Here is a 110971-nt window from a genome sequence, read left to right on the forward strand (position 1 = left end):
CAGCCCGAACCAGATGATCGCCGCAGGCACCCACGCCACGGACGGCAGCACCTGGAGGCCGGAGATCAGCGGTCCAAATGCGCGTCGAAGCGGGGCAACCTGGGCCAGCAGGAGGCCAACGGGCGTGGCGATGGCCACCGAAATCAGGAAGCCCACCACACCGCGCTGCAGCGACGTCCAGATGGACTGCTGGAACTTTCCGTCGCTCCACAGGACACCCATCTGGGCCACCACATCAAGCGGCCCCGGAACCAGGTCCCGCCGCTTCACGCCGAGGGATACATAGAACTGCCAGATGAGCACCAGGACCACCAGGGCGGCCACCGGCAGGAGGATTCGGCTCCAGTCGACGCGGTGCTTGCGGTCTGCGTCTGACTGCAGCGAGTCCAGGCCGGATTCAAGCTCGCGGAGGTCCTCGTTGCCGGTGGAGGTCCGGGTCAGGGCGGCATGCACGTGCTCGCGGGCTGCGGGAGTGGCATCTAAGGCATCGGCCGAGGGACCCGCCGCGAGCTTGCGAGTGGTGGGAAGGCCGGTGCCGCTGTCGGAGCCGGACGCTTCGTCCGAAGGACGAAAGCCGTCCGGCGAAGGGGCGGGGGCGGCATCCGGCGCGGAGCCAGACAGGAACTTACTTGGCATGGCGGCGAATCTCCTCCCGCAGCCGGGCGGTGATGACCCCGGTCAGCTGGCCGGCGAGCCCGGCGTCGGTTCGGTGTTCCTCGGTGACTGCCCATTCCTGGACCACGCGGCCGGGGCGGGAGGACAGCAGCAGGACGCGCTGGCCCAGCCGGACGGCCTCGCGGACGTTGTGGGTGACGAAGACGATGGTCCGCCCGGTTTCCTTCCAGATGCGTTCCAGCTCATCGTGCAGGAGGTCGCGGGTGATGGCGTCGAGGGCGGCGAAGGGCTCATCCATAAGCAGCAGCTGCCGGTCCTGGGCCAGCGAACGGGCCAGGGACACGCGCTGCCGCATGCCGCCGGACAGTTCGTGCGGGCGCTTGTCCCCGGCGGATCCCAGGTGCACCAGTTCGAGGAGTTCCTGGGCCTTGGTGCGGCGTTCGGCTTTGCCCACGCCGCGCAGCTTCAGTGCCAGTTCGATGTTCTCCCGTGCGGTCAGCCACGGAAACAGCGCCGCGTCCTGGAACATGAAGGCGGCGCCGTCGCTGGGCACTTCCAGGGCGCCCGACGTCGGCGCTTCAAGTCCCGCGATGATGTTCAGGAGGGTGGATTTGCCGCAGCCGGAGGCGCCGAGGAGGGCAACGAACTCGCCTTGCCTGATGTTGGCGTTGACGTCGTCAAGTACCGGGGCGCCATCGCCGAAGCGCTTGCCCAGGTGTTCCAGTACTACTGGCATGGTGGCGTCCTTAAGTGGTGGTGGATCAGTCCTGGCCGAGGCCGGCGGCTGAGATCTTGTCCGCGCCGCCGGTCACCTGGTTCAGGGCGCTGAGGTCGAAGAGGCCGTTGATGTCGGCCTTTTTGGTGGTGCCGGCGTCGATGCCGTCCTGCAGCAGCTTGGGGTAACTGCCCGCCAGCGGGTCAAGAGTGAAGCTGATGTTCGCCAGCGACCGGGCCAGGACATCCGCCGGCAGCGCGGCCCCGGCGGATTCCTGCAGGGCGGAGTTGATAAGAGCGGCCTTCTCGTCGGCCGGGGCCGAGTTGAGCCACGCCACGGAGTCCGCATTGCCCTTCAGCAGGGCCTTAACGGTGTCCGGGTGGTCTGCGGCGAACTTCTGGTTCACGATCAGGATGGTGGTGGGGAATTCGCCGGGCTTGCCGGTGTCGGCCCCATCCCACAGGTCCTTTTCATCCACCAGCACCTTGGCGCCGGCCTGGAGCACCAAACGTGAGGCCCACGGCTCGGGCAGCCACGCGCCGTCGAGCTTTCCGTCCTGGAACAGCTTGAGCGCCTGGGCGTTGTCCGTGGGGTTGATGGCCACGTCACCGCTGCCGTCCACCCCGGTCTTGTAGCCCTGCTTGGAGAGCCAGGCGCGCAGGGCGACGTCCTGGGTGCCGCCAAGCTGCGGCGTTGCCAGGGTCTTGCCCCGAAGGTCAGCCGCGGAGTCGATGCCGGGCTTGACCACCAGCTGGGCGCCGCCCGCCGCGGCTCCGGCGATCACGCGCACAGACTGGCCTTGGCTTTTGGCAAAGGAGTTGATGGCCGGGTTGGGGCCGATGTACGCGGCATCGATGGCGCCGGCGTTCAGTGCCTCAATGGCGGCAGGACCGGCGTTGAAGGTCTCGGTGCTGAGCTTCGTACCGCCCAGGGCGTCGGCCAGGAATCCCTTTTTGACGCCCACCAGCGCCGGAGCGTGGGTGACGTTCCCGAAGTAACCCAGCTTCAGCTCGGCGGCCGGCGTGGGCTCGGCGGCCTGGGCCTCGGTGTCTCGGGAGATATTGGAGGCCACGACGGCTCCGACGGCGATCAGCAGGACCAGCCCGATGGCCAGCGCAGCCTCGACGGCGCGCGTGCGCGTGGGGCGCGCGCTTTCGCCTGCCACGATGCGGGTCATCCCGGGCTTGGAACTAGTCATTGCTTCACCATAGGGAGTGGCCCAAACCCGTTCAACGAAGCGGAAACGGGGGGTCACGCACGTTCATCTGGCGTCACATTTTGCCGTGCCGTTGCCCTGATGCGCAGCTTCAATTGCCTTTGACGTTGACCAGCTGCCGCAGTTTGTGCCGCACGGTGACCAGGTCCGCGGCGTCCTGCATGACCTGGTCGATCGGCTTGTACGCGGCGGGAATTTCGTCGATGAAGGCCTCCGACGCGCGGAACTCGATGCCCCGCATGGCGCGCTTCAGTTCCTCCAGTGTGAAGGTCTTCCGGGCTGCGTTGCGGGAGTATTCGCGACCAGCCCCGTGCGGGGAGGAGTTGAGCGAGGCAGCGTTGCCCCGGCCTTCCACAACATACGACGCCGTCCCCATGGATCCCGGGATCAGCCCGGCATCGCCGTGGCCGGCTTTGATGGCACCCTTCCGGGACACCCACACCGGCTTGCCGTAGTGCGTCTCCTGCTGGGTGAAGTTGTGGTGGCAGTTGATCCGCTCGCGTTCCTGCACCGGTCCGCCCACCCAGCGGCTGAACTGGGCCGTCACCCGGTCCATCATTTCCTCCCGGTTCAGCAGCGCGAAGTGCTGGGCCCATCGCAGTTCAGCGATGTACCGCTCGAACTGCGGGGTGTCCTCGTCCAGGTACGCCAGGTCCGGATCGGGCAGGTAGATCTGGTTTTTCCGGCTGACATGCTGGGCCACACCAATGTGGTGCTGGGCGATCCTGTTGCCGATGCCCCGCGAGCCAGAATGCAGGAACAGCCACACGCCGTCGGACTCATCCGCGGACACTTCGATGAAATGGTTGCCCGAGCCCAGGGAGCCCAGCTGGAGCTCCCATTTGGCCACGTACTGGGCGGGGTTGAAGCCGGCTTTGGCGGCCCGCTGCTTCAGCACGGCGATCCTCGGCTCCGCGGTGGGGAGGATCTTCCGGTTGTTGTTCCCGGCGGACAACGGGATGACCCGCTCGATGTCCTCGCGGAGGCTCTTCCGGTCCCTCGGCAGGTCTTTTACCGAGTACTGGGTCCGCACCGCGATCATGCCGCATCCGATGTCCACGCCAACGGCCGCCGGGATGATGGCGCGGAGCGTGGGGATCACCGAACCCACGGTGGCGCCCTTGCCCAGATGTGCGTCCGGCATCAGTGCCAGGTGGGGGTAGATGAATGGCAGGGCCGCCGTCATCACCGCCTGTTCGCGGGTCTTGTCATCCAGGATCGACGCCCAGTTCAAGAGCTTCGGGCTGATGGTCTCCATACTTTAAGCCTGCCCCGGAAATCGACCCGGAAACGGCATAACCGAAAGTTCTGAAGAGGCTGAGCCCCTGTCGCTGAGGCTACGCGGCGGCGGTGAGCCGGTGGCGTGGGGCGCGGGCGGCGGGCCTGGCGGGCAGCAGGCGGCGCAGGTTGAACCAGGTGAACAGGGCCAGCCCCAGGTACAGGCTGAGTTCCATGACTTCGCCGTATTCGGAGATGCCGTAGTCAGGCGACGGCCAAACCAGCAAACGGAAAAGCCGGTAGGCCGCTGCCAGCCCGAAGGCCGGCGCCAGGCAGAGCGGCGGGATGAGCAGATGCGCGGAGCCAAGGTTCTTCCAACGGGCCCTGACGGCATTCCAGACCAGGGGTGCGCAGGCCCCGTACAGGCTTGCGAGCAGCATGGCGGCGGGGACAAGCTCCTGCACGCCGCCGATGTTGTGCACAGTGGTCTCCCCCTGCCGGTTGATCGCTTCCATGGCCTCCGGTGTCTGCCAGCCAAAGATGCGTTGGCCCCAGGAGATCTCCTCTCCTGCCAGGAACCAAACCCCGGCAGCGACCACGCCGTACAGCAAGGCCATGGCTTTGTGCCCGGTCTTGTACAGGCGGTACGCCAGGAGGGGCAGGAAGACTCCGGCAGCCACAAGGGAGAAGAACTGGAACCACTCGATCAGGGAGTCCTCGTCGAGGAGCCAAATGAACAGCGGTGGGTGCAGGGCAGTGGCAGCGGCCGCGAGTGCGATGCCCAGTGGAAGCAGCGCGATGATCAGCGCGCGGCGCGGGGAGATTCCCCATTCGCGGGCGTCCTGTGCAGAGCGGATAGCGGCTTTGGTGGACCACCGATGGATGGCTGGCATTCGTGCCCCCTCAACGAAAACAGGCCGGTGCCTGGAATCGCGGCACCGGCGAAGCGATGCCTGAGCCTCCCATGTCTCCCGCAGCCACGAAAGGTTGGGTGGGAACGTCTGCGGTTTATTGTGCGGATTACCGCAGAGGCGCGTAATCGCCGGAACGGTGCGGAATAGCCGTAACGATACGGCGGTCCGGCACTGTTCCGGCGATTCGGGTGAGGACTAGATGCTGTAGCGCTCGTCCTCGTGGTCGCCCGGGTGGTCCTTGACCAGGCCCGCGGCCAGAGTGTTGCCGTCCAGCGGGTCGATCACCAGGAACGCGCCGGTGCGGCGGTGGTGCAGGTAGTTCTCCAGCGGCAGCGGCGCGGCGAGCCGGAGCTGCGCGTGGCCGATGTCGTTGAGCTCCAGGCTGGAAGCGCCCTCAAGCTTGAAGGTGGACAGGTCCAGCTTGCCGGAGACGCTGCGGACCATCGCCTGGACGGTGCGGGTGCCGTGCTTGACCAGAACCTTCTGGCCTTCGCGCAGCGGCTTGGGCGAGAGCCAGCAAAGCGCCGCGTAGAGGTCGGCTGAGGCTTCCCGAACCGTGCCGGCAGCAGCGATGGTGTCGCCGCGGGCGACGTCGAACTCATCGGCCAGCCGGATGGCCACCGACTGCGGGGCGGCGGCTTCCTCCAGGGATGCACCGGCGAAGTCGATGCCCACCACGGTGGTGGTGCGGGGCGACTGGCCCGGCGTCAGCACGGAGACCGGGTCCCCCACCTTCACCGAGCCTTCGGTGATCTGGCCGGCGTACGCGCGGTAGTCACGGTAGGCCTCGGCATCCAGTCCGGCGGCGACGGCGTCGGGTGCCAGGGCGCCCTGCGGCCGGATGACCAGCTGCACGGGGAAGCGGAAGCTTTCCAGATGGCTTTCGAGTTCGTCGGCGGCGGGCAGGGTTTCGAGGACCTCCAGCAGCGCGGGCCCCGTGTACCAGGGGGTGCGCTCGGAGCGCTCCACTACGTTGTCGCCGTCGAGCGCGGACACCGGGATGACCGTGAGATCCGTGATGCCGCCTGCGTTGAATTCATCCCGGCCCAGGCCCAGTTCGCGGCCCACCTGCTGCACGTCGGCTTCGATGTCGCGGAATACGGACTCGCTGAAGTCCACCAGGTCGATCTTGTTCACGGCCACGATCACGTGCGCCACGCGCAGCAGCTGCAGCACGGACAGGTGCCGGCGGGTCTGCTCCAGGACACCCTTGCGGGCGTCAATGAGGACGACGACGGCATCCGCAGTGGACGCGCCCGTCACCGTGTTCTTGGTGTACTGCACGTGCCCGGGGCAGTCGGCCAGGATGAAGCTGCGCTGGTCGGTGGCAAAGTAGCGGTAGGCCACGTCGATGGTGATGCCCTGTTCCCGCTCGGCACGCAGGCCGTCGGTCAGCAGCGCCAGGTCGATCCCGCCCTTTTCGCCACCGAAGCCCCGGTCCGCGGAGGTGCGGGCGACGGCGTCGAGGGTGTCCGCGAGGATCGCCTTGGAATCATGAAGGAGGCGGCCCACCAAAGTGGACTTGCCGTCGTCGACTGATCCTGCCGTGGCAAAGCGGAAGAGCGTGGTGGGCAGGGCTGTTTCCAGGCCACCGGCGGAGCCGGACAAAACAGTTTCGGTGGTCATTAGAAGTACCCGTCCTTCTTGCGGTCTTCCATGGCGGCCTCGGAGATGCGGTCATCTGCGCGGGTGGCGCCACGTTCGGTCAGGGTGGAGGCCGCAACTTCAACCACCACGTCGGACACCGTGAAGGCGTTGGACTCCACGGCGCCGGTGCAGGACATGTCCCCCACGGTGCGGTAGCGGACGGTCTTGGTGATGATTTCCTCGCCCTCACGCGGCTGGGACACTTCGCCCACCGCACGCCACATGCCGTCGCGGGCGAAAACCTCGCGCTCGTGGGCGTAGTACAGGCCGGGCAGCTCGATGTTCTCGCGCTCGATGTAGCGCCAGATGTCCAGCTCCGTCCAGTTACTGATGGGGAACGCACGGACGTGCTGGCCCACGGTGTGGCGGCCGTTGTACAGGTTCCACAGCTCGGGGCGCTGGTTGCGCGGGTCCCACTGGCCGAACTCGTCGCGCAGGCTCAGGATGCGCTCCTTGGCGCGGGCCTTGTCCTCATCGCGGCGGCCGCCGCCGAACACGGCGTCGAACTTGTTCTGCTGGATGGCGTCCAGCAGCGGGACGGTTTGCAGCGGGTTGCGGGTGCCGTCGGCACGCTCGGCGAGTTCGCCGCGGTCGATGAACTCCTGCACGGAACCGACAACGAGCTTCAGGCCCAGCCGCTCAACTGTGCGGTCGCGGAAGTCGATGACCTCGGGGAAGTTGTGTCCGGTGTCCACGTGCAGCACGGGGAACGGAACCTTTCCCGGCCAGAACGCCTTGGTGGCCAGGTGCAGCATCACCACGGAGTCCTTGCCGCCGGAGAACAGCAGCGCCGGCTTCTCGAACTCGGCGACAACCTCGCGGATGATGTGGATGGCCTCGGATTCGAGGGTGTCCAGGCTGGACAGTCGGGTTGAGACGCCGGCCTCGGCCACCTGGGTCTCCTCGGTAAGTGAAGTGCTCATACGTGAAGTCCGCATTCTGTCTTGTCGGATCCTGCCCAGCGGCCGGCTCGGGGGTCTTCGCCGGGCGCCACCTTGCGGGTGCAGGGCTGGCAGCCAATGGAGGGGTAACCCTGGGAAAGCAGCGGGTTGACGGGCAAAAGGTTGTCGTCCGAGTACTGGACCAGCTGGTCGAACGTCCATGCGGCCACGGGGTTGACCTTGACCAGGCCGTTCTTCTCGTCCCAGGTGACCAGCGGGGTGTTGGTGCGGGTGGGTGCCTCGTCGCGGCGGACGCCGGTGAACCAGAGTTCGTAGCCCGCCAGGGTGCGCTGCAGCGGGGCCACCTTGCGGAGGGCGCAGCACTGGGCGGCGTCGCGGGCGAAGAGGTCCTTGCCAAGGAGCCGGTCCTGCTGCTCCACGGTGGTCTCCGGGAGCACGTCCACCACGTTGACGCGGAGGTTTGCTGCCACCTCGTCGCGCGTGGCGTAGGTTTCCGGGAAGTGGTAGCCGGTCTCCAGGAACAGGACGTCGACGCCGGGCATCTGGTCAGCCACCAGGGCCGGCAGGACGGCGTCGGCCATGGAGCAGGCGACGGCTACCGCGGGCAGGTCGAAGTTCCGATCCACCCAGGCGATCACGTCGCGGGCGGGGGCGTCCCAGCCGAGCTCGGCGGCGCCGGCTTCGGCCAGGGCCTTGAGCTCTTCCGTGGGGCGCTTGGCGGGCGCGGGTGCGAGATGCTTTGCCATTACTGCAGTGCCTCCTCGTCTGCTGCGTGGGCCCATTCGGCGAAGGTCTGGCCTTCGGCGCGGTCGGCCACGAACCGGCGGACCACGCGCTCCACGTAATCGGGCAGGTCGTCGACGTACACCTTCAGGCCGCGGACGGTGCGTCCCAGACCGGCTTCCTCACGGTCGTTGTTGGCCAGCCCGCCGCCCAGGTGGACCTGGAAGCCCGGGGAGGGATCGCCGTCGGGCGTTGGCAGCATCATGCCCTTGAGGCCGATGTCCGCCGTCTGGATGCGGGCGCAGGAGTTGGGGCAGCCGTTGATGTGCAGGGACAGTGCCGCGGGGAGCTGGCCCGAGTCGGCGAGGTCCGCCAGGCGGCGTTCCAGCTCGGCGACCGCGCTGGCCGCAGTCATCTTGGTTTCGACGATGGCCAGCTTGCAGAACTCGATGCCGGTGCAGGCGATGGTTCCGCGGCGGAACACGGACGGGCGGGCGGACAGGCCCAGGGCGTCCAGTTCGGCGATGAGCGGCTCCACCTGCTCCTTCTCGACGTCCAGCACCACGAGCTTCTGGTGCGGCGTGGTGCGCAGCCGGTAGGAGCCGCGGGCCTCCAGGGTGTCGGCGAGCTTGACCAGGCCGGAACCGGAGAGCCGGCCGCCCAGCGGGGTGGCACCGATGAAGAACTTGCCGTCCTTCTGTTCGTGCACGCCCACGTGGTCGCCGGGGGTGGCGGGCTTGGGCGCTGCCGGACCGTCGGCCAGCTTGTAGCCCAGGTATTCGTCCTCCAGGACCTGGCGGAACTTCTCCGTGCCCCAGTCGGCCAGCAGGAACTTCAGGCGGGCCTTGGTGCGCATGCGGCGGTACCCGTAGTCGCGGAAGATGCTGGTGACACCCAGCCACACATCAGCGGCCTGGTCCGGCTGGACGAAGGCGCCCAAGCGCGTGCCGAGCATCGGGTTGGTGGACAGCGCCCCGCCCACCCAGAGGTCATAGCCGGCACCGAGCTCGGGGTGGCGGACACCCACCAGTGCGATGTCGTTGATCTCGTGGACCACGTCCTGGCTGGGGTGCCCGGTGATGGCGGTCTTGTACTTGCGTGGCAGGTTGGACACGATCGGGTTGCCGATGAACCGCTCCCCCAGCTCTGCGATGAGCGGGGTGGGGTCGATAATCTCGTCCTTGGCGATGCCGGCCACGGGCGAACCCAGGATCACGCGGGGCACATCGCCGCAGGCCTCGGTGGTGGACAGACCAACAGCTTCGAGGCGGCGCCAGATTTCGGGGACGTTCTCCACCTCCACCCAGTGCAACTGGATGTTCTGGCGGTCCGTCACGTCAGCCGAATCGCGGGCAAAGTCGACCGAAATCTGGCCGATGACGCGCAGCTGCTCGGTGGTGAGCGCACCGCCGTCGATCCGCACCCGGAGCATGAAGTACTTGTCCTCAAGCTCGTGCGGCTCAAGCGTGGCGGTCTTGCCGCCGTCGATCCCCTGCTTGCGCTGGGTGTACAGGCCCCACCACCGGAAGCGGCCGTGCAGGTCCTGGCTGGGGATGGCGTCGAAGCCTTCCTTGGCGTAGATGGACTCAATACGCTCGCGGACGTTCAGGCCGTCGTCTTCCTGCTTCCAGGTTTCGTTGGCGTTCAGCGGCGTCTTGCCGTCCACCTTCCACTGTCCGTGCGGCTTCGCAGCGGGGCGGGACGGGCGGGCGGGGCGCTTGGCAGCAGCGGAGTCCGCGGACGCTCCGGCTAGAGCGGTATCAGTCATGCATCGACTGTAGGGCGCCCCCGAATTACGTCACAAAGGCCCGGAAACGCTGAGTCACCTAGGGAAATATTTCGTCACGAAACGCCGAACGGCCTTGAACAGGCCACCCTGCTGTGCATCGGCGGGAGCTTGGTTTGAGGTTTCTGTTGGGAGCGCCGCGGGCTCTTCCGCCGGGGCTTCCTGCATCTTCGCGACGGCGGCGTCGTACCTGTCCAGCGCAATCTCCGCCAGCGTGCGGGACGGCAGCAGGGGTTCGGTGACGACGTCGGCACCCGCCTTGGCCAGCTGGTCGTGGAAGAAGCCCGGCGCCAGGAGGTATGAGGCAATCACCACGCGTCCGCCGACGTCGACCGCTCCCGCGGACTCCCCCGCCCCGGCACCCCCGGCGAGTTCCTCCCGAAGCATGGCGACGGCGTCGGGCACGGAAGGCTGGGCGGACGCACCATAGGCGGCGACCATCCGGTTGGACCGCAACTGCTGCAACTGGCCAAGCAACTCTTCGACGCTGACGGCGGCGTTGGGGTTGGACGAGCCTGCCGCGGCCAGGACGATGACGTCGTTGTCCGTGGTTCCGGCCTCGCGCAGCCGCCGGTCCAGCAACTGGGCAAGACGGGGATCGGGCCCCAGCGGGGCAGCCGCAGCACTGCCCGGGCGGCTCTTCACGGCCCGCGCGATGTCCACCTTGACGTGGTACCCGACGCTCAGCAGCAGCGGAACTACCACCGCCGGATCCCCTTGCGGCAGGCCCGCCACCACATCCACCAGGTCCGGCTGCTGGACGTCGACGTAAGCTTCGCGGACATCAAGGCCGGGGCGCAGTTCCGCGATGGCGGCGCGCAGGGCATTGACCTCCGCGGCCCCCTGTGTGTTGGACGTCCCATGGGCGCAGGCGATCATGATGGGGCTGTTCATAGGGGCTAGCGTAACGTTGGAGCCGCCCTGTCCGCCCTCTTTGAAATACCGGGACGCCCCATGACATTCGCCTTTGACAACTCCCCGGTGTGGCTGGATCTGCTGGGCGTGTTTTTCTTCGCCGTCTCGGGCTCGCTGCTGGCGGCACGGAAGCAGATCGACATCGTCGGGTCGCTGCTGTTGGCCTCCTTGGTGGGACTTGGCGGCGGCGTGATCCGCGATGTCATCCTTGTCATCGTTCCGGCGGCCTTCACCAATCCGGCCTACCTGGCGCCGCCGCTGCTGGCCACGGTGCTGGTGTTCTTCCTGTTCTCCAGTGTCCAGCGATACACGTCGCTGCTGATTCTGTTCGACGCCGCCGGCCTGGCCCTCTTCTGCATGACCGGCACGGTCAAGGCACTGGCCACCGGCCTCAACCCGGTGGCTTCCGTGCTGCTGGGGGTGACGACGGCAGTGGGCGGCGGCCTGCTGCGGGACATCACCGCCAACGAGGTGCCGGAGCTCTTTAACCCGAAGGACATCTACGCGCTGCCGGCGTTCCTGGGTTCATCGTTGACCGCGGTGCTGTGGGTGCTTGGCGTGTTCAACGTGCTGACGGCAGCCGGCATTGCGGCGCTGGTTTTCACGTTCCGCGTCCTGGCCTGGCGGCGCTCCTGGCAGGCACCCCTTGCCGTGCGCGGGTGGCACCGGCGGACGACGGATTCGGGCCTGTGAGAGTTCTCCTGCCTGTCATTTTGGGGTGGTCCGGATTGGCTAGGATATGAGCATGACTGACATGTTCCTCGAGAAGTTCAAAGCGCTTGTTCCGAAGTATCTCGAGGATGAATGGCAGGAAGAGGACGGCCTGACCCCCGAGGAGCTGGACAAGGCCCTGGCCGAGCACCAGTTCCAGATCCCCCTGGTCCTGCGCGAGTTCTACCTCGCCCTGGGCGGCTGCGAGGACCTGATGGAGGCCTACCACTACTTCTGGGACCCGGACGAGCTCGAAGTCGATGACGAGGGCTTCCTGATGTTCCTTGAGGACGAGGACGAGGAGTACACCTGGGGCTTCCGCATCGGCGACCTCAGCGTCCCAGACCCCATCGTCTACCGCCGCAACAACGCCCGCGGCCAGTGGAAGTCCGAGGAAGGCACCTTTTCAGAATTCGTCTTCGACATGTTCGAGTGGGCGTTCGAGGAAGACGAAGAGGAAGAGTAGGAGCTGCTTCTTCCGTTGACCTAAATGCGTCACTTATGGACCGGACCTTGATGAGTGCCCCTGCGTTTGCAGGGGCACTCGCCGGTTAACATCCCATAAATTAGGCAAACTGGTCGCCACGCCCGCTGCCTGTTGGCCTCCGCCACGCCCGCAGCACCGCCTGGACCTCCGCGACCATGGCCTCGGGCCGGTGGATGACGTCCTCATAGTAATAGCGCAACACCAAGTAGCCCCCGATGATGCTTCGGTTGTTGCGCCGCTGGTCCCGCTTGATGGATTTCGGCTCGAAGTGGGTTGAGCCATCCGTCTCCACTACCAGGATCTCCTCGACCAGGAAATCCACCTCTCCAACTCCGGGAATATAGACATGCCGCCGAACCCGTAATCCGGCCCGGGCAAAATATACATTTGCGAGTACCTCCAGCACTGAGTCCGCGCGGGGAATCACCAGGTCCAGAACCGACCGAGCACGCCCATTGCGGCGTCCCTGGCAGCGGCCGTAGAGGAAATCGAGGGAGACGTCTCCGGCGCTCACAGCCGACTGCACCATCACGAGCGCCTCCAGCTCAGGCAGGCAGTGCAGCGCATGCAGAAGCACGTCTGCCAGCCCCAGCACTGGCAGCCACGGATGCCGCGGATGCCTGGGCCGGCCGTGCTCGACGACTCCGGACGTATGGACGGGGTGGCTCCGGCTTAGGTGCAGGCCTGCCGGGTCGTTGAGGGTCCACAGTCGGTAGACGGGAGCAGCGGACAAACACGTGAGTCGACCACCCGCCGCCAAAACCCCAGCAACACGATTGTCGCCGGGCAGGGCGTAGACTCCCCGCCTGACTCTCACCAACAGGCCCAAGGCCACCGCGCGGCCCACTCTGGCACGCGTAAACCCAGCCTTTTGTAGTTCATGTGACCGGGCTGCTCCCGCGCGCCTGGCCAGGTAGTCACAGATGTCCATCCCTCATCGTGTCCAGGCGGAGCCTGCGACAAAGCAGGGGACTCCATTCATGTGGATAACCATCCCCAAGCCCGCTGGCGCAATTGCGTGATTTTTGGGCCGTGCAGGCACGCAGTCCCGCGTCCTTGAGGTGCGCACGGCTGCCCGTTCAGCCATAAGTCACGCAATTGCGCGAGGGACACCTGCGAGCGCTCGGAAAAGTCTTTGACAGGTGCAGTTACACAGGACTTGCGCATTATGACAAACCTGTCATAAGCTATTCACGGATCCGCTAAACGCCTCCGGCGGGTCTGATGCGAACGGAGAGATAGCCCCGGTTCACTGCAACTTCGGTTGCTGCGGACCGGGGCTATCCCGTTAACGCTGGAGGCATGGAAAAGCCCGGCACCTCCAGCGCATCACCAGAGGTACCGGGCTCCCAAGGAACGAAAATCAGCTGGCGCGGTCCACCACGGCCAGCGCGAAGTTGGACAGCGATTCCTTGACCACGCCTTCAGGCAGCGGAGCCAGGGCTTCGATGGCCTCGTTGGCCCATTGCCGCGCCACCACCCAGGACTCGGCAGTCACGGGGTGCTCCCGCAGTCCGGCAACAGCGGCGGCCAGGGCCTCGTCAGAGGACAGGTCGCCGTCAATCAGTTTCAGGAGGTCGACGGCGGATTGGTCGCCATCAGCGGCCGCCTTGCGCAGGAGCAGCACGGGCAGGGTGGGAACCCCTTCGCGCAAGTCCGTTCCCGGGGACTTGCCGGACTTCACCTTGACCCCGGTGACATCGATGACGTCGTCGGCCAGCTGGAAGGCCACGCCCACCTTCTCGCCGTACTCCACCAGGACGTTTTCGTAGGCCTCGTCGGCCCCGGAGAAGATCGCACCGAACTGCCCGGAGGCGGCAACCAGGGAACCGGTCTTGTCCGCAATGACGGACAGGTAATGCTCAATCGGGTCCTCGTCCGGCCGCGGGCCCACGGTCTCGTGCAGCTGGCCAAGGCACAGCCGCTCGAAAGTCCGGGCCTGGATGCCGAGAGCCCGGCCGCCCAGTTCGGACACCAGGATGGAGGCCCGGGCAAAGATCAGGTCACCGGTGAGGACGGCCACGGAGTTGCCCCACACCTCGTGGGCCGTGGGGGCCCCGCGCCGGAACGGGGCGGAGTCCATGACGTCGTCGTGGTACAGGGTTGCCAAGTGCGTCAGTTCAACCACGACGGCGGCCTGCACCACAGCGGGCAGGGATGCGTCCCCGAGGTGGGCGCAGAGCAGGGTCAGCAGCGGCCGGATACGCTTGCCGCCGGCTTCCACCAGGTGGCGCGACGTTGCGTCAGCGAGGGGGTCCGAGTTGGCGATGGCTTCACGGAGTTTCTTCTCCACCTTGGCCAGGTTGGTGGTGATGGCCGGGCCCAGTTCGGCGTCCCCCGCGATGGCTGCAAAGCCTGCCGGCAGCTGGAGTCCGGTGGCGATGGCGGTGGTGTTGAGGCTGGGTTCGGAGTCCGGCAGGCCGTGCCCGGCGTGCGTCCAGCTGTGGTCTGCGGATTTGGTCACGGGTTAACCCTAACTTTTTGTTGCGGATACCGCTGGTTCGAAGCTGGTGGGGTATTGGATGTGGCCGGAACCAGCGATTCCAGGACGCGGATCACCCGGTCCTCGAAGCCCTTCGCGGAGGAGTCTGTGAGGTTGGCAAGGAGCCGGACCACGAACCGCATCAGCACCGGAATTGGCATGCCGGTCCGCAGCGCCAGCTTCATGACGGCGGGTTTGCCGATCAAGGCGGCGAAGGCCCGCCCAAGCGTGAAGTGTGAGCCCCACTGGTCCCGCACATAGTCCGCGTACCGCGAAAGGTGCGCATCGGCGTCGTACGTCCCGCCCGAAGCAGCCGTGCGCGCGGACGCGTCGATGATGAACTCCGCCGCAAACCGGGCGGACTCCATGGCGTAGGAGATGCCTTCGCCATTGAACGGGGACACCATGCCGCCGGCGTCGCCCAGGAGCAACAAGCCGGGCGAGTAGTGCGGGGTACGGTTGAAGCCCATGGGCAGCGCCGCACCGCGGATCTCCCCCACCTGGTTCTCCGGCGTAAAGCCCCACTCGGCGGGCATTCCGGCCGTCCACTCGCGCAGGACCTGCTTGTAGTCCAGCTTGCCGAACTCCTTGGATGAGTTCAGGATGCCCAGGCCCACGTTGGAGGTTCCGTCGCCCACGCCGAACACCCAGCCGTAGCCGGGCAGCAGCTTGCCGTCGCGGCCGGGAAGCTCCAGCCAGCCTTCCATCCAGTCGTCGTCCGTGCGCGGCGAGGTGAAGTAGGTGCGGACGGCGACACCGAGCGGACGGTCGTCACGCTTCTGGATTCCGAGGGACACGGACGTGCGGGTTGAGTTGCCGTCGGCAGCGAGGACGACGTCGGCGCTGAAGTCGCGAGTCTCCCCCGTCTTGCGTCCGGACTCGTCAAGGAGCGCTGCGCGGACACCGGTGACGCGGCCGCCGTCGTTGGCCAGGGCGTCGGTGACGCTGTGCCGCTCGAGGATGGTGGCACCTGCTGACTCGGCATGCCGGGCCAGTTCCTCGTCGAAGCCAAGGCGGGTGCGGATCAGCCCGTACTGCGGAAAGTCGGAGACCTCGGGCCAGGGCAGCTCGATGGTGCGGCCGCCCGCAATCAGGCGCAGGCCCTTGTTCCGGCGCCAGCCCTCACCTTCGGGGTGGGGCAGGCCGAGCTTCTGGATTTCGCGGACCGCGCGGGGGGTCAGGCCGTCGCCGCAGACCTTCTCACGCGGAAACGCAGTCTTTTCCAGGACCGTAACGTCCAGTCCGGCGTTGGCCAAGTAATACGCGGCAGTGGATCCGGCCGGCCCTGCGCCGACTATCAGTACCTTCACAGGTCAGCGGACGATGTTGCGGCGCAGCTTGGCCACCGGGCCCTTGTGGGCGGCGATGGCGGCGGCAGCGCCCTCAGGCGAGGAGTCGGCAGGCTTGAACGCGCGGTGCACGGCAACGATGCCGCCTGTGAGGTTGCGGTAGGTGACTTTCTCCCAGCCGCTTTCCTGCAGCCAGGCGGCCAGGTGGTCCTGGTCCGGCCAGGCGCGGATGGATTCGGCAAGGTAGACGTAGGCATCCGGGTTGGAGGCGACCTTGGTGGCGATCGCGGGCAGCGCGCGCATCAGGTATTCGGTGTACATAGTGCGCCACAGCGGAACCACAGGCTGCGAGAACTCGGCGATGACCACGCGGCCGCCGGGCTTGGTGACGCGCAGCATCTCCTGCAGCGCCTTCTTGGGCTCGTTCACGTTGCGGAGGCCGAAGGAGATTGTGCTCGCGTCAAACGTGTTGTCGGCGAACGGCAGGTTGGTGGCGTCGCCGGCCACGAAGTCGATGTCAGGGCGGCGGCGCTTGCCCACCTTCAGCATCCCGAGGGAGAAGTCGCAGGCAACTACATCTATTCCGGCGTCGGCATATGGCTCGCTGGAGGTGCCGGTTCCGGCCGCAAGGTCCAGGACCCGCTGGCCCTTGGAGACTTCCATGGCGTCCACCACGATCTTCCGCCAGCGGCGGGTCTGCCCCATGGACAGGACATCGTTGACGACGTCGTATTTCGGTGCGACGTCGTCAAACATCGTGGCTACTTCGTCCGGACGCTTATCCAAGGATGCTCGGTTCACCATGACATTGTCTCAAATGTTCCTGACCGTCCTGACCAGCACGGGTTCGGCGCGGTCAGGGGCGGAAAGTTACTGCGAAGTACTGTGAATTACCGTCGGGAGTAGTGTTGTCTCATCATGACGAGCACGTTCCGCACCTTGACAGTCCCCCTGGATGGCAAAGCGTTCCCCGGGGGGCTGCCTTCGTTCCTGGTACGGGACGACGTCCTCTGCTGGACCCGCCGCGAAGCAGGCCTGGCGGGGTTCGGCGAGATAGCGCGCTTCGCCGCGACCGGCCCGGACCGCTTCCTGGAGGCGGACATCTGGTGGCGGCACCTGGTCCTGGAGGCCGAGGTCGCGGACGCCGTGGAGTTGCCCGGCACCGGCCCCGTGGCTTTCGGCTCCTTCGCCTTCTCCAAGACGTCGGCCCACGAGTCCCGGCTGATCGTGCCGGAAATCGTGGTGGGCGTCCGGGACAACCAGGCGTGGCTAACCCAGTTGACGGTCGACGGCGGCCCGCTCACCGAAGAGACGGCCCTCGCCGCCCTGGACCGCTGGCTCAGCAGTGCTCCCCGCACTGGCACGGAAGGCACGACGGCGGCAGCGGACTCCGACGGGGACGAAACGTTGGGTGCCGTGCCCGGCGCGGCGGGCGGCGCCGTCGTACGCCCCCTCCCCCTCGCCGCTGGCGCAACCCTGCACACCGGCTCGCTCAGCGAGGAAGCCTGGATGGATGCCGTAGCCGCCGGGGTTGCCGAAATCCGCACGGGCGCCCTGGAGAAGCTGGTGCTGGCACGGGACGTGGTGGCAACTATTCCTTCCGGCGTACATGCCGCCGACGTCCTGCGCGAACTCGCCGCCCGGTACCGCGAATGCTGGACATACGGGGTGGACGGGCTGGTGGGGGCGACGCCCGAGATGCTGATCCAGGTGGAGGGCCGCACCGCCCAGGCCCGCGTGCTGGCCGGCACCCTTGACCGCCGCGACGCGCACGGCGAGGACGGCTCCCCGATGGACTACGCGACGCGGGTGCTCGCCGGCTCCGACAAGCAGCGGCACGAACATGAGATCGCCATCCAGTCGCTGACCAAGCAGCTGGCACCCTTCTCCGAGGCCATGAATGCCCACGATGAGCCGTTCATCCTGGAGCTGCCCAACGTGTGGCACCTGGCCTCGGACGTCAAGGCGGAACTCACCGAGGTGGAGGGCCATGTTCCCACCTGCCTGGCCCTGATCAACGCCCTGCATCCCACGGCCGCCGTCTGCGGAACCCCCACCCTGGTGGCGGGTGAACTGATCCGCAATCTCGAGCACCTGGACCGCGGCCCGTATGCGGGACCGGTGGGCTGGCTTGATGCGGCCGGAAACGGCGAATGGGGCATTGCCTTGCGCGGCGCCGTCATTGAATCGCCCGAGACGGTGCGGCTGTATGCCGGCTGCGGCATTGTTGACGGGTCGCAGCCGCAGGCGGAACTGGCCGAAACGTGGGCCAAATTCCGGCCGATGCTGGAGTCGTTGGGCATCAACAACTGACGCCGTGGGTAGGAGTCTGGAATGACAGACTGCTCCCGCTCTGGAAGGCTTGATTTTGCCCCCGCTACAGTTATCCAATAGTGAAACTTAGTTGCGTGTGACGTACCTCTCTTGTTGAGCGTTACACTATAAGCCGCGTTAGTACCTCATAGCCCCTGCAACAAAAGGTAAGAAATGCAGACTCCCCGTACCCTCCTGGGCACCTCCAAGCTGACCGCTGCCACTATGATCGCCATCAGCGCCCTGGCCCTCTCAGCATGCACGAACGCCTCGGAAACGGGTCCCTCCAGCGCGGCCACCTCTTCGGGCAGCGCCAGCACCAGCTTCGACCCCAGCACGGTCAAGAAGGACGATGCCTTGGCCGCCATGGTCCCGGACGCCATCAAGTCCAAGGGCACCATCACGGTCGGCTCCGACACCAGCTACGCTCCGGCCGAGTTCCTTGGTCCGGATGGCCAGACTCCTGTCGGGTACGACGTGGACATCGCCAAGGCCATCGGCGCCACCCTGGGCCTCAAGGTGCAGGTCCAGACTGCGGAGTTCACCGGCATCCTTCCGGCCCTCGGCCCGAAGTACGACCTGGGCATCTCCTCGTTCACCATCAACCCGGAACGACTGGGCGCAGTGAACATGGTCAGCTACTTCAACGCAGGCACCGCGTGGGCCGTCAAGAAGGGCAACCCCAACAAGTTCTCCCTGGATGATGTGTGCGGAAAGTCCATCGGCGTGCAGACCGGCACCGTCCAGGAGGACCCGGACCTGTCCGACCGCAACAAGAAGTGCGTGGCTGACGGCAAGAAGCCCATCGACATCGTCACCCTGAAGAACCAGACGGACGTCACCACGCGCCTGGTCAACGGCAGCATCGACGCCATGGCCGCCGACTCTCCCATCATCGGCTACGCCCTGACCCAGACCAACGGCCAGCTGGAGAAGCTGGGCGACGTCTACGATTCCGCTCCGCAGGGCATCGCCGTGGCCAAGGCCGACACCGCCTGGGCAGAGGTCATCCAGAAGACCGTCACCAAGCTGATGGAAGATGGCTCCTACAAGAAGATCCTGGACGGCTGGGGCAACTCCGAGGGTGCCATTACGAAGTCCGAGGTCAACCCGGCGGTTAAGTCTTGAGTTTTCGCGTTACCGACGACAAGTCAGGCGTGCATATGGAACACCATCAACACCGGGACGAACCGGTACTGAACAAGTCAGTGCCGGTTCGCCACCCCGGCCGGTGGGTCAGCGCCGTCATCATCCTTCTCCTGGTGGCGGCGTTCCTGCAGAGCCTGTTCACCAACCCCAACTTCCGCTGGGACATCGTGGGCACCTACATCCTGGACGTGAAAGTCGTCCAAGGTGTGGGCTGGACCCTCCTGCTGACGGTCGCGTCGATGGTTCTGGCCATCGTCCTGGCCATCCTGCTCGCGGTGATGCGGCAGTCTGACAACCCGGTGTTCCGCTGGACCAGCTGGGTGTGGGTGTGGTTCTTCCGTGGAACCCCCGTCTACACGCAGCTGGTGTTCTGGGGTCTGGTGACGGTTCTCTATCCGGCCTTCACCCTGGGTATCCCGTTTGGGCCGGAGCTCTTCAGCTACGCGCTCTCGGATCCCAGCAAGGGCCTGATCCCCGCGATCCTGGGCCTGGGCCTCAACGAATCTGCCTACCTGGCGGAGATCTTCCGTGCCGGCCTCAAGTCCGTGGACAAGGGCCAGCAGGAAGCCGCCGAGGCGCTGGGCATGTCCAAGGGCAAGATCATGTGGCGGATTATCCTGCCGCAGGCCATGCGGATCATCGTGCCGCCTACCGGCAACGAAACCATCGGCATGCTGAAGACCACCTCCCTGGTCCTCGCTGTTCCGTTCACCCTGGACCTGACGTTTGCCACCAACGCCCTGGCCAACCGCATCTACCTCCCGATCCCGCTCCTGATCGTTGCCGCGTTCTGGTACCTCCTGGTCACCAGCATCCTCATGGTGGGCCAGCACTACCTTGAGGCGTACTACGGCAAGGGTGTGGACAACGCTGCCCCGGCGGCGGTCAATCCTGCCGCTGCGAAAGCGGCGGGTCCCGGCGCCGACGCGCAGCGGTCGATGAAGACGGACTTCCCTGAGGAGAGTGCACGATGACCGTCACAGCAGAAAAGCCGCTGGTCAAGATCGAAGGCCTGCACAAGTACTACGGCCACCACCATGTGCTTCGGGGCATCGACATGACCGTCAACCAGGGCGAGGTATCCGTGGTGATCGGGCCTTCGGGCTCCGGCAAATCCACCATGCTCCGCTGCGTGAACCTCCTGGAATCCATCAGCGCAGGCCGGATTTCCGTGGGCGGCCAGCTGATCGGCTACCGCGAGGTCAACGGCAAGCTGCATGACCTCAAGACCAAGGAAATCGCCGCCCAGCGCCGCGAAATCGGCATGGTGTTCCAGCGCTTCAACCTGTTCCCGCACAAGACCGCGCTGCAGAACGTGATGGAAGCGCCGGTCCACGTGAAGGGCCAGTCCAAGGCGCAGGCCCAAAAGCGGGCACTGGAGCTGCTGGACCGGGTGGGACTGGGCGACCGCGCCGGGCACTACCCCTCCCAGCTCTCCGGCGGCCAGCAGCAGCGCGTTGCCATCGCCCGCGCACTGGCCATGGAGCCGGAGCTCATGCTGTTCGATGAGCCCACGTCGGCCCTCGATCCGGAGCTGGTGGGCGACGTCCTGAACGTGATGAAGGACCTGGCCAAGTCGGGCATGACCATGATCGTGGTGACCCACGAGATCGGCTTCGCCCGCGAGGTGGGCGACACACTGACGTTCATGGACGGCGGCGTGGTGGTGGAATCGGGCGACCCCCGTGAAATCATCGCCAACCCGCAGCATGCGCGCACCAAGGAGTTCCTGGGCCGCGTGCTCTGAGCTCATTTTCGACGCGCAAATGCCCTGTCACTACCGGTATTCCGGCGGCGACAGGGCATTTGCGCGTCCTGGGGTACTTTGCGCGTCGAAAGCCTACTGCCCGGACAGCACTGCCTCGACGGCGGCAGCCACGGCGTCCTTGATCCTGGTGTGGAGCTGCCGGAGCTGCCGGCGGTCCGTGCGGACCTCCACGATGCTGCGCCCCTGCACAGGCCGGTCAAGCGCTTCGGCGAGTCCCGCCGTCGTACTGACCAGTGAATGCCCGACGCCGTACGCTGCAGCGAGAGCCGCGATGTCCACGGAGTGCGGGGTGCCGAAGAGCCGTTCGACGGTGTCTCCGTAGCGGCCGCTTTCCTCCACTCCCCCGTGTTCGAGCAGACCGAAGATAGCGCCGCCGGAATCATTCAGGACCACAATGCGCAGGTCCGGCTGTTCTTCCCCCACGCCGAGCAGGAGGCCGCCGGCGTCGTGCAGGAACGTGACGTCGCCCATCAGCGCAGTGGTTTCCTGCCGGCCGCCCAGCGCGATGCCGGTGGCGGTGGAAATGGTGCCGTCGATGCCGGCCAGGCCCCGGTTGGCGTACACGGTGGCGGCGGGATCGGGGGCAGGCAGGCCCGCAAGGTCCACGTCCCGGATGCCATTGGAGGAACCGAGCAGCAGCTGGCCACGGGCATTCTTCCAGACCAGCGAGGCGACGGAAGGACCCGTGGCGGCCGCCTCGGCGGACAACACCTGGTCCAGCGCGTGCTGCGCGGCCGAGCCGGCGAGCAGCCACGTATCCAGCCACTCAGGTGCGCCGCGGCCCGCGAAATCAGACAGGTCCGCGAGGTTTTCCAGCGGCAGCTCGGTGCGGCGCCCGGGCTCGTACCAGGCAACCGGAACCGGCTGGTACAGGGCTGATTCGACGTCGGACCGGGCCAGGAGAGCGGCCACCGGGCGGGAAAGGGTAGGGCGGCCGAACAGCACCACGCGCTCGATGGGGTGCGCCGAGCCGGGCCCGTAGTGCTCCAGCAGCAGCCGGTACGGGCCCACCGCATTGGGGCCGAACCGTGAGTTGGAGGACGGCTCGGCCAGCAGCGGCAGGTTGTGGGCGCGGGCGAACGCCTCTGCCACCGGACCGGCGTCGTGCCCTGCCAGCACCACCGTGCGCTGTTCGGACAGGGTCTCCGGAGCGGGGGGCAGGTTCATAACCAGGGGTTCGGTACCCACGCGGTAGCGCTTCCGGTCCACTGCCTCGGGCAGCCCCTCTTCCGGAGCAGGAACCAGGGGGTCGCGGAAGGCGAGGTTGAGCTGGACCGGGCCGGGCGGCAGCTCCGGGAACGCGCCGGTTGCTGCGGAGAGCCCGGTTTGGATGGCGCGCTGCGGGTTGCTTCCGGCGGGAACGTCGGCGGCGAACCGGACCTGCTCCCCGAAGAGGTCCGGCTGCACCGTGGTCTGGTTGGCGCCGGTCCCACGCAGCTCGTCAGGCCGGTCGGCTGAAAGAACGATCAGCGGGACGGCCGCATGGTTGGCCTCCATCACGGCCGGCATCAGGTTTCCGACGGCGGTCCCGGACGTAGTCAGGACCGCTGCGGGCGAGCCGGTGGACAGTGCCAGGCCCAGCGCCGTGAACCCGGCGGACCGCTCATCGATCCGGACCAGCAGGTCCACCCGGCCCGCCGCAGATGCCTCGGCCAGGGCGTACGCCATGGGTGCCGACCGCGAACCCGGCGACACCACCACATGCCGCACCCCGCCGTCGAGCAAAACCTCGACGGCGATCCGCGCCGCAGCCAGCGCGCTCAACCCATCCGCGCCCGCGGAGGAGTCGGCGGGGATTTCTTTGGAAGCGGCGTCGGGGGCAGGCTCGTTCAACGAAGTCACCCAACCAGTCTGCCACCCTCCAACGCCCGCCCTCACCCCTGTTGCCCTATCACTTATGGTCCCTAAACCGGGGTTTTGGGGACCATAAGTGATAGGGCAACGAAGGGAACTAGCCGCGGAACACCTGGACCACGGCGGGACGGGGCGCGCGCACCTTGCCGCGTACCGGCGTCGTGCCTGCCGGGACGTAGTCCGGGAAGAAGGAGTTGGGCGCCTCGAAGGTGCCGTCCTCACCCGGGTGCTGCACGGAGACAAACACCATTCGCTCGTCGTCGTGGATGACCGGGCCGCAGGTTTCGGCGTCGCGGGGAACGGACAGGAACTGCTCCACCTTGCCGCGCTCGGCACCGTCCAGGGTGACCTTGAAGAGGCCGTCGTTGTAGCCGATGCCGGAGGGGGCGCCGTCGGTGGAGATCCACAGGTTGCCCACGGAGTCGAAGGCCACGTTGTCCGGGCAGGAGATGGGCGAGACCTTGTCCGCCGGGTAACCGGAGAAGTAGGTGACGTCGCCCTGCGCGGGATCGCCACAGACCATGAGGAGGGTCCAATTGAACTTGGTGGACGTCTGGTCGCCGGTTTCGGTGATCTCAACGATGTGCCCGTCACGGTTCTGTGTGCGCGGGTTGACCTCGGTGGCACCTTCCTTGGTGCCGGTGCCGCGGTCCGAGTTGTTGGTGCAGACCACGTACACCTTGCCGGTGTGCAGGCTGGGCTGGACGTCCTCGCAGCGGTCCATCTTGGTGGGCCCCACCTTGTCTGCGGCCAGGCGCGTGTACACCAGGACCTCTTCGACGGACATGCCGGGGACAGCCGACTTGCCATCCACCACCAGGGGCAGCCATTCGCCGGAGCCGTCGAACGCGCCGTCGGAGGGAAGCGCGCCGGTGCCGGTGATTTCCGCGGCGGGCGAGTTGCCGGTGAACCTGGCGACGTAGAGATCTCCCTCGGAGAGCAGGTTCATGTTGTTGCGGCGGTCGCCTTCAACATACTTGCCCTTGGAGACGAACTTGTAGAGGTAGTCGAACTTCTCGTCGTCGCCCATGTAGGCCACAACGTGGCCGGATTCGGCCACAATCACGTTGGCGCCCTCGTGCTTGAAACGGCCCATGGCGGAGCGCTTCTTGGGGGTGGAGGTGGGGTCGAACGGGTCAACTTCGACGATCCAGCCAAAGCGGTTGGACTCGTTCTCGTAGCCGGGGTTGCGGGTGTCGAAGCGGGGGTCGTCCAGTTCCCAGTGGCGGGCGGTGGGCTTGGCGGTGAGGCCGTAGCGCTTGTCGCTGGCCGATGTGCCCCCGGCGACGAAGTAGCCGTTGAAGTTCTCCTCGCCGGAGAGGATGGTGCCCCAGGGGGTGGTGCCGCCGGAGCAGTTGCCGAACGTGCCCTTGATGGCGCGGCCGGACGGGTCTGCCACGGTCTTGACCAGTGCCGAGCCGGCCACCGGGCCGGTCAGTTCGTAGGTGGTGTCGGAGAGGTAGCGGCGGTTCAGCGGCGCGCCCTTCACGTAGCTCCACGGCTTGGTGGTGTTCTTGCGCTCGAGTTCCACCACGGCCAGGCCGTGGGCGGCGCGGCCGATGGCGCGGGTTTCCACCGGGTCGTAGCCGGCGGGCACCATGATGTTTTCGTTGGTGTACTCGTGGTTGGTGAACAGCACCGCACGGCGGCCCTTGCTGCCGGGAATCTCCACGATGTCCGTGTAGTCGTTGTTGTAGCCGAACTGCCGGGCCTGGGCTGCGGCCGTCTGGTTGTTCAGGTCGAACTCAGGGGAATCGTTGAACAGCGGGTCGCCCCAGCGGATGATCGGCTGCCAGGTGAAGCCCTCCGGCACGGTGAACGCGTCGACTGCCTTATCGACCGGCTTGATGGCGGTGAACTGCAGCTTGGAGTTGCCGAAGCCTTCCTTGGCGGCCTTGGACAGGCCCGCGGCAGAGGCAGGTTCGGCGGAGCTCACGGCTGAACCGAGGGCGACGGCGAGGGCACCGGCGGCGCCCAGGCCCAGGGCGGCGCGGCGGGACAGGGTGGCGGAGGCGATGTCCCGGAAGTAGCTGTTGGAGCTGGTGTTGCAGACGTCGCCGGCGCAGGCGTTGTCGCACTTGAGTGCGCACGTAACGGGGCTGCGCTTGCCCTTGGTATGGCCGAGCATAGGCAGCAGGGTGAACTTGCGGGCAGTTTCAGACATGGGGAACCTTCCAAGGAATGTCTTTTGGGGTGCCCGATCACCCTTCCAGCCGGTTCCTACCGGAAGCCATCAATTGGGTGAAGTTATGGTTAACCGCCCGTGACCTGCAGGAACGTTGCCGAATCCCTCATCGAGTGCTCCGCAGCGGGAAGAAGGCGCGGACCGGGAGCAGGAGCCCGATCAGCGAGAGAGCAATGAAAACCACTTGGTGAATGTGGTCATTGCCCGGCGGAAGGTTCCCGGCCAGATGCAGCATCCAAAAGACGGGGTAGAACCAGAGCGCGTACCAGGCCCACCGTTCGCGCCGCCGGTACGGCACCAGCACGATCACCATGCCGAACAGGCCCAGTCCCGCGGAGGCCAGTCCGTCCGCGCGGTACAGGCCGGCGTCCCCGTCCGGCGGAAACAGGGCAACCACCATGCCGAACACCAGGATCCCCAGGCTGACGGCAGCGAGGCAGAGCCAACCGATCCGCACCGTTAGATTCACCCCGCGCACGACGCCACCCTACCGCCTCATCCATTGCTCCGTAATCGTCGTTTTGGGGCCTGAAAACGGCAGTTACGGAGCAATCGATGGGGTGAGGAGCGCGTGGACACGGCGGAGCCGGTCCAGCCACCAGTCCCGGCGTTCCGCGGGTGCCGCAAACCGCTCAAGCAGCCCGGCGTCGGCGGCCACGTCGCGGAGGCGGATGGCGCCGTCGTCGGCCACCAAGGGATCCAGGGCGATGTCCGATTCAAAAAGCGACACCGTGCCCAGGCCACAGGCGTAGGGCAGCTCGGGCAGGGCGGCGGCGAGCGCCAGCCCGGCGCGGATGCCCACGGAGGTGTCCAGCGCGGAACTGACGACGGCGGGAAGCCCGGCCTGTGCCACGATGTCCAGGGCCCGCCGCACTCCCCCAAGCGGCGCCACCTTGACCACGATCAGGTCCGCCGCGCCGGCCCGGGCCACGCGGAGGGGATCGGTTTCCTTCCGGACGCTCTCGTCCGCCGCGATCAGCACCGGCGTGCCGGCATCCCGCAGCCGCGACCGGACCTCGGCCAGGCCATCGATGGTCGGCACCGGCTGCTCGGCGTACTCCAGCCCCACGGGCGCCAGCCGGGTCAGTGCCTCCAACGCGCCGGGCACGTCCCACCCACCGTTGGCGTCCACGCGCACGGCGGCGTCCGGCAAGGCGGCGCGGACGGCTTGAAGCCGGGCAACGTCGTCGTCCAAGGACTGCCCCTGCTCAGCCACCTTGACCTTCACTGCATCCACCCGGCCAAACCGGGCCAGCACGTCCGGCACCCGGTCCGCCGGAACCGCGGGCACCGTGGCGTTGACCGGGATGGAGGTGCGCAAGGGGGCCGGGAACCCCTGCCATCCGGCCTCTATGGCGGCCGCCAGCCAGCGCGAGGCCTCGGCATCGCCGTACTCCGGGAAGGGGCAGAACTCGCCCCACCCCACGGGCCCGCGGAGCAGGAGCGATTCGCGCTGCATGATGCCGCGGAACTTCACCCGCATGGGCAGGCTCACCACGTGGGCGGCCGCCAGCAGCTCCTCAAGCGGCGGAACGGCCAGGCGGAACTGGGCAGAGTCAGGCGGAAGGCCGGGGTTGGGCATGCCGTTCACTGTACGCCGCAAACGCAGGGCACCAGGGCTATTCCCGCACCACCCGAATGGTGCCAAGGGACTGATCCGCGGGGTCGGGCAGGACCATGCCGGCCTTCAGCCCCGATTCCAAGTACTCCACGACGGCCTCGTTGATGCGCTCACCCGGCACGATGACCGGGATGCCCGGCGGATACGGCGTGATCTGCTCGGCCGCCACCCGTCCCACGGCCTCGCGCGCGGGCACGTCCTCGCGGGGGCCAAAGAAGGCGTCCCGCGGAAGCAGCACCGTCTCCAGTTCCAGGCCCGACGGCGACGGCAGGTCCACCCGGGCAGGGGCAGGAAGCGTTGGAGCTGCTTCAATGAGGGCCTGCAGCGCGTCCAGGAGCCGCTGGGCGGAAGCATCGTCGTCGGCCATGGACAGGGTGGCCATGATGCGGCGGTGGTCGCTGAGCCCCATGTCCAGCCGGCAGTTCTCCCGCAGCCAGTCGGCCGCCTGGTAGCCGCTGACGCCGAGCCCCGACACGTCCATGAGGATCTGCATGCGGTCCAGGTCATGCGAGGATTCGGCGGCCAGGAGCTCGTCCTCGAGCACACGGATTCCCGGCAGCGCCTCGATCTCTGTCCGCAGCCGCCGGGCCAGGTCCAGGGCGTCGCCCAGGAGCTCGGCGCCGTGCTGCACCATCTGCCGGCGCCAGCCGTCCATGGCCGAGTACAGGATGACGTTCGGGCTGGTGGTCATCAACAGGTCCGCGCATTCGGAGAGATGCGCGGGGTCCACCAGGTCGCCCCGGATGTGATAGACCGAGCCCTGCTCAAAGCCGGCACCCATCTTATGCACGGACACCACGCAGACGTCCGCGCCCGCACTCATCGCCCAGGTGGGAAGGCCCTCATGGAAGGGAAGGTGCGCGCCCCACGCCTCATCAACGATCAGGGGCTTCCCCCGGTCGTGGCAGACCTTGGCAATCGCGGCGATGTCTGCGCACGTTCCGTAGGGAGTGGGACTGACGATCAGTGCCCCTGCCGCGTCCGGGTACCGTTCCCACATTTCCTCAACATCCGCGGCTGACGGCGGATGCGCCAGGTGCAGCCTGGAGTCCCAGCGGGGCCGGATCCACCGCGGCTGGATCCCGGAAAACACCAGCCCGGCGGTTATGGACTTGTGGGCGTCGCGGCTCACCAGCAGGTCGCCCTTGCCCGCCGCAACGGCCAGGACGGCGGCCTTCACCGACAGGGAGCTTCCGCAGGTGGAGAAGAAAGCCTGCTCCGCACCCACGGCATCCGCCATCAGCTGCTCGGCCTTTTTCAGGTACTCGCCCGAGGACGATCGGTCATCCAGGCCCCCCGAGGCCAGGACGTCAGAACGGAAAGTGTCCCCGCCGAGGACCTCCCGGACGCGCGGATCCGCGCCGCGGCCCTGGCGGTGGCCGGGAGGGGTGAAACCGTAGCGGTCAAGCCGGTGGTAGCGGTCCAGGGCGTCCAGCAAGGGAGCTTCGTTGTGGTCCACGTTGTTGTTCCTTTCGTTGGAGCGGTCAGGATGGCCAGGAGGCTTTGAGGGTGCGGACGACGGCGGCAGTACGGTCGGGTGGCCAGCTCCCCTTGGGTTTGGCATCGGCGGAGGCGGCTGCCGCTTCGATCAGGCGCCGGTCAGGGTGGTCCAGACGCCGATGCCCCCGGCCACCAGCATGACCGCGGCCGTGAACCAGCCGAGCGTGGCGGCAAGCCAGCCGTTGCGGTACTCGCCCATGATGGCCTTGTCGCGGGAGATCAGCATGGTGACCACCAGGAATGGTGCGGCGGCGATGCCGTTGATGGTGGCACTGAAGACCAGGAGCCCGATGGGGTCGTTGGAGAAGAAGCTGATGAGTACGCCAGCGACGATGCCGACCCCCAGCAGTGCGTAGAACAATGGGGCGCGTCGTGGACTGAGGTCCAGGCCCCAGTCCTTGCCGAGCAGGCCGGACAGTCCCGCGGCGCCTGACGCAGCGAGGACCGGCACGCCCAGGATGCCGGTGCCGATGAACCCGGCAGCGAACAGGAAGGTGGCGGCCGGTCCCACGACGGGCTCCAGGGCCTTGGCCACGTCGGCAGCGGTGTTGACGTCGGTTCCGTCCCTGCCCAGCGTTGCCGCGGTGGCCGCCATGATCGAGAACATCACCAGGACGGAGAAGACCATCCCGGTGAAGACGTCCGCCCGCGCGTTCCGGAGGGTATGGGCGGCGGCAGCCGTGTCCGGGCGGTCCCGGAGCCCTACTGCCTGGTCACCGCCCCGGTCCTCGGCGCGCAATTCCTCGACCCTGTGGGCGCTCTGCCAGAAGAACAGGTACGGCGAGATGGTGGTGCCCAGCACCGCCACGATTAGGCCAAGGTACTGCGGGGCGAAGCTGAACTTCATTCCCAGCATGCCCTCCAGGACGTCGGGCCAGTCAACGTTGGCCACGAAAAGGACAGCGACGTACGCCAGCAGTGTGACGCACAGCCACTTGAAAACCTTGGCAATGACGGCGAAGGATCCGCTCATGAGCGCCACCGCGATGCCGATTCCCGCCAGCGCGCTCCAGAGATGGTCAGGGCCGGCGCCCAGCATCTGCATGCCCTGCCCGATCGCCATCAGGTCCGCGGCCGCATTGAGGATGTTGCCCACCAGCAGGGCAACGATCAGTATTCCAATCACCACCCGCGGGCGGCGGGAGAACTTGCGCCGGGCCAGCCAGCCGAGGCTCTCGCCGGTAGCCAGTGCGGTCCGGTCGCAGATCTCCTGGACCGCCATCATCATGGGCAGCGCCACGGGGGCGGTCCACAGCATGCCGTTGGAAAAGGTGGCACCGGCCTTCGCATAGGTGGCAATCCCTGACGGATCATCGTCCGCGGCACCGGTCACCAGGCCGGGGCCCAGAAGCGAACCGAAGCGGCGCAGGCGGGACTGCCGCCTGGCGCCGGTTGCCGTGCCGTCAGTTTGGGGCCGTCCGGTTGTTTCGGCCTTGCTCATCCTGTCTTCTCCACTCACCATCGACTACTAAGCCGCCAACTACTAAGCAAGCTTAGGATTCTGAGGCCATGGTAGGCCATGAAGCTGGAAGGACCTTTTCAGGGAAGGCTGCTCAGATCCACTTGTTGTGTTTGAACGCCAGGTAGAGGACCAGTCCCATGGCCACCATCACGCCCAGCGCATACGGGTAGCCGTACGTCCAGCCCAGCTCGGGCATATTGGCGAAGTTCATGCCGTAGATGGACGCCACCAGGGTGGGGGCAAACAGGATCGCCGCCCAGGACGAAATCCTTTTGACCTGCTCGTTCTGTTCAAAGCTGGACTCGGTCATCCGCTGCATCTCGTCGTTCTGCCGTTGGGCCACCAGGGCCGCATTGACGGCGAGCGCGTTCTGGAGCAGGGCCCGGAAAGACGCCACGCGCTCATTCAGCCGCAACACGTGGTCCAGGACATCGCGCAGGTGGTCTTGAAGCTCCACGCCAAGCGGACGGTTTGTGGTCCCGGCCATCAGCTGCTGGAGGATCCCCACCAGCGGGCTGGTGGCCCGTTGGAAGGTGATGACCTGCCGGGAGAGCTCGTAAATCCTGCGGGAGACCTCTGGGTCCGCACCAAAAAGGTCATCCTCGATTTCGTCAATATCGTTCTCCAAGCCGGCCGCCACAGGCTCGTACTCGTCCACCACCTGGTCCAGGATTCCGTACAGCACCGCGTCCGGGCCGAGGGCAAGGAACTCCGGCATGGACTCCATGCGGCGGCGTACCTTTGCCAGGTCCGGGGACTCGGCATGCCTGACCGTGACCACGTACTCGTCACCGACAAAAACGTGGATCTCGCCGAAGTCCACCTTTTCCACATCGTCGCGGTACCTGGCGGGCCGGAGCACCAGGAACAGGCACTCGCCGTAGTGCTCCAGCTTGGCCCGCTGGTGCCCTGCCAACGCGTCCTCAATGGCCAGCGCGTTGAGGTCGAATTCCTCCCCCACCGACTGCAGTTCCTCCGCATCCGGCCGGTACAGTCCGATCCACGCCATGCCTTCGCGCTGCCGGAGCAGGAAGTAGGTTTCGTCCAGGTCCTCCGGGTCCTCGGTGCGGAATCCGTTGACGTAAACAGCGTTGTCAATGATGGTCACTGCCGGCCTCCCGCTCGCGCGCCCAGTCATCCAGCAATCCCGGCATCCGCGAGTTGAGGAACCGGTAGAACCTGGCCATCTCCGCCACCCGCGCCCGTGCAGCCGATCCTTCGGGGAGGGTTTCGGCCGTGGCATCGGTGAGGGCCGCCAGCTTCTCGTAAACCGGGCTGTTCCGCATGGACACCACGTACCACTCATCCGTATGGAGGGCGTAGAGGTCGCGGCGGCTTCCTGGCTGCGAGACCCGGTGCACGAAGCCCACGGTTTGCAGGTACCGCACCGCGCCCGACACTGCCGCGGCACTGGCTCCCAGCCGCTCCGACAGCTCTGCGGCGGTGAGGCTTCCCTGTTCCGAGGACACCAGCGCCAACAACGTCCGGGCCGGCATCTTTGGGAAGCCGGCGGCAGCGAAGGCCGCTGCGGTCCTCTCGGCAGCGGCGGCCGTCAGTTCAGTGGTCCGCAGCGATGCGCCGATGTCAGTGCTCATGCCGCGCCCACCTCCCGCCGCCGCATCACCGCAACTGCCAGCATGGCCGCCGCCGCGGCGACCGCCAGCATCCACCATGCGCCGCTCCAGTCCGTGGCGTCCCCGTGCGGGACCGGGGTGTGGGCGAAGGGCGACAGGTCGCGCAGGCTTTGGTCGATGCCCAGCATGCCGCCAAGAATGCCGAGCACCACGCCCAGGGCCAGCAGCGCCCAGCTGGCGGCGATGGTCGCTGCCGGCCACAGGACGAAAACCAGCGCCGGGACGGAAAGGTAGATCAGGGCCGCCGGCAGCTGCGCCAGCGCGGTTTGCCAGAGGGCATCGGCGGGCATGGAGGTATCGCCGGAACCGGCCAGCGTCGCCCACGCCCCAACCCCCGCCAGGCCCACCACCAGCACCACGGCCGCCGCGCCCAGCAACAGGTAACCGGCCAGCCACCGGACGCGGCCCACCGGGGCGGACAGCAGGAGTTCGGCCGTCCCGGCCGCTTCCTCCTGCCGCAGCCTGATCACGGCCTGGAGCGCACACGCCGCCGCCAGGACCCCGCCCATCGAGAAGAGCACCGACACCATGAGCTGGGTGAGCGAGGTGCCCTGGGACTGGAGCATGGCGCGCAGCGTGGCGGTGATGTTGGTGTCAGGGGTGTCGACGGCGGCAATCGCCTTTCCGAGCGAGCCCGCCAGCAGGCCCAAGGCCAGCCCGCTGAGCGCCCAGCCAAAGATTGACCCGGACTGCAGCCGCAGCGCCAGGGCCACCGGGCTCCGCAGCCCCGGCCGGGCAGCGACACGTCCGGGGCGCGTTCCCCACACGCTGGCCCCGCTGTCCCGCGAGCGGAGGATCAGCCAGGCTGCGATGAGGCAGGCGGCGCCGAGCCCCGCCGGCAGCAGCAGCGGCCAGGTGCGGTTTCCGGAGTAGGCGTATGTCTGCTGGCCCCAGCCGATGGGTGAGAACCAGCTGGCCGGCCCCTCGGTCATTGTGGTCCCGCTGGCACCGGGGGTTCCGGTGGCGTCGCCGATTCCGCGGAGCACGTAGGCCAGCACTACCAGCGCGGCCGAGACGCCGTTCGCGCCGCGTGAGGTTCCCATAAACTGGGCCACCAGCAGCCCCACGCCCAGGAAGGCGAGGCCGACAGCGCCCGTTGCGGCTCCGGCGGTCAGGGAACCTTGCAGGTCCAGGCCCTGGGAGGCGAACCCTGCGAAGACCGTGAGCGCCACGAGGATGTTCGCGGTGACGCCGTGCAGCAGCGTGGCTGTGTCAGGCAGCAGGCGTCCGGCCGGCGTTGCGGCGACCAGCTCGGCTGTGCCCGTTTCCTCATCGGCACGGGTATGGCGCACCGCGAGGAACGTGCTCATCAGGCCTGCCAAAAGGGCAAGGAAGGCATAGATCAGGAAGAACGTAAACGCTCCCTGGTCCGCGCCCCGGGGCAGGCCGCGGAGCATCAGGATGGCGGGGGTGGCGATGGCCACCTGCATGATCTCGGTGCGGCTGGCCACGTTGCCGTAGGTCTGGGTGACGGCGGCTGCCGCGAACAAGGCGAAGGCACCGATGGCCACCGCCCAGCTGAGGAGCTGCCAGCGGTCCCGGCGCAGCCGCTGGCGCCAGAGGACCAGGAGGATTCCCATGTCAGCTCCGTCCTCTGGCGCCCAGCAGATGCCGCCGCGAACCGTTGCCCGCGGAAGCCGGAACATCAGGCTCCGGTGCAGCGGATCTGTCCCCGTAGTGCCGCAGGAACAGCTCCTCCAGGGACGGCGGAACAATCGTCAGGCCCTGCACCCCCAGGGCGCCCAGCGCCGGAAGCACCTCGGCGATCCGGTCCGAGTCGGCGCTGAACCGGACCCGTCCGGCGTCGACCGCCAGGTCATGCACCGCGCCCAGCCGGGCCAAGGCCTCTGGATCCACCCCGTCCGCGGCGAAGGAAACCTCGGTCCTGGTGAGGTGCCGCAGGGAGTCAAGCGTGCCGCCGTCGACAATTTTGCCGGCACGAATGATGCTGACGCGGTGGCACAGCACCTCCACCTCAGAGAGGATATGGCTGGACAGCAGCACCGTTGCCCCGCGGTCGACGGCGGCCAGCAGCTCCCTGCGGAAGACCTCCTCCATGAGCGGGTCAAGGCCGCTGGTGGGCTCGTCCAGCAGGTAGAGCTCGGCCTCGGTGGCGAGGGCGGCGATCAGGGCGACTTTTTGCCGGTTGCCCTTGGAGTACGCGCGCCCCTTCCTGCCCGGATCGAAGTCGAACACCTGGCACAGCCGGTCCTTCCGGCGGCGGTACGCGTCCCCGTCTGCGGCGCCGCCCCGTAGCCGGGACAGCAGGTCGATGGTTTCGCCGCCGGAGAGGTTGGGCCAGAGCCGGACATCGCCGGGAACGTAGGCCAGCCGCCGGTGCAGCTCGGCAGCCTGGTTCCAGGGTTCGAGGCCCAGGACCGTGGCGGTGCCGGAGGTTGCCCTCGCCAGGCCAAGGAGGATCCGCAGGGTGGTGGATTTCCCGGCGCCGTTGGGGCCGAGGAACCCGTGGATTTCACCCCCCTGGACTTCGAGGTCGAGACCGTCCAGGGCCCTGACCCGGCCGAAGTGCTTGTGCAGGTTCGCTGTCTTGACAACGGTGTTCATGCTCAAAGTCTTCGAAGTTTTCACAAGTTTGTGAAGGCACTAAAGTCCCAAGCATGACCCCCGAAAAGCCCCTGTCCACTGGGGAGGCCACCCGCCCGGCAACGGCACCTCTCTACGCGGCGGGGTTCGTTACCGCTTTCGGCGCCCACAGCATCGCGGCCGGACTCGGTGCGGAGAGCGGCAACATCGGCCTGACGCTGCTGAACCTGGGCATCCTGCTGGCCCTCTACGACGTGGCCGAGGTGTTCCTCAAGCCGGTCTTCGGCGCGCTCAGCGACCGCATCGGCGCCAAGCCCGTCATCATCGGCGGACTCTTCGCTTTCGCCGCGCTGTCCCTGATCGGCCTGGGAGCCGCGGACCCGCTGATCCTTGCCCTCGCCCGGCTGGGACAAGGCGCTGCGGCGTCTGCCTTCTCGCCGTCGTCGTCCGCCATGGTGGCACGGATGGCCCGGGGCGGAAAGGCGGGCACCTACTTTGGCCGGTACGGATCCTGGAAGAGCCTGGGCTACATCATCGGGCCGCCGCTGGGCGCGGGCCTGATCCTGGCCGGCGGCTTTCCGCTGCTGTTTGGAACGCTGTCCGCGCTGGCGGCCGTGACCGCTGTGTGGGTCCTGGTATCCGTGCCGCACCTGGCGCCGCTGCCGCGGAAGCGGTACACGCTGATGGACCTTGCCCGCCAGGTGGGTGAACGCCGTTTCCTGGTGCCCACGCTGGTGCTGGCCGCTGCTACGGGCGCGCTGGGTGCCGCCGTCGGCTTCCTCCCCGCGCTGGCCACCCGGCACGGCATGGACGCCTTAGCCGGCACGGTAGCGGTCAGCGTGGTGGCGCTCGGCTCGGTGCTCACCCAGCCGTGGGTCGGGAGGCTGCGGGACCGCAGCGCCGTCACCGACAACAGGGGCTCGACGACGGGCCTGCTGCTCATCGCCGCAGGCATCGGTTTGGTGGCGGCGGCCCCGGGAGTGGTCACCATCTTCGTCGCCGCGGCCTTCATTGGGACAGGCATCGGTGCTGTGACCCCCTTGGGCTTCGCGCACCTGGCGGACACCACACCGCCCGAGCGGATGGGCCGGACCATGGGCTCGGCCGAATTGGGGCGCGAACTGGGCGACGCCGGTGGGCCCCTGCTGGTGGGCGGCATCGCCACTGCCACGGCGCTGCCGTTCGGGCTGGGCGCACTGGCGCTGTTGGTGGCGGCGGCGAGCATCCCCCGGTTGGGCCCCGTCGAACCCGCAGGGCCCAACAACTGAGCGGTCTTACAGTTTTTTGTGTCACCCTTAACCGCGATGACTTCTTCACGGCAACTGCCCACCAGGACTCCCACCCGGCCTGCCCCCGGCGCGGCGTTCCTGTTCGTGCTGTCCACTGCCGCGTGCATCGCAGGGCTGATTGCCACGTATTACTTCTTTGTCCAGACCACAACGGGCCAGTTCATTGACGAGTCCGCGCTGGTGGAAGCGGTGGAAATCCACGGCCCCGCCGGCAAGGCAGCCACCAAGTTCCTGGACTGGCTGCCCACCATCTCGCTGGTGATGGCCGCCGTCGTGGTCCTGTTCGTCACGGTGATCCGGCGGCACTGGGCCGAGGCCGGGATCGCCGTTGCCGCGTGCATCAGCGCAAACGTGGCAACCCAGGTTTTGAAGGACCTGCTGCCGCCGCGCCCGGACAAGGGCGTGCTGACCCTGGAACTGAACTCGCTGCCGTCCGGCCACACCACCCTGGCCGCCTCAGCGGCAGCGGCAGTGTTCCTGATGGCGTCCCCGCGCTGGCGGCCCATGGCGGGTTTCATTGGCGGTTCGTTCGCCATCGCGTCCGGCGTGTCCACGCTGATTAATCAGTGGCACCGGCCCGCGGACGTGGTGGCGGCGTTCCTGCTGGTGGGGGCGTTCATGATTCCGGCAGGCTGGCTGATCCTCCGGCGCGGGTCCTGGAACGAGTGGGACGGCTTCGGCGAACACGTCGGCTCGGCCCGGATCTGGCTGACGCTGCCGGTGCTGATCGGACTGGCCTCAGCCGGCGTTGCGGTGTATTCGCTGATCCGGATTGCCCCCAGCCCCTGGCAGGAGACCAGCACCACCAACTACTTCTGGGCAGGCATCTCGCTGATTGTCATCGCTGGGTACCTGGCCACCGTGGCCACCACGTCCCTGTTCGCGTTTGCCGCACGACGGCGGGACGCACCACGGCGCTAGCCCTCCCTGAGTGGCACTCGCCCATCTGGCTGGCAGTTGTTGTCGTTTTGACGGCTCAAAACGACATCTACTGCGAGCTAGTTGGGAGGGGCGGGCTCAGGTCAGTCCCCGGCACTGAGGCGGGCCAGGAGCGGGAGCGCCGCTAATCACCGTCCAGGTCAAAATCACGTGTTATTGGTGTCACCAAGGTCCTTGGCATCGCGACCCATGCTCTCATCCATTGCGGCGGCGAGTTCGATGTCGTCAAGGTAGCGGGCCGCGGGGCGGCCGGTTGCCTTAGCCAGTTTCTCCAACGTGCCCAGGTGCTGGCGGGCAAGCTCGATGGCCAGTTCCTCGACGATGCTGGGGCCGTTGCGCACCACCAGATCGCTCAGGTAGGCACGAAGGCTGCCGGCGGGCCGCCCCCTGGCTTTGGCGTCGGCAGCAACCAGCCTGGTAAGGGCCGCCGCAGCGAGCGCAGGTTTGTCGCTGAAAAGTTCCATGTGTTCCCCCGCGGCGATGGGTCCTGATAGAACCGGCATCGGTAGCTACAATTTAGCCCTCTTTGTGCCCAGGCCATAAGGGGTGCAGGTCTCGGTTGGGGGCGTGCGGGACCAGACCCGGGGGTGCCGATCGGGGCTTAGGGGTTTCGCGTTCCCAGTAGTTTCCGGTCAGGTGCGGGTCCTTGTGCCTTGTGCAGGGACCCCGCTCCAGGTTTCGCGCTCGGGCACGTGCTGCAGGACTGCAGCGCCCATTTCAATCTGCGAATAATCCCCCACACTGAGCCCATCGCCAACGCCTGCGCTCATGCCCAGCTCCGCCGCCCGGCCGATGCGTGCGCCCTCCCCCACCGAGGCTCGTGGGGACAGCGTGGCGAAGTCCCCTACGCGGACACTGCAGCCCACGTTGACTTGGGGCTTCAAGAGCGCGTGGGCGCCAATGCTTGCCTGCGGCGCGATGGTGGCATTGCGCATCACGATGCTGCCGGGGCCAATCCGGGAATCCCGGGGCACGCGGACGCCGGGGTCCACCACCGTGGCGTACCGGTCTTCGTCCACGCCGAGCAGGGACAGCCTCTCGACGAGCGCCTCCCGCTCACGGCCGCCGGGAAGGCATACGGTGAACAGTGCCCGGTTGAACGCAGGTGCATCGGTGATTGCGCCCATCACCACGGTGCCGTCGATGGAGGTGCCCAGCAGGTCGGGGTCGTCATCCAGGATCCCCAGGACGTCGTACTCCCCGCTGCTCCGGACCGCTGCGAGGACTTCCCGCGCCAACCCGCTCATGGCCAGCATTATCAACTCGCTCAAGGTGTGCCTCTTCCAGCCCCTGCCCAAGGTGCAGGACATCGTGCGGCCCGTTCACCTGCTGCTTGATACCTGGCTGTCCTAGAACCCTATGCCGGACTCGTGCGGCAGGAAAGGCTTCGGGGAAGGAAGATTGACGCCCGGGCATGGCGGTAGCACGAAAGAGGGTTTTGTGGGGAGTTCTTGACTAAACCTTGAGGATTTCGAGGGCCTTAGCTTGAGCGGTGCGGTGAATAGTTACAGGTGCCTGGGCGGCGTTTTGAAGTAGGCGCCGCCAGGCACTCCCTCTACCCTTCCGGCGCAGACGTCCCCTGGGTTCTAGTCCAAGGGCTTGAGCCGCTTGCGCAGCAGGCAGAACTCGTTTCCTTCAGGATCCTGCAGGACGTGCCACTGCTCCTGGCCGGTCTGCCCCACATCCGCCGACCGCGCACCGAGCGCCAGCAGGCGTTCCAGCTCGGCGTCCTGGTCCCGGTCCACCGGGTTGACGTCTATGTGCAGTGGAAGCCTCCCCACGCGGGGGTTGCTGCTGGGACTGAGGAAGATCGTTGGCTGCGCTCCCCCGAACCCGGCGTCCAGCGGCCCGATCTCGATCCCACCGTCCTCCCGGTCAAGCTCCACATAACCAAGCACGTCACTCCAGAACTTTGCGAGCAGTTCGGGGTCGGCGCAATTCAGAACCAGTTCACTGATACGGCATGACATGGTGCCAGTGTACGGACGGGCTTCACCTGCCAGCCGGCTGACACGGACGGAACGTACGACGACGGAGCGCACCTTCCGCCGAAACCGCACCTTCCGCGCTCACGGCTTTCGTCCCGGTGTTCCCGCCGACGCTTTCAGTCATCTCCGACACGCATATTCCTTCTCGACATGCCTCTCCATCCTCGAGGCGCACCTTCCCCAGCGCAGCCCAAATATCGGGAGCGCAAATGAAGCTGCGCGTCGGGGACGAATGTGCGTGTCGGGGGAACCGCACTTATGACAGAACCAGCTCGGCGGGAGGCGGCGCCGCTGCGTTGGGGGTGTTGCAGCGGCACCTTCTTCCGCCGAGCTGGCATTTGCTCACAGAGTCGCGGACATGCAGGTGACCTTGTCGCTGTTGTTGCCTTGTTCCAACGCCACCTTTGCCGTGGCACTGGTCTGGGTCTGGTCCGCATAGGTTGCGGTCACACGAATTGTCAGAGGAGTGGTTGTCCGGTTGGCCAGCACGATCTGAGACGTGATGGTGAGCGTGACCGTGCTTGTTGTTCCCAAGGCGACAGACTCGGTGTAGGAAGGCCCATACGTGCCGTTGGCTTGGAGGGCTGCGTAAGTCAGCGCCGTAGGAGTCCTTGACCCGACAGCCGCGAGGGTTGCTACTTTCTGTGGGCTGTCATTGGTACAGGTGAACTGTGAAAACGGAGTAACCGGCCAGGTGCCGGACGCTGTGACTGTCATGGTCGCCGTCGCGCTTTGCTGCCACAGGGCCGACGCCGAGGCTCCGCCGATCCCCAACAGCACAGTCAGCACGAAGGCCCCGACGGCGAGCGCCGCACCAGGTACGTCCGGAAACCGTGCCATTTATGCCGCCTCTGCGCCTACGAGGTCTTCAGGTTTCCGGGTTTTGCGCACCGACTTGTACACGGTGATGGCTCCGTAGCCGATCAGGGCCACGGCGGCGATCACCGTCCAGGTTTCCCGGTCGGAGTTCCCCAGGAAGTTTGCCATGTAACCCACATACGGGACTGCGTAGAACAGCTTGCCCTTGACCTGGATGGCACGAACGGGATTCTCATCATTGGCGCCGTTGTTGTCGCCCTTGGTGATCAGCGTCTTCTCGCCCTGCTGGGTGGATCCGAAACCGACAATCCGGTGCGTTTCCACGTCCGGGCGGCCCGAGTAAAGCTGGAACGTGATGACGTCGCCGTACTTGAGCTCGTCGAACGGTACGGGCTTCATCACCATGAACGTGCCGGGCGGGTACTTCTGCGCCATGGACTTGGTCAGGATGGTGTAGGTCTGCGAGCCCGTGGCCACCGGCACCACGATAAGGACCAGGGCTGCGAACAGCGCCACCAGCATGGCGTCCATGCTCAGGAAGCGTCCGACGGCGGCCCAGGCACCATGGCCAGCACGTCGACGCATGCGGGTGGTCGCCACAGTTCCGGGAGGCGGCTCGACAGGATCGGCAGGGCCGCCAAGCAGGCGTTCGGTCAGGTCAGCAGCCACTGGGCACCCCGCATAGCTGACGTGCGGTGAGTAGGAGCGAGATGTTCACTGCTTGTCCTTTCACTGATGCTGGGGCGCTTGAATCCAGGCTGATCTGGAAGCAGAAGACGGTGGAGGCGCCTTTGGCCACTGTGGGCGAGACCAGCCCGGCGGAGCTGATCGGCGCGAAGCCGATGGCGGTGCTGCACTCCGTGGAGGAGCTGGCGGTCTTGGCGTTGACGCGGACATAGCTGGCAAGGGTTCCACCGCTGACGTTCGCGATTGTCGGCTGGCCTGCTGTGATGGCGGTATTGAACTGGCCACCGGCGTTGGTGTTGTTGGTGACCACCACTCCCCCGTAGACCGAGGTGCCCGGACCAAGTGTCCCCGCGGGCGACAGCGTCAAGGTGGCCGCCGTCCCGTTGGAGAGGGTCATGGTGGTGGTTTGTCCTGTGTTGACCGCGGTCATCGTCGTATCAAACGACGCCGAGGTGATGGATCCCGGGGAGGCGGATGCCGCTGCACTCCACAATGCGTACGATCCCTGCACCGTGAACAGTCCCAGGACCACTGCAAAGGCGGTGAGCGCCGCCGCCTGCAGCCTGCGCTTGGTGCGCATGGTCCCCTCCTGGTCTTGATCCTGTCGCCTGGTCACTTAGGCGGGTGGCGGATCGGCCACCCGCCCATTCCTACTGCTACGGGGCAACTACCAGTCCGTCATTCACTCCGGTCACGACCTGCTGCAACGTGTAGGACACCTTGCTGAGGTCGTACGTGGCATTGACGTTCTCGACCCCCGGCGTGGTGCTCAAGAAATTGAACGTCGTAGAGACGGTGACTGTCTGAGTATCATCGGCAACAGGCTTGATGATGGTGTCTTTGCTGACGACGGCGCCCTTGGAATCAGTGATCGTAAGTGGAGCAATCGCTACGTTTGCGCTGCTGAAGGTGCTGGTAGTTGCGTCATTCAGCTTGATCTGGGCTGCCATCTTGTCGCCTCGAAGCTTCACGGAAAGAGTCTGCGTGAACGTCAGCTTATCCCCTGGGACCACCCGGTACTTCGTGATGTCTTTGATCTCCTGCTTGGAGGCGTCCGTCCAAACACCAGGTACAGCGGTGACGCCCAAATCACCGGCGACTATTTGGCCTGCGTTGGCGCTGGCATCCTGGTTCCATGCGGCCAGGGTTCCGCCACCGCCCAGCAGCAGCGCGGCGCCGACGGCGATAGCAGCGGTTCCCTTGATCAGAGTGCTGTTCTTCATGATGTGTCCCCTCAGACTTGGTTGGTGTGCTGTGGTCTAACTGAGGACCACTTTGCAGGGCCAACCTCAGGAAGTGAGGGGGTATAGCGTCAACAAAAGCTCAAGTTATTTGAAAGTTCAACAGGGGTCTGACCTGCACTTCTATCAAAAATGCCTTAGTCCGAGCATTGCCACCTGAAGCACTGCACTGCTTACTTCGCGCCGGCGAGCGCAGCGTCAAGAATGTCCAGGGCGTTGGCGCGCATAACGTCAAATGCCTGGCCGGTACGGAGGCCCGCAACGTCCCGCAGCCAGACGTACGGTTCAATGCCGGCAACCGCACGAAGCCGGACAGCCAGGGCGGCGGTGTCGATTCCGGAGCCTGCGGTTTCCAATGGAGACAAGGCATCGCGGTACCAGCCCACAGCCCGGCCGCCGCGAAGAGTGGGCCGGGCTGCCCCCGGTGTCAAGGACAGCCGCAACGATGCCCGCAGCTGCGGTTCCCAGGCCCGGATGAAGTCGAAGTGCGCGTCCAGGGTGCGCTCCAAACGGGCGCGGACGTCCGACGGCGGGTCCCCGCCCAGCAGCGACCCCAGCCCCGTCTCGGGGAGGGCCGCGTGCAGCAGGGCTTCCTTGTCCGGAAAGTACCTGTAGGCGGTAGTCCGGGAGATGCCGGCAATGGCAGCGACTTCTGCAACAGACGGGTCGCGCCCGTCCTTCAGCAGGTCCCGGAGGACGGACACCAGCTCTTCGCGCGTGCGCGACTTCTGCCGGGTCCTGCCGGTCTCCAAATATTTTTCATTGTGGCGTGCGGACACAGGACTTATGATACCTACGTACCGTAATGGTACGAACGTCCCATGAATATCAGGGGTTTCCCATGGCCGATCCCATTGCAGTGAATCCGCAGCATTACCGGCTGGTTTTCGAGAACGACCGGGTCCGCGTCCTTGAGTACAGTGACGGCCCCGGGGACAGCACCGGCACCCATTCCCACCCGGACAGTGTGATGGTCACACTCAGTTCCTTTGCCCGCCGGCTCCAATCAGGAGGCCGGGAGGTAGATGTGGAGCTGCGGGAAGGGCAGGCCCGCTGGCTCGACGCGCAGGAACACTCCGGCACGAATACCGGCACCACACCTACCCACTGCCTCTTCATCGAACTGAAGGAACCACGCCAGGATCTACAGTCTGCCCCAACGGGCCGCCTGGGTCCCGCCGCTTCCTAACGGGCACTCACCGTAGCCTGGTCCCGAGCCTGGTCCCCCGCCAGCAACAGCCGGCACCAGGCATCGGCCAGCCAGTCGGCGAACCGTCCCGGGCTCCATCCGCGCTGGTCCACCAGCAGCACCCAGTACTCGGGCCCGTTCATGCTCCACACCGCGTCGGCGAGCTCTGCGGCCGGGCGATCGGCCCGCAGCTCCCCGGTAGCCGCAAGGTCCTCAACAAACTTCAGCATGTTCGCCGCGCGCCGGTCGGAGATCTCCCGCCAGAGCGCAGCGCAGTCGGGGTCGGTCCCGGCAGCATCTCGCAGGGCCACGTAGACGGGTGCGAGCCGGGGCTGGATGCCGGCCAGGGCGTTGGCATAGATCGAGATCTTGTCGGCCGCGCGTTCCGCTTCCCGCAAGCGAATGACGTAGTCGCGGCTCTCTGCGGGAACGGCCTGCCCGGTCCCCGAGATGGCCGTCTCCACCACTTCCCGCAGCAGGTCAGGCTTGCGCCCGATGGCGGCGTAGACAGTGTCGACGGCGACGCCCGCCCTCCGCGCAATGCCCGCCACAGTGGTGGAACTGTACCCCTCCCCCACAAACAATTCACGAGCGGCGGCCAGTACGGCATCCCGGGTTGCGGCCGCCTGCTCCTTCCGCCGCGGGGAGTGGTAGCGGCGCGCAGGGGCATTGACTTCACTCATCGCCGGGCCTAGCCTTAATTCATCCGAATACCATTCGGATGAATTCTAGCAGGAAGCCCCGGGCCGCCAAGAGTGCATCGCAAAGAAGCGGCAAAGGGGTGGAAGGGCAGGCCATCATGTCAGAGCACTTCGACACTGTCGTGGTCGGCGGCGGCCAGGCCGGATTGGCCATGGGCTACCACCTGTCCTGCCTGAAGCGTCCCTACGTCATCCTCGACGAGAATCCCAGGACCGGTGACAGCTGGCGCACCCGCTGGGACTCCCTCCGGCTGTTCACCCCCGCCCGGTACGACGCCCTTCCCGGCAGCCGCTACCCCGCCCCGCCCTGGTCCTACCCGTCGCGGGAAGAGTTCGCCGACTACCTCAGCGGCTACGCGGACCACTTCGCACTGCCGGTCCGGAACAACATCCGGGTCACCGGCGTCAGCCACACCGGACAGTGCTTCGTCATCGAAACGGACAACCAACGCATCGAAGCCGACAACGTAGTGGTCGCCCCGGGCTGGGACCGGAAGCCCAAGGTGCCGGCTTTCGCGCAGCAGCTCAGCCCGCACATCAAGCAGCTCACGGCGGGTAGCTACAAGAACCCAGCGGACCTCGCGCCAGGCCCGGTCCTGGTGGTCGGCGCGGGCAACTCCGGCGCGGACATCGCCCTGGAGCTGGCCCCGACCCGCAGGACGTACCTCTCCGGTAGGCACCCCGGCGAAATCCCCTGGCCCATCCACGCCTTGGCCACCCGCCCCCTCACCCTCGCCGTCTTCTTCGCGTTTTCCCACGTCCTGAACCTCAACACGCCTGCCGGCCGGAAGGCCCGCCCGCAAATCCTTGCGCACAGCGGACCCCTGGTCAGGGTGAAGAACCGCGACCTGCTGCGTGCCGGCGTCGAACGCGTTCGCAGGACGGAAGGCGTCAAAGAAGGCCTGCCACTGCTCGCGGACGGCCGGGCACTCGAGGTGGCCAACGTCATCTGGTGCACCGGCTTCCGCCCTGATCTGGAGTGGATCCACCTCCCGGTGTTTGGCCCGGACGGCGAACCGGATCAGGACCGCGGGGTAGCCAAGGGGCAGGCGGGACTCTACTTCCTGGGCGCCATCTTCCAGCAGTCGCTGGCGTCCTCCATGGTCCATGGGGTGGGCCGGGACGCCGCCTTCATCGGCCGGCACATCGCTGCAAGCACGCCACAGGCAGCAGCAGCACAGCCACGCAACAACGTCAGGCCCGAAGGTTCAGCTGCTCCACAATGATGCGGGCGGTTCCGGGATCGCCCAGGATCTTGAAGTGCCCGGCCACCGGCAATTCGATGTTGGTTGCCCCGGGCAGGACGCTCCCCTCCGGAATGTGCGGATCGAACGGCCCGTAGATGGAAGTGATCCGGCTGTTGATGGCCAGCTCCCGGGACATCTGGAGGGTCAGGGCGTTCCGCGGCGAAAAGATGCGAAGGCTGGGCAACAGCATGTACCGGGCGTAGCGTGAGCCGGAAAACGGTGCGCACACGGAGATCATTCGGTCGATCCGGTGCTCGGGGTCCAGGGACAGCATGGTGTATTTGCCGATCAGCCCGCCCTTGCTGTGCGCCACCAGGATCGCGCCCCGCAGGCCGGCTTCCTCCAGGTGCTGGGCCACGAGCTTGGCGGCCTCCGGGACCTTCAGTTTGTTCCGCTGAAGCACAGTGACCACGTGGACGGGATGACCGGCATCGTGGATGGCCTGGATGACCGGCATCATGAACTGCCAGTTTTCGTACACCCCGGGGATGATCACCACGGGCGCACGGGTCCCGTTGCGGAAGGATGCCGGCTGCACGCGCGACAGGAAGCCGCGCACCTGCCAGCCCGCGGCATACACATAGTCCTGAGCCCACCACACAGCCTTCTGCAGTGGACTGATGCGGGCAACGGCGCCGGGATCACTCATGTGTCGAGAATAGCCTCGCCGGCCGCGCTACCCACCAAACAGGCCCGCAAACACGGTCAGTAGTTGCGGCGGTGCTTCAGGCGGGGAATCACGACGGCGAACACGGCCGCCGCCGCGAACCCCAGAATGCCCGTGGCTGAGATCCCCGGGCCCAGGGAGGCGAGCGCGGTCACCCCGGAGAGGAGGACGGGACCGCCGGTGGATCCGGCGTCGGCCATGAACCGCCAGAGGCCCAGGAACTGGCCCCGGCCGCGGTCCGGCGAGAAGTCGGCGCCAAGGGTCATCACCAGCCCGGAGCTGATGCCGTTGCCGAAGCCGATCAGCAGCGCCGCCAGCAGCAGACCCACAAATGAGCCGGTGAGCGGGATCAGCAGCAGCGCGGTGCCCATGAGCAGCGTGGACGGGACGGCCACCCATTGCCGGCCCTTGCGGTCCATCAGTTTCCCGGCGGGATAGAACACCAGCATGTCGATCGCGCCGGACAGCCCGTAGATAAGGGACGCCGAGGTGGCGTCCATCCCCAAATGGTCGGACCAGAGCGGAATCACCACCTGGCGGGAGGACCGCAGCGCGCTGAGCAGCAGGATGCCCACGCCCAGCGAAAGGAACACGCCCGCGTGCGAGACCGCCACGCTCCGGAGCGTGGGCTGGGGGCCGGGGTCATCGCCCGAGTGGACCTCCGGCGTCGTCAGGTCCGGAATGGTGAGCGACAGCAGCGCGGCGGCCGCCATGGCCACCACGCCCACCCAGTAGGCACCGGCGAGGCCGAGGAACTGCATCACCGCGGCGCCCGCGAACGGGCCGATGAATACGCCGATGCGGTTCACGCCGCCCAGCGTGGACAGCGCCCGGGCGCGAAACCCCACGGGCACTGCCTCGGTGAGGTACTTCTGCCGGGCCAGGCCAAAGACCGCCCCGGACATCCCGACGACGGCCATCGCCACCGCGAGCAGCCACAGCCCGTTGGAGGCGAGGGTGGAGGAGGCGGCGGCTGCTGCCAGCGCCAGGCCGGCGGCGACGGCGGCGCCCACAATCGACCAGCGTTCACCGAAGCGGAGGGTCACCAGGGACGCAGGAAGGTTGAAGAACCAGGACCCCAACCCGATCAGGGTGACGATCAGCGCCGCCACGGCCACCGATGCGCCCAGTTCCCGGGCCGACAACGCCACCACCGGGAGGATGGCTCCTTGCCCGATCCCGAAAAGCAGCGTGGGGCCGAAAGCGGCAACCGCGATACTGCGAAGGCTGAAGGGCTCAAGGTCATCCGGGGAAGTCATCAGATTTATCCTATGGCCGTCCGTTGTGCTCCCCCTGCATTGGAAAGGGGGGTCCGGCAGGGGCTTCCCCCGCCGCCCTGCACCCTAGAATCTCCCTAAGCAGCACATCGGGGTGATGCCACATGGCGGGAATGCACGGAACTCCGCGTGATGAAGGGATCGTGGAGCGTCTGCAGGACCTTGTCCTGAAGACGCCGGACATGGCGGAGCTCCTCCATGAACTCGTGACCCTCTCCGCCGCAGCGCTTTCCGTCCACAGCAGGCTGCTCTGCGGCGTCACCATGGTGCGGAAGAAGAAACCTGCCACGGTCGCCACCAGCCATCCCCGGGTCAAGGCCATGGATGAGTTGCAGTATGCCTACGGCGATGGGCCGTGCCTGACCGCTCTGCGGGACCTGGACACCGTCTATATCCCCACGCTGCATGAGGAGACCCGGTGGCCCCATTACTGCGCCACGGCCTGGGACGAAGGCATCCGCTCCATCCTCTCCGTTCCGCTGCCGCTGGAGGGGGAAGCGAGTGCCGCGCTGAACCTTTATGCGGCCCAAACGCACGCGTTCAGCGACGAATCGATCCGCAGGGCGGAGGTGCACGCAGGCCAGGCGTCCAAGGCGCTTCGCCTGGCCGTGCGCCTGGCCCAACTGGCAGAGGACCGGGACAACCTGGCCGCAGCACTGGAGTCGCGGACCATCATCGACCTGGCAACGGGAATCATCATGGCCCAGAACAACTGCAACCAGGACACCGCCATCAAGGTCCTGCGGAGCGCCTCCAACACCCGCAACCGCAAGCTTCGGGATGTGGCGGCCCTGCTGGTGGCGTCGGTGGGCAAAGATCCCAGCGTCATTACGCACTTCGACTGAGGTTTCACCGGGGGCGGGTTCAACGGGCGCGCGGCTCGAACCCGGCCAGGGCCCGGAAGAAGTTCACCACCTCGACAATGGCGCCGATGATCGATCCCACGATGCCCAGCACCAGGAACACCCGCACCACCACCGGCCAGCCGGACCAGCTGGTGCCGAAATCGAAGGGGAAGACTTCCCACATCCGCAGCATGGCCGCCACCCCGATGCCCATGACCACGATGTTCCCCAGCGAAAGGAGTGCCCGGGCATGAATCACCGCGCAGACCAGGTTCACGATGATGCCCGCGACCAGGGATGCGTTGATAAGGCCAAGGACACGGGTCATGTCGCCGGTGAGGAAAGGCACCACCTGCCAGCCCGGCCAGATGTTGATCCCCCAGAGCAGCAGGGCGTTGATCACGGCGGAGCCAACGTTGCTGCTTCGGCTGGTTGTAGTCCAAGCCGCCATGCCGCGCCCCTCCCTGGTGCTCCGGTCCCGCGTCCGCTCCATTGCCCGGACCACTCCTGCCCTGGAATCGATTGCCCCGTACTTGTCGTTCTCAGCGTCCAAAACGGCAGTTACTCAGCAATCGATGCGGGAAATGGGGCTGGGGGGCGAGCGGACGTGACATCAGGTTCCCGCCTGGGGAAGGCAGCGGGAAGTGCCGAAGGTCCCAGCCGCCCCTGGAACGGCGGGTCAACCAGCAGGTGATGGGCCAGCGGAGGTCAGTAACCGGCCAGGACTTCGGCGGCCTTGCCATTCGCTGCCGCGTTCACCAGTTCTTCGGCCACGATGTGCAGCTTGGTGTTGGCGTGCTGGCTTCTGGTGGCCAGGACCTGGAATGCGGCAGGGCCGTCCACTCCCTGCAACGCCATGACAATGCCCTTGGCCTGTTCGATCAGGGCCTTATGGCCGTAGGCTCCCTCGATGGCGTCCTCGGCCGCGTGCTGGGATTCGATGCGCAGGCTCTGGGTCACGTCCACCATGAAGCCGCGGACGTAGTCCACCTGCCCGGACGGCTCAGCAACGGCCTGGAGGGCGGAAAAAACGCGCCGTTCCTTGCCGCGGACGTCAATGATCCGGTGCAGCAGGGCCCCCTGGCCGCCGCCCTTCAAAAGATCCGCCCAGAGTGCGAGCACGGCCTCCCGGTCCAGCGGGTGCTTGTGGGCCATGAACAGTTCGAAGGTGGGTACCACCTCACCCTGTTTGAGCCCGTGGATGCCGTACATGCCCTCTGACCACTCCATTTTCCCGGAAGGGACATGCACTTTGAAGGTCCCGGATGGACACTCCGCGGAGGGCTGCAGCGGATAAAGATACGTATCAAGCTTTGACCACATGCATTCCTCCCAATATCAGGTCTGCGCACCGGCGGGCGAGCGGCACCCACCATAACTGACGAAGCTGAAAAGGACATGTCATATTCCGCCCAGCAGACCCCGGAAAAGTGCAGGGGTCACAAAAATGCCGGGACGGAGTACTGTTCGCCGTATGGGGCGCTGGTGGTCTGCGCCCACAGCCAAGGGGAGGTCATTTCATGGGTGAAGTGTGGATCCGCACGCTGGGCAACGGGCTGGTCCGGGCCGATCGAGTCACCGAGATTACATCCACCCGCGGGTCCCGGCAGGAGGACCGCGGGTATTCATTGAAGGTCATCGTGGACGGCAAGAGCCACGTGCTGATTGACGACGGCGGCCTGCAGGGTTCCCTGCCCGAGCGGCTGGAATACGCCAGGCACATGGAGGACGCCCTGCTGCTGGCCATCGACGAGGCTCGCGGCAGCGACGTGTCCATGGTGGTCTCCTACGAGCCGGAACGCGAGCGCTGGTCGGCCGCTCCCGTATCAGTATTAACGGGAAGGCTCCCCGAAGTCGTCTGACCCAGGGAGCCTTCCCGTCCAATCCACAACTTAGCTGTGCGTCGGTTCCTCCACCAGCGCGGTGGCGATGCTGGCGGCGTCCTCCAGCGCCGCGAGGAAGCGCTCCGCGTCCAGGGCCGCGGCGCAGCCGGTACCGGCGGCGGTGATGGCTTGGCGGTAGCGGTGGTCCACGGCGTCACCGCAGGCAAAGACGCCGGGCAGGTTGGTGCACGTGGTGGGCGAGTCCACCTTGATGTAGCCTTCCTCGTCCAGGTCCACCTGGCCGGCCACGAGGTCCGTGCGCGGCAGGTGGCCGATGGCCACGAAGATGCCGGTGGCGTCCTGCTGCCGGGTTTCCCCGGTGCGGGTGTCCGTAAGGGTAACGCCGGTGACCTTGCCGTCGCCGTGGATGGCCGTGACGGCTGAGTTCCAGGCAAAGCTGATCTTGGGGTTGTCCTTGGCGCGCTGGGCCATGATGCGGGAGGCGCGGAGTTCGCCCTTGCGCACGACGACGGTCACGGACTTGCCGAAGCGGGTCAGGAAGGTTGCTTCCTCCATGGCGGAGTCGCCGCCGCCCACCACGATGATGTCTTGTTCACGGAAGAAGAACCCGTCGCAGGTGGCGCACCACGAAACACCGTGGCCGCTGAACTTCTTCTCCTCCGGCAGACCGAGCTCCTTATAGGCGGAACCGGTGGCCAGGATGACGGCCTTTGCCTCGTAAGTCTCCCCGCCGCCGGTGACCACGCGTTTGACCGGACCTTTGAGGTCAACGGACGTGGCGTCGTCGTACTCAATGCGCGCGCCGAATTTTTCCGCCTGCTGCTGCAGCCCGTCCATCAGCTCCGGGCCCTGGACGCCACCGGGGAAGCCGGGGAAGTTTTCCACCTCAGTGGTGTTCATCAGCGCGCCGCCGGCGGTGACGGATCCGGCCAGGACCAGGGGGTTCAGGCCGGCGCGGGCGGCGTAGATGGCGGCGGTGTAGCCGGAGGGGCCGGAGCCGATGATGATCAGCTGTTCTTTGCTCATTGCTTGTCCTTCGGTGGCTGTACTACTGGGCGTCCGCGTGCTGCGCGGGCAGGAGTTCGGTGATCAGTTTTTCGATGCGTGCCTTGATCTCATCACGGATCGGACGAACGGAGTCAACGCCCTTCCCGGCCGGATCCTCCAGCTCCCAGTCCTCGTAACGCTTCCCCGGGAAAACCGGACACTCGTCACCGCATCCCATGGTGATCACCACGTCCGATTCTTTCACTGCCTCGGCGGTAAGCATCTTCGGGACCTCCGCGGAGAGGTCGATTCCCACCTCAGCCATGGCCTCCACCGCGGCCGGGTTCACCTTCTCCGCGGGCTGGGAGCCCGCAGAACGCACCTCCACCGTTCCCCGGGACAGGGAGGCCAGGAAAGCGGCCGCCATCTGGGACCGGCCCGCGTTGTGGACGCAGACAAAGAGGACGGAAGGCTTGCCGGCGGGGTCGGTACCCATGGGTGCTCCTCAAAGTGATAGCAAACTGCTTGCGGTGTAATAAACGTCACTGTGTTGCGCTCGTCACATTGGTTGCCTAATCTAGTTGAGGCTTAAGCAAACAGGCCATGCAAGAAGCTGCAGCGTCGCAGCCAATGCCGGGGAAGGCTTTACAACTTGAACTCTAAGCTGAACATCGTAGTCCGGGTGGATCTGGACCACAGCAAGGCCCAGGTGATTGCAAAGGGGCATATCACCATCCACAGCGTCAACGCGCTCTACGTAGTGGCAAAGCGTGCCAACTCCCTCAGGGGAGGCCTGGACCTGGAGCTCGACGTCTCCAGTGCCTTGGTTGATGAGGAGGCGTTGGACATGCTCCATGCGGCCTCCGAAACCCGGCACCTGCCCGCGAAGATCGATCCGGACCAGGCGCCGTGCACCATCAGCGTGCTGGCCGAGCGCCGACATCCGCGCCCCAGGGCAGTTCGCCTGGCCGCATAAATCTCTCCGGCCGCTCGCCGCGCCCACTTTTCGGGCCAGAGCCGGCCGGCCACCATTTTGCTTCACCGCTCCCAACGACCCGAAGCGCAGCTGCATCTGAACAGACGGATGGCTGCGCTTCGGGGCCCGCGGAGCTTTTACCGATCTTTTGCCAGGCTTTAGAGCAGTTGAACGCCGCGGGCCAGGATTTCCTGCAGCTCCTCGGCGGTGAGGCCGGCAGCTTTGCCAAGAGCCTCGGGGGCCGCGCCCAGACGGGAAGCGGCCCGCACCGCGTTTTCGAAGCGTTCCTGCGCTGCGTCCATCTCCCACTGCAGGCTTTCCAGCATGGCCGATTCCAGCCGCACGGCCTCCATGGAATCGGCGGTGATGCCTACGTCAATCCTGAAGCCGCAGGCGCAGGTCCACTCCCTGGAGTCAAGTTCCGTGGAGGCCCAGCTCAACGACGGCACGGGCACCGGGGTGGACCTCATTGCGGCGCCGCAGTGGAACGGCGCGGCCGGGTCATCCAGGCCACGGTCCGAGCGCGCCGGGGCAAAGGAAGAGTCGGGCAGTCCCGTGGGGTGGTCCAGGACGATGGGCACCCCGGACTCCTGCGGACGTTCGCCACGATTCTCGGTGAAGGTCAATTGTCCCGGTGCCTGTGGTTCAAGTACTGCAGTCATTTGATCCGCCATCCGATTGATAAACAAGTATGTAGCTAGTCTAACTAGGATTCTAATCTTGTCTACCGCCTGGGAACACCAGGCTTGGCATTGACGGTGTCCACGGCTTCCCGCATGCGCTCCAGGAAGTGCATTACTGCCTTGATCTCCTCGGGAGTCAGTGATTCTGCGGCCTCCAGCATGCGCTTGTGCATCTGGTTGAGGTTGTGCCGCACCTCTTCGTCAGCTCCGGGTGTTGGCCGGAGAATCACGGCGCGCCTGTCGGTGGGGTGGGGTTCGCGCGTAACGTAGCCGCTGGCCACCAAACGGTCGACGAGGCTGGTCATCGACGCTGAGGTGATCCCCAGGCGGGCGGCGAGTTCTGTGGGCCGGATTCCGACGCCGGCAGCTTCCGCGTCGAACAGGTAGCGCAGGGCCAGGAGGTCGGTCTCCCCCATTGCCAAGGAGGAACGGGTGCGCCTTCTCATTGCGCTTTCGGATGTCCGGAACTCCCGGAGGGCGTTGATCACGTCAACGGCTCTGGGCTGGGCGCCCTCCACGAGTGGGTACCAGTGGCCTTCGCTTGCACCATGCGGGTTCATGCGAATTCCTTCGATATCCTACTTGCTTGGCTGTCTAACAAACACATCGTAGCCCACTTGTTGGGCTCCATCTTCCCAACGATGAAAAGCCAGGCAAGTACCTTCGCAGCCCCGGCGGAAAAGTAGAGTACCGGCTACTCGTGCCCCTGCCCCGCCAGCCCAATAGGTTTCTATGAACCCACCGCACCCGTAGCTGGTGGGTGTAAGCGAATGGGGGTGCGTCGGTGGCAGTTGGCCCGGCAAACAAGAAGGGGCCCGGGCGGCACGGGTTCCTGTTGGACTTGGTAACAGGTGCCGACGGCGAGGAAAGGTCCCTGCAGATCCTCGCCGAAGCCGCAGCCCACTGGGTCAGTACCGCGGCAGGTGCGGCGATCGAGTGCGCCGCAGTGCTGCACCGGCAGCGGTCCTGTCCTGCCTCCGCCGGAAGCTCACCGGTGGCGGCCGGCCTGGCAGCGTCAGAGGACGAGCACGGGGACGGTCCCACAGCGTTAGGTTCCGCACTGGCTGCGCCAACGGTGATCAACCAGGCCGGCGCGCGCTGGCAGGCCTACCGCAGGCGTTTGGCGGACAGCGGTTTCGGTGCAGCCCTTGCCGTTCCCCTGGATCTAAAGCCCGGTTCAGCCGGCGCCTTGGTTTTCCTGGCCCCGGCCAACGTCGGGTTCACCGCGAAGGTTGTCAACGAGGCGGCCTGGTTTGCCGAGGTGGCATCGCACAGCTTGAAGCTGGCACTGGACGTCCACGGAGTCATCCGTGCCGGCGATAACCTGAAGCAGGTCCTGGAGAGCAGGACCAGCATCGACGTTGCCTGCGGCGTACTCATGGCGCAGAACCGCTGCTCCTACGCGGAGGCCTTCAGCAAGCTGGCCGGCACCTCCCGGAACCGCAACCTCAAAGTCCGCAGCGTCGCGGACAGCATCCTCCGTGCCATGCCCAGCGGCGCGCCCGGCACGCGCTTCGAGCCTCCGGCCATCGCCTAGAACCTGGCGTACAAACCCTTGCGACAAGGTCCTGGTTGCTTGGCGTGGTGACCGCGGCCCTAGTGGCGTGCCCGTGCCCGGATAACCCCTGCCGCCACCAATCCTGCACACCCGAGTGAAGCCAGCATGCCGCCAAGAGCCATGAAGTAATCGGTAATGGTCATTGTCCTGCGCTCCTTCCCTGTAAATGCCTGATGGGCCCAAGCTACGGGGCGAAACTCAGCGTTCCATGAAGGATCGCCAGCAGGTTTGGTCAAGATCCGGTTAAGGAAATCTGCGGGGATCCACAAACTTTGACCCGTGATCTTCTCTTTATAACAGTGTTCCGTATTATTCATGCATGTGGACTAAACAAAGCCAGAGCTTCTGCCCCACGTGTGGCAGGACCACCAATCACGTCACCCATTTCCAAAAGGACGACGCCGGCTCCCTGGTTGCGGACGTCCGCTGCGCCGAGTGCCCGGAAGCTGCGGGGGCGGTCGCCTAAGTAGCTACTCCCCCGTTCTGGAAGGACGGACGACGGCGAAAATCACCAAAGCGGCTGCCTGCACCACCGTGACGGTGGCGGCAAGCGCGAAGATCGACTGTTCGTAAAGCAGGCCGATCAGGAAGCTGCCGGCCAGCCACGCCAGGCCGTAGCAGGCGGTGAACATTCCGTAGGCACTCCCCCGCCGGGCTGCAGGAGCGAGCCCCGCCACGCCGGCGCGCATTGTGCTTTCCTGCACGCCCATTGCAGCTCCCCACACCAGCACCCCTGCCACCGCGAGCGCTGTGTTGTTGCTGAATCCCAGCCACGGGACTGCGGCGGCCAGCACCGGCAGGACCAGGAGGACCCGCAGCCCCGCCCGGTCAAAAAGCCAGCCAGAGATCAGGGCTGCCACGGCGTCCACCGCCATGGCCGCGGCGTAGAGCACCGGGACCAGCGCCGGCGGCAGGAGCCCGGTGGCCACCACGTGGAATGAGAGCAGCCCGAACGTGGCGTAGCCGAACATCGTCAGGCTGCTGAAGGCGGCATAGAGCCAGTACTGGCGCGGCATTCCGGCAGTGCCGCCCGGAACTGTGGTGGCTTCCCCGGGTTCCACGTCAAGGCGCGCCCGATCAAGAGGTTCCGCCGCAGCCGGTTCCATACCGGCCGGCTCCAGGGCATTAGGCTGCAGTGTCTTAGGCTGCAGAGCGGCGAGCTCGTAAACGGCAGGATCGGGAACCCTGCGTTTCAGCCAGAACAAGACCAGCATGGCCGCAAGCCCGGGCACAGCCAGCAGCAGGAAGCCGGGCCCGTAGTTGCCGGAAAGCGCCAGGGCCATCCCCACCAGCAGCGGCCCCACCAACGCGCCCACCTGGTCCAGCGCCTCATGCAGCGCGAACGCTTTTCCCCTGCCCAGCGCGGAACCGGCCTCCGCGAGCATGGTGTCCTTCGCCGGGCTCCTCACGGCCTTGCCCAGACGCTCGGCCAGGACCAGCAGGCAGGCAATCCAGAGTGCGTCGGTGATTCCGAGCAGGGGCACGGAGACCGCGGTCAGGGCATAACCACTGATGGCGAGCGCCCACCGCAGCGCGGGCCGGTCAGCCAGGCGCCCGAACACCAGGCGGAGGACCAGGGCCGCCGCCTCGCCGGCGCCGGTGACCACACTGATCAGGAGCGCCGATGCCCCCAGCGCACCAAGAAACGGCCCGGTGACGCTGCGCGCGCCCTCGTACACCATGTCCATCAGCGCACTGACAATCCCGAAAGCCACGATGAAGCGGATGGGGGTCATGGGCGCTGCGGGAAGGGTCCCCCCGGCGCTACCGTTGGTGCGCATGCTCCCGGGCCTGCTTCACCGAACCATTCGACCCGGCACGGTCAGACCCAACCCGGGTTGACCCGGAGCGTTCAGGGGCAGCGCGCTTGGATCCGGCACCGCGCCGGAGGGCCCGGCCCAGGCGGGTGGCGCGGCCGGCGGGAGGAACAGTACCTTCCGGACGCGTCACCGCCAGGATCACCCCGATTCCCGCCAGGGAGGACACCATCGCCGACCCGCCGTAGGAGATGAACGGCAGCGGCACACCAATCACGGGCAGCAGCCCGCTCACCATGGAAATGTTGATCACCGCCTGCCCAAGGATCCAGGTGATCACGCTGCAGGCCACGATCCGCGAGAACGTATCCGTGGTCCGGGCGATGGTCTTGAACACGGCGATGGCCAGGGTGGCGAACAGGCCCAGTACCAGCAGCGTTCCGGCAAGGCCGAGTTCCTCCCCCAGGATGGAGAAGATGAAGTCGTTGTGGGCTTCCGGGATCCAGTTCCACTTCTGCCGGCTCTGCCCCAGGCCCACGCCGAACCAGCTGCCCGAAGCCAGGGCGTAGGCGCCGTGCTGCGCCTGGTAGCCCATGCCCTGCGCGTCCTCGTCGGACCCCATGCCCAGCCAGGAGGAGATCCGGCCCATCCTGTTGCCGCTGGTGGCCGCAAGCACCAGGGCTGCCGCCACGCAGATGAGCCCGGCCACGGAGAACACCTTCATCCGGACGCCGCCGTAAAACATGGTGGCGGCCAGGATCATCATGATGATCAACGTGGTGCCCAGGTCGTGCCCCAGCGCCACGATGCCCATAATCAGTGCGCCGGCCGGTGCCAGCGGCATGACCGCGTGCTTCCACTGCCCCAGCAGGGCCTGCTTGCGGTCCAGGATCCAGGCTCCCCACACAATCAGCGAGAGCTTGGCGAATTCGGACGGCTGCGCGGTGAAACCACCCACGCTGATCCAGTTCCGGTTGCCGTTCACGGTCATGCCCAGCGGCGTGAACACCAGCACCAGGGCAAACAGGGAACCGATCAGCATCGGCCAGCCCAGCCACCGGATCCGCCGCACGGGCATCCGCGCCAGCACCAGCATGAGCACCACGCCGGCCACGGTCCACATGGCCTGCTTCAGGGGTAGATCGTACGGATTGTTTCCTGCCGCCACGGATTCCACGGACGACGCCGATGCCACCTCCACGAGTCCGATCGCAGAGAGCGTGAGTACAACCGCCAGGATCAGCGGCCGCAGGCGGCCCGGCGAGTCATCCTCCAGCCACACCGCCAGTTTGCCCAGCCTGCGCCGGGCAGGAGGACGCATTACACGCTGCTTTTGTCCTGTACTCATCTGTCCGTTCCTCAGCCTGCATACCCGGGGTTTTCCCACAGGGCCGGGCCCATGGCCCGGGCGGGTACCGCCGAGAAGAAAGAGTACGCCCACCCCGCACTGGAGACCGCGGGGACACCCGGCAAGTCAAGGGTTCTAGGCGAATTGCCAGCTTCGGCCTGTAAGGTAGCGGAAACCTGTCCCCTTCCGAAGGTCCTTTTGTCGTGTTCGGTTCCAGAAAATCTCCCGGCCCGGAACAGGAAAGCTCCAGCCCCCTTGCCTACCCTGGGCAAGGTGAGCTGTACGCCGCCAGTTCGCGCCACAGCCGGCCTCTTGGCCGTGCCCCGCGCTGGGTCAAGGCACTCACGGCAGTGGTGTCTGTCCTGCTTCTGGGCGTCCTGGCCTTCGGCGGCTACTGGGCCTGGCGCCTTCAGTCCAACATCAGCACCTCGCAGCTGTCCGCGGGCGGGGAGCGCACCGAAGGTGCCGTGAATGACAGCACAGACAGGCTGCAGATCCTGGTGCTGGGCTCGGACACGCGGAGCGGCAGCAACAGCCAGTACGGCACCGCGGACCAGTCCTCCGGCTACGGCCAGTCTGACGTGATGATGCTGCTGGACATCTCCGCGGACAACAAGCACGTCAACGTCGTCAGCTTCCCGCGCGACTTGCTGGTCGATGTTCCGGCGTGCACGGATTCCAAGACCAACCAGACGTATCCCGAGCAAAAGAGCGCCATGATCAACAGCGCCATGGCCCAGGCCGGAATCGGCTGCGCCGTGGATACGGTAAACAAGCTGACGGGCCTTGAGGTGGACCACTTTATGATGGCGGACTTCAACGCCGTCAAGGAGCTGTCCAATGCGGTAGGCGGCGTGGAGGTCTGCGTGACCGAAGCCGTCAACGATCCCGATTCGCACCTGAACCTGCCGGCCGGAACCTCCCAGGTGCAGGGCGACCAGGCGCTGGCCTTCCTTCGGACCCGGCACGCGTTCGCGAACGGCGGGGACCTGGGCCGCATCCAGGCGCAGCAGGGCTTCCTCGCCTCACTCAGCCGCAAGCTCAAGTCCGAGGGAACCCTTGGCAACCCGCAAAAAGTGCTGACCATCGCCGACACCATCACCAAGAACCTGACGGTGGATTCCGGTCTGGCCTCGGTCCCTTCCCTACTGACCATCGCCAACCGGCTGAAGAACATCGATCCGGCCAACATCAATTTCATCACCACACCTACGGTTCCCTCGCCGCAGGACCCCAACCGGCTGGCCCTGGATGAACCCGCCGCGTCCAACTTCTTCAAGGCGCTGCGCAACAGCCCGGACCTGAGCCAGCCTGCCCCGGCAGCACCCGAGACGCCGGCGGCGCCCGCGGCGCCTGCCTATGACAAGTCGCTGCAGCCGGTCTCCATCGCCAACGGCACCGGGGTTACGGGCCGCAGCAAGGCGATCGCCGGGCTGCTGTCCGACGCCGGGTTCACCAAACTCACCCAGTTGCCGGCCCAGGCGCAGGGCCAGACTATGGTGTACTACTCGGCCGGATTCGAGGATGTCGCTGCTGACGTTGCCGCGCTGTTCGGCCTGCCGGCCAGCAGCGTCCAGCAGGTTGCCAACATCCAGGGCGTGCAACTGTACGCCGGCACCGACTTTGCCTCAGGCAGCAAACCCGCTGCCCCGCCGTCGTCCGCCGACTCTTCCGGAAGCGTGGTGGCACAGACCGGCAGCGACCAAAAGTGCCAGTCGGCCAACCCGCTGGGGTAACAGCACGCGAGATGACAGTTAGGGGCAATCCCAACGACCGGGACTGCCCTTAACTGTCATCTCGCAGGATCCAGCTTTGCCTGAATACAGTCGCAGCTGTACTTTGGAAGCATGCAGACCCTTACCCACGCCCCGGTGCTGGCCCGCTTCGGCTACGCGGTATCGGACCCCACCCGCGCCCGCGTGCTGCTGGCTCTTGCGGAGGCGCCGTCCTATCCGTCGGACCTGGCAGACAGCCTTGCCGTATCGCGGCAAAGCATGTCCAACCACCTGACCTGCCTGCGCGGCTGCGGCCTGGTGGTTGCTGTACCGGATGGGCGGCGGAGCCGCTATGAGCTGGCGGATGCGCGGATCGGACACGCCATCAGGGACCTGCTGAGCGTCGTCCTTGCAGTGGATCCTGCCTGCTGCGCGCCTGATGGAGGGTGCCTGGCATGACCGCCCCCAGCATGCCCGGCACGGGGCGTCGGCGGGTACTGAGCCGGCGGATCAGGCTGTTCGCGGCCGCCACCATCACGTACAACGTCATCGAGGCCATCGCGGCGCTGTGGGCCGGCGGCGCAGCCGATTCAGCCGCCCTGGTCGGCTTCGGCCTGGACTCCGTAATCGAAGTAGCGTCCGCGCTGGCACTGTCCTGGCAGTTCTCCGCCAAGGATCCGGAGCGGCGTGAACACCTCACGCTGCGGATTATTGCCGTCTCCTTCTTCGCCCTGGCCGCGTTCGTGGCCGCGGATTCCATCCGGTCCCTCGCCGGTGGCGGGGAAGCGCAGCACTCGGCGCCGGGCATCGTGATCGCGGCGCTGAGCCTGGTCATCATGCCCGTCCTGTCCTGGGCGCAGCGCCGGGCCGGTCGCGAACTCGGGTCCAGGACGGCCGTGGCGGACTCCAAGCAGACGCTGCTGTGCACGTACCTCTCCGCTGTGCTGCTGGTGGGCCTGGTCCTCAACAGCACCCTGGGCTGGTGGTGGGCCGATGCCGGCGCGGCACTTGTCATCGCGGGCATCGCCGTCCGTGAAGGCATCAACGCATGGCGCGGGGACGCCTGCTGTGCTGTCCCGCACCGGGCGGACGCCGGCGAAGAACAGGACGACTGCTGCCCAGGCTGTGCCACCGCCACCCCTGATTCAGCCTCCGCCCAGCCGCTGGGCCTGCCGACCATCAGGAAGGGCTGACCATGGGCCATGACCACGGCCGCGGGACCATGGATCCCCACAGCCAGCGCGGCAAGCTGCTGCTGGTTTTCGGCATCACGTTCGCGGTGATGGTGGCTGAGATCGTGGGAACGGTCCTCACCGGCAGCCTGGCACTGCTGGCCGACGCCGGACACATGTTCACCGACTCCGCCGGGCTGCTCATCGCCGTAATTGCGGCGTCGCTGGCCCTGAAGCCGCCCACCTTCAAGCGCACCTGGGGCTACAAACGCGCCGAAATCCTCGCAGCGGCCGGGCAGGCCGCCCTGCTGCTGGGGGTGGGCGGGTTTGTCATCGTCGAGGGAATCCGCCGCCTGTTGGAACCACCGGAGGTGGGTGGCTCGCTGATGCTGTGGTTCGGCGTGATCGGCCTCGCCGGCAATGCCGTGGGACTGCTGGTGCTCGCCTCCGGCCGGCACCACAGCTTCAACATGAAAGCCGCGTTCCTTGAGGTGCTCAACGATGCCCTCGGCTCCATTGCAGTGATTGTGGCCGCGTTGGTCATTGCCCTGACGGGCTGGACCCGGGCAGACGCCGTCGTATCCTTGCTCATCGGTGTGCTGATCATCCCCCGCACGCTGAAGCTGCTGCGGGACACGGTGAACGTGCTGATGGAGAGTACTCCCCCGGGCCTGGACCTGGCCGAGGTCCGCCGGCACATACTGGCGCTGCCGCATGTCATCGACGTCCACGACCTGCATGCCTCGCTGGTTGCCTCTGGCGTGCCGGTCCTGTCCGCCCACGTCACCGTGCAGGACGGGTGCATGCGCGACGGCCATTCGGCCACAATCCTGGCAGACCTGCAGCGCTGTGTGGCCCAGGACTTCGACGTCAGCGTGGAGCACTCCACCTTCCAGATCGAACCCGCCGCCCACCGGGACCAGGAAAGCATCCCGCACTGATGCGGAGGGGACGGCGCTAGCCACCTACTCAGGCGCGGACTGGCTCCAGCAACGCCATGATCCGCCCGATATAGCTGTCAAGGCTTAGCCGCTCTTCCCACAGCGCGCGGATGTCCGCTTCCCTGTCCCGTGTGGCGTCCGCAAGGTCGCGGAGCTGGGGAAGGATGGGCAGGTCCGGGTCGCAGAGGACCACTCCGGGCTCCATGACGTATTCCTTCATGCCCTCATTCGGAGTGACTGCCACGGCGATGCCGCTCTCCACTGCCCCCACCAGGACCATGTGCCCTGCCGCCCGGGTTCCCCGAGCCAGCGGAAGGAAGACCACCGATGCACTGCAGAGCAGCTCCCCGAACTCCTTTTGGCTCACGTAGCCGGGATGCGTGACCACATTTGCGCCCCTTCGGGTTTCACCGGCGGGCCCTCCAGTGGCAATGGTCAGTTGGACGGGCGTGGTGCTGGCCAGCACTTCCTCCTCGAGCGCGCTGATGGCCTGCGGGTCTCGGTCTGATGAGCCGCCAACAAAGATGTGGAAGACGTCGGAGTGTTTCCTGGGCGGGTACCCCAGGGAGTTGCCGTACAACACGCACCACGCGTTGCCCCCGTCCGCGTTCCAGGGCCCGGTCTCGGACTCGGACATGCTGATGACAGGTGCATTGCCAATGAGCCGGCGGAGGATTTTCCAGCTCAGGCTGCTGGGCTCTGCATAGATTCCGGTGACGACGAAGTCGTTCCTGCCCGTGAGCCGCAGCGCAGCCCCGATCCAGGGGTTGGTGGCGAAATAGGGCCCCTTGACGGATGGGTTGAGGGTTTTCAGTGCCAGCACAAGCGCGTCGAATCCAATGCCCAGGACCCTTGAACCCCAGCGCTTTCCGGTGATCGCAGCACCCTCGAACTGGCAGATGGCCTTGATCATCGGGTGGCTGAGCCAGGCGGCGTCAGCCGTTGCCGAGGCCGGGCCAAGTGCCAGGAATGTGTAGGGAGCCAACGGTCATGGCCTTTCATGCGGTGCGGCGGACGCCCCTTCCGGGGACTCCCAAGCTAGCCACCGCCCTCAAGCCATACAAGGAGATCAGGCTTTTACTGTGGATGACCACATGCACCGCGGCTTAGCCCGCTGACGCCGCCACGGGTGCCTTGGACGCCTCGGCCGTGGAGGGCACGACGGCGGGATCAAGCCTTTTGTTCGCCCAGCGGCGCAGCGGGCGCTCAACACAGCGGAAGGACGCGTAGGCCAGCAGCACGGTGAGGGCTGCGGTCAGGGCAATCCGGAGCGGCAACGCCGGGATCAGCGGCATCAGCAGCAGGTAGACCGGCAGGTGCCAGAGGTACATGCCATAGGACAGGTCGCGGCCGGGGCGGGCCAGCCAGGGGTGGCTGAGGATGCGTGACAGGAAGCCGGCCGGCTGGAGGACCAGGGAGCCGACCAGCACGGCGGACAGCAGTGCGAGTGCGGTGGGGCCAACCGTCCAGAACACGTTGAACCAAGTGCCGGGGGCGTCCGGTTCCTTCAGCAGGAACAGCGCGGCCAAGAGGGCGGTGCCGGCCAGGGGCGCGGCCCAGCGGGACACCGACAGCAAGGCATTGTGCAGCCGCGAGCCCTGGCGGACGGCGGTGAACAGCAGGGCGAGGGCGCAGCCGATCAGCAGCTCATCGGCGCGGGTGTCCGGCCCGTTGTAGATCCGGTCCAGTGGTTCGCCGGTGTCCACCAGCAGGAACCGGTTCAGCACGAAGGCGGCGGCCAGGGCCACGGTGGCGAAGGCTGTTATGCGGACCTTCCAGAACCGGAGCATCACCAGCAGGAGAAGCGGCCACACCAGGTAGAACTGTTCCTCAACGGCCAGGGTCCACGTGGGGCCGAGGGTTTCGCCGGCGATGGAGTCCCCGAACATGCCAAAGTGCGCCAGGTTCATCACGTAGGCGGCTGCGGGCAGGACAAACCCCGCCTGCCCGCCCCAGCCTGAGGCAGGAAACAGGAAGCCGGCGGCGAGGATTACCGCGCAGAGCGCCAACAGTGCCGGCCAGAGCCGGGCCAGACGTTTGGCGTAGAAGATGCCAAGGTGGAGCCGGCCGGTGGCGAGCCATTCCTTCATGATCAGCAGCGTGATCACGAAGCCGCTGAGGGTGAAGAACACGTCCACGCCGATGGAACCGCCGGGCATCGACTCGGTGGCGGTATGGAAGAAGAAGACGCCCGCCACGGCGACGGTCCGGAGGCCGTCCAGGGCATGCTTCCGTCCGGCGATGAGGCCCGTTTCGGGCGCCGCCGGGCAATCTGGCACTGACATCTTTCCGCTACTTAACCTCAAAACCACCAAGCAATCATATATAACGTTTCCATAACTGCGCTGGACGGCGGCTGGGAGAACGCTGACGACAGAACTGAAAACAGGCACCTTGTGGCTGCCGTCCGACACTTCTAGGGTGAACTCATGGTTGACCAGGACATGGCAGATGACCTCGAAGGGCTCGTTGATCTTGTTGCAGGCATGGAGGACATCAAGTCCGTGCTGGACGGCCTCACCGCACTTGCCGCCGCAAGCATGAGCAGCACCCTTGGAGTGCCCACTGAATGTGCCGTGACGCTGCACCGGCGAAAACGAACGGCCACCATCGGTGGGAGCAGCGGGAGGGCCGTGGTGCTCGACCGGATCGAGCAAAGCCTGGGCGACGGGCCCTGCATCGAGGCCCTGCAGAGCGGCGTGCCCATATTGCTCGGGGATGTGTCGTCCGATCCACGGTGGCCCGAGTACTGCAGCGCGCTGTCCTCGGCAGGCGTCGGCGGATCACTTGGCATCCCGATGAATTTGGAAAACGACGCCGGCGCGGTGCTTGATTATTTCGCTCCCGTCAGTGGACTATTCGATGAACAGGCGGTGGCAGACGGAGTGCGGTTCGCCGACATGGCAGGCAAGGCGCTGCGCCTGGCCGTCCGGATCGCGTCAGCGGACCAGCGTGCGGATAACATGAAATCCGCCATGGACACCAGGACCGCAATAGATCTCGCCTGCGGAATCATCATGGCCGAGAACAAGTGCAGCAAGGACAGGGCCTTCGAGATTCTCCGCAGCGCCTCCAATACCCGAAATCAGAAGCTCAATGAGCTGGCCGAATCGCTCGTGAACCGGTTTGCGGCGCCGGAAGAGGCCAAGGCGCACTTCGAGGACTGAAGTTCCAGGAAAACCAGACCGGGAGCCAGCGACGTTGCTGGCTCCCGGAGTTTACGACGCGGATGTGGTCCACCCCCGATACTGGATTTCCCTGAGCCACACCCGCGTCAGCTTTGCGGGTGGTTGCGTCGAGAAGCGGTTGCTGGACAAGGACCCCGGCCTGAATGGCGGGCAGCGGTCATGGTTGGTTTCACGACGGCAACACAGAGGCCGTCTGCCTGACCAGGAACCAGCCTAGCGCCTACGTGCTGCGGGGAAGTAGGGACTAAATCCCCAATCTTTAATCAATTTTTCCCCACTTAGTGATTTTGTCGCTGGAAGCCCCTTGACCACTGGGCACCAACGCTTTGTATCGTCGGAAAGAGGTCAAGCAGCCGGCTCGCTCTACCTATGTCCTTTGGGAGGCGTTCCAATGGCTGGTAATTTTGAACTCGTTACCGACCACGACGGCAACTGCCTGGTAAGGCTGGTGGACGGACGTGGTGAAGAAATCGCCGTCTCAGTCCCCTTCACCAGCAGCAGCGCCGCCATCGACGGCATCAATTCCTTCCGTGAGGTGGCCGCGACGGCACCGATCAGGGACCACACCTCAAGCGCGTACAGGCGGCGGGTGGAGCAGCATGAGCAGGCGGCGCCCCACCACGACCGGAAGGTCCCACTGGGGCAGAGCCGTCGGCTCAGGCACCACGGGAGACACTGAAAAGCCCGACGCCCCAAAAGGGCGCCGGGCTTGTCTCTTACCTGAGGTAGCGTTGCTGGTTACTGCGGACCGCGGCCCTTGCCGGATGCGTCATTGCCTGCATGGGTAATGGACGCAACGGCTCCGGTCTGCTCGTCGAGCATCACCTTGTCGTTCCGCAGGTGGTGGAAGTTGAACATGCTGCTGATCGATCCCGCCGTGGCGTCGGCTGAGGCGTCACCGATTTGTCCGGTGTTCCAGTTGTCTTCGATGAAGCGCAGGACCGAGGCCTGGTCGGTTTCCGTGTGGTCAACGAAGTTCTTCTTCGCATACGGGGAGATGACAACCAGCGGCTGCCGGGGGCCCGGGCCGCAGCGGTCAGCGTAGCCGCCAGCCATGGGCACCCCCGCGGCCGCGGCACTCTGGCACCACCCGGCGTCGTCCGTTGTGTTGGAAGAGTTCTTGACCTGGGCGGCCACGTGGTCATACCAGCCGTCGGAGTCGTCATAGGCGATCACCACGGCGGTGTCGTCCCAGTTCCTGGACTGCTGGATCTGGTTCACGGTCTTCGTGATGAAGTTCTGCTCATCGACGGGGTCCGAGTAGGCGGCATGGCCGTCCTGGAACATCCCGGCCTTCAGGAAGGACACCGCGGGCATGTTGTCGGTGTTGACCACTTTGTCGAAGTCGGTCAGGTCGTACTGGTGGTTGGCCTGGCCGTTGTGGCCGATTTCGTCATCCGACGCGGGGGCCAGGTGGTGCGGGTTGGCCGTGGAGGCGTAGTACTGGAACGGCTGGTGGTGCGGGGAGTAATCCACCACGGAGGCACCGGCCGCATTGGTGTGGCTGGACAGGCAGGAGGCCGGCGCGGTCCCTGTCGCCGGCGTAGTGGGTGTGAACCCGCCCTGGAACCAGCCCCAGGAGGTGCCCTTGGCATTGAGCAGGTCACCGATGTTGGTGCCGGTCATGCCCGCGAGGTTGTTGCTCTTGGCGTGGCTGTTGTTGGAGCAGTCGTCGTAGACAGGGTCGGGGTCGTTGATCACGGTGCCAACGCCGTTTGCGTCAGGCTGGCGGACCGCGCTGCTTCCGGCAGCGGGCGTTGCCACCGGCGCTCCGGCAGCCGTGAACTCCTTGGCGCCGTGGGTCTGGCCGGAGACCAGGTTGAGGGCGCCTGGGGTGGAAGGACCGAAAACGGTGCTGAAGTGGTTGTCGCTCATGGCGTAGTTCTGGGCATAGTTCCAGATGCCGGTGACCGTGTTGCCATCGTAGTAATCCATGGTCAGACCGGGTCGGCCATACTGGTTGGTGCCACAGGCGTCTCGGCTGGTGAACTGGACGAACTGGTCCATGGCTCCGCCGTTGTAGGCCTTCTGCTCGGCGCCGTAGCCGTGGTCCTGGTCGCAGGTGACAGCCTGCATGGGCGAGAGCCGGGCAGGTTGGACAGAGTTCGGATTGTTCGGCGCCAGCAGGCCCGCCTTGGCCAAGGTGTTGATGTCCTTGGGCGTATCCTCGGCCGCGGTGAACGCGGACGCCGGGGTACCGCTGCCTTGCTGGGTTTCACCTGCCATGTTCGCCGCCTTGGGGTAAGTGGCGAAGTAGTGGTCGAAGGAGACGTTCTCCTGGAAGATCACCACCACGTGCTTGATAGGTGTGGCTGTGCTGCCGTTATCACCGGCGGCCGCAGGGCCGGCACCCAGGCCGGCGAAGCCTGCGGTAAGCGTGCAGGCGGTAAGCGCCACCGCGCCCGTGGCAGCGGCCATCCGCTTTCTGCTGAATCGTTGTCCGTGGGACGAGCTCATTGGGGAGCCTCTCAAATTTGTATTAGCCGAGACTCCGCCAAAGTTACTTGCGTGTAATTAACCCCGGCCGACTTGCAGATGAACGGCCGTTCACCTTCCGGTCATGGGCCATCTGGCTGGTGTTGTCGGGACTCCCGGTCTACCGTTCCCACCCCGCCGCGGACCCCCTTCTCGGCAATGGCCAGCGCTGCTAACATGACCGTGCAGACAACGACGTCCGTCCAAAAGGAGCCCTCATGCCCACGCGCCTCAACCCCTACCTGAGCTTCCGCAGCAACGCACGCGAAGCCATGGAGTTTTACAAAAACGTCTTCGGCGGCGAGCTGAACATGAGCACGTTCGCCGACTTCCACGCAAGCCAGGACCCATCAGAAGACAACCTGGTGATGCATGCACAACTTGACGGCCCGGCAGGGCTGACCCTGATGGGATCGGACACTCCCGCGCGCATGGACTACAACCCAGGGAACACGTTCAGCGTCTCCCTCAGCGGCGACGATGAAGCCGAACTGCGGGGCTACTGGGACAAGCTGTCCGACGGCGGCACAGTGACAATGCCGCTGGAGAAGGCCATCTGGGGCGACTCCTTTGGCATGTGCACCGACAAGTTCGGCATCCAGTGGCTGGTCAACATCGCAGGCCCCAAGGAGTAAATGAGTTTTCGCCACTCCCCCAGCCCGGTGGCTGGTGTTCTACCGCTGCCGCGCACCAAACCAGGTTGTTAGCGCCGCGCCGAGCCCATCCGCCGACCCTTCGCCCACCCAGGCGACGTAGCCGTCGGGCCGGACCAGGACTGCCGTGGGCGCATCCACCGCGCCCAGCACCGGTAGCTGCCACTCGCCGTCGTACGTTGCCCTGACATGCTGTACGCGAGCCGCCCATGCCCCCGGATCCAACCCAGGGGCACCAAGCTCAAGGAGTACCGGGCGGCCCTGGTGCAGGAGCTGGTACACCCGGGACGGGCCGTGGGCTGTCGTGATGTCCAGGTCCGGCATGCGGCGGCCGAGCAGCGGGTGGCCGGGCCCCAGGTGGTAGGCGACGTCCAGCCCGGTGAGCAGGGCCGCGATCGGGGCGCCCGCAGCGTCAACCCGGAGCACCTCGTCCAGCAGGTCGCGCAGGGCCTCCTGCCGCGGATCGGCCTTTTGGAAGAGGGACTGCGCCATGGTGTATTTGAGCGACCGGGCCCCGGCAGGATGGCGCTCCGCGTGGTAGGTGTCCAGCAGGTCCTCGCCCGAGGCCCCCAACACCACCTCCCCCAGCTTCCAGCCGAGGTTGACGGCGTCCTGAAGCCCCAGCCCGATTCCAACGCCGCCGGTGGGCGAGTGGACGTGCGCCGCGTCGCCGGCCAGCAGCACCCGGCCTTTCCGGTAGGACTCCGCCTGCCGGGTGGCGTCGGTAAAGCGCGAGAGCCAGATGGGGCTGTGCACGCCGAAGTCCGTGCCGAACACATCGGTCAGGGCCTGCTTCAGGTCATCCAGTGTGGGCTCGGCAGCCGGGCCGAGTGAAGCCTCGGTGACCACCACCCGGACCACGCCGTCCCCCATCGGGTACAGTCCATGGATGCCGCGGGCGTCCACCTTGCCCTGCTGGCCGGGCTCCCCCGCCACCTTTAGCTCGGCGATGAGGCTGCTCCGGGTCGCATCCGGGCCCACAAGAGCGATGCCTGCCGAACGCCGCACCACGCTGCGCCCGCCGTCGGCACCCACGACATACCTGCCCGGCACCGGGCCCTCCCCCGCGAGCTCCACGTGCGCGCCGCCGTCGTCCGCTGAAACTCCGGTGACCTCCACGCCGCGCCGGATCTGCACGCCCAGCTCCTCCACCCACTCGAGGAGCAGCCGCTCGACGTGGTTCTGGAACAGCGCCAGGGTGTAGGGGTGGCGTGTGGGCAGGCCGCCCAGGTCCAGCTGCGTGCTGCCGAACGTGGCGGTCTGCAGCGTCCTGCCCTCGGCGAGGAACCGGTCCGCGATGCCGCGCTGGTCCAGCAGCTCAATGGTGCGCGAATGAATTCCGCCGCCGCGCGAACCGGCCAGCTCCTGGGACGGGCGCCGCTCCAGGACAAGCGCGTCCACCCCCGCCAGCCGCAGCTCACCCGCCAGCATCAGCCCCGTGGGTCCGCTCCCCACTATGACTACGTCGTGCATACCCAACCGTCCCCTTCCTTTTCGACGGCCAGTATGCGGTACCCCAGGGGCCTTGCCGCAAGGCCCCTGGGGCGCGGTACTTTGGAAATGGAAGGAGTCCTGACCCGGCGCGTGTTCCGCCGCCGACATCCTGAGCAGGCCTTCCATCCGCTGGAGGTGTCATGGCATCCATCCGCTCTTACTTCCGTGCCCGGTATGGGCGTCCGGCAACGATCCACCAACTGCCGGCGGTGCTGCTGGCCGTGTGCATCCTCCTGGCCGGCAGCCTTTCCGTGCCCGGAGTGAGGCAACCCGGCGCTGATCGTGCGGCCGCGGACCGGGCGGCTGCGGTCCAGGCGGCCGCGAACCAGGGCGGGCTCCTCTTCGGGCTGGGGCCGCAGGCCTACAGGGCGCTTGAGTACCGTTTGGTCAACGAGGCTCCGGTCAACATGATCACCAGCTGGTACAACTTCCGGACTGACATGGGCTTCTTTGACATCTACCGGACCGCCGTGACACCCCAGATCTACGCTGCAGGGAAGGCAATGCACCTGGTCATCTGGGACGGATACCCGAGGCCGGGAACCCCCGGGGGAAGCCCTGACGGCATTGTGCAGACCAAGTACGGGCCGGTCTGCGGTGAGGCCTATCCCTTGTCCCGGGAGTTCCAGGCGGACATGGTGCAGCTGGCGAAGAACACCGGCGGACCCGCGTCCGGGCCGCCGCTGTATGTGTCCATGTTCACCGAGTTCCAGACCTATCCGTGCCGCGAAGACGGCAATTATTGGGACACGGGACAGGCTTATTACCGTGCGCTGAAGGATGCATACCTGGAGGCGAAGGATGCCTTCCACACCTACGCACCCAATTCCAAAGTGGCCCTGACCTGGGGCGGCTGGGCTGCCACGTTCGATGACCCCGCCCGGGGTGGCGGCCGCTCGATGCTGCCGTTCTTCAAGGACGTGATGGATGATTCGGACTTCCAGTCGTTCCAGGCGATGGGCGTTCACGAGAATGTGGAGCAGACCACCTGGATGGTGAAGGCGCTGCACGGCTACGGGAACGGTTTGTCCCTACTGGCGCACTACAAGCCGGACAACGACTCGCTGGCGGTATACGACGCCGACATGAAAGGTTTCTTTACCGATTCCAAGATGGCCGAGCTCAAGGCGAACGGCCTTTTCGGGTTCAGCTTCCTGTCGCAGGACCTGCTGATGTCCAGCGAGGCCCGTTTCCAGCAGGCCAAGGCGGCCATCACCAGGTACCAGGAGCCCGTCCCGCCCTGGCCACTGGGGTGACGGCGCCGGCCGTGGGTTGCGCTGCGCGATGGGTACGACGGCGGCACCCAGCCTCTGCCCGAAGCCGTCCTTTGCAAAATAGTTGCGTGACGTTGTCGATTTCCGCTTCCGCTGTGCGTCGTATGGGTAGGAGCTTCTCCAACGGAGAGCCCTTAACCACACCGGAAGGGAGCACGACATGTCCAAGTACCTGATCCTGATCTACCAGGACGAGGCAGTGGCCAGGCAGGCCGAGGGTGAATCGATCAGCGCCAGCTACCAGGAGTTCCAGCGCCGGCGCGCCTCTTCCCTGCTCGGCGGGGCCGCCCTGCATCCGTCCTCCACGGCGACCTCGATCCGCCGCGACGGGGCCGGCGGTTTCGCGGTGACGGATGGCCCGTTCGTGGAGTCGAAGGAAACCCTGGGCGGCTACTACATGATCGAGGCAGCCGACCTCGATCAGGCGCTGGAGATCGCCAAGGAAGTTCCGGCCGGCGTCGGAGTTGAGGTGTGGCCGGTTCGGGTGGCCAACTGATGCCTCGGGCCGCCAGCGCAGAGGTTGCTGCGGCGGTGGCGGACGCCCACCGCCGGGAGTGGGCGTTCGTGCTGGCGGCCACGGTGCGGGTTGCGGGTGACATCGACACCGCCGAGGAAGCGGTGCAGGACGCGTACGCCACTGCGCTGTCCACATGGGGCGGGAGCGGAATTCCCCGCAACCCGGGGGCCTGGCTCACGGTAGCGGCTCGACGGCGGGCCCTGGACCTTCGCCGGCGGGCAGCCACCGCGGAGCGCGCGCTGCCCAAGCTGCTGGGCCCCGGCGAGGCCGGCCTTGAGGACAGGGTTGTCGAGGACATGGTCGCCGAAGGCGGGGACATCCCCGATGACCGGCTCCGGCTCATCTTCACATGCTGCCATCCGGCCCTGGCGTTCGAAGCCCGGGTGGCCCTGACCCTGCGGCTCCTGTGTGGGCTCTCGACGGCCGAGGTGGCGCGGGCGTTCCTGGTCCCGGAGGCCACCATGGCGGCCCGTATCACCAGGGCGAAGAAGAAGATTGCGGCGGCCCGCATCCCGTACCGCGTGCCGACGGCGTTGGAGCTTCACGAGCGGGTGGACGGCGTACTGGCGGTCGTCTACCTGGTCTACACCACGGGGCACACGGCTCCGTCGGGAGCAGATCTGATGCGGCGGGACCTTGCCGAGCGGGGGCTTGAGCTGGCGAAAATGCTGCGCGTCCTGCTCCCACATGATTCCGATGTTGCCGGGCTCCTGGCCCTGATCCTGCTTACCGAGGCCCGTACCGATGCACGACTCGACGGAAACCATGACGTCGTTCTGCTCGAGGACCAGGACCGGTCAAAGTGGGACCGGCAGGCCATCGAGGAAGGGGTGGCGCTTCTACAGGAGGCGCTGGCGGCACGGCCTCCGGGCCGGTTCGCCCTCATCGCGGCCATCGCCGCGGTGCATGACGAGAGCGGGACCTGGTCCGACACCGACTGGCACGAGATCCTGGGCCTGTATGACCTGCTCATGGAGAGATGGCCCTCCCCGGTAGTTCAGCTCAACCGGGCCATTGCCCTCGGTTTCGCCGCAGGCCCCGCGGCAGGCCTGGCGGAACTTGACGCGCTCGGCGCCGAGCCACAACTGGCAGGCTACCCCTACCTGGCGGCCGCCCGCGGCGACTTCCTGGCCCGGCTTGGCCGCCTGGAGGAGGCACGGGTAGCGTTTGGGGAGGCCCTGATCCTCACCGACAACGACGCGGAACGGCGGTTCCTCCGGGGCCGGATAAGTGAGCTGAGGGCGTAGGCCCCGGGTGCAGGCAAAAGGGAAGGCCCCTCCTCAGGAGGGGCCTTCAACGTAGTGGTCATTTGTCGTTTGGTATCGGTCAGCGGTGATGCGCAATCCCCCTTCCCGGACGCCCCCGGCGCCCATCCGGACTATGACGCGTTCCACTTTAATAAAGTGTGGCCAGTGCGTAAAGACCCTAATGCGGAAAAAATTCGAGGCACTTCGGACCCGGCCGCCGTCGTCAAATTGCCTCTGGCACTCCTGTGTTCTTTGTTCTATAACTAATAGAACAAAGGCGAGGAGTGAAGGCGTTGATCCTCAACGTAGACCTGGCTGCTGAGGTGCCCATCTACCAGCAGATCCGGGACCAGGTAGTGGAGGCGATCGCTCACGGCGCCCTCATTGAAGGCAGTACGCTGCCGCCCACCCGAACGCTCGCTGCCGACTTCGGCATCAACTTCCATACCGTCAACAAGGCCTACGATCTCCTTCGGCAGGAAGGACTGATCCGCCTCAGCCGCAAGACCGGAGCGGTGGTGACCGCACGTGCCGCGGACCAACTGCTCCCCTCCGACTGGACGGCAAGGGCCCGCACACTTCTGGCCGAGGCCGTGGCACGCGGAATACCCGCCGACCACGTTCTCCAGACTTGCCGGACGCTGCTCGATTCATTTTCTGCCGCACAGCAGGAGGACAAGCGATGACCATCTCCATCATTCTGGGCTTCGTCCTGCTGGGACTGGTGCTGCTGCTGGCGCTGGTGCTGCCGTCGGTCACCAGTGGCACAGTGCCCTTCGGGGTGCGGATCCCGGCCGAATACTCAACCCACCCCGTGGTGGCGGAGCAGGCACGCCGCTACCGGCGGCGGGTCCTGGTCTGCGGGGGTGTCATTTCCGTGGTGGGCGTGGGGAGCCTCGCACTCACACGGCAGCCGCTGCTGCTCCCATTGTCTGTGCTGGTGCTCGTCGGTCTCTGGTACGGCTGCTTCTTCCTGGCCCACCAGGAAATCCGGGCGGCGAAGGTCGACGGTGGCTGGTTCGAGGGCGTCCACCAGGGTGTTGCCGTGGACACCGAGTTGAGGACCAACCCGCCGCGGTTTCCCTGGCGCTGGTTGGCGCCCGCCGTCGTCATCTGTGCCGGGACCGCGGTCATCGGCATCCTGATGTATCCCTCCATGCCCCAGACCCTCGTGGTGCACTATGCCGGCAATGGAACCGCCGACCGGTTGGAGGCCAAATCGGTCGGCTCGGCCTTTTCGCTGGTCTTCCTGCAACTGGGCCTCACGGCGCTGCTGGCGGGCCTGGCGGCCGCCATCATCCACAGCCGGGCAGATCTTGACCCGGCCCGCCCCCAGGGTTCCGCACGATGGGCCCGGCACTACATGGCGCTGGGAGCCAAGGCCCTGCTGGGGCTGGTGGCCATGATCGACCTGGGCCTAATGGCCTCGTCACTGTTGATGTGGACCGGGACTGTTACCCGGTGGGCGCCGCTGGTCATCGTGGTCCCGGTCCTGGCCTCCGTTGTGGCAGCGGTGACGGTTTTGGCCAGGAACAACGCGGACCGCGGCGGGGATGGGGAGGACACGGGGCTGACGCACCGTGACGATGACAAGTTCTGGCGCGCCGGCCTGATCTACATCAACCGCGAAGATCCGGCGCTGCTGGTTCCCCGCAGGTTCGGCATTGGATGGACGCTGAACTTCGGGGACCCACGGGCGGCGATGCTGCTGGCCGGGGTGGTTGCGCTGATCGTTTTGGTGCTCACCCTCCGTTTCGGCGGCTGAGACAGCAGGCTCCCCCGCGGATCCCGTTACTGGATCAGGTAATGGCGTTCCTCGACGACGGGTGCTTTGGATGCCTTAGGGAACACGGCCTTTGACAGGGACTTCAGTCCGATCACCGGCAGCAGCACGGCGGCGGCCCCGACGGACAGGGCAGTCCAGGCCAGGTTTTCGAGCGCGCCGAGCGCGGGTGCCTGCGGGGCAGTATTAGCCAAGATTCTGACCCTTATGTGAGACCGGTGGGGACTCCAAGATTACGGCAGGCCGGGGGGATCAGGGAAAAGTACGACGGCGGCACGGGCCGCCGTCGTACATGCCACCTTCTGATGGCCCCACCGACAAGGCTGCGGGTTAGATGTCCGCCAGGAGCGAGGTGGGGTTTTCGATGGCGTCAGCCACGAAGCGGAGGAAGCCGCCGGCGGTGCCGCCGTCGCAGACCCGGTGGTCGAAGGTCAGGGTGAGCTCAGTGACCTTGCGGACAGCCAGCTCGCCATTGACCACCCACGGCTTGTCAATGATCCGGCCAACACCGAGGATGGCCACCTCCGGGTGGTTGATGATTGCCGCGGACCCGTCCACGCCGAACACGCCGTAGTTGTTGAGCGTGAACGTGCCGCTGCCGAGCTCCGTGGGGGTCGCCTTGCCGTCGCGGGCCACCTGGGTGAGCCGGCGGATCTCGGCGTCGAGTTCGCGCGCGCTGAGCTTCTCTGCGCCGCGGACGGAGGGCACCACCAGGCCGCGGTCGGTCTGGGCCGCGAAGCCCAGGTTGATCCCGTCGAAGGACACGATCTCCTGCGACCCGTCGTTTGCGGTTTCGATCCGCGTGTTCAGTTCCGGGTACTTCTTCAGCCCCGCGGTGACGAACCGGGCAATGAACGCGAGCAGGCCGGGGACCTCTGCGCCGTTGGCCTTGAGTCCCTCACGCAGCTCCATCAGCGCGGTGGCGTCGACGTCCACCCACACGGTGGCTTCCGGAATTTCGGAGCGGCTGCGGACCATGTTGGTGGCCACTGCCTTCCGGACGCCGCGGACCGGTGTGCGTGTAGAAACCGCAAGGCCGGTGCGGGCGTCCGTGGTTGAGCTGGCGGAAGTCCCAGTAGGCTCCACCACAGGCGCGGGCACCTCAGCCGGCTTGGCCTCGGGTTCAGCAGCGGGCGCCGCCGTCTTCAGGGCCGCTTCGACGTCGCGGCGCATGATCAGTCCGCTGTCGCCCGAGCCGGAAATCCCGTCCAGGTCCACGCCGTGCTCCCGCGCCATGCGCCGCACGAGCGGTGAAATCACGGCCCCGAGCTTGCCCGGCACGCGGGTGCGGAGGAGGGCGAGCTCGTCCTCCTTGGACAGGCTGACCGGCGTGGTCTCCGCAGGCTCAGCCACGGCCACCGAAGACTTCCGCGCCCGGGTACGCCGGGCCTGGCCGTGACCGCCTGGAGTTCCATACCCGATCAGCACATTCCCGGAGCCAGCCTTCTCTTCCTCGCGGTACGTTTCCGCGTCAGCCGCCGCGGATGATGCCGCCCCGGGAGTGGCATCGGGCCTTCCTGAGCCGGCAGCATCGTCCGCAGGACGAATGCTGTCCGGCGAAGGGGCGGGGGCGGCATCGTCCGCGGCGGCCACCGGAGCGTCGGCACCAAGCGGCGTCACCGAGATCAGCGGCTTCCCCACGTCCAGGGTCTCCCCCGGCTTCCCGTGCAGCTCGGCCACGATCCCGGCGTAGGGAGACGGCACCTCGACGGCGGACTTGGCAGTCTCCACCTCGGCGATGGGCTGGTCAACGGCAATCTCGTCGCCAACGGCAACGTGCCAGGAAACGAGCTCCGCTTCGGTGAGCCCCTCGCCCAGGTCTGGCAGCAAAAACACGCGTGGTTCGCTCATGGTCAGTTCTCCCACTGAAGGTCGTCAACGGCGTCGAGGATGCGGTCCACACCGGGCAGGTAGTACTTTTCGAGTTTGGGTGCCGGGTACGGGACGTCGAACCCGGTCACGCGGCGGATCGGGGCGGCCAGGTAGTGGAAGCAGCGTTCCTGCACCCGGGCCACGATCTCGGAGGACACGGACGCGAAGCCGTGCGCCTCCGCGATCACCACGGCCCGGCCGGTCTTCCGGACGGACGCGGACACGGTCTCATCGTCGAACGGGACAATGGTCCGCACGTCGATCACTTCCAGAGAGCGCCCCTCCAGCGCCGCCGCCTCGGCGGCAGCCAAAGCGGTGGGCACGGACGGACCGTAGGCAATCAGCGTCGCGTCTGTGCCGGGACGCGCGACGGCGGCACGGCCCTCAGAGCCAAGTCCCGCCGTCGTGCCTTCCCCGGGGGAGTCGTGGAGGCGCCGCAGCTCGCCCAGGTCCACGGAGTCCTTGGTCCAGTACATCTTCTTGGGTTCCATGAAGACGACCGGGTCGTCGGAGTCGATGGCCTCGCGGAGCATCCGGTAGCCGTCCGCGACGGTGGCCGGGGTGTAGACCTTCAGGCCGGCAGTGTGGGCGTAGTAGGCCTCGGATGAATCGCAGTGGTGCTCCACTCCCCCAATGCCGCCGCCGTACGGAATGCGGATGACCATGGGCAGCTTGACCGTACCCTTGGTGCGGTTGTGCATTTTGGCCACATGGCTGACGATCTGCTCGAACGCCGGGTAGGCGAACGCGTCGAACTGCATCTCGATGACCGGGCGCATGCCGTTGATGGCCATTCCCACGGCCATGCCCACGATGCCGGATTCGGCCAGCGGGGTGTCGAAGCAGCGCTGCTCCCCGAACGTGGCGGTGAGGCCGTCGGTGATGCGGAAGACGCCGCCCAGGAGCCCTACGTCCTCGCCGAAGACCAGGACGGAGGAGTCTGCCCGCATGGCGTCCGCCAGGGCGGTGTTCAGGGCCTTGGCCATGGTGACCGGCTGCGGGCCGGCGGCCTCGGCGGACGCTGCAGCCGAGGCCGCAGCGCGGGCAGTGGCGGCGGAAACGTTGCCGTTGGCCTCGGATGAGGTGGTGATGGTGGGGCTCACTTGCCGGCCTCCTTTGAATCAGTGGCTGCTGCGTCGCGGGCCAGTTCGTCGGCGAGCATGGCTGACTGCTCTTTCAGCTGCGGGGTCTGCACCGCGAACACGTGGCGGAAAAGCTCCTGCGGGTCCACCGGCACGTCCTCGCTGAGGCCTTCGCGCAACTGGGCGGCAACCGCCTCGGCATGCTCGCGGATCCGGGCCTCGCCGTCGTCGTCCAGCAGTCCACGGTCCGTCAGGTAGGTGCGCATCCGGTTGACGGGATCCTTGGCCCGCCACTCGGCAACCTCGGCGCTTTCCCGGTAGCGGGTGTCGTCGTCGGCGTTGGTGTGTGCCTGCATGCGGTAGGTGTTGGCCTCGACCAGCAGCGGGCCGGAACCTTCGCGGGCCAGCTTCACGGCGCGGTCCAGCACGGCAAGGAGCGCCACGACGTCGTTGCCATCCACGCGTTCGCCGGCCATGCCGTAGCCCACGGCCTTGTGCGCCAGCGACGGCGCCACGGACTGGTGCGCCAGCGGCACCGAGATGGCGTACTTGTTGTTCTGCACGAAGAAGATGACCGGCAGGTGGAAGACGGCGGCGAAGTTCAGGGCTTCGTGGAAGTCGCCTTCGCTGGTGGCGCCGTCGCCGCACATGGCCAGCACAACGGTGTCCTCGCCGCGGAGCTTGGCGGCGTGCGCAACCCCGACGGCGTGCAGCAGCTGGGTTGTCAGCGGCGTGCACTGGATGCCCACCTTGTATTTGAGGGGGTCGTAGCCGCCGTGCCAGTCGCCGCGGAAGATGGTCATCACCTGGACGGGGTCCACTCCGCGGGTCATCACGGCGACGGCATCGCGGTAGGTGGGGAACATCCAGTCGCCCTCGTTCAGGCACAGGGCGGCGGCCACCTGGCAGGCTTCCTGGCCGTGGCTGGAGGGGTAGACGGCCATGCGCCCCTGCCGGACCAGCGCGGAGTTCTGGTCGTTGACGCGGCGGCCGACGACGAGGCGTTCGTACGCTTCGAGCAGCTCCTTGTCGCCGGGCACGGGGTACTCGTGGCCGGGCTGGGTGCCCTGCTCGCCTTCGGGCTTGAGCCGGCCGTCCGGGTCCACCATCTGGATCTGGTGCCGGGCGGGGAGCATGTAGTCCTCCACCGTGATGCCGAACTTCTTCACAGCTTCATTCAGCGCGGTGTCCGGCGCTTCCTGCGGGCTGGTGGTGTCCGGCGCGGTGTGGTCTGCGGAGATCGTCATTGGTCCGTCCTTCGGTAGCCACTATTCGCTCCCAGTATGGTCCTGCAGCAGGTTTCGTATCTACAAGGTGCGCAAATCGTGGAGAAGCTGCTTCAAACTGCCTATTATGGGAGACGATTTGTAACTGTGACGTGGATTACCGATGGGGGCCGTGGACAAAATGCCGGGCAAGGACGCCGCTGCCGAGGTTCCGCTGGATGACATTGACCGGCGCATCATTGCCGAACTGACCCGCGACGGGCGGATGTCGGTGACGCAGGTGGCCGAGAACGTCCACATTTCCAGGGCGCACGCGTACTCGCGGATTTCCCGGCTGACGTCCGACGGCGTGCTGACCCGGTTCACGGCGCTTGTGGATCCGATCAAGGCGGGGCTCAAGTCCTCGGCCTACGTGACGCTGAAGCTGAAGCAGGATTCCTGGCGCGAACTCCGCGACCAGCTGGGCGCCATCCCCGAGGTGCACCACATCGCCCTGGTGGGCGGGGACTTCGATGTGATCCTGCTGGTCCGCGCCGTGGACAACATCGACCTTCGGCGGGTTATCTTCGACCAGCTGCAGACCATGCCCGGCGTGCTGGATACGCAGACGTTCCTGGTGTTCGAAGACGTGGATACGCGGTAGCTCTCCGTGGGCGGCTACGGGTCGGAGAACAACTGGCGCACCACCACATGCTTCAGCGAAAAGGCCACCCTGCAGGCCATCCGACGACTGCAGGGTGGCCCGTTTTCAAGACACGGCTGGCGGGTCCGGGGCTTCCCGGCCGATATCCCAAAAATGAGCTGCAGGGCACGTCTCTCCGGCAGCAGCCAACCTACCCGCGCGGCGGACCCTCCCATAAGGGTTGCCCGCACCCATTCGGTCTAGCGGCCTACCCATTCCAGGAGCGAGACCGTCGGCGGGGGCAAAGCCGGCGTGCCCCGGCCTTTACCCCGCGCTGGACGTAGGCGCGGGCTCCAGGGTCTCCCCTCCCCCGTAATCCACAGTGGGTGCCGGCGTTGCGTAGTCAACGGACGACGTCGGTTGGCCGCCTCCCAGATCTGGCCCCGCCGGCGCCGTGGCCACCCCAGTCGCAGCCGGTACAGGTGCAGGTGCAGGTGCAGACGGCCCATCCTGGGCAACGGACGAGGTGGGGCCAGGGGTCGGACCACCGCTGGGGCCAGCCGCAGCAGGGGACGTCGCCACGGAGGTCCCTCCGGAAACAGAAGAGCCTTTGACGATGGCCGTGATCTGCTCCTTGTACCCGTTGAGCGTGGCCTGGATCTCGGACAGCGGAACGTTTTGTAGGTTCCGCCCATACTCCGCGATTTGGGCCCACAACGCCTCAAGCTGCTGCTTGCTGTCGCCGTCCAACGGCCCGTCGAGCGTGAGGACCAGCTGGCTGGCCAGGGCATAGGTGAGGCAGTCCAGGCAGTTGTAGTTGGCAGCCGCCGAAAGGTTCTGCGGCACGATCACGTCGGTCTGACCTACCACCAGGACCACCTGGAAGCCCACGGCCACTGCCGCGCAGCCCGAGCAGTTGGCGAAAGCGTATGCCTCGTTGGTGGTGGTGACCGGCTCCCCGCCGTCTGCCCAGACCAGGGCGAAGGCCACGCTGTACTTTACGGAGCCGTCGGTGGTGTTGACGGCGAGCGCCTGGTTTCCGTCGGCGGCCGGGGCGGCTGGCCTGTCGAACGGAAACACCCAGGAGGGAGCAGCAGCAGAAGTGGTGCTGCCGCCTGGCGAGGCACTGGCCGGCGATGCGTCGGCAGGCACCAGCACCATGCTCAGCTGGGGATTGTCCCGCGTGGGTTTCACAGCATCCGCGGGCCACAGCGCAACAGTCTGCCCGGAAGCACCCTCCCGCAACGCCTCGCGCTCACGGTGGGGAAGGATGGCCCGCGTTGCATCACCCAGCGTCCCTCGTTCGTACGCCTGCACCGGGCGGTACGTCCCGCCGTCGGGCCACCATGCCCAAGCGAGCCCCGCCAGCAGGACTGCGACGGCGGTCATGGCGGCCGTCCGCTGCACCGCCTTGCCACTGGTTTTTTGCCACAGGCCCGTGACAAGCTGCCGCAGCAGCCGCACCACGATGTACAGCACGCCCAGCACCGGGACCGCCACCACAACAATGGCGAGGGCCCGAACGGCCACGCCCAGTAAGTCGCCGGAAGAAAGGCTCGCCGCCAGCGCTTCCTGCTGCTTGCCCACACTGGCCCAGCCGGTGGCCAGCAACCGTGGCAGGGACAGCACCATCATCACCATGCTGAACAGCAGCACCGGTACTACTGGTGGGATCTGTCATTGCGCCGGACGTTCCATCCGTGGTTCCGGCGTCGGCGCTACCCATATCGGTGGCGCCGTCGCCCTGGCCGATCAGGCTGTCCTGGGTGGAGTCGGCGTTGGCATCGGCGGTGATGCCCTGGTCGATGGCGGCGTCCTGGCTTGACAGCGCCTGCGCGTCCGAACCGTAGGAGAGGATGTTGGCCGAGGCGGCGGCATCAATGGGTGCTGCCACATTGGCGTTGGCGGCGACAGCCAGGTCGATAGGTGCTGCGGCGTTGATGCCCAGGTCCAGGTCCGCGTTCAGGTCCAGGACGGACGCCACTTCCTTGTCCGGCAGGACGGTGGCCTGTTCGGACATCAGTTCTTCATCGGTGAGGGGACGCATTTCGTTGTCCATGCTTGAAAAACCTCCGGTGCAGCGCGGGTGCTCTGCCCCCAGCGGACAGCCGCGCCCCACAATAGTAAGCATGGTTAGTAGTTTTGCGAAGTAGTGTGGACTGCGGCCACTGCAAATGTCGACGGCGACGTCACTCTCTGCGGGCGGAGGCACCGCCCCAGTACTGATAGCTGTCGTAGCAATTGCGGGAGCAAAATGCCGCAGTAGGAGATTCCGGCAGGGCCAGCCCGCAGTACCGGCACTTTGGCTTGGATCGCAGGATCTGCTTCACGATTCTCAGCATGGATGAAGGCTAGGCATCCGCTCCGAAGATTTGATCAGTAATTGATACTGCATTTGAGTAGGGCGCATTACCTGCCTCAGCCGCAATTCCCAGAGCATTCCCAGCTGCAAATTCAGTTCCTGTTCCCGTCCATGGGTATCTGTTTCCTTGGGAGGCAGGGCGCCGCCCGGGAAGGGAGAGGCATGGAGTCGCTGCCCCTGGCAGTTCTGTTACTGATTTTCGCCGGTGCCGCAGCGGTGATCTGGGTGGCGGGAATCCAGCTTTCCAAACAGACGGATGTTCTTGATGACCGGCTGCACCTGGGGTCGGCGCTGGGAGGCCTCATCCTGCTTGCCGTTGCCACGAACCTGCCGGAGATCGCCATTACGGTCAGCGCGGCCGCTTCCAACAACATCGGGGTGGCCGTGGGCAACATTCTGGGCGGCATCGCCATCCAGACTGTCGTGCTGGTCATCCTCGACGTATTCGGAACAAGAGGCACTGACCCCCTCAGCTACAAGGCGGCATCCCTGACGCTCGTCATCGAAGCGGTCACCGTCATCGCAGTCCTGGGCGTAGTGATCGCCGGCAGCCAGATGCCGAACTCGCTGGTGGGACTGCGCCTGACGCCGGCCGCTGTGCTGATCGCCGTGATCTGGATCCTCGGATTGATCCTGGTCCAACGGTCCCAGAAAGGCCTTCCCTGGCATCAGCAAGGAGACGCGCCCGGCGGGCAGGACGAGCCCCAGGGCCATTCCAAGAAGAAGGCCAACGACAAGAACCGGCACATCAGCACGGGCAAGTCTGCCCTGATCTTCGCCGTCGCGGCACTGGCCACCCTGGGCGCAGGCGTGGTGCTGGAGCGCAGCGGCGATGCGATCGCCGGGCACATCGGGCTTTCTGGCGTCCTCTTCGGAGCCACCTTCCTGGCCCTGGCCACGTCCCTGCCCGAAATTTCCACCGGACTGGCATCGGTGAAGCAGGGCGACTACAAGCTGGCCTTCAGCGACATCTTTGGCGGCAATGCGTTCCTGCCCGTCCTCTTCCTTGTCGCAGTCCTGATCACCGGCAAACCGGTGCTGCCCCAGGCCCAGGCCACCGACATCTACCTCACCGCCCTGGCGATCCTGCTCACCCTGGCCTACCTGCTGGGCCTCCTCTTCCGCCCGAAAAAGAAACACCTCGGCATGGGAACCGACTCATTGGTCGTCCTGATCCTCTATCTCGTTGGCGTCGCCGGCCTTTTCGCCGTGGCCACCATGTCCTGACTGCGAGACCGTTTTTCCCGGCGTGCCCTGCGGCAAAGCGCACTCTCTCAGCGGGACGACCGCGGCCTTGCCGCTTCGTCCTCAGGCGTCCGGCCCTGGGACCGCCGCATCCGGTACTCGCGCCAGGTAATCCACACGATGAAGATGTCGAACGCGGTGAGGAGCACCATGCCCCAGGAGAACGACACCGAGATCCGGTACAGCTGGTAGGCGATGAAGACCAGCAGGAAGGCGATCATCCAGGGATAGGCCCACAGCTTTTCCTTCAGGACGGCCCACACCAGGACGATTTTCACCACGCCGTGCAGAAGGAGGTAGACAGCGCCAAACAACGACGCCGACCCCGAAAGGTTGGCGGTCATGTGCAGCAGGCTGTTGGCCACGAAGTCCCGGGGATCCTGGGCGAGTTCATGCTGGGTAAGGAACCGGGCCACATCGCCGATCTGCGCTGGAGTGACCAGCAAAAGGAGAACGCCGCCGATCAGTTCCAGGACCCCGTCCAGGCCCTTGAGGAGCAGCGAGATGCGGAAGGTCCTGTCCAGCAGAGCTGTCCCCGACTGCGCCCTTTCCATCAGTTGCTCTTGGTCCGCTGTCCTGCGGGGTCGCTGATGAGGTTCTGCGGCGGCGCGTCGAAGTTTCCGTGGTCGTAAAGGCCCACTACGCCCTGCATGTACTGGGCCCATTGCGGACCAGCGATGAATGCCCCGTCCACGGCCGGATAGAACTTGCCGTTGACGGTGATGTTGCGGCCCAACCGGTCCGAGCCGCCACTGAAGGGATCGCCGAAGAAGGATGCCGTGGCCAGACCTTTCGTGTAGCCCACCACCCAGGTCTGGTTGTTCCATTCATTGGTGCCGGTCTTTGCAGCATCCGGTACCCCGAGTTTCTGCGGAATCAGCAGCCCGGAGCCTTTGGTGAGGACGTCCTGGAGGACGTTGGTGACAGCCTTGGCAACATCGGGTTTCAGCGCTCCGGCCTGGCAGGAGGATGTTTGTCCCCCGATCTTTTTGCCCTGGGCGTCGTCCACTTCCGTGATGGAAATGGGGCTGCAGTAGGTGCCGTTGGCCGCGAAGGTGGCGAACGCGTTTGCCATGGTCAGGGGTGCCACGTTCTGGCTGCCCAGGATGTTTCCCAGGGTTGAGAGGTCGATCTTCTCGTCTTTTCCGCTGCCCAGGTGCAGGCCGATGGCGTCTGCGGCGCGCTGGACGTCGCAGAAATCATTGAGCCCGGCGAGGGAGGCGAACGTGGCCGTGTTGATCGATTGGTAGATGCCTTCCCGGACCGTCATGGGCCGGTACCAGTTGGGCTCATCGTTCTGCAGGTCCGAAGAGTCCCGCACGGTGCTGTCGAACCAGCCCTGCACAGGATGGCAGGTCGTCTTCCAGGGGTAGTAGATGCCGTAGCGCCGCTTGGAGGCGTCAACGATCTGGTTGGTTGACTTACCCTCGCCAAGCCACGCCGCCAGGGTCACCGGCTTCATGGTGGAACCGGGCTGCATGCCGCCCACACCACCCAGGCTGTTTCCGGCCGCGTCGCTGCCGTCCACGTTGAAGTTGTAGTCGGAGACGAATCCGGCGCCTTGGCCGGGCAGTTTTCGTGAATTCTGTGCCATGGACAGGACTTTTCCGGTGCCCGGCTCGATCGTTACCAGCGAAGCGCCCCACTTGTCCGGGTTCGCGCCGGCAGTGGCGTCCACCTGGGCCTGGGCCGGCCCCTGCAGCCGGGGATCCAGGGTGGTCTTGATGGTCAGGCCGCCGGCCATGATCTTCTGGTCGCGGTCGTCCAGGGTGGCGCCATACGCCGGGTCATTCTCGATCTGGTGGATGACGTAGTCGCAGAAGTACTGCGCCTGGGGAGCATAGGCGCAACCCTGCTTCGGTGGGTTGACCTTGAGCTGGATGGGCGTGTTGACGGCGTCGTCGTGTTGCTGCTGGTTGATGTAGCCGTGCTGCAGCATCGCGTCCAGCACCAGGTCGCGCCGGGACTTGGAGGCCTCGGGGTGGACGGTGGGATCGAACAGTGAAGGGCCGTTGACCAGGCCGGCGAGCAGTGCCGCCTGGGGCAGGGTAAGGTCCTTGGCGTCAACGGAGAAGAAGTACTGGCTGGCGGCCTGGATGCCGTACGCGTTGCTGTTGAAACCCACCACGTTCAGGTATCCGGCCAGGATCTGGTCCTTGGAGTACTTCTCCTCAAGGCCGATGGCGAGCTTCATCTCCTGGATCTTCTGGTTCACGCCTTTTTGCCCGTTGAGCACCACCTGGGCGTCCTTGCCCTGGGCGATCAGGTTTTCGTTGAGCATGTTGGTGACGTACTGCTGGGTCAGCGTCGATGCGCCCTGGTGCCCGCCGGCGGCGTCCACCGCCAGTGCCCGGAAGATGCCTTCGGGATCAATGCCGCCGTGCTGGTAGAACCGGTAGTCCTCGATCGCCACGATCGCGTTCTTGATGTTGGGTGACATCTGGTCCAGGGGAATCCGGGTCCGGTTCTCGTTGAAAAGGGTGGCAATCTGGGATCCGTCCGCGGCAAGGACACGCGTCATCTGTGCCGGGGGCGCGGAGAACACGTCGTTGGGGAGGTTGGTGGTCAGCGCCTGGGATCCGCCCGCCACCACCGTCTCCGTCACGGCTGCTGCCGGCATCATCAGGCCGGCAACAAGGGCACCGCAAACGGCGCTGACGGCAAGGAAGCCCACGAACCAGCCCAGCGTGATCCCGGCGACGCGCAAGGGGTTCCGGCGCTCGGACGGATTGGACGTGGATTGGGAAGGAACTCCCTTGGGCATGCGTGTCTCCGGTTCTCGCATCGAATTGCTGCAGTGGTGGCAACCGGCTTTCACCCTACTCTTCAAGTCTGGGGCACTCCTGAATGGCGCACGGGGAGCACAGTTTGCGTCACTGCCGGCGGGACTGCCCGGCAAAGGGGCCCGCCAATTACCGTGCACGCCGGGGCCGAACCTAAAGTAGATACCGGCAATAGCGAGGTGGAAGGGTGGCGAATGGCATGAGTGCCCCGTTGCGCTTCCCCCGCGCCATGGCTGTTACGGCGGCGATGATCACCTTGGCTGCCGGCGCCCACGTCATGGCCGGCGGTTCGCTGCCCCAGCCCGTAATCTTCCTGGGGCTTGTGGCGCTGGTGCTGGCTCCAGTCATGATCCTGGCCAGGTTCAAAGTGGCCGCGCCCGCCATGGCCGGGCTCCTGGTGGCCAGCCAGTTGATTCTTCACGAGGCCTTCAACGCCCTGTCCGTGCCCGCAAGCTTCCAGCAGGTTGCAGTCGGCCACCTGCACGGCTCCGGGCCGGTGCTGCCCGCAACCGCACTCACGCCGGACTACGCAGTCCCCGGCACACTGATGCTGGTCCTTCACGCCGCGGCAACCCTGGCCACCGCTTTGGTGCTTTCGCGCGGCGAAGAGGCTGTCTGGGCCCTCGCCGCGTGGCTGCGTCCCATCATCCGGATCCTCACGCCGGTGGTCATCCCTGACTGGCCGCTCCAGCCGGCGCCGCCCGCCGTCGTCGTCCTTTCCCGCTGGCGGAACCTCAGGCTGCCGGCCAGGCGTGGGCCGCCGCTGGTCCCCACCGCTCCCTGAGCGGCACGTGACATCCTGACCCGGGCCATTGCCGCGCCGGGTCCTGCCAGCACGCCCATTTTCTGGAAAGCATCCAATGAAAACAACACTTCGCCGTACCCTGAAATCCCTTACCGCCGCCACCGCAGCCGCGGGAATCATCGCCGCGGGCGCCACGGCCGCGTCCGCCCACGTCAGCGTGGACCCGGACGACACCGCCGCCAACGGCTACTCGCACCTGACGTTCAACGTGCCCAACGAATCCCCCACCGCGAAGACCAGCAAGCTCGAGGTCAAGCTGCCCGCGGACACGCCGTTCACCTCTGTGTCGGTCAAACCGGTGGAGGGCTGGAGCGCGCAGGTCATCACCAGCGACCTGCCCAAGCCGGTAACCGTGGCCGGCGCTACCGTGACCAAGGCGCCGAGCTCCGTGGTGTGGACCGCAGATGAGGCGCACCAGTTGGCCCAGAACCAGTACCAGTCGTTCTCCCTGTCCGTGGGAAGGCTCCCGGCGGAGGGGACCACCGTCACGTTGAAGGCTGCGCAGTCCTACACGGACGGCTCCGTAGTGAATTGGGACCAGGAAAAGACCGAGGGACAGCCCGAGCCCAAGCATCCGGCCCCGTCCTTCACCACCACCGCCGAGGACGGCGCGACGGCGGCTGCCGCACTGGGAGCGCCGGCTGCGGAACCAGCGGCGCAGGTCTCCCCCGCGTCCAGCGACGCGGCTTCCGTCTGGGGAATCGTCCTGGGCTCGGCCGGACTGGTCCTTGGCGCCACCGCCCTGGCGCTTGTCCTTGCCGGGCGGCGCGCGAAAGGAGCGGTCCATGGAAGCGCAAAATAAGAACCGGCAGAGCTGGCCCGCGCGGCTCCTGCTCACCCTCGCCACGGCAGCGTTCCTGGTGCTTCCCGCGGCTGCGGCCCAGGCCCACGACGCCCTCGAATCCAGCGATCCGGCCGACGGCGCCACGGTCCAGAGCGTTCCGGCCAAGATCGGCCTGACCTTCGACCGCACCCCGATTGCCATCAATTCGATCGTACGGGTGGAAGATTCCACAGGCACGGATCAGGCGGACGGTGCGGTGGAGATCGTGGACAACCACGTCAGCCAGGCGGTCAAGGTAGGAGCGCCAGCCGGCAAGTACACCGTGGTGTGGCGGGTGGTCTCCTCGGACGGGCACCCCATCGAGGGAACCTTCAGCTTCACCGCGAACAGTGCGAACGCCGGGGGCAGTCCGGGCAGTGCCGGCGCCAGCAGTGCGGCGCCAACGACGGCGGCTCCCGCCCAGGCAGCCACGCAGTCCGGCCAGGTGCCGTGGGCACTGGTGGGCGGCATTGCCGCGATCTTGGTCCTCGCGCTGGTGGTGACGGGTATCTTCGTCAGGCGCCGGCTCCAAGGTTCCGACCCCGAACAGTAAGCCGCACCTCGGCTGGTTCGACGCCCGGACGGACAAAGCCGGTCACCCTGGCAGCTGTTCAGCTGCAGGGTGACCGGCTTTAACCGCAGTGCGACTGGATGCGGCCGCCCCTATTCGTGCTCGTGGACGTACTCATCGGGGTCGATGTCGTGGGATTCGATGCCGCCGGCGTGGGCCGACTCGAAGATGCTGAAGGACAGTCCAAGCCGGTGGCGCAGTTCCAGCGAGGCGTGCTGCCGGAAGTCGGTCAGGCCTTCGCGTTCCTCCTCCGCCATGTGGTCGCCGTTGGCTTCATTGAGCTTCGCCATCGCGTCCCACCACTGCTGTGACCCTGTCGGATGGGCGGAAACATCGCTGATGGCGTCCCGGATCTCGTTGTGATCATGGATCGCGTCCTCGGTTTCATCCCCGGCGGAATCCTTTCCGCCTGCCCCCGTCCCCAATTCCATCAGGGCCGGGTAGAAGAGTTCCTCTTCCGCCTTCGCGTGTACTTCCAGCAGGATGCGGAGCTGTTTCCACACGGGTTCCAGGTCGGAGGGTTCGCACTGATGCATCTCGTCGAGCAGGGCGAAGCGCCGCCGCTGCTCGTGGTGGTCATTCAAAATCACTTCAACGATGTCCATGACGGACCTTTCGGCAGGATGGGCGTGCCCGGGTGAGCCACCAGCCCATCCTTGCAGATGCTCCCACGCTGCTGCAGGTGGCCCGCCCCATCAACGCCGGCTTAAGCAGCAGACCGCCGGATGATGACAATACGGGCCGCCACTCCGGCGATGACAAGGCCCACCCCCACCGCCATCAGGATCCAAACCGGGACGGAATCGGCATCGATGCTCCGGTAGCAGGCGGCCGCAGCCCCGCCACCGCCCCGCTGCTGGTCCATCAGTTCAGCTGCCCGGCTGTTGGGAACCAACGGGCTGCCGCAGAGTGGACCCGCCGGTTGCAGTCCGATGACGAAACCAAGAATGTACACGTCCAGTCCGGCGGCAGCGATCCACATCCACACGCGCCGCTGCCAAAGCCCCTGTTTGCCGCCCATAAGGGGCTTCGTCAGAAAAACATGCGCCATGGTCCGAGCATAATCCGCACCCCGGACAGAGGTAAGGAAGCGGACAAAGACCAAGGCGTTTTTCAGCATTTCCCCAGTCTTCGCTCCTACAGTGAAGCCGTGCCGGTCACTGGGTCCGGCGTGCACGCGCAAGTTTGGAAGGACACAACGTGGTGAAGCCATCAATTCCGTCAATGAAAACCCGCATCGGAGTTGGAGCGGCAGCAGTTCTGGCCGCCGGCGCCATGACCGTTGCCGGCGTCGGTGCCGCTTCCGCATCCCCCACATCAACCCCCGCGGCAACAGCCTCCCCCGCTGCAACCGCCAAGGCCCACACGCCAAAGGGCTCCGGCGGCCTGGAAGCGTTCCTTAGCCTCAAGGCGGACAGCCCGCAGGCAGCCGGGGACCGCGCGGCAAAGGCAGCCGCTGCCCTGGTGAACCACCAGCAGATTTTCGGAAAGCTTCCCTCCGCCCTCCAGGCGGACGTCACCACCCTTAAGGACGCCCCTGCGGCCGATCGGGTAAAGGACGCCTACAAGATCAAGACCACTGCCCTGTCCGGCGGGTACGGCGCCGAGATCCAGAAGCGTGCCGACGCGGCGGAGAAGGCCGCCACCAGCCTGGCCGGCCTGCGCCAGGAGCTGCGCACCGCGTTCAGCTCGGGCAACCCCGGCGCCGGACTCCAGCAGGTGGCGGACCAGCTCATCGGCCACCCCAAGCTGTTCGCCAAGCTCCCCGCGAACCTGCAGACGGACCTGACGGCACTCAAGAACGCTGCCCCTGCTGACCTGGACGCCCAGGCGAACAAGATCAAGGACACCGCGGTCAACGGCGGCTACGGCGCCAAGGTCCAGAAGATGGCCGAGGCGCTGGCAAAGAAGGCTGCAACCCCCCACACCTAAACCCCTCAGGACATTTGCGACGCCGCCGCGGACGGTTCCAGGTCGGCGAGCGTGAGCGGGTGGGCAGGTTGGTCCGGGAAGGGAAAGGCGCAGGTCACCGCCAGGTCCGGGCCAACGTGCACCAGCTCCCCCGGCGACAGGGGACGCCAGCCGGGGTTGTGGTTCATCGGTTCGGTGGCAAAGAGAACCGAACGCACAGCCGACAGTTCCGTGCTTCGCGAATGGATCCGGTGGCTTCGCGCGTCCAGGGGTGCTGCCGGAGCCGGCTCGGCTTCCGGGTCCCTTTCCAGGATGTACAGCGGGTGGGTTGCCGGGTAGCGGAGCGCCCAGAGGTCGGTCGACGTCGTCATGATGATGTTCAGGGCCAGGACGGGCAGCTCCGCGGCGACCCACCCCACCGCCCGCACGATGCCTTCCGCCACGTTTCCGCCAGCTTTGCGGCTCTCGGCCGTAATGAGGGCGAAGAGGCGTTCACTGTCGGTCTGGCCCTGCACCAGCTCCGCCACGCCAAGCTCTGCAAGGCGCGCATCCAGCCGGTCCAGGCCGTGGAACGCGCCGTTGTGGGCAAACAGCCGGCCGTCCTGTTCGAACGGGTGCGTGTTCACCATGGTGTGCGCCCCGGTGCTGGCATAGCGGACGTGGGCCAGGAAGGTGGTGCTCAGCAACTGCCGCGCTTCGCGGGCAAAGGCGTGGTCCTCCCATGCGGCGAGCGGCCGCTTGCTGACCCGCGCGCCGCCGTCGAGATCAAAACTCCCGATCCCCGCGCCGTCGGGCTCCCTCCTGCTCTGCTCGGACAGGCTGTCCGGGGCGTCCAGCAGCCAGAAGGTGGCGCGGACGGGCCGGGACCCGGCATGCAGCCCGAACAGTCGGCACACGTGGCACTCCTTTTAAAACGCGTTAAAACGCGCTAGTGGTGGAACGCTTCCTTCTGCTGCCCGTCGGGCATGGGCGCCGTCAGGGAATCCAGGTAAGCCACTTCCTTCTTGAAGTCGGTCAGGAAGCTTGCCGCCAGGTCGCGGGTGAACCCGTTGCGGACCACGATCCGCTGCACCGTGATGTCGGCGAGCCCTTCCGGCAGCGGGTAGGCCGGAACCAGCCAACCGTTCATGCGCAGGCGTTCGGAGAGGTGGTGCAGGTTCCAGTTCTTCGTGTGGCCGTCCGCGAGCTGCCAGGCGAAGACCGGGATGTCGGACCCGTCGCTCCACAAGGTGAAGGCGTCCATGGCCCCGATCTCGTGCGAGAGATACAGCGCCACATCCCGCGAGCTTGCCTGCACGGACTTGTACCCGGCGAAGCCCAGCCGGAGGAACAGGTAGTACTGCAGCAGAACCTGCGCGCCGGGCCGGGAGAAGTTCAGGGCGAAGGTAGGCATGTCCCCACCCAGGTAGCTGACGTGGAACACCAGGTCTTCGGGCAGGGACTGCTCATCCCGCCACACCACCCAGCCCAGGCCCGGGTACACCAGCCCGTACTTGTGCCCGGACGTGTTGATGGAGGCCACCCTGGGAAGCCGGAAATCCCACACCAGCTCCGGAGTCAGGAACGGCGCCACCATGGCCCCGGACGCACCGTCAACGTGGATGGGGATGTCCAGGCCGGTGCCGGCCTGGATGCGGTCCAGTGCGGCGGCGATCAGCTCCACGGGTTCATAGGCGCCGGTGTAGGTGACGCCCATGATGGCCACCACGCCGATGGTGTTCTCATCCACGTACCGTTCCAGGCCATGGCCGTCCAGCGTGGGGTGTTCAGCGGAGACGGGCACGTAGCGGGCTTCCACGTCCCAGTAGTTGCAGAACTTCTCCCAGCACACCTGCACCGCGGAACTGAGGACAAGGTTGGGCGCGTCCGTGGGCTTCTTCTCGGCGCGACGGCGGTGCTGCCACCGGCGTTTGAGCGCCAGTCCGCCCAGCATGCATGCTTCGGAGGACCCAACAGTGGAGGTGCCGATGGCCGCGGCAGGATCCGGCGCATTCCACAGATCCGCGAGCATCCGCCAGCACCGGGTTTCGATCAGCGCCGTCTGCGGGTATTCGTCCTTGTCGATCATGTTCTTGTCGAACGTTTCCGCGTACAGCTGGGAGGCTTCCTTTTCCATCCACGTCCCCACGAACGTGGCCAGGTTCAGGCGGGAGTTGCCATCCAGCATCACCTCGTCGTGGACCACCTGGTAGGCGGTGGCGGGGAGGGACTCCCCGTCCGGGATGGTGAAGCGCGGAAAGATGGTGGCTTCCCCGGGCCGGCTGAACAGCGGGTTCAGCTCCACGCTCGTTTCAGGCTGGTGCCGTACGCTCCGGTGTGACCTCGTCATGTCCAGTTCCTTCGGCCGCCGTCGTTGCAGCCGGCAGGAGCCGCTGCACTTCCGCTGTTCCCAGCACTCCGTATTATTCATGTCCCCGGCGCAAACGGCACCAGATTTCTTGGGCATGTGCCGAGCGGAAGTACGACGACGGCACGCACCAGCGCGCCGGCCCGCACCTTGGCTTTCGACGCACACATGCGATTTCGACGCGCAGATTCCTTTTCGCGGCCCGAATCTGGGGTGCGAAAAGGAAGGTGCGCCGCGAAAAGGGGGAAGCGAGTCGTGGCTGCTTGCGGTCGTCCTGTACAAGACCGGGCGGATGGGTAAGAAGGAAGTACCAATTACGACGGCGGCAGGGGAACCTGAAGCAGCGGAGGTTCAGTAAAGATGGTTGTCCACAAACTTGCGCCCCAGCCGGGCGAATACTCCTACGTGTTCGGCGGCCGGGAACCGATGATCGGCATCAAGCCCGGCGACATCGTGGAGGTCAGTACCGAGGACTGCTTCGGCGGCCGGGTCACCTCCCCCGACCAGCTGCCCAGCGAGGCGGTGCCCTTCAACGAGATGAACCCGGTATCGGGGCCCATCCAGGTGGAAGGCGCGGAACCCGGCGACATGCTGGCCGTCCACTTTGTGTCCATCGTGCCGGCCAGGAAATACGCGGTGTCCTGCGTGCTGCCGCAGTTCGGCGCCCTGACGGGAACGCGCGAGACGGCCATGCTCAATGAGTCACTGGAGGAACGCGTCTGGTTCTACGACATCGACCTGGAGACCTGGACCGCGTCGTTCAAGGCGCGGAACTCGGACTTCCGGCTGCAGCTGCCGCTGGACCCCATGCACGGCACAGTTGGTGTGGCCCCTGCCGGCGGCGAAGTGCGGCTTGTCATGACGCCGTCCACGCACGGCGGGAACATGGACACCCCGGAAGCCCGGGCCGGGACCACGCTGTATCTTCCGGTTAACGTGGCCGGGGCCATGCTCTCCCTCGGCGACGGCCACGCACGCCAAGGCGAAGGTGAAGTCTGCGGCACCGGCCTGGAATCCGCCATGAACTCGGTGATCGCCGTGGACCTGATCAAGGAGGGTGCCGCAGCCTGGCCCCGCCTGGAGAACGACGACTACATCATGAGCACCGGTTCCACCCGCCCCCTCGAGGATGCCTACCGGATCAGTCAGAAGGACCTCGTCGCCTGGACCTCGGACCTGACCGGCATGGACATGCTGGACTCGTACCAGCTGGTCAGCCAGATGGGCCTCTCCCCCGCGGCCAACGTCTGCGATCCGAACTACACGATGGTCGCCAAGCTGCCCAAGTGGACGCTGCAGGGCGCCCAGGCCTACGGCGGTGCCCACAGCCGCCTGCGGAAGGCAGCCGAGGACTACTCCTCGCGGTAGGAATCCGCACGGAACAACGGAAGCGCGGCAGGTCTCTTGCCAGAGACCCGCCGCGCTTCTGTTTCGGACCTGCGCGCCGTACATGCCGCCCGCGAATTTTGCGCCGACCTTGATGCAATCTTGACCGAACACCCGCACGTCCTTGAGGTCCTCCCGCCAAAGTGATGCGTGAAGGACGGGAAAGCAACCTTGATGCACCTGGGTACTGGGGCCCAGTCAACCCGCGCCTGCATCGGATAAAAACCGATGGTCTCAGAGCCTGGCGGCGCTAAGAAGCGGCGCCGCCAGGCAACCAATCCCCATTCCACACAAGCCAGGGGCCGACGGCGGAGGCAACGGGTCAGCGTCGATCCGAAAAAAGCCGCCGGCCCCCACATCCCTCGAAGAAGTACGACGGCGGCACGCATCGGAGTGCGCCCCGCACCTCGATTTTCGACGCGCAAATGGGAATGCGAGGCGCAGATTCCTTTTCGCGGCCCGGAATTGGGGCGCGAAGAGGAATCTGCGCCTCGAAAACGGGGAATCATGTCGCGGACGGACTTGCGCCTCGAGAATGGCGTGCCGCCGGAGGTCCCCTACCCGTCGAGTCGCGCCGCGGTGCTGTACTGCGGCACCACGACGTGCACGGCGTTGCGGTCGACGGTGAAGTCCGCGGGCGTGATCGTGGCGATCTCGCCGTCGAGGTTCACCGGCATTGATGGCTCCGTGACCAGCCGGACGCGCTGCGTGGTCAGGTGGTACACGCCGTCGCGCTCAACGAAGCTGCCGTCCTTGAGCAGGCGGGCGATCCGCACATGCTCCCGTAGCGGCGCCCCCGGAATGGCATAGATGTCGAGGGTGTGGTCGTCGATCCCTGCGGTGGGTGAAACCGCGTTGCCGCCCCCGTAATGCCGGCCGTTGCCCACCGCCACCTGCAGCATGTTCTCCAGTTCCAGCGGTTCATGGTCCCCCTCCGGGAACTCGAGCCGGGCGCGGAAAGGCTTGTGCCGGGCGTACGCCCGCACAGCGGCAACGCCGTAGGCCAGCGGCCCCAGCCGCCGCTTCAGCCGCGGGCTCAGGCTTTCGGTCAGCCCCACCGAGAGACCCACTGAGGCCACGTTGAGGAAGGGCTCGCCGTTGGCCCGGCCAAGATCGATGTCCACCACCTTCCCGTCCGCGAGCGCAGCACACGCCGCGTCCAGATTGGCGGGAATCTCCAGGGTGCGGGCAAGGTCGTTGGCCGTCCCCAGCGGAAGGACGCCGAGGACGGTGCCGGTCTTAGCGAAAAAGCCGGCGGCGAAGGACACGGTGCCGTCACCGCCGCCCACAACCACCAGGTCATGTCCGTCGGCGGCAACCCTGTCGAGTGTGGAAGCCAGGTCGGCGCCGGACCGGACAAGGTGCACGGCGGCAATTGGCAGGCCTGCCTTCTGCAGGTTGTCGACCACCGGTTCGGGTCCCGCCGCGGCCAGGCGGGCACCAGCGTTGATCACCAGGGCAACGGAGTCCGCGTCTCGGGCAGCCTTCATGGGGACCATCCTAGGTGCAGCGATAGAGGGAGATTTCGACGCGTACGTGAGATCGCGGGGCGCAGAATCCTTTTCGCGGCCCAAATTGGGAGTGCGAAAAGGAATCTGCGCGTCGAAAATAGGGATGCGTGTCACGGACGGATGTGCGCCTCGAAAATGGGGATGCGCGTCGAAAAGGGGGATGCGCGAGTGGCGGGATGAGGTCATTTCCGGCGGCGAACCACCAGCACGATGTACAGGGCAACGCCCACTGCCACCAACGTCCCGACGTTGGCCCCAAGGTTCGAACCATTCAGCATGCCGGAACTCCTCTGCGGCCTCGCCTGGCTCCTGACCACATCAGCTTACGTCCGGCCGGAACAACGCGGTAAGCGGCAAACCGGCTAGCATCGGGGGATGCCGTCCCTCTCCGTGGTCATCCCGTGCAAAGATGACGGCCCTTTCCTGGAACGCTGCCTCCAGGCCCTGCAGTCCCAAACCTTGGCGCCACTGGAGATCATCGTGGTGGACAACGACTCCAGCGACGACACGGGAGAAATCGCGGCAAAGTACGGCGCCCGGGTCCTCCACGAACACGTGCCGGGGATCGCCGCGGCCGCTTCCGCCGGCTACGACGCCGCGCACGGGGACGTCATCGCCCGCTGCGACGCGGACAGCATTCCCCCGCCGGACTGGCTGGAACGCATCTGCCGGCGCTTCGAGCAGGAACCGGACCTGGCCCTTCTCACCGGGCCCGGCGTCTTCTACGGCACCGGCAGAATCCGCAGCCGCCTCGCCGGCATCATGTACATCCAGGCCTACTTCGTCCTGATGGCCGCGGCGATGGGGCACTGGCCGCCCTTCGGCTCCAACTGCGCCTTCCGCCGCCAGGGCTGGGAGCAGGCACGCAGCAGAGTGAACCGGCTGGACACGGGAGTGCACGACGACGTCGACCTCGGCTTTGCCCTCGACCCCACCCGCCGCACGGCCTACGATCCCTCACTGAAGGTGGGCATTTCGGCCCGGGCTTTGGCAGGCGGTGCCGCCGCACGTGTGCGCTTCAAGCGCGCCTTCCACACCCTGAGCATCCACTGGCGGCAGCTCCCGCCGTGGGAACGCTGGAAGGTGACGCTGAAGGCCCGCGGCGAGCGCCGCCGTCGTCCGTCACACATGCGGTGACCAAAAGAACTTAGGCGCCGAACCGCTCCGGGTACAGCAGCGGCAGCTGAAGGGTTACCCACGGACTGAAGGCCCAGGGGGTCGCGGCCACGGCGGCGGTGATCAGCGCGGGATCGGTCCACTGCCACTCCATGACCTCGTCGGCCCGGGGAGAAAGCGGTGACGCAGCGCGTGCCGTGAACACCGGGCAGATCTCGTTTTCCACCACGCCGGAGGCATCCACCGCCCGGTACCGGAAGTCCGGAACCCGCAGTTCGATGTCCGTAAGCGTCAGCCCAAGTTCGTACTCCCCGCGGCGCCGCACGGCGTCCTCGAGTTCCTCCCCAGGCGCGGGGTGGCCGCAGAAGGAATTGGTCCAGACGCCGGGCCAGGTCAGCTTGGACAGGGCGCGGCGGGTGAGGAGAATGCGGCCGTCGGAATCGTACACGTGAGCCGAGAAGGCCAGGTGCAGGGGTGTGGAGGAAGAGTGGACGGTGGCCTTGTCCTCGACGCCGACCGGTGTTCCGTCGTCGGCGGCCAGGACCACCTGCTCTGCATTCGCCTTCAATTGCCCTCCCATGGGTGCCCGTGTTTACTTTACATATGGATATGGGGACCACGCTGGCACACACAGATGACGGCCAACTGGTCAATGAAGTTCTGGACGGGTTCTTCACCCGGGCCAAGGTGAGGGCCGGTGCCATGCACCCGCAGTACCTCGGCCTGTGGGAACACCTCGAGGCCTGCACGGTGGGCGGCAAGCGGTTCCGTCCCCGGCTGGTGATGACCACCTACTCCCTGCTGGGCGGCACCAACACGACGGCGGCAGCCACCGTGGCCGCGTCCTACGAGCTGCTGCACACAGCCCTGATCATCCACGACGACGTGGTGGATCAGGATTTCACCCGCCGCGGGGTTCCCAACCTCGCCGGTGCCTACCGCAGCCTCGCAACGGACCAGGGCAGCAGCCCGGAGAAGGCGGAGCACACCGGCGCGTCCGCGGCTGTGATCGCCGGGGACCTGGCCCTGGCCAACGCCTACCGGTTCCTGGCGGAAGTGGACGCGGACCCGGCCACGCGGCAGCGCTTGGGCGACCTGCTGGATGAGGCCGTCGTGGCCTCCGCGGCCGGGGAACTCCTGGACGTGCTGGCGCCGCTGGACCCCATGCCGCAGACTGTGGACCAGGTCCTGGAGATGTCCAAGCTGAAAACCGCCGTGTACTCCTTCGACACTCCGCTGCGCGCAGGAGCGGTCCTGGCCGGCGCGGACCAGGAGCTGGTGGAGGCCCTGGGCGAGTTCGGCCGCATCATCGGCACCGCGTACCAGGTGGCGGATGACCTGGTGGGCGCGTTCGGTGACGAATCCCGGACCGGCAAGACAGGCTGGGGCGACCTGCGCGAGGGCAAGCGCACCGCCCTGATCTCCTACGCGGCAGAGCAGCCCCAGTGGAACCGGATCAAAGAGCTGCTCGCCCAAGACCTCACGGCCGCCGATGCCGCGGAGATCCGTGAACTCCTGGTGGCGTCCGGGGCGCGGGACAAGACCCTGAAGCTGGCCGCGGACCTCACGGAGCGGGCCCTGGATGTCCTGGTCCAGCCGTTCGTGCCACAGGCGCTGCGGGACGGCCTCTCCCCCCTGTCCCGCCTGGTCACCGATCGGATGGGCGTATGAAGCGGGACCGCGACGCGCTGGCGGATTACACGGCAGCCGCGCTCAAGTCCTCCGGCGTGGTGCTCCGCTCCTATTCGAGTTCCTTCGGCCTGGCCTCAAAGTTGTTTGACGACGCAGTCCGCCGCCAGGTGGATTCCGTGTACGCGCTGGTGCGGGTTGCGGATGAAATTGTCGACGGCGTCACCTCCGCGGCGGGCCTGTCACCTGAGGAGAGCCGGCGGCAGCTGGACGCGTTCGAGCAGGAAACCGAACAGGCCATGGCCACCGGGTACAGCACCAACCTGGTGATCCACGCGTTCGCGGACACCGCCCGCCGCACCGGCATCGGCACCGACCTCACCCGCCCGTTCTTCGCCTCGATGCGCGCGGACCTGGACCAGTCGGAGCACACGCCCGAGTCCTTCGAAGAGTATGTCTACGGGTCCGCGGAAGTGGTGGGCCTGATGTGCCTGAAGTGCTTCCTGCACCGGCACCCGGTCAGCGGGGAGGAGCGGGCCCGGCTGGAGCGCGGCGCCCGGCACCTGGGCGCGGCCTTCCAGAAGATCAACTTCCTGCGCGACCTGGCCGAGGACTTCACGTCCCTGGGCCGCAGCTATTTCCCCGGCGTGAGCCCCGCCAACTTCGATGAGGCCCAGAAGATCCGGCTCCTGGCGGACATCGACCACGACCTGCAGGTATCCCGCGCCGTCCTGCGCAGCCTGCCCACGTCCTGCCGCCTGGCCGTGGCCCTGGCCCAGGAGCTCTTCGCCGAGCTCGCCGAGCGGATCCGTGTCACCCCGGCACCCGACCTCATCCGGGCGCGGATCAGCGTGCCCACCCCCGTGAAGCTGAAGATCGCCGCCGCCGTGCTCACGGGCAGGCGGGGCCTGGAACCTGCCGGCCGACGTCCGGCCAGGGTGGCGGCGCAGTGAGCGGCACCGGGAGGAAACCGGTGGCGTCCGGGCAGTCGGTGGTGGTGATCGGCGGCGGCATCAGCGGATTGGCGACGGCGGCCCTGCTCGCCACCGAGGGGCACCGCGTCACCATCCTGGAGAAGCAGGAGGTCCTGGGCGGCAGGGCGTACACGTTCAGCGAGGACGGTTTCAGGTTCGACGCCGGGCCCTCCTGGTACCTGATGCCCGAGGTCATCGACCACTACTTCCAGCTTCTGGGCACCTCCGCTGCCGAACAGCTGGACCTGGTGAAGCTGGACCCCGGCTACCGGCTCATCTCCGAAGGCGCCGCCGAACCGGTGGACGTTCCTGCGGGCCGGCAACGGGTGGTGGAGCTGTTTGACCGGCTGGAACCCGGCGCCGGCGCACGGCTGGAGAGGTACCTGGACTCGGCCGCCGAGACCTACACCATGGCCAAGCGCCGCTTCCTGTATCCCACGTTCCAGTCGTTCGCCCCGCTGCTGGTGCCGGACATCCTCACCCGGCTCCCCCGGCTGGCCCGCCTGCTGCTGGAGCCGCTGCACAGCTACGCCCGCCGGTACGTCAGCAACCCCAGCCTGCAGCAGATCCTGGAGTACCCCGCGGTGTTCCTGGGCGCCTCGCCGTTCACCGCGCCCAGCATGTACCACCTGATGAGCCACCTGGACCTGGAGGTAGGCGTGCACTACCCCATGGGCGGTTTCGCCAGGCTGGTGGAGGCACTCGAAAAGCAGGCCCGCGACGCCGGCGTGGAGATCCGGACCAACGCCGAGGTCCTGGGAATCGAGACGGCGCCCATCGTCTCCCGGCGCCGCCCGGCGGCCGTGCGCGGGGTGCGCTTCCGCAATGGCGACGGAACGCAGGAAACCCTGCCGGCCGACGTCGTGGTTTCCGCCGCCGACCTGCACCACTCCGAAACCGCGCTTCTCCCCCGGAAACTGCAGACCTACCCCGAACGGTATTGGCAGCGGCGCACCGCCGGGCCCAGCGCCCTGCTGCTGTACCTGGGCGTCCGCGGCGGGCTGCCCCAGCTGCAGCACCACACCCTCCTCTTCACCAAGGACTGGGAAGAGAACTTCAAGGCGATCTTCGGCAAGGACACGTTCATCCCGTCGCCGGCGTCGATGTATGTATGCAAGCCCAGCGCCACCGATCCGGAAGTGGCGCCCGACGGGCACGAGAACGTATTCGTGCTGGTGCCCATTCCGCCGGACCCGGGGCTAGGCGGCAGCGGCGACGAACGGCTGGAACGCGCGGCCCGCGCCGTGATCGGGCAGCTCAGTGAGTGGGCCGGCATCCCGGACCTGGCCGAGCGGATCGTGGTGCGGCGGATGTACGGTCCTGCGGACTTTGAGCGGGACTACCACTCGTGGAAGGGCACGTCGCTGGGGCCGGCGCACACGCTGAAGCAGAGCGCGTTCTTCCGGGCCGGCAACGTCAGCCGCAAGGTGGAGGGGCTGTACTACGCGGGGGCCTCCACCATTCCCGGGATCGGCATCCCCATGTGCCTGATCAGCGCCGAGCTGGTGGTCAAGCGGCTGCGCGGCGACACCAGCACCGGTCCCCTGCCGGCACCGCTGCGCCCGGCAGGCGTTGCGGAAGGAACAGTTTCAAAGGGTACGACGGCGTGACGGCGGTTGCGTACCTGGCGTTCCTTTTGGTGTCGCTGGGCTGCATGGTGCTGCTGGACCAGCGGCTCCGGCTGTTCTTCTGGCAGGACGCCCGGCGCGCGGCCGTGGTGCTGGCGGCGGGGCTGGTGTTCTTCCTGGCGTGGGACCTTTCCGGGATCGGGCTGGGCATCTTCTTCCGCGGACACAACGAGACGATCGGGATCGAGCTGGCCCCGGAGCTGCCGCTGGAGGAGCCCATCTTCCTGGTGTTCCTGTGCTACCTGGTGATGAACCTGTTCCAGCTGTTCCGGCGGTTCCTCGCGACCCGGCTGCCGCACACCGAGAAAGTGGAGGAACGGTCATGAGCTACTGGGCACTCAACGCGGTGTTCCTTCTCGCCGCCCTGGCCGTGGGCACCGCCGCGGCTGTCCGGCTCAAGTACCGCTCGCGGAAGGTGGCGCTGGCGGCGGCCGGTGGCGCGGCCGTCGTCGTACTGGTCCTGACGGCGGTGTTCGACAACCTGATGATCGCCTTCGGACTGTTTACCTACGCGCCCGGCATGATTTCCGGGGCGAAGGTGGGGCTGGCCCCGCTGGAGGATTTCGCTTATCCGGTGGCCGCGGTCCTCCTGCTGCCGGGGCTGTGGATCCTGCTGGACCGCCGGTCCGTCACACCTAAGGCGGGGAGGCGGCCATGAAGACCCTGCGCATGCTCCTGCTGTCCTCGCGTCCGCTGTCCTGGGTGAACACGGCCTACCCGTTTGCCGCGGCGTACCTGCTGACGGCACGGGAGATCGATGTGGCCTGGGTGGTGGGCACGCTGTATTTCCTGGTGCCGTACAACCTGGCGATGTACGGCATCAATGACGTTTTCGACTACGAATCGGACCTCCGGAACCCGCGCAAGGGCGGCGTGGAGGGCGCCGTGCTGGACCGCACCATGCACGCGGTCACGCTCCGGGCGGCAATCGGCACCAATGTTCCGTTCCTGGCGGCGCTGGTCCTGCTGGGCAGTCCGCTGTCCTGGCTGGTGCTGGCGGTCAGCATCTTCGCGGTGGTGGCATACAGCGCGCCCGGGCTGCGGTTCAAGGAGCGGCCGTTCCTGGACTCGGCCACGTCCAGCACGCACTTCGTGAGCCCGGCGGTGTACGGGCTGGTCCTGGCACAGGCGCAGTTTACGCCCGCGCTGTGGGCGCTGCTGGGGGCGTTCTTCCTGTGGGGCGTGGCCAGCCACGCGTTCGGCGCGGTGCAGGATGTGGTGGCGGACCGGGCCGGCGGCATCGGGTCGGTTGCAACGGTGATCGGCGCCAAGGTCACCGTACGCTTTGCGATCGCTGCGTACCTGTTGGCCGGCGCGCTGCTGCTGCTCACGCCGTGGCCCGGACCGCTGGCCGCCCTGCTGGCACTCCCCTACGCGGTGAGCATCCTCCCCTTCGCCTCCGTCACGGACGCGGACTCGGAGCGGGCCCACCGCGGCTGGGAGCGTTTCCTGTGGCTGAACTACGTCACCGGGTTCTTTGTGACCATGCTGCTGATCTGGTACGCAGCGGTGTAAGTCCCCCTGTCCGTGGTGCCGGCGTCGACTTCCCTGCACGGCACTCTGACCTCTTGAATCAGTGGACGGGAAGAGAGCGCGGTCTATCCCGTGCGGATCGGCAAGCGCCATGGTTCAATGACGAATGAGCCCGGCGGTCAGCCGGGTTTCAGTTCGAGTACCAGGAGGACGGCATGGCGGGAATCAATGCAAAGTTTGATAAGGAATACCTGGACAAAGGCATCGACGACTTGGCGAAAGCCCCCGTTGAAGCACTAAAGGGGCTTTCCGAAAGCGATGCCCAAAAACTCAAAGAAGCCCTAAATATCAAGACCGTCAAGGATTTGGGCACCAACAAGTTCTTCATCTGGGCTCAGTCAGTCGCCAAGTTGGCGGAGTAGGGGCCCGGTTCACCATAGCGGAAGTGCCCCTGGCGATGACCGCCAGGGGCACTTCCTGTCTTGGGGACACGTTTCTTACCCCAGACGCTGACTTCAGGACAGATAGTAAAAGCGCCTCAGGGCAACGGAAACCTAGAGAACTGTGGACAGCTGCCACGGGACAAACTCATTGTCCCCGTAACCCAGTTCCTCGCTCTTGGTCTCCTGGCCCGATGCCACCGCCAGGATGAGGTCGAAGATCTGCTGTCCCATCTCCTCGATGGTCAGCTGCCCGTCCGCCACCGCCCCGCAGTTCACGTCCATGTCGTCCCGCATGCGTTCATACAGCGGGGTGTTGGTGGCCAGCTTGATGCTGGGTGTGGGCTTGCAGCCGAAGGCGGAACCGCGGCCGGTGGTGAAGGCGAGGACCTGGGCGCCGCCGGCAACCATGCCCGTGGCGTTGACGGGGTCGTAGCCGGGAGTGTCCATGAAGACCAGGCCGTGGGCGGTAATGGGTTCGGCGTACTCCACGACGTCCACCAGGTTTGTGGTGCCGCCCTTCGCCACGGCTCCCAGGGACTTTTCCAGGATGGTGGTGAGTCCGCCGGCCTTGTTCCCCGGAGATGGGTTGTTGTTGATCGACGATCCGTCCTGGGTAACGTGCTGTTCCCACCAGCGGATGCGTTCCATCAGCTTGTCCGCCGTGTACTGCGACTCGGCACGGGACGTGAGCAGGTGCTCGGCGCCGTAGATTTCCGTGGTTTCGCCGAAGACCGCGGTGCCGCCGTGCCTGATGAGCAGGTCCGCGGCTGCGCCCAGGGCCGGGTTTGCAGTCACGCCGGAGAAGGCGTCCGAGCCGCCACACTCCATGGCAAGGATCAGTTCCGAGGCGGGCACCGTGGTCCTCTGGGACTTGTTGATTTCGGGAAGCAGTTCCTCGATGCGCCGAACTCCTTCCGCCACCGTGGCCTTGGTGCCGCCCTGCGCCTGGATGGTCATGCTGGAAATCGACTTGTCCGGGCTCAACGACCACCCGGTGGTGAGGCCGGCAATCTGGTTGACTTCGCAGCCCAGCCCCAGCACCAGGATGCTGGCAAAGTTGGGGTGGTTCGCGTACCCGTGGAGGGTCCGGCGCAGGACCTCGAAGCCGTAGTTGCCGTCCCCTCCGGTGCCGCATCCCGAAGAATGAGTCAGCGCCACCACGCCGTCCACGTTGGGGTACTGGTCCAGGACCCCGCTGTTCTCGATCCGGGAGGCGATGAGTTTCGCCGCCGTCGCGGAACAGTTGACCGACGTGAGGATGCCGATGTAGTTCCGGGTCCCGACGGAGCCGTTGCTCCGCCGGTACCCCTGGAAAGTTGCCCGCTGATCCTCGGGCACGAAATCGGTCTCCCGCAGCGCGGTGCCCGCCTGGCCGGCCCGGTCGAACTCCCGGTATGCCACGTTGTGGACGTGCACATGTTCGCCCTTGCTGATCAGGCGCCCCGCGAAACCGATGATCTGGCCGTATTTCCGGACCGGTTCATCGGCCTCGATGGTCCGCAAAGCCACCTTGTGTCCACCGGGAATCTCATCCGCGCACAGCAACTCACCGCCGTTAACGGAAAGGGAAGTGCCGGCGCGAATAGCCCCCAGCGCGGTGCCAACGTTGTCCTCCGGATGCAGGACCAGCAGTCCCATGTCCGCGGCGAGCCGCGGGTTGGCGATCAGTTCAATCGGTGTGTTCATGTTTCTGCCTTTACTGTTGGCCCCGCACCGGCGGGCACCGGGAGTGGCTAGCTGAGGACCTCAGGGTTGACGATGTTGCGGGGCCGGCGGCCCAGGACGGCATCCACCACGTTCTCCGCGGTGCGCCGCTTCAGTTCATCGCTGGATTCCTCCGTGTACCAGGCGGTGTGCGGTGTCAGCACCACGCGCTCAAGGTCCAGCAACGCACTGTTAAGGGGAAGGGGCTCTTCCTCAAAGACGTCCAGGCCTGCCGCATGGAGCTTTCCGTTCTTCAGCGCGTCAACAAGGGCCGCGGTGTCAATCACCCCGCCGCGGCAGGTGTTGATGATGGTGGCCCCCGCCTTGAACTGCCCCAGCGTGCCTGCGTTGATCAAGTGGTGGGTGTGCTTGTTCAACGGCACGTGCAAAGATACGACGTCGGACGCGGCCAGCAGTTCCTCCAAGGTCACCACCTCGATGCCCTCCTTGGTGGTGGTCCCCGGGGCGTGGAGGGGATCGTAGCCCAGGGCACGGTAGCCCAGCGCCTTGGCCTTGGCCGCGGTGGCCGCCCCGATCAGGCCCAGTCCGATGACGCCGAAGGTCTGCGAGGAGAAGCGGCGGATCGGCTTGACCGAGTCGAGCCGGGTCTCCCCGGCCCGGACTCCCCTGTCCAGGTCCGGGATACCGCGCGCCAGCGTCAGGGCCAGCGCAATGGCGTGGTCGCTGACGTCCTCCACACCGTAGTCGGGCACGTTGGACACCATCACACCACATTCCGTTGCGGCTGGGACGTCAACGGTGTCCACGCCTACCCCGTACCGGCTGACGGCTTTAAGCCGCGGCAGGCCCTTGAGGACCCGTTCGGTAATGGGGGCGTACTGGACGATGAGTCCGTCCACCTCGGCCGCAGCCTCAAGGACATCGTCCTCGGTCCTGCAGTTGGCCCGTACCAGTTCAACTCCGTTGGCGTCTGCCACGGCCTGCTCCTGGCTGATCGACTCGAATTCGTAGTCGGTGATTAGTATGCGGGGCATGCCCGTCCTCCCTTGATTACCTGCATCCTGAAGTCCTCACGCCCAGCGGAGGATCAGGGGGTCTTTGCGCTTGGCCATCTCCACCAGCTGCGCGCGGGTGTGGGGGTTCAGCTCCCCTACCGGATGGCGCGTCCTGTCGCTGGCAATGATGTTGCCCTCCTTCATCAGGACTTTAGTGGCGCGCAGGCCGCACTGCCGGTTCTCGAAGTGGATGAACGGAAGCAGGTCTTCCCAGGCGTGGATCGCCTTGTCCCGATCGCCCGCGTGGAAATCCCGCACGATTTGGCCCAGCTGGTCCGGCACCATGCAGCTGCTCATCGTGCCCAGGGCCCCGGCTTCCAGGTCCGGGATGAGCGTGATGGCTTCCTCGCCGTCGAAAAGCCCGGGCAGCGACGGGCCGGCCGCCGCACCGAGGGCGCGCAGCTTGTCCGCCGCCTGGGGCATCTCGATCTTGGCGTAGTTCACCTGCGGCACCTCCCTGGCGATCCGGGCCAGGAGGCCGACGGACAGCGGTGTGGTGCTCATCGGCGCGTCCTGGATCATGATGTCGATGTCAAGGCCATCAGCAACGCGCTTGAAGTACTCCACCACGGCGTCGTCGTCCACCTTCATGGTGGCCCCGAAGAACGGCGGCATGAGCATCACCATTTCCGCGCCGAGCTCCTGGGCCCGCAGGCTGCGTTCCCGGGCGATCCGCGTGCTGAAGTGGCTGGTGGTAACGCAGACCGGCAGCCGTCCGTCCAGGTGCTCCATGGTGGTCCGGAGCACCTGCTCGCGTTCCTCGTCGGTCAGCGAGAACTGCTCCGAGTAGTTGGCCAGGATGCAGACGGCGTCGGACTTGCCGTCCACCAGGTAATCCAGGACCCTGCGCTGGCCGTCAAGGTCCAGTTCCTCGTTGTCCGCGAAAATGGTGGGCGCTACCGGCATTACGCCAGTGATGGCACTCATGGTTGTCCTTCAGGGTTTGTAGGGGTTGCGGGCACCGGGATCAGCGGTTTGCGCTGACGGCTGCCACTGACGCGTCCTCGTAGTCTTCGGCGTCGATGTCGCGGCCGTGCGGGTCCCACTTGTTGACCAGGATCACCACGATGGCGATGGCGGGCACAACGGCGAGTACCAGCAGCGCCTTGGTTCCCCAGGCTGCGGTGGCCAGGGGCCAGAACACCAGGCCGGCGATCGCTCCAAGGCGGATGCCGATCTGGGTGAAGCCGGTGCCGGCACCGCGCAGGGAGGTGGGATACGACATGGTGGCCATGGTCATGCCCTGGGCCCCGGGACCTGCTGCGTGGCAGAAGATCAGGAGGCCGATGACCAGGGCGCCGATGAAGGACCAGGCACCTTCGACGTTGCTGAGGCTGCCGGCGATGACCATGCAGGTGAAGGTGCCGCAGAACCCGAGGAGTGACAGCTTGCGCGGGCCGATCTTGCCGGAGAGGCGGGCACCGATGAAGCCGCCGGTGACGCCGAAGGCCAGGTTGAGGATCAGCGAGGACACGATGTTGGTCATGACGTTCTGGGTGTGCAGCATGGCGAGCACGATCTGCCCGACGAAGAAGCCCACGGCGTAGTACTCCATGGACTGGCTGGCGTTGATGACCAGGGCCAGGCCGGTACGGCCGCGGTACTTCTTGCCCACGAGCTTGCCCCAGGCCTGGGTCAGGGTCATCTGGAACTGCTTGCGCTCGGCGCGGGGGTCCACGGCGTCTTCCGCAACTTCGGCGTCCACGTTGTAGGTCCGCTTGAGGATCTTGGCTGCTTCATGCAGGCCCAGGTTCTGCGCCGCCCAGGAGGGGGATTCGGCCATGTACTTCTGGCGGAAGATCATGATCAGGATGGCGGGCACGGCACCGAAACCCACCACGATGCGCCACATCTGGTTTTCCGGCCACTGCATGCCCTGGAAGAGGAAGTACACGGGGATCAGCAGGGCGAAGGTGGAGGCGACGGCGGCGTACCACATGGGCTGCCAGAGGGAGACGGTGCCGCCCTTCTTCTTCCGTGAGGCGTACTCGGCCAGGAAGCTGAAGGCGACGGGGAAGTCGACGCCGATGCCCACGCCCATGATGAAGCGGGCAATGATGAGGGTCCAGACGTCCGGGGCCACGGCGCAGGCGATCGCTGCGACAACGAAGAAGACCATGTCCGCCATGAACACTTTGAACCGGCCGAGCTTGTCCACGAAGTACCCGCCGAAGACGGATCCGACGAGGGCGCCCACCATGATGGAGGCGGACACCACGGACAGCATCTCGGGAGTCAGGTGGAAGTCCTTGGAGATGTAGGGCAGGCCGAACGCCACCGAGGTGAAGTCGTAGGCGTCCAAGAAGATGCCGCCCAGGGCGATGAGGGTAATGGCGAAGGATTTACCCGTCTTGAGGGTACCGCTGTTGATGAGGTCGGTGACGTCCTGGGCGGAGCGCAGGACGATCCGTCCGCCGCTGGAGGCAGCGGCGTTGGGGACTGCTGACATTGGGGGTCCTTTCGAAAGCCCACTGCTTTGTGGGTCTCGCAACTTGGCAAGTTCTATGTTCGATATTTCGAACGGTGGTCGATGTGGCGATCAAGCATTCGCTGGGGTAGGGTGATCGGGAACACAAAGGAGTCTAGGGATGCCACCCCGGACCGTCAAGCGCTGAAGCGGAATTTGGACGGAAAAGCCTGCACCAGCGGCGATGCAGCCGCCAGCGGCCGTGGGCCCCAACCACCAAACAGCCGGACTTACCATCGTCAGCTTGCCGACCTTTGTACTAAATTTCGAACGTGAAAGGGGTTGCTCCCTATGGAGGACCGTCAACTGCCCAAGTGGTCCGAGATCCGCGAACTTGTCCAGTTCCGGAGCTTCGAGCTGGATCCCGTGCAGCGAAGGCTTGCCCGGGCGTTCACCATCGCGGACCTTCGCGTAATGGCACAGAAGACCACGCCGAAAGCTGTCTTCAACTACACGGACGGCGCCGCCGAAGAAGAGATCACCATCGCCCGGTGCCGGCAGGCCTACCGGGACGTGGAGTTCTCACCGGCAGTCCTCCGGGACGTCTCGGATCCCGATCCGTCCACGAAGCTTTTTGGCGGCACCATCGACTTCCCCCTGGTCCTGGCGCCCACCGGCTACACGAGGATGATGCACAACGACGGCGAGAAGGCAGTTGCGCGGGTAGCGGCCCGGAACAACATTCCGTACACCCTCTCGACGGTGGGCACCACCACCGTGGAGGACCTCGCCAAGGCGGTGCCTGAAGGGAACAACTGGTTCCAGCTCTACATCGCCAAGGACCGGAGCAAGACGGAGGGCCTGCTGGAGCGGGTGCTCACCAGCGGCTACGACGTCCTGATGGTCACTGTGGACACCCAGGTGGGCGGCGCCCGCGTCAGGGAGCTGCGTGACGGCTTGACCATTCCGCCCACGTTGTCGCCGAAGACTTTTGCGGACATGGCCCTGCACCCATCCTGGTGGTTCGACAAGCTGACCACCCCGCCCATCGAGTTCGCGTCCCTCAAGGGCTTCGGCGGGAATTCCGCGGAGGTGGCGGACCAGGTGTTCGATCCCGCCCTGACGTTCGAGGACATCGCCTGGCTGCGTAAAGTGTGGCCGCACAAGTTGCTGGTCAAGGGCATCCAGACGGTCCAGGATGCGGAACGGGTTGTCGAGCTGGGCTGCGACGGCGTCGTCCTGTCCAACCACGGGGGCCGGCAGCTGGACCGCTCGCCCACCATCCTGAAGATCCTGCCCCAGGTCCGCCAGGCCCTGGGCCCGGACGCTACGGTGCTGATCGACAGCGGCATCATGTCCGGCAGTGACATCCTGGCCGCCGTCGGCCTGGGCGCGGACGCCGCGATGGTGGGTCGGGCCTACCTCTACGGCCTGATGGCCGGCGGCGAGCGCGGCGCGGCCCATGCCGTGAAGATCCTGCGCTCCCAGTACGTACGGTCCATGCAGCTGCTGGGCGTCAAGTCCACGGCCGGCATTTCGGGCGATCATGTGGCACTGGCCGGCTGACCGCCAGGGGTGCGCCCCGCTCCCCCGGCCGTCAGCGGTAGCCGAGCTCGGCACTCAGGCGGGCAGCGCCGTCGGCCGCCAGCGCCGACCACTCCTCCACCGGGCGCTGGTTCCAGCGCATGTCCGGAACGGAGATACTGAGGGCCGCCACCACGGCGCCGGTGTGGTCGCGGACCGGCGCGGCCACGCAGGAAACGTCCGGGGTGGACTCCCCGGACTCGAAGGCCAGCCCGGAGGCACGGATCTCGTCCAGGACGTTGGCGAGTGCGTGGGGTTCAGTGATGCTTTTGGGGGTCAGTTTGGCAAGGCCCTTTGTGAAGATGCGCTTGCGTTCGGCGTCCGGCAGGTACGCCAGGAGGGCCTTGCCCACGGCAGTGCAGCTCGCCGGAAGCCGGCCGCCCATGCGCGAGACCATGCGCACGGACTGGGTGCTGTCCACCTTGCATACGTACACCACGTCCGCGCCGTCGAGGATCCCCACATTCACGGTCTCGTCGCACTCCCTGCCCACGGACTGGGCGATGCGCAGCCCGACGGCGTGCAGGTCCAGCCGTTCGGCGAACGCGTTGCCCAGCCGGAAGACGCTCAGGCCCAGATGATAGGTGGCAGTGGCATCGTCCCGGCGGAGGTATTTGCGCTCCGTCAGGGTGGTGAGCAGTTCGTGGACGGTGGTCCGCGGAAGGCCGGTCCGTTGCACCACCTCGGGTGCGGAGAGCCCGTGGCGGGCGTCCATGAAAAGCTCCAGGACGTCGAGGCTCCTGACGACGGCGGGGGTCAAGCGGGGCACGTGGAGTCCTTTCGTTGGGGGCGCCTTGGCTTAGCGCGGCTTCCAGTCTACGCGCGCCGTTCGAAATATCGCACATTGTTCGACAAGGAATGGATTTGGAACTAAAGATGATTCCAGGAGGAAACAACATGCACACCACCCCAGAGCAGGTCGAGAACCAAATAGTCGCCGCGCACGCGGCCTACGAGCAGGCCCGGGACGTGGAACCGCAGGTCCGCGGGTCCTGGCTGGAGGCCATCGCCGCCGCCCTCGAAGCCAACGCGGATGAGCTCGTGGGCCTCGGAGAGCAGGAAACCCACCTGGACCAGGGTCGGCTGCGTTTCGAACTGAAGCGCTCGGTCTTCCAGCTGCGCCTGTTCCGCAGCGAAATCCTTGCCGGTGAGCACCTGGGCGCCATCATTGACCACGCCGACCAGGACTGGGGAATGGGCCCCCGTCCGGACCTCCGCAGGGTCAACGTGCCCCTCGGCGTCGTGGGCGTCTTCGGTGCCTCCAACTTCCCCTTTGCCTTCAGCGTGATGGGCGGGGACACCGCCTCCGCCCTCGCGGCCGGCTGCGCCGTGGTGCACAAGATCCATGAAGGGCACCTGCAGCTGGCGCTGCGCACGGCGGCCCTCGTCGAGAAGGCCCTTGCCTCGGCAGGCGCGCCGCAGGGACTGTTTTCCGCCGTGGTGGGTCGGCAGGCGGCGGAAGCACTGGTGGACCATCCCCTGACCAAGGCGATTGGCTTCACGGGTTCCACCGCGGGCGGCCGGGCGCTTTTTGACCGGGCCTGCCGCCGCCCCACCCCCATCCCCTTCTACGGCGAGCTGGGGAGCATCAACCCCGTGTTCGTCACGGAGCAGGCCTGGGACGTGCGCCGGGACGCCATCCTCTCGGGGTATGCCGCATCGTTCACCGCCGGGATGGGGCAGTTCTGCACCAAGCCGGGGCTGCTCTTCGCGCCGGTGGAGGATACCGACGAGGTGGCCGCCCTGCTGCAGCAGGAGCTTGAGTCCAAGAGCCTGGCACCGCTCCTGAGCCCGAAGCTCCGTGAGGGTTTCGACGCTGCCCTGGACAAGGTGCGGTCCGCCGAGGGCGTGGACGTGCTGGTGAAGGGCGACGACGCCGAAGCTCCCCGGCCTACCGTGCTGGCAACCACCGCGGAGGCAGTGCTGGCACAGCCGGAGCTGCTGGAGCAGGAGATGTTCGGCCCCGCCACCCTGCTCATCCGCTACCGTCCCGGAACCGACCTCACCGAGCTGGCCGGCCTGCTGGAGGGCCAGCTGACGGCCACGGTCCAGGGTGAGCCGGAGGAAAAGCTCGATGACCTGCTGACGGTGCTGCGGGAACGGAGCGGCCGGCTGGTGTGGAACGCCTGGCCAACGGGAGTCAGCGTCACCTACGCGCAGCAGCACGGCGGGCCCTACCCTGCCACCACCGCCGCCTCCACCACCTCTGTGGGGACGGCTGCCATCGGACGGTTCATGCGCCCGGTTGCCTACGACTCCTTCGCCCCGGAGCAGCTTCCGCCTGCCCTCCGGGACAACAACCCCTGGAACATCACGCGGCGGGTGGACGGAATCCACCAGCCTGCCGGACAGAAAGCTGAAGCACGATGACAACTGTTACTGCAGAGCAGGTCCTGCCCGCGGATGCGGACAAGGCCCTTTTGGTGGGGCGCGTCTGGGACCCGGAGACGGGCGGGCCGCGTGTGGTCTCCATCAGCGGACAGGACGTCTTCGACCACACCCCGCACGTACACACCGTTGCGGAACTTCTGGACCTGGACGATCCGGCGGGTCTCATTACCGCCACCCGTGAGTCGCCCAGCTGGGACCTGGCGGCCCTGATCGATGCTTCCCTGGCGCAGGACACGGAATGCCCGCACCTCCTGGCGCCGGTGGATCTGCAGGTGGTCAAAGCCTGCGGCGTGACGTTCGTGGACAGCATGATTGAGCGGGTCATCGAGGAACGGTGCGGCGGGGACTTCCACCAGGCTGCGGCCGTCCGTGAGTCCGTCCTGGCTGTCCTTGGCTCAGACCTTGCCAGCGTGCGTCCGGGCTCCGAGGAGGCCCAGCAGGTCAAGGAGGTGTTGACGGGCAAGGGGATGTGGTCCCAGTACCTGGAAGTGGGGCTTGGCGCCGACCCGGAAGTCTTCACCAAGGCCCCGGTGCTCTCGAGCGTGGGGTTTGGGGCCAGGATTGGCATCCCGTCGTTTTCGAGCTGGAACAACCCGGAGCCGGAACTGGTCCTGATCGTGGATTCCAGGGGCCGGGTGCGTGGGGCCACCGTGGGCAACGATGTGAACCTGCGCGATGTGGAGGGCCGCAGCGCGCTTCTGCTGGGCATGGCCAAGGACAACAACGCGTCCTGCGCCATCGGCCCGTTTATCCGCCTCTTCGACGAGCGGTTTAGCCTGGAGTCGCTGCGGAGCGAGGACATCACCATGACTGTGGAGGGAACCGACGGCTACCGGCTTGACGGACAGAACAGCCTGTCCCGGATCAGCAGGCCCTTCGAGGAACTGGTGGGAGCCGCCTACGGCAGGCACCACCAGTACCCGGACGGCTTTGCCCTGTTCACAGGTACGCTCTTTGCCCCCAGCCAGGACCGGGATGCGCCGGGCCTGGGGTTCACGCACAAGGACGGAGACCGCGTCACGATCCACAGCGCCCAGCTGGGGTCCTTGATCAACACCACGGGCACCGCCGAGGACCTCCCTGCGTGGAGCTTCGGGATCCGCGACCTGATGGAATACCTGTCCCGGTTTGTCCAGGTTCCGGTGCACGGGGGTTAGACCAAAACCTTTAAGGCAGGGCCCGGGCTGGGCCCTGCCTTTCTCGGTGCTGGTGGACGCTCCACTACGCCAGGTCTTCGAAGCTGTCCTCGCCGGGACGCCAGGCCATCCACCGCCCGTCCGGGAAACCGCTGAGTTCGGCGATCTCGACGAAGATCTCTTCCTTGGCAGGGTGGATCACGATCGTCCCGGTGTCGAGCTCGATGTAGATGCCTGAGCCGGTCGCTTCTGTCGTTGAAACCACCGTCCCGGGAGCCAGCCGGCGCAGGGCGTCGGCGTACCCCAACTCCTGCTCGCGCCACTGGCGGCCATCCTGCCAGACCACTGGCCACACATAGCTGTTGAGCGTGACATGCCCGGGGATTTGATCTCCGTCGAACCGGAACTGCACGTAGTCGTTGAGGACGAACTCCACCGAGTAAAGCCGATGGTCCACCAGCCGCGACAGCAAATCGTTCGGAACATAGGACGTCATCGAGCTAACCACCGGCCTTCTCTTCTCCTCAATCAATGACTCTAGTAAGCCGGCTGAGACTCACGCGGCGGATTGCGATCGGCGCCACGGTACCAATTCTGGCTGCACTGGTGCTGCTAAAACAGTCCGCGGTCTTGGCCGATGCTAGCTCGAGTTCACCCCGGCGCTGGCTGCGTTCTTCCTGTGGACGTGGTCAGCCACCCGTTCGGCACCGTCCAGGACGTGGTGGCGGACCGGGGCGGCGGCATCGGCCCGTCGCCAGCGTGATAGCAGCAGT

112 protein-coding genes (1 of these 112 only partly in view) are annotated in these 110971 nt (G+C 66.3%); 46 read left to right on the top strand and 66 right to left on the bottom strand.

Features of this window, described 5'->3' with window-relative positions; genetic code table 11:
• The 10 genes from ACFO0G_RS03335 to ACFO0G_RS03380 all read right to left on the bottom strand — a co-directional run.
• Positions 1–636 carry the 5' portion of an ABC transporter permease gene (locus ACFO0G_RS03335; RefSeq protein ID WP_376976412.1) on the bottom strand. The gene continues 435 nt to the left of window position 1, outside the view, so 636 of the gene's 1071 nt are visible here — the first part of the coding sequence; its start codon is at positions 634–636; the stop codon falls past the left edge of the window.
• Positions 626–1351: an ABC transporter ATP-binding protein gene (locus ACFO0G_RS03340; protein ID WP_214944836.1), complete on the bottom strand. Its 726-nt coding sequence runs from the start codon at positions 1349–1351 to the stop codon at positions 626–628. The genes ACFO0G_RS03335 and ACFO0G_RS03340 overlap by 11 nt, the downstream gene beginning before the upstream one ends.
• Before the next feature lie 25 nt (positions 1352–1376).
• On the bottom strand, positions 1377–2507 hold the full coding sequence (locus tag ACFO0G_RS03345) for an ABC transporter substrate-binding protein (protein ID WP_286404529.1): 1131 nt from the start codon (positions 2505–2507) through the stop codon (positions 1377–1379).
• A 130-nt stretch (positions 2508–2637) separates the two neighbouring features.
• Positions 2638–3804, bottom strand: a complete 1167-nt coding sequence (locus tag ACFO0G_RS03350) for an RtcB family protein (protein WP_376976413.1) — start codon at positions 3802–3804, stop codon at positions 2638–2640.
• Positions 3805–3883: 79 nt separating this feature from the next.
• Positions 3884–4657, bottom strand: a complete 774-nt coding sequence (locus ACFO0G_RS03355) for a hypothetical protein (RefSeq protein ID WP_376976414.1) — start codon at positions 4655–4657, stop codon at positions 3884–3886.
• Between the two features lie 216 nt (positions 4658–4873).
• The gene (locus tag ACFO0G_RS03360; protein WP_376976415.1) at positions 4874–6304 is read right to left on the bottom strand and encodes a sulfate adenylyltransferase subunit 1; all 1431 of its coding nucleotides are present in this window, start codon (positions 6302–6304) and stop codon (positions 4874–4876) included.
• On the bottom strand, positions 6304–7248 hold the full coding sequence (gene cysD / locus ACFO0G_RS03365) for a sulfate adenylyltransferase subunit CysD (protein WP_376976416.1): 945 nt from the start codon (positions 7246–7248) through the stop codon (positions 6304–6306). Before cysD ends, ACFO0G_RS03360 begins: the two co-directional genes overlap by 1 nt.
• A complete protein-coding gene (locus tag ACFO0G_RS03370; RefSeq protein WP_286398433.1) occupies positions 7245–7973 on the bottom strand; it encodes a phosphoadenylyl-sulfate reductase in 729 nt (242 codons plus the stop codon). Before ACFO0G_RS03370 ends, cysD begins: the two co-directional genes overlap by 4 nt.
• Complete coding sequence (locus ACFO0G_RS03375; RefSeq protein WP_376976417.1) at positions 7973–9718, bottom strand: nitrite/sulfite reductase; 1746 nt, start codon at positions 9716–9718, stop codon at positions 7973–7975. The genes ACFO0G_RS03370 and ACFO0G_RS03375 overlap by 1 nt, the downstream gene beginning before the upstream one ends.
• A gap of 54 nt (positions 9719–9772) precedes the next feature.
• The gene (locus ACFO0G_RS03380) at positions 9773–10630 is read right to left on the bottom strand and encodes a sirohydrochlorin chelatase (RefSeq protein WP_376976418.1); all 858 of its coding nucleotides are present in this window, start codon (positions 10628–10630) and stop codon (positions 9773–9775) included.
• A 60-nt stretch (positions 10631–10690) separates the two neighbouring features.
• On the opposite strand from ACFO0G_RS03380, the gene ACFO0G_RS03385 reads away from it, so the two are divergent.
• Both ACFO0G_RS03385 and ACFO0G_RS03390 read left to right on the top strand, forming a co-directional pair.
• Positions 10691–11344 (top strand): trimeric intracellular cation channel family protein, encoded by a 654-nt coding sequence (locus ACFO0G_RS03385; RefSeq protein WP_376976419.1) that lies wholly within the window; start codon positions 10691–10693, stop codon positions 11342–11344.
• 52 nt (positions 11345–11396) lie between these two features.
• Positions 11397–11828: a hypothetical protein gene (locus ACFO0G_RS03390; protein WP_286398438.1), complete on the top strand. Its 432-nt coding sequence runs from the start codon at positions 11397–11399 to the stop codon at positions 11826–11828.
• Between the two features lie 100 nt (positions 11829–11928).
• On the opposite strand, the gene ACFO0G_RS03395 is transcribed toward ACFO0G_RS03390, so the two are convergent.
• The 4 genes from ACFO0G_RS03395 to ACFO0G_RS03410 all read right to left on the bottom strand — a co-directional run bounded on the left by ACFO0G_RS03395 (position 11929) and on the right by ACFO0G_RS03410 (position 16421).
• Positions 11929–12780, bottom strand: a complete 852-nt coding sequence (locus ACFO0G_RS03395) for a type IV toxin-antitoxin system AbiEi family antitoxin domain-containing protein (protein ID WP_286398440.1) — start codon at positions 12778–12780, stop codon at positions 11929–11931.
• Between the two features lie 432 nt (positions 12781–13212).
• The gene (locus ACFO0G_RS03400) at positions 13213–14313 is read right to left on the bottom strand and encodes a polyprenyl synthetase family protein (protein ID WP_286398442.1); all 1101 of its coding nucleotides are present in this window, start codon (positions 14311–14313) and stop codon (positions 13213–13215) included.
• Positions 14310–15641: a geranylgeranyl reductase family protein gene (locus ACFO0G_RS03405; RefSeq protein ID WP_286398444.1), complete on the bottom strand. Its 1332-nt coding sequence runs from the start codon at positions 15639–15641 to the stop codon at positions 14310–14312. Before ACFO0G_RS03405 ends, ACFO0G_RS03400 begins: the two co-directional genes overlap by 4 nt.
• Positions 15642–15644: 3 nt before the next feature.
• The gene (locus ACFO0G_RS03410) at positions 15645–16421 is read right to left on the bottom strand and encodes a demethylmenaquinone methyltransferase (protein WP_286404532.1); all 777 of its coding nucleotides are present in this window, start codon (positions 16419–16421) and stop codon (positions 15645–15647) included.
• Between the two features lie 117 nt (positions 16422–16538).
• Here ACFO0G_RS03410 and ACFO0G_RS03415 point away from each other — a divergent pair, with 117 nt between their 5' ends.
• The 4 genes from ACFO0G_RS03415 to ACFO0G_RS03430 all read left to right on the top strand — a co-directional run bounded on the left by ACFO0G_RS03415 (position 16539) and on the right by ACFO0G_RS03430 (position 20829).
• Positions 16539–17933: an isochorismate synthase gene (locus ACFO0G_RS03415; RefSeq protein ID WP_286398446.1), complete on the top strand. Its 1395-nt coding sequence runs from the start codon at positions 16539–16541 to the stop codon at positions 17931–17933.
• Between the two features lie 174 nt (positions 17934–18107).
• Entirely contained in the window at positions 18108–19061 is a 954-nt protein-coding gene (locus ACFO0G_RS03420) for an ABC transporter substrate-binding protein (protein WP_286398448.1), read from the top strand.
• 35 nt (positions 19062–19096) lie between these two features.
• Positions 19097–20056, top strand: a complete 960-nt coding sequence (locus tag ACFO0G_RS03425; protein ID WP_286398450.1) for an amino acid ABC transporter permease — start codon at positions 19097–19099, stop codon at positions 20054–20056.
• Positions 20053–20829, top strand: a complete 777-nt coding sequence (locus ACFO0G_RS03430) for an amino acid ABC transporter ATP-binding protein (RefSeq protein WP_286398452.1) — start codon at positions 20053–20055, stop codon at positions 20827–20829. The genes ACFO0G_RS03425 and ACFO0G_RS03430 overlap by 4 nt, the downstream gene beginning before the upstream one ends.
• Positions 20830–20922: 93 nt before the next feature.
• Here ACFO0G_RS03430 and menD read toward each other — a convergent pair whose 3' ends face one another.
• The 10 genes from menD to ACFO0G_RS03480 form a co-directional block, all read right to left on the bottom strand.
• Complete coding sequence (gene menD / locus ACFO0G_RS03435; protein ID WP_376976420.1) at positions 20923–22692, bottom strand: 2-succinyl-5-enolpyruvyl-6-hydroxy-3-cyclohexene-1-carboxylic-acid synthase; 1770 nt, start codon at positions 22690–22692, stop codon at positions 20923–20925.
• Between the two features lie 109 nt (positions 22693–22801).
• Complete coding sequence (locus ACFO0G_RS03440) at positions 22802–24868, bottom strand: PhoX family protein (RefSeq protein ID WP_286398454.1); 2067 nt, start codon at positions 24866–24868, stop codon at positions 22802–22804.
• Between the two features lie 127 nt (positions 24869–24995).
• Positions 24996–25367 (bottom strand): hypothetical protein, encoded by a 372-nt coding sequence (locus ACFO0G_RS03445; protein WP_286398456.1) that lies wholly within the window; start codon positions 25365–25367, stop codon positions 24996–24998.
• A 63-nt stretch (positions 25368–25430) separates the two neighbouring features.
• Complete coding sequence (locus ACFO0G_RS03450) at positions 25431–26471, bottom strand: o-succinylbenzoate synthase (protein ID WP_286398458.1); 1041 nt, start codon at positions 26469–26471, stop codon at positions 25431–25433.
• A gap of 37 nt (positions 26472–26508) precedes the next feature.
• On the bottom strand, positions 26509–27969 hold the full coding sequence (locus ACFO0G_RS03455) for an aminotransferase class I/II-fold pyridoxal phosphate-dependent enzyme (protein WP_286398460.1): 1461 nt from the start codon (positions 27967–27969) through the stop codon (positions 26509–26511).
• A 129-nt stretch (positions 27970–28098) separates the two neighbouring features.
• Positions 28099–29451 carry an Nramp family divalent metal transporter gene (locus ACFO0G_RS03460; protein WP_286398462.1) on the bottom strand — a complete coding sequence of 451 codons (1353 nt, stop codon included), beginning with the start codon at positions 29449–29451 and terminating at the stop codon, positions 28099–28101.
• Positions 29452–29563: 112 nt separating this feature from the next.
• The gene (locus ACFO0G_RS03465; RefSeq protein ID WP_376976421.1) at positions 29564–30580 is read right to left on the bottom strand and encodes a magnesium and cobalt transport protein CorA; all 1017 of its coding nucleotides are present in this window, start codon (positions 30578–30580) and stop codon (positions 29564–29566) included.
• The gene (locus tag ACFO0G_RS03470; RefSeq protein ID WP_376976422.1) at positions 30567–31067 is read right to left on the bottom strand and encodes a GbsR/MarR family transcriptional regulator; all 501 of its coding nucleotides are present in this window, start codon (positions 31065–31067) and stop codon (positions 30567–30569) included. Before ACFO0G_RS03470 ends, ACFO0G_RS03465 begins: the two co-directional genes overlap by 14 nt.
• The gene (locus ACFO0G_RS03475) at positions 31064–32686 is read right to left on the bottom strand and encodes an ABC transporter permease (protein WP_376976423.1); all 1623 of its coding nucleotides are present in this window, start codon (positions 32684–32686) and stop codon (positions 31064–31066) included. The genes ACFO0G_RS03470 and ACFO0G_RS03475 overlap by 4 nt, the downstream gene beginning before the upstream one ends.
• Position 32687: 1 nt before the next feature.
• Entirely contained in the window at positions 32688–33671 is a 984-nt protein-coding gene (locus tag ACFO0G_RS03480) for an ABC transporter ATP-binding protein (protein ID WP_286398470.1), read from the bottom strand.
• Between the two features lie 53 nt (positions 33672–33724).
• Here ACFO0G_RS03480 and ACFO0G_RS03485 point away from each other — a divergent pair, with 53 nt between their 5' ends.
• Both ACFO0G_RS03485 and ACFO0G_RS03490 read left to right on the top strand, forming a co-directional pair.
• Positions 33725–34918, top strand: coding sequence for an MFS transporter (locus tag ACFO0G_RS03485; RefSeq protein WP_376976424.1), 1194 nt, complete (start codon positions 33725–33727; stop codon positions 34916–34918).
• Between the two features lie 36 nt (positions 34919–34954).
• Positions 34955–35860, top strand: a complete 906-nt coding sequence (locus tag ACFO0G_RS03490; protein WP_286398473.1) for a phosphatase PAP2 family protein — start codon at positions 34955–34957, stop codon at positions 35858–35860.
• Between the two features lie 164 nt (positions 35861–36024).
• Here the strand turns inward: ACFO0G_RS03490 and ACFO0G_RS03495 are convergent, their stop codons facing one another.
• The 8 genes from ACFO0G_RS03495 to ACFO0G_RS03530 form a co-directional block, all read right to left on the bottom strand.
• Positions 36025–36381, bottom strand: a complete 357-nt coding sequence (locus ACFO0G_RS03495) for a helix-turn-helix domain-containing protein (RefSeq protein WP_376976425.1) — start codon at positions 36379–36381, stop codon at positions 36025–36027.
• Positions 36382–36510: 129 nt separating this feature from the next.
• Positions 36511–37125 (bottom strand): LbetaH domain-containing protein, encoded by a 615-nt coding sequence (locus ACFO0G_RS03500; protein WP_376976426.1) that lies wholly within the window; start codon positions 37123–37125, stop codon positions 36511–36513.
• A gap of 339 nt (positions 37126–37464) precedes the next feature.
• Entirely contained in the window at positions 37465–37848 is a 384-nt protein-coding gene (locus ACFO0G_RS03505) for a VOC family protein (RefSeq protein WP_376976427.1), read from the bottom strand.
• A gap of 360 nt (positions 37849–38208) precedes the next feature.
• Positions 38209–38706 (bottom strand): hypothetical protein, encoded by a 498-nt coding sequence (locus tag ACFO0G_RS03510; protein ID WP_376976428.1) that lies wholly within the window; start codon positions 38704–38706, stop codon positions 38209–38211.
• Complete coding sequence (locus tag ACFO0G_RS03515) at positions 38707–39354, bottom strand: signal peptidase I (protein ID WP_376976429.1); 648 nt, start codon at positions 39352–39354, stop codon at positions 38707–38709.
• Positions 39344–39952: a hypothetical protein gene (locus ACFO0G_RS03520; RefSeq protein ID WP_286398482.1), complete on the bottom strand. Its 609-nt coding sequence runs from the start codon at positions 39950–39952 to the stop codon at positions 39344–39346. Before ACFO0G_RS03520 ends, ACFO0G_RS03515 begins: the two co-directional genes overlap by 11 nt.
• Positions 39953–40028: 76 nt before the next feature.
• Positions 40029–40595: an alternate-type signal peptide domain-containing protein gene (locus ACFO0G_RS03525; RefSeq protein ID WP_286398484.1), complete on the bottom strand. Its 567-nt coding sequence runs from the start codon at positions 40593–40595 to the stop codon at positions 40029–40031.
• Positions 40596–40786: 191 nt separating this feature from the next.
• Positions 40787–41392, bottom strand: coding sequence for a TetR/AcrR family transcriptional regulator (locus tag ACFO0G_RS03530; protein WP_376976430.1), 606 nt, complete (start codon positions 41390–41392; stop codon positions 40787–40789).
• 62 nt (positions 41393–41454) lie between these two features.
• On the opposite strand from ACFO0G_RS03530, the gene ACFO0G_RS03535 reads away from it, so the two are divergent.
• Positions 41455–41802, top strand: a complete 348-nt coding sequence (locus tag ACFO0G_RS03535; RefSeq protein WP_376976431.1) for a cupin domain-containing protein — start codon at positions 41455–41457, stop codon at positions 41800–41802.
• Here the strand turns inward: ACFO0G_RS03535 and ACFO0G_RS03540 are convergent.
• Positions 41799–42485 carry a TetR/AcrR family transcriptional regulator gene (locus ACFO0G_RS03540; RefSeq protein WP_376976432.1) on the bottom strand — a complete coding sequence of 229 codons (687 nt, stop codon included), beginning with the start codon at positions 42483–42485 and terminating at the stop codon, positions 41799–41801. The genes ACFO0G_RS03535 and ACFO0G_RS03540 overlap by 4 nt on opposite strands.
• Positions 42486–42601: 116 nt before the next feature.
• Here ACFO0G_RS03540 and ACFO0G_RS03545 point away from each other — a divergent pair, with 116 nt between their 5' ends.
• The gene (locus ACFO0G_RS03545) at positions 42602–43729 is read left to right on the top strand and encodes a flavin-containing monooxygenase (protein WP_376976433.1); all 1128 of its coding nucleotides are present in this window, start codon (positions 42602–42604) and stop codon (positions 43727–43729) included.
• On the opposite strand, the gene ACFO0G_RS03550 is transcribed toward ACFO0G_RS03545, so the two are convergent.
• Together ACFO0G_RS03550 and ACFO0G_RS03555 are read right to left on the bottom strand one after the other, a co-directional pair.
• The gene (locus tag ACFO0G_RS03550) at positions 43698–44399 is read right to left on the bottom strand and encodes an esterase/lipase family protein (protein WP_376976434.1); all 702 of its coding nucleotides are present in this window, start codon (positions 44397–44399) and stop codon (positions 43698–43700) included. The genes ACFO0G_RS03545 and ACFO0G_RS03550 overlap by 32 nt on opposite strands.
• A 56-nt stretch (positions 44400–44455) precedes the next feature.
• Positions 44456–45676: an MFS transporter gene (locus ACFO0G_RS03555; protein WP_376976435.1), complete on the bottom strand. Its 1221-nt coding sequence runs from the start codon at positions 45674–45676 to the stop codon at positions 44456–44458.
• 122 nt (positions 45677–45798) lie between these two features.
• Between ACFO0G_RS03555 and ACFO0G_RS03560 the strand changes: the two genes are divergently transcribed.
• On the top strand, positions 45799–46539 hold the full coding sequence (locus ACFO0G_RS03560; protein WP_376976436.1) for an ANTAR domain-containing protein: 741 nt from the start codon (positions 45799–45801) through the stop codon (positions 46537–46539).
• A gap of 19 nt (positions 46540–46558) precedes the next feature.
• Here ACFO0G_RS03560 and ACFO0G_RS03565 read toward each other — a convergent pair whose 3' ends face one another.
• Complete coding sequence (locus ACFO0G_RS03565) at positions 46559–47092, bottom strand: hypothetical protein (RefSeq protein WP_376976437.1); 534 nt, start codon at positions 47090–47092, stop codon at positions 46559–46561.
• A gap of 155 nt (positions 47093–47247) precedes the next feature.
• Positions 47248–47769, bottom strand: a complete 522-nt coding sequence (locus ACFO0G_RS03570) for a PAS and ANTAR domain-containing protein (protein ID WP_376976438.1) — start codon at positions 47767–47769, stop codon at positions 47248–47250.
• Positions 47770–48059: 290 nt separating this feature from the next.
• Between ACFO0G_RS03570 and ACFO0G_RS03575 the strand changes: the two genes are divergently transcribed.
• The gene (locus ACFO0G_RS03575) at positions 48060–48401 is read left to right on the top strand and encodes a hypothetical protein (protein ID WP_286398504.1); all 342 of its coding nucleotides are present in this window, start codon (positions 48060–48062) and stop codon (positions 48399–48401) included.
• 30 nt (positions 48402–48431) lie between these two features.
• Here the strand turns inward: ACFO0G_RS03575 and trxB are convergent, their stop codons facing one another.
• Both trxB and ACFO0G_RS03585 read right to left on the bottom strand, forming a co-directional pair.
• A complete protein-coding gene (trxB, locus tag ACFO0G_RS03580) occupies positions 48432–49409 on the bottom strand; it encodes a thioredoxin-disulfide reductase (protein ID WP_142132929.1) in 978 nt (325 codons plus the stop codon).
• Between the two features lie 22 nt (positions 49410–49431).
• The gene (locus tag ACFO0G_RS03585; protein WP_376976439.1) at positions 49432–49866 is read right to left on the bottom strand and encodes an arsenate reductase ArsC; all 435 of its coding nucleotides are present in this window, start codon (positions 49864–49866) and stop codon (positions 49432–49434) included.
• Positions 49867–50022: 156 nt separating this feature from the next.
• On the opposite strand from ACFO0G_RS03585, the gene ACFO0G_RS03590 reads away from it, so the two are divergent.
• On the top strand, positions 50023–50346 hold the full coding sequence (locus tag ACFO0G_RS03590) for a hypothetical protein (RefSeq protein WP_376976440.1): 324 nt from the start codon (positions 50023–50025) through the stop codon (positions 50344–50346).
• A 158-nt stretch (positions 50347–50504) separates the two neighbouring features.
• Here the strand turns inward: ACFO0G_RS03590 and ACFO0G_RS03595 are convergent, their stop codons facing one another.
• The gene (locus tag ACFO0G_RS03595) at positions 50505–51008 is read right to left on the bottom strand and encodes a hypothetical protein (protein WP_376976441.1); all 504 of its coding nucleotides are present in this window, start codon (positions 51006–51008) and stop codon (positions 50505–50507) included.
• Between the two features lie 62 nt (positions 51009–51070).
• Positions 51071–51589 carry a MarR family winged helix-turn-helix transcriptional regulator gene (locus ACFO0G_RS03600; RefSeq protein ID WP_376976442.1) on the bottom strand — a complete coding sequence of 173 codons (519 nt, stop codon included), beginning with the start codon at positions 51587–51589 and terminating at the stop codon, positions 51071–51073.
• A 275-nt stretch (positions 51590–51864) separates the two neighbouring features.
• Here ACFO0G_RS03600 and ACFO0G_RS03605 point away from each other — a divergent pair, with 275 nt between their 5' ends.
• Entirely contained in the window at positions 51865–52566 is a 702-nt protein-coding gene (locus ACFO0G_RS03605; protein WP_376976443.1) for an ANTAR domain-containing protein, read from the top strand.
• 491 nt (positions 52567–53057) lie between these two features.
• On the opposite strand, the gene ACFO0G_RS03610 is transcribed toward ACFO0G_RS03605, so the two are convergent.
• Both ACFO0G_RS03610 and ftsW read right to left on the bottom strand, forming a co-directional pair.
• A complete protein-coding gene (locus ACFO0G_RS03610; protein ID WP_376976444.1) occupies positions 53058–54368 on the bottom strand; it encodes an MFS transporter in 1311 nt (436 codons plus the stop codon).
• Positions 54352–55665, bottom strand: a complete 1314-nt coding sequence (gene ftsW / locus ACFO0G_RS03615) for a putative lipid II flippase FtsW (protein ID WP_376976445.1) — start codon at positions 55663–55665, stop codon at positions 54352–54354. Before ftsW ends, ACFO0G_RS03610 begins: the two co-directional genes overlap by 17 nt.
• Before the next feature lie 230 nt (positions 55666–55895).
• Between ftsW and ACFO0G_RS03620 the strand changes: the two genes are divergently transcribed.
• The 4 genes from ACFO0G_RS03620 (at position 55896) to ACFO0G_RS03635 (ending at position 59520) form a co-directional block, all read left to right on the top strand.
• Complete coding sequence (locus tag ACFO0G_RS03620; RefSeq protein WP_376976446.1) at positions 55896–57428, top strand: LCP family protein; 1533 nt, start codon at positions 55896–55898, stop codon at positions 57426–57428.
• A gap of 111 nt (positions 57429–57539) precedes the next feature.
• The gene (locus ACFO0G_RS03625) at positions 57540–57866 is read left to right on the top strand and encodes an ArsR/SmtB family transcription factor (protein ID WP_376976447.1); all 327 of its coding nucleotides are present in this window, start codon (positions 57540–57542) and stop codon (positions 57864–57866) included.
• Positions 57863–58600 carry a cation efflux transmembrane domain-containing protein gene (locus ACFO0G_RS03630; RefSeq protein ID WP_376976448.1) on the top strand — a complete coding sequence of 246 codons (738 nt, stop codon included), beginning with the start codon at positions 57863–57865 and terminating at the stop codon, positions 58598–58600. Before ACFO0G_RS03625 ends, ACFO0G_RS03630 begins: the two co-directional genes overlap by 4 nt.
• A gap of 2 nt (positions 58601–58602) precedes the next feature.
• The gene (locus tag ACFO0G_RS03635; protein WP_376976449.1) at positions 58603–59520 is read left to right on the top strand and encodes a cation diffusion facilitator family transporter; all 918 of its coding nucleotides are present in this window, start codon (positions 58603–58605) and stop codon (positions 59518–59520) included.
• A gap of 28 nt (positions 59521–59548) precedes the next feature.
• Here the strand turns inward: ACFO0G_RS03635 and ACFO0G_RS03640 are convergent, their stop codons facing one another.
• Positions 59549–60505: a glycosyltransferase family protein gene (locus ACFO0G_RS03640; RefSeq protein WP_376976450.1), complete on the bottom strand. Its 957-nt coding sequence runs from the start codon at positions 60503–60505 to the stop codon at positions 59549–59551.
• Between the two features lie 121 nt (positions 60506–60626).
• Complete coding sequence (locus ACFO0G_RS03645) at positions 60627–61805, bottom strand: acyltransferase family protein (protein WP_376976451.1); 1179 nt, start codon at positions 61803–61805, stop codon at positions 60627–60629.
• A gap of 144 nt (positions 61806–61949) precedes the next feature.
• On the opposite strand from ACFO0G_RS03645, the gene ACFO0G_RS03650 reads away from it, so the two are divergent.
• Complete coding sequence (locus ACFO0G_RS03650; protein ID WP_376976452.1) at positions 61950–62687, top strand: ANTAR domain-containing protein; 738 nt, start codon at positions 61950–61952, stop codon at positions 62685–62687.
• Positions 62688–63099: 412 nt separating this feature from the next.
• Positions 63100–63387, top strand: a complete 288-nt coding sequence (locus ACFO0G_RS03655; protein ID WP_376976453.1) for a YegP family protein — start codon at positions 63100–63102, stop codon at positions 63385–63387.
• Positions 63388–63446: 59 nt separating this feature from the next.
• Here ACFO0G_RS03655 and ACFO0G_RS03660 read toward each other — a convergent pair whose 3' ends face one another.
• The gene (locus ACFO0G_RS03660; protein ID WP_376976454.1) at positions 63447–65126 is read right to left on the bottom strand and encodes a phospholipase C; all 1680 of its coding nucleotides are present in this window, start codon (positions 65124–65126) and stop codon (positions 63447–63449) included.
• A 275-nt stretch (positions 65127–65401) separates the two neighbouring features.
• Here ACFO0G_RS03660 and ACFO0G_RS03665 point away from each other — a divergent pair, with 275 nt between their 5' ends.
• A complete protein-coding gene (locus tag ACFO0G_RS03665; RefSeq protein ID WP_286398533.1) occupies positions 65402–65818 on the top strand; it encodes a VOC family protein in 417 nt (138 codons plus the stop codon).
• Between the two features lie 39 nt (positions 65819–65857).
• Here ACFO0G_RS03665 and ACFO0G_RS03670 read toward each other — a convergent pair whose 3' ends face one another.
• Positions 65858–67309, bottom strand: coding sequence for an FAD-dependent monooxygenase (locus ACFO0G_RS03670; protein ID WP_376976455.1), 1452 nt, complete (start codon positions 67307–67309; stop codon positions 65858–65860).
• A 161-nt stretch (positions 67310–67470) separates the two neighbouring features.
• Here ACFO0G_RS03670 and ACFO0G_RS03675 point away from each other — a divergent pair, with 161 nt between their 5' ends.
• The 5 genes from ACFO0G_RS03675 to ACFO0G_RS03695 all read left to right on the top strand — a co-directional run bounded on the left by ACFO0G_RS03675 (position 67471) and on the right by ACFO0G_RS03695 (position 72133).
• A complete protein-coding gene (locus tag ACFO0G_RS03675) occupies positions 67471–68586 on the top strand; it encodes a hypothetical protein (protein ID WP_376976456.1) in 1116 nt (371 codons plus the stop codon).
• Between the two features lie 178 nt (positions 68587–68764).
• Positions 68765–69100 carry a YciI family protein gene (locus ACFO0G_RS03680; protein WP_376976457.1) on the top strand — a complete coding sequence of 112 codons (336 nt, stop codon included), beginning with the start codon at positions 68765–68767 and terminating at the stop codon, positions 69098–69100.
• On the top strand, positions 69100–70368 hold the full coding sequence (locus ACFO0G_RS03685) for an RNA polymerase sigma factor (RefSeq protein WP_376976458.1): 1269 nt from the start codon (positions 69100–69102) through the stop codon (positions 70366–70368). The genes ACFO0G_RS03680 and ACFO0G_RS03685 overlap by 1 nt, the downstream gene beginning before the upstream one ends.
• A 284-nt stretch (positions 70369–70652) precedes the next feature.
• Positions 70653–71054: a GntR family transcriptional regulator gene (locus ACFO0G_RS03690; protein ID WP_376976459.1), complete on the top strand. Its 402-nt coding sequence runs from the start codon at positions 70653–70655 to the stop codon at positions 71052–71054.
• Entirely contained in the window at positions 71051–72133 is a 1083-nt protein-coding gene (locus ACFO0G_RS03695; protein WP_376976460.1) for a DUF1648 domain-containing protein, read from the top strand. Before ACFO0G_RS03690 ends, ACFO0G_RS03695 begins: the two co-directional genes overlap by 4 nt.
• Before the next feature lie 26 nt (positions 72134–72159).
• Here ACFO0G_RS03695 and ACFO0G_RS03700 read toward each other — a convergent pair whose 3' ends face one another.
• From ACFO0G_RS03700 to pdhA, 4 genes are all read right to left on the bottom strand, one after another.
• Positions 72160–72345 (bottom strand): hypothetical protein, encoded by a 186-nt coding sequence (locus ACFO0G_RS03700; protein WP_376976461.1) that lies wholly within the window; start codon positions 72343–72345, stop codon positions 72160–72162.
• A gap of 136 nt (positions 72346–72481) precedes the next feature.
• On the bottom strand, positions 72482–74002 hold the full coding sequence (locus tag ACFO0G_RS03705) for a dihydrolipoamide acetyltransferase family protein (RefSeq protein WP_376976462.1): 1521 nt from the start codon (positions 74000–74002) through the stop codon (positions 72482–72484).
• Positions 74003–74004: 2 nt separating this feature from the next.
• Positions 74005–75126 carry an alpha-ketoacid dehydrogenase subunit beta gene (locus tag ACFO0G_RS03710; protein WP_376976463.1) on the bottom strand — a complete coding sequence of 374 codons (1122 nt, stop codon included), beginning with the start codon at positions 75124–75126 and terminating at the stop codon, positions 74005–74007.
• On the bottom strand, positions 75123–76352 hold the full coding sequence (gene pdhA, locus ACFO0G_RS03715) for a pyruvate dehydrogenase (acetyl-transferring) E1 component subunit alpha (RefSeq protein WP_376976464.1): 1230 nt from the start codon (positions 76350–76352) through the stop codon (positions 75123–75125). The genes ACFO0G_RS03710 and pdhA overlap by 4 nt, the downstream gene beginning before the upstream one ends.
• Positions 76353–76512: 160 nt before the next feature.
• On the opposite strand from pdhA, the gene ACFO0G_RS03720 reads away from it, so the two are divergent.
• Complete coding sequence (locus ACFO0G_RS03720; protein ID WP_286404540.1) at positions 76513–76974, top strand: Lrp/AsnC family transcriptional regulator; 462 nt, start codon at positions 76513–76515, stop codon at positions 76972–76974.
• A gap of 303 nt (positions 76975–77277) precedes the next feature.
• Here ACFO0G_RS03720 and ACFO0G_RS03725 read toward each other — a convergent pair whose 3' ends face one another.
• Positions 77278–78609: a hypothetical protein gene (locus ACFO0G_RS03725; protein WP_376976465.1), complete on the bottom strand. Its 1332-nt coding sequence runs from the start codon at positions 78607–78609 to the stop codon at positions 77278–77280.
• Here ACFO0G_RS03725 and ACFO0G_RS03730 point away from each other — a divergent pair.
• Together ACFO0G_RS03730 and ACFO0G_RS03735 are read left to right on the top strand one after the other, a co-directional pair.
• Positions 78593–78778 (top strand): hypothetical protein, encoded by a 186-nt coding sequence (locus ACFO0G_RS03730; RefSeq protein WP_376976466.1) that lies wholly within the window; start codon positions 78593–78595, stop codon positions 78776–78778. The genes ACFO0G_RS03725 and ACFO0G_RS03730 overlap by 17 nt on opposite strands.
• Before the next feature lie 699 nt (positions 78779–79477).
• Positions 79478–80542 carry a sodium:calcium antiporter gene (locus tag ACFO0G_RS03735; protein WP_376976467.1) on the top strand — a complete coding sequence of 355 codons (1065 nt, stop codon included), beginning with the start codon at positions 79478–79480 and terminating at the stop codon, positions 80540–80542.
• 47 nt (positions 80543–80589) lie between these two features.
• Here the strand turns inward: ACFO0G_RS03735 and ACFO0G_RS03740 are convergent, their stop codons facing one another.
• Entirely contained in the window at positions 80590–81114 is a 525-nt protein-coding gene (locus ACFO0G_RS03740; RefSeq protein WP_376976468.1) for a DUF2127 domain-containing protein, read from the bottom strand.
• On the bottom strand, positions 81114–83324 hold the full coding sequence (locus tag ACFO0G_RS03745) for a transglycosylase domain-containing protein (RefSeq protein ID WP_376976469.1): 2211 nt from the start codon (positions 83322–83324) through the stop codon (positions 81114–81116). The genes ACFO0G_RS03740 and ACFO0G_RS03745 overlap by 1 nt, the downstream gene beginning before the upstream one ends.
• A gap of 218 nt (positions 83325–83542) precedes the next feature.
• Here ACFO0G_RS03745 and ACFO0G_RS03750 point away from each other — a divergent pair, with 218 nt between their 5' ends.
• From ACFO0G_RS03750 to ACFO0G_RS03760, 3 genes are all read left to right on the top strand, one after another.
• Positions 83543–84127: a hypothetical protein gene (locus tag ACFO0G_RS03750; RefSeq protein WP_376976470.1), complete on the top strand. Its 585-nt coding sequence runs from the start codon at positions 83543–83545 to the stop codon at positions 84125–84127.
• Positions 84128–84203: 76 nt separating this feature from the next.
• Positions 84204–84950 carry a YcnI family copper-binding membrane protein gene (locus tag ACFO0G_RS03755; protein ID WP_376976471.1) on the top strand — a complete coding sequence of 249 codons (747 nt, stop codon included), beginning with the start codon at positions 84204–84206 and terminating at the stop codon, positions 84948–84950.
• Positions 84934–85524 (top strand): copper resistance CopC family protein, encoded by a 591-nt coding sequence (locus ACFO0G_RS03760; protein WP_376976472.1) that lies wholly within the window; start codon positions 84934–84936, stop codon positions 85522–85524. The genes ACFO0G_RS03755 and ACFO0G_RS03760 overlap by 17 nt, the downstream gene beginning before the upstream one ends.
• Positions 85525–85634: 110 nt before the next feature.
• Here ACFO0G_RS03760 and ACFO0G_RS03765 read toward each other — a convergent pair whose 3' ends face one another.
• Positions 85635–86147 carry a hemerythrin domain-containing protein gene (locus tag ACFO0G_RS03765; protein ID WP_376976473.1) on the bottom strand — a complete coding sequence of 171 codons (513 nt, stop codon included), beginning with the start codon at positions 86145–86147 and terminating at the stop codon, positions 85635–85637.
• 101 nt (positions 86148–86248) lie between these two features.
• Positions 86249–86593: a hypothetical protein gene (locus ACFO0G_RS03770; RefSeq protein WP_376976474.1), complete on the bottom strand. Its 345-nt coding sequence runs from the start codon at positions 86591–86593 to the stop codon at positions 86249–86251.
• 173 nt (positions 86594–86766) lie between these two features.
• Between ACFO0G_RS03770 and ACFO0G_RS03775 the strand changes: the two genes are divergently transcribed.
• Entirely contained in the window at positions 86767–87474 is a 708-nt protein-coding gene (locus ACFO0G_RS03775; protein ID WP_376976475.1) for a hypothetical protein, read from the top strand.
• Between the two features lie 5 nt (positions 87475–87479).
• Here the strand turns inward: ACFO0G_RS03775 and ACFO0G_RS03780 are convergent, their stop codons facing one another.
• Positions 87480–88349 carry a class II glutamine amidotransferase gene (locus ACFO0G_RS03780; RefSeq protein WP_376976476.1) on the bottom strand — a complete coding sequence of 290 codons (870 nt, stop codon included), beginning with the start codon at positions 88347–88349 and terminating at the stop codon, positions 87480–87482.
• Positions 88350–88381: 32 nt separating this feature from the next.
• Entirely contained in the window at positions 88382–89782 is a 1401-nt protein-coding gene (locus ACFO0G_RS03785; RefSeq protein WP_376976477.1) for a glutamate decarboxylase, read from the bottom strand.
• A 378-nt stretch (positions 89783–90160) separates the two neighbouring features.
• On the opposite strand from ACFO0G_RS03785, the gene ACFO0G_RS03790 reads away from it, so the two are divergent.
• Positions 90161–91168, top strand: coding sequence for an acetamidase/formamidase family protein (locus ACFO0G_RS03790; RefSeq protein ID WP_376976478.1), 1008 nt, complete (start codon positions 90161–90163; stop codon positions 91166–91168).
• 575 nt (positions 91169–91743) lie between these two features.
• On the opposite strand, the gene ACFO0G_RS03795 is transcribed toward ACFO0G_RS03790, so the two are convergent.
• A complete protein-coding gene (locus ACFO0G_RS03795; protein ID WP_376976479.1) occupies positions 91744–92676 on the bottom strand; it encodes a lipid kinase in 933 nt (310 codons plus the stop codon).
• Positions 92677–93072: 396 nt separating this feature from the next.
• Between ACFO0G_RS03795 and ACFO0G_RS03800 the strand changes: the two genes are divergently transcribed.
• Positions 93073–93834, top strand: coding sequence for a glycosyltransferase family 2 protein (locus tag ACFO0G_RS03800; RefSeq protein WP_376976480.1), 762 nt, complete (start codon positions 93073–93075; stop codon positions 93832–93834).
• Positions 93835–93844: 10 nt separating this feature from the next.
• Here ACFO0G_RS03800 and idi read toward each other — a convergent pair whose 3' ends face one another.
• Positions 93845–94393, bottom strand: a complete 549-nt coding sequence (idi, locus tag ACFO0G_RS03805; RefSeq protein WP_373462156.1) for an isopentenyl-diphosphate Delta-isomerase — start codon at positions 94391–94393, stop codon at positions 93845–93847.
• A 23-nt stretch (positions 94394–94416) separates the two neighbouring features.
• Here idi and ACFO0G_RS03810 point away from each other — a divergent pair, with 23 nt between their 5' ends.
• From ACFO0G_RS03810 to ACFO0G_RS03840, 7 genes are all read left to right on the top strand, one after another.
• The gene (locus ACFO0G_RS03810) at positions 94417–95484 is read left to right on the top strand and encodes a polyprenyl synthetase family protein (RefSeq protein WP_376976481.1); all 1068 of its coding nucleotides are present in this window, start codon (positions 94417–94419) and stop codon (positions 95482–95484) included.
• Complete coding sequence (locus ACFO0G_RS03815; protein ID WP_376976482.1) at positions 95481–96395, top strand: phytoene/squalene synthase family protein; 915 nt, start codon at positions 95481–95483, stop codon at positions 96393–96395. Before ACFO0G_RS03810 ends, ACFO0G_RS03815 begins: the two co-directional genes overlap by 4 nt.
• A complete protein-coding gene (gene crtI / locus ACFO0G_RS03820) occupies positions 96392–98026 on the top strand; it encodes a phytoene desaturase family protein (RefSeq protein ID WP_376976483.1) in 1635 nt (544 codons plus the stop codon). Before ACFO0G_RS03815 ends, crtI begins: the two co-directional genes overlap by 4 nt.
• Positions 98023–98370 (top strand): lycopene cyclase domain-containing protein, encoded by a 348-nt coding sequence (locus ACFO0G_RS03825; RefSeq protein ID WP_376976484.1) that lies wholly within the window; start codon positions 98023–98025, stop codon positions 98368–98370. The genes crtI and ACFO0G_RS03825 overlap by 4 nt, the downstream gene beginning before the upstream one ends.
• Positions 98367–98702 carry a lycopene cyclase domain-containing protein gene (locus ACFO0G_RS03830; protein ID WP_376976485.1) on the top strand — a complete coding sequence of 112 codons (336 nt, stop codon included), beginning with the start codon at positions 98367–98369 and terminating at the stop codon, positions 98700–98702. Before ACFO0G_RS03825 ends, ACFO0G_RS03830 begins: the two co-directional genes overlap by 4 nt.
• Positions 98699–99559, top strand: coding sequence for a prenyltransferase (locus tag ACFO0G_RS03835; protein WP_376976486.1), 861 nt, complete (start codon positions 98699–98701; stop codon positions 99557–99559). Before ACFO0G_RS03830 ends, ACFO0G_RS03835 begins: the two co-directional genes overlap by 4 nt.
• A 173-nt stretch (positions 99560–99732) precedes the next feature.
• Positions 99733–99939, top strand: a complete 207-nt coding sequence (locus ACFO0G_RS03840) for a hypothetical protein (RefSeq protein ID WP_376976487.1) — start codon at positions 99733–99735, stop codon at positions 99937–99939.
• A 132-nt stretch (positions 99940–100071) separates the two neighbouring features.
• Here ACFO0G_RS03840 and ACFO0G_RS03845 read toward each other — a convergent pair whose 3' ends face one another.
• Genes ACFO0G_RS03845 through ACFO0G_RS03860 form a run of 4 tightly spaced genes read right to left on the bottom strand, consistent with a single transcriptional unit; the run spans position 100072 to position 105129 of the window.
• Positions 100072–101646: a UxaA family hydrolase gene (locus ACFO0G_RS03845; RefSeq protein WP_376976488.1), complete on the bottom strand. Its 1575-nt coding sequence runs from the start codon at positions 101644–101646 to the stop codon at positions 100072–100074.
• 47 nt (positions 101647–101693) lie between these two features.
• Positions 101694–102659 (bottom strand): C-terminal binding protein, encoded by a 966-nt coding sequence (locus tag ACFO0G_RS03850; RefSeq protein ID WP_376976489.1) that lies wholly within the window; start codon positions 102657–102659, stop codon positions 101694–101696.
• A 36-nt stretch (positions 102660–102695) separates the two neighbouring features.
• A complete protein-coding gene (locus ACFO0G_RS03855; protein WP_376976490.1) occupies positions 102696–103607 on the bottom strand; it encodes a dihydrodipicolinate synthase family protein in 912 nt (303 codons plus the stop codon).
• A gap of 40 nt (positions 103608–103647) precedes the next feature.
• Positions 103648–105129: an MFS transporter gene (locus tag ACFO0G_RS03860; protein WP_376976491.1), complete on the bottom strand. Its 1482-nt coding sequence runs from the start codon at positions 105127–105129 to the stop codon at positions 103648–103650.
• A 309-nt stretch (positions 105130–105438) separates the two neighbouring features.
• Between ACFO0G_RS03860 and ACFO0G_RS03865 the strand changes: the two genes are divergently transcribed.
• Positions 105439–106653 carry an alpha-hydroxy acid oxidase gene (locus ACFO0G_RS03865; protein ID WP_376976492.1) on the top strand — a complete coding sequence of 405 codons (1215 nt, stop codon included), beginning with the start codon at positions 105439–105441 and terminating at the stop codon, positions 106651–106653.
• Between the two features lie 31 nt (positions 106654–106684).
• Here ACFO0G_RS03865 and ACFO0G_RS03870 read toward each other — a convergent pair whose 3' ends face one another.
• Complete coding sequence (locus tag ACFO0G_RS03870; RefSeq protein ID WP_214944689.1) at positions 106685–107440, bottom strand: IclR family transcriptional regulator; 756 nt, start codon at positions 107438–107440, stop codon at positions 106685–106687.
• 128 nt (positions 107441–107568) lie between these two features.
• On the opposite strand from ACFO0G_RS03870, the gene ACFO0G_RS03875 reads away from it, so the two are divergent.
• Positions 107569–109041 (top strand): aldehyde dehydrogenase (NADP(+)), encoded by a 1473-nt coding sequence (locus tag ACFO0G_RS03875; protein WP_376976493.1) that lies wholly within the window; start codon positions 107569–107571, stop codon positions 109039–109041.
• Positions 109038–110219: a fumarylacetoacetate hydrolase family protein gene (locus ACFO0G_RS03880; RefSeq protein WP_376976494.1), complete on the top strand. Its 1182-nt coding sequence runs from the start codon at positions 109038–109040 to the stop codon at positions 110217–110219. The genes ACFO0G_RS03875 and ACFO0G_RS03880 overlap by 4 nt, the downstream gene beginning before the upstream one ends.
• A gap of 64 nt (positions 110220–110283) precedes the next feature.
• Here ACFO0G_RS03880 and ACFO0G_RS03885 read toward each other — a convergent pair whose 3' ends face one another.
• Positions 110284–110694, bottom strand: a complete 411-nt coding sequence (locus ACFO0G_RS03885; protein WP_376976495.1) for a hypothetical protein — start codon at positions 110692–110694, stop codon at positions 110284–110286.
• A gap of 141 nt (positions 110695–110835) precedes the next feature.
• Between ACFO0G_RS03885 and ACFO0G_RS03890 the strand changes: the two genes are divergently transcribed.
• On the top strand, positions 110836–110961 hold the full coding sequence (locus ACFO0G_RS03890; protein WP_376976496.1) for a hypothetical protein: 126 nt from the start codon (positions 110836–110838) through the stop codon (positions 110959–110961).
• Positions 110962–110971 lie beyond the last annotated feature (10 nt).

It is taken from the genome of Arthrobacter sedimenti (assembly GCF_042652025.1).
Lineage (GTDB): Bacteria > Actinomycetota > Actinomycetes > Actinomycetales > Micrococcaceae > Arthrobacter > Arthrobacter sedimenti.

Coding starts and splice junctions, on each gene's coding strand:
- ACFO0G_RS03865 (WP_376976492.1), top strand. CDS start 105,439: ATGGAGGACCGTCAACTGCCCAAGTGGTCCGAGATCCGCGAACTTGTC.
- ACFO0G_RS03810 (WP_376976481.1), top strand. CDS start 94,417: ATGGATATGGGGACCACGCTGGCACACACAGATGACGGCCAACTGGTC.
- ACFO0G_RS03835 (WP_376976486.1), top strand. CDS start 98,699: ATGAAGACCCTGCGCATGCTCCTGCTGTCCTCGCGTCCGCTGTCCTGG.
- ACFO0G_RS03730 (WP_376976466.1), top strand. CDS start 78,593: ATGCTGAACAGCAGCACCGGTACTACTGGTGGGATCTGTCATTGCGCC.
- ACFO0G_RS03720 (WP_286404540.1), top strand. CDS start 76,513: ATGCCGGGCAAGGACGCCGCTGCCGAGGTTCCGCTGGATGACATTGAC.
- ACFO0G_RS03755 (WP_376976471.1), top strand. CDS start 84,204: ATGAAAACAACACTTCGCCGTACCCTGAAATCCCTTACCGCCGCCACC.
- ACFO0G_RS03800 (WP_376976480.1), top strand. CDS start 93,073: ATGCCGTCCCTCTCCGTGGTCATCCCGTGCAAAGATGACGGCCCTTTC.
- ACFO0G_RS03875 (WP_376976493.1), top strand. CDS start 107,569: ATGCACACCACCCCAGAGCAGGTCGAGAACCAAATAGTCGCCGCGCAC.
- ACFO0G_RS03695 (WP_376976460.1), top strand. CDS start 71,051: ATGACCATCTCCATCATTCTGGGCTTCGTCCTGCTGGGACTGGTGCTG.
- ACFO0G_RS03785 (WP_376976477.1), bottom strand. CDS start 89,782: ATGACGAGGTCACACCGGAGCGTACGGCACCAGCCTGAAACGAGCGTG.
- ACFO0G_RS03460 (WP_286398462.1), bottom strand. CDS start 29,451: ATGAGCAAGGCCGAAACAACCGGACGGCCCCAAACTGACGGCACGGCA.
- ACFO0G_RS03480 (WP_286398470.1), bottom strand. CDS start 33,671: ATGAACACCGTTGTCAAGACAGCGAACCTGCACAAGCACTTCGGCCGG.
- ACFO0G_RS03490 (WP_286398473.1), top strand. CDS start 34,955: ATGACTTCTTCACGGCAACTGCCCACCAGGACTCCCACCCGGCCTGCC.
- ACFO0G_RS03660 (WP_376976454.1), bottom strand. CDS start 65,126: ATGGCCGCTGCCACGGGCGCGGTGGCGCTTACCGCCTGCACGCTTACC.
- ACFO0G_RS03525 (WP_286398484.1), bottom strand. CDS start 40,595: ATGAAGAACAGCACTCTGATCAAGGGAACCGCTGCTATCGCCGTCGGC.
- ACFO0G_RS03475 (WP_376976423.1), bottom strand. CDS start 32,686: ATGGGAATCCTCCTGGTCCTCTGGCGCCAGCGGCTGCGCCGGGACCGC.
- ACFO0G_RS03680 (WP_376976457.1), top strand. CDS start 68,765: ATGTCCAAGTACCTGATCCTGATCTACCAGGACGAGGCAGTGGCCAGG.
- ACFO0G_RS03885 (WP_376976495.1), bottom strand. CDS start 110,694: ATGACGTCCTATGTTCCGAACGATTTGCTGTCGCGGCTGGTGGACCAT.
- ACFO0G_RS03390 (WP_286398438.1), top strand. CDS start 11,397: ATGACTGACATGTTCCTCGAGAAGTTCAAAGCGCTTGTTCCGAAGTAT.
- ACFO0G_RS03385 (WP_376976419.1), top strand. CDS start 10,691: ATGACATTCGCCTTTGACAACTCCCCGGTGTGGCTGGATCTGCTGGGC.
- ACFO0G_RS03570 (WP_376976438.1), bottom strand. CDS start 47,769: ATGGAGTGGTCAGAGGGCATGTACGGCATCCACGGGCTCAAACAGGGT.
- idi (WP_373462156.1), bottom strand. CDS start 94,393: ATGGGAGGGCAATTGAAGGCGAATGCAGAGCAGGTGGTCCTGGCCGCC.
- ACFO0G_RS03770 (WP_376976474.1), bottom strand. CDS start 86,593: ATGGCGCATGTTTTTCTGACGAAGCCCCTTATGGGCGGCAAACAGGGG.
- cysD (WP_376976416.1), bottom strand. CDS start 7,248: ATGAGCACTTCACTTACCGAGGAGACCCAGGTGGCCGAGGCCGGCGTC.
- ACFO0G_RS03495 (WP_376976425.1), bottom strand. CDS start 36,381: ATGCCGGTTCTATCAGGACCCATCGCCGCGGGGGAACACATGGAACTT.
- ACFO0G_RS03735 (WP_376976467.1), top strand. CDS start 79,478: ATGGAGTCGCTGCCCCTGGCAGTTCTGTTACTGATTTTCGCCGGTGCC.
- ACFO0G_RS03540 (WP_376976432.1), bottom strand. CDS start 42,485: ATGAGTGAAGTCAATGCCCCTGCGCGCCGCTACCACTCCCCGCGGCGG.
- ACFO0G_RS03635 (WP_376976449.1), top strand. CDS start 58,603: ATGGGCCATGACCACGGCCGCGGGACCATGGATCCCCACAGCCAGCGC.
- ACFO0G_RS03790 (WP_376976478.1), top strand. CDS start 90,161: ATGGTTGTCCACAAACTTGCGCCCCAGCCGGGCGAATACTCCTACGTG.
- ACFO0G_RS03345 (WP_286404529.1), bottom strand. CDS start 2,507: ATGACCCGCATCGTGGCAGGCGAAAGCGCGCGCCCCACGCGCACGCGC.
- ACFO0G_RS03685 (WP_376976458.1), top strand. CDS start 69,100: ATGCCTCGGGCCGCCAGCGCAGAGGTTGCTGCGGCGGTGGCGGACGCC.
- ACFO0G_RS03760 (WP_376976472.1), top strand. CDS start 84,934: ATGGAAGCGCAAAATAAGAACCGGCAGAGCTGGCCCGCGCGGCTCCTG.
- ACFO0G_RS03420 (WP_286398448.1), top strand. CDS start 18,108: ATGCAGACTCCCCGTACCCTCCTGGGCACCTCCAAGCTGACCGCTGCC.
- ACFO0G_RS03610 (WP_376976444.1), bottom strand. CDS start 54,368: ATGCGCACCAACGGTAGCGCCGGGGGGACCCTTCCCGCAGCGCCCATG.
- ACFO0G_RS03535 (WP_376976431.1), top strand. CDS start 41,455: ATGGCCGATCCCATTGCAGTGAATCCGCAGCATTACCGGCTGGTTTTC.
- ACFO0G_RS03505 (WP_376976427.1), bottom strand. CDS start 37,848: ATGTCATGCCGTATCAGTGAACTGGTTCTGAATTGCGCCGACCCCGAA.
- ACFO0G_RS03750 (WP_376976470.1), top strand. CDS start 83,543: ATGAGTGCCCCGTTGCGCTTCCCCCGCGCCATGGCTGTTACGGCGGCG.
- ACFO0G_RS03675 (WP_376976456.1), top strand. CDS start 67,471: ATGGCATCCATCCGCTCTTACTTCCGTGCCCGGTATGGGCGTCCGGCA.
- ACFO0G_RS03745 (WP_376976469.1), bottom strand. CDS start 83,324: ATGCCCAAGGGAGTTCCTTCCCAATCCACGTCCAATCCGTCCGAGCGC.
- ACFO0G_RS03375 (WP_376976417.1), bottom strand. CDS start 9,718: ATGACTGATACCGCTCTAGCCGGAGCGTCCGCGGACTCCGCTGCTGCC.
- ACFO0G_RS03415 (WP_286398446.1), top strand. CDS start 16,539: ATGACGAGCACGTTCCGCACCTTGACAGTCCCCCTGGATGGCAAAGCG.
- ACFO0G_RS03585 (WP_376976439.1), bottom strand. CDS start 49,866: ATGGGTACCGACCCCGCCGGCAAGCCTTCCGTCCTCTTTGTCTGCGTC.
- ACFO0G_RS03795 (WP_376976479.1), bottom strand. CDS start 92,676: ATGAAGGCTGCCCGAGACGCGGACTCCGTTGCCCTGGTGATCAACGCT.
- ACFO0G_RS03850 (WP_376976489.1), bottom strand. CDS start 102,659: ATGCCCCGCATACTAATCACCGACTACGAATTCGAGTCGATCAGCCAG.
- ACFO0G_RS03665 (WP_286398533.1), top strand. CDS start 65,402: ATGCCCACGCGCCTCAACCCCTACCTGAGCTTCCGCAGCAACGCACGC.
- ACFO0G_RS03595 (WP_376976441.1), bottom strand. CDS start 51,008: ATGACTGCAGTACTTGAACCACAGGCACCGGGACAATTGACCTTCACC.
- ACFO0G_RS03550 (WP_376976434.1), bottom strand. CDS start 44,399: ATGAGTGATCCCGGCGCCGTTGCCCGCATCAGTCCACTGCAGAAGGCT.
- ACFO0G_RS03670 (WP_376976455.1), bottom strand. CDS start 67,309: ATGCACGACGTAGTCATAGTGGGGAGCGGACCCACGGGGCTGATGCTG.
- ACFO0G_RS03395 (WP_286398440.1), bottom strand. CDS start 12,780: ATGGACATCTGTGACTACCTGGCCAGGCGCGCGGGAGCAGCCCGGTCA.
- ACFO0G_RS03360 (WP_376976415.1), bottom strand. CDS start 6,304: ATGACCACCGAAACTGTTTTGTCCGGCTCCGCCGGTGGCCTGGAAACA.
- ACFO0G_RS03600 (WP_376976442.1), bottom strand. CDS start 51,589: ATGAACCCGCATGGTGCAAGCGAAGGCCACTGGTACCCACTCGTGGAG.
- ACFO0G_RS03845 (WP_376976488.1), bottom strand. CDS start 101,646: ATGAACACACCGATTGAACTGATCGCCAACCCGCGGCTCGCCGCGGAC.
- trxB (WP_142132929.1), bottom strand. CDS start 49,409: ATGAGCAAAGAACAGCTGATCATCATCGGCTCCGGCCCCTCCGGCTAC.
- pdhA (WP_376976464.1), bottom strand. CDS start 76,352: ATGACGATCTCCGCAGACCACACCGCGCCGGACACCACCAGCCCGCAG.
- ACFO0G_RS03880 (WP_376976494.1), top strand. CDS start 109,038: ATGACAACTGTTACTGCAGAGCAGGTCCTGCCCGCGGATGCGGACAAG.
- ACFO0G_RS03440 (WP_286398454.1), bottom strand. CDS start 24,868: ATGTCTGAAACTGCCCGCAAGTTCACCCTGCTGCCTATGCTCGGCCAT.
- ACFO0G_RS03500 (WP_376976426.1), bottom strand. CDS start 37,125: ATGAGCGGGTTGGCGCGGGAAGTCCTCGCAGCGGTCCGGAGCAGCGGG.
- ACFO0G_RS03650 (WP_376976452.1), top strand. CDS start 61,950: ATGGTTGACCAGGACATGGCAGATGACCTCGAAGGGCTCGTTGATCTT.
- ACFO0G_RS03370 (WP_286398433.1), bottom strand. CDS start 7,973: ATGGCAAAGCATCTCGCACCCGCGCCCGCCAAGCGCCCCACGGAAGAG.
- ACFO0G_RS03430 (WP_286398452.1), top strand. CDS start 20,053: ATGACCGTCACAGCAGAAAAGCCGCTGGTCAAGATCGAAGGCCTGCAC.
- ACFO0G_RS03380 (WP_376976418.1), bottom strand. CDS start 10,630: ATGAACAGCCCCATCATGATCGCCTGCGCCCATGGGACGTCCAACACA.
- ACFO0G_RS03740 (WP_376976468.1), bottom strand. CDS start 81,114: ATGGAAAGGGCGCAGTCGGGGACAGCTCTGCTGGACAGGACCTTCCGC.
- ACFO0G_RS03625 (WP_376976447.1), top strand. CDS start 57,540: ATGCAGACCCTTACCCACGCCCCGGTGCTGGCCCGCTTCGGCTACGCG.
- ACFO0G_RS03645 (WP_376976451.1), bottom strand. CDS start 61,805: ATGTCAGTGCCAGATTGCCCGGCGGCGCCCGAAACGGGCCTCATCGCC.
- ACFO0G_RS03775 (WP_376976475.1), top strand. CDS start 86,767: ATGAAAACCCGCATCGGAGTTGGAGCGGCAGCAGTTCTGGCCGCCGGC.
- ACFO0G_RS03555 (WP_376976435.1), bottom strand. CDS start 45,676: ATGACTTCCCCGGATGACCTTGAGCCCTTCAGCCTTCGCAGTATCGCG.
- ACFO0G_RS03575 (WP_286398504.1), top strand. CDS start 48,060: ATGGGTGAAGTGTGGATCCGCACGCTGGGCAACGGGCTGGTCCGGGCC.
- ACFO0G_RS03350 (WP_376976413.1), bottom strand. CDS start 3,804: ATGGAGACCATCAGCCCGAAGCTCTTGAACTGGGCGTCGATCCTGGAT.
- ACFO0G_RS03855 (WP_376976490.1), bottom strand. CDS start 103,607: ATGAGTGCCATCACTGGCGTAATGCCGGTAGCGCCCACCATTTTCGCG.
- ACFO0G_RS03890 (WP_376976496.1), top strand. CDS start 110,836: ATGCTAGCTCGAGTTCACCCCGGCGCTGGCTGCGTTCTTCCTGTGGAC.
- ftsW (WP_376976445.1), bottom strand. CDS start 55,665: ATGCGTCCTCCTGCCCGGCGCAGGCTGGGCAAACTGGCGGTGTGGCTG.
- ACFO0G_RS03520 (WP_286398482.1), bottom strand. CDS start 39,952: ATGCGCACCAAGCGCAGGCTGCAGGCGGCGGCGCTCACCGCCTTTGCA.
- ACFO0G_RS03485 (WP_376976424.1), top strand. CDS start 33,725: ATGACCCCCGAAAAGCCCCTGTCCACTGGGGAGGCCACCCGCCCGGCA.
- ACFO0G_RS03470 (WP_376976422.1), bottom strand. CDS start 31,067: ATGAGCACTGACATCGGCGCATCGCTGCGGACCACTGAACTGACGGCC.
- ACFO0G_RS03630 (WP_376976448.1), top strand. CDS start 57,863: ATGACCGCCCCCAGCATGCCCGGCACGGGGCGTCGGCGGGTACTGAGC.
- ACFO0G_RS03545 (WP_376976433.1), top strand. CDS start 42,602: ATGTCAGAGCACTTCGACACTGTCGTGGTCGGCGGCGGCCAGGCCGGA.
- ACFO0G_RS03815 (WP_376976482.1), top strand. CDS start 95,481: ATGAAGCGGGACCGCGACGCGCTGGCGGATTACACGGCAGCCGCGCTC.
- ACFO0G_RS03450 (WP_286398458.1), bottom strand. CDS start 26,471: ATGCCCAACCCCGGCCTTCCGCCTGACTCTGCCCAGTTCCGCCTGGCC.
- ACFO0G_RS03655 (WP_376976453.1), top strand. CDS start 63,100: ATGGCTGGTAATTTTGAACTCGTTACCGACCACGACGGCAACTGCCTG.
- ACFO0G_RS03830 (WP_376976485.1), top strand. CDS start 98,367: ATGAGCTACTGGGCACTCAACGCGGTGTTCCTTCTCGCCGCCCTGGCC.
- ACFO0G_RS03355 (WP_376976414.1), bottom strand. CDS start 4,657: ATGCCAGCCATCCATCGGTGGTCCACCAAAGCCGCTATCCGCTCTGCA.
- ACFO0G_RS03860 (WP_376976491.1), bottom strand. CDS start 105,129: ATGTCAGCAGTCCCCAACGCCGCTGCCTCCAGCGGCGGACGGATCGTC.
- ACFO0G_RS03765 (WP_376976473.1), bottom strand. CDS start 86,147: ATGGACATCGTTGAAGTGATTTTGAATGACCACCACGAGCAGCGGCGG.
- ACFO0G_RS03840 (WP_376976487.1), top strand. CDS start 99,733: ATGGCGGGAATCAATGCAAAGTTTGATAAGGAATACCTGGACAAAGGC.
- ACFO0G_RS03340 (WP_214944836.1), bottom strand. CDS start 1,351: ATGCCAGTAGTACTGGAACACCTGGGCAAGCGCTTCGGCGATGGCGCC.
- ACFO0G_RS03510 (WP_376976428.1), bottom strand. CDS start 38,706: ATGGCACGGTTTCCGGACGTACCTGGTGCGGCGCTCGCCGTCGGGGCC.
- ACFO0G_RS03705 (WP_376976462.1), bottom strand. CDS start 74,002: ATGAGCGAACCACGCGTGTTTTTGCTGCCAGACCTGGGCGAGGGGCTC.
- ACFO0G_RS03425 (WP_286398450.1), top strand. CDS start 19,097: ATGGAACACCATCAACACCGGGACGAACCGGTACTGAACAAGTCAGTG.
- ACFO0G_RS03560 (WP_376976436.1), top strand. CDS start 45,799: ATGGCGGGAATGCACGGAACTCCGCGTGATGAAGGGATCGTGGAGCGT.